93 protein-coding genes and 1 riboswitch (2 of these 94 only partly in view) are annotated in these 115,343 nt (G+C 66.9%); of the genes, 56 read left to right on the forward strand and 37 right to left on the reverse strand.

All coding sequences use genetic code 11. The features are described from left to right. Window positions 1-1,127, reverse strand: partial view of a glycosyl hydrolase family 65 protein gene (locus I6J77_RS00520; protein ID WP_204110133.1) — the start only. The gene continues 2,752 nt to the left of window position 1, outside the view; only the first 1,127 of its 3,879 coding nucleotides appear in the window; its start codon is at window positions 1,125-1,127; the stop codon falls past the left edge of the window. A 282-nt stretch (window positions 1,128-1,409) separates the two neighbouring features. Between I6J77_RS00520 and I6J77_RS00525 the strand changes: the two genes are divergently transcribed. The 8 genes from I6J77_RS00525 (at window position 1,410) to I6J77_RS00560 (ending at window position 12,795) form a co-directional block, all read left to right on the forward strand. Further along, on the forward strand, window positions 1,410-2,738 hold the full coding sequence (locus I6J77_RS00525) for a glucoamylase family protein (protein WP_239309105.1): 1,329 nt from the start codon (window positions 1,410-1,412) through the stop codon (window positions 2,736-2,738). Then, the gene (locus I6J77_RS00530; protein ID WP_204110134.1) at window positions 2,735-4,264 is read left to right on the forward strand and encodes a mercuric reductase; all 1,530 of its coding nucleotides are present in this window, start codon (window positions 2,735-2,737) and stop codon (window positions 4,262-4,264) included. Before I6J77_RS00525 ends, I6J77_RS00530 begins: the two co-directional genes overlap by 4 nt. Before the next feature lie 73 nt (window positions 4,265-4,337). Then, window positions 4,338-5,243 (forward strand): phosphogluconate dehydrogenase (NAD(+)-dependent, decarboxylating), encoded by a 906-nt coding sequence (gene gnd, locus I6J77_RS00535; protein ID WP_204110135.1) that lies wholly within the window; start codon window positions 4,338-4,340, stop codon window positions 5,241-5,243. Window positions 5,244-5,851: 608 nt separating this feature from the next. Continuing rightward, window positions 5,852-6,412, forward strand: coding sequence for a hypothetical protein (locus I6J77_RS00540; protein WP_204110136.1), 561 nt, complete (start codon window positions 5,852-5,854; stop codon window positions 6,410-6,412). A 268-nt stretch (window positions 6,413-6,680) separates the two neighbouring features. Beyond that, window positions 6,681-7,952: a DUF5623 domain-containing protein gene (locus I6J77_RS00545; protein ID WP_204110137.1), complete on the forward strand. Its 1,272-nt coding sequence runs from the start codon at window positions 6,681-6,683 to the stop codon at window positions 7,950-7,952. A gap of 150 nt (window positions 7,953-8,102) precedes the next feature. After that, window positions 8,103-8,888 (forward strand): AbiJ-NTD4 domain-containing protein, encoded by a 786-nt coding sequence (locus I6J77_RS00550; protein ID WP_204110138.1) that lies wholly within the window; start codon window positions 8,103-8,105, stop codon window positions 8,886-8,888. Window positions 8,889-8,900: 12 nt separating this feature from the next. Continuing rightward, window positions 8,901-12,206 (forward strand): NERD domain-containing protein, encoded by a 3,306-nt coding sequence (locus I6J77_RS00555; RefSeq protein ID WP_204110139.1) that lies wholly within the window; start codon window positions 8,901-8,903, stop codon window positions 12,204-12,206. A 25-nt stretch (window positions 12,207-12,231) separates the two neighbouring features. Continuing rightward, on the forward strand, window positions 12,232-12,795 hold the full coding sequence (locus I6J77_RS00560) for a hypothetical protein (RefSeq protein ID WP_204110140.1): 564 nt from the start codon (window positions 12,232-12,234) through the stop codon (window positions 12,793-12,795). Between the two features lie 118 nt (window positions 12,796-12,913). Here I6J77_RS00560 and I6J77_RS00565 read toward each other — a convergent pair whose 3' ends face one another. After that, window positions 12,914-13,552 (reverse strand): nucleotidyltransferase domain-containing protein, encoded by a 639-nt coding sequence (locus I6J77_RS00565; protein WP_204110141.1) that lies wholly within the window; start codon window positions 13,550-13,552, stop codon window positions 12,914-12,916. Window positions 13,553-13,580: 28 nt separating this feature from the next. Here I6J77_RS00565 and I6J77_RS00570 point away from each other — a divergent pair, with 28 nt between their 5' ends. Continuing rightward, on the forward strand, window positions 13,581-14,150 hold the full coding sequence (locus tag I6J77_RS00570; RefSeq protein WP_239309107.1) for a TIGR03067 domain-containing protein: 570 nt from the start codon (window positions 13,581-13,583) through the stop codon (window positions 14,148-14,150). A gap of 154 nt (window positions 14,151-14,304) precedes the next feature. Further along, a complete protein-coding gene (locus I6J77_RS00575; protein WP_007810286.1) occupies window positions 14,305-14,736 on the forward strand; it encodes a hypothetical protein in 432 nt (143 codons plus the stop codon). A 10-nt stretch (window positions 14,737-14,746) separates the two neighbouring features. Here the strand turns inward: I6J77_RS00575 and I6J77_RS00580 are convergent, their stop codons facing one another. The 8 genes from I6J77_RS00580 to I6J77_RS00615 form a co-directional block, all read right to left on the reverse strand. Further along, window positions 14,747-15,292 carry a DUF488 family protein gene (locus I6J77_RS00580; RefSeq protein WP_056714080.1) on the reverse strand — a complete coding sequence of 182 codons (546 nt, stop codon included), beginning with the start codon at window positions 15,290-15,292 and terminating at the stop codon, window positions 14,747-14,749. A gap of 4 nt (window positions 15,293-15,296) precedes the next feature. Further along, the gene (locus tag I6J77_RS00585) at window positions 15,297-15,509 is read right to left on the reverse strand and encodes a DUF2945 domain-containing protein (RefSeq protein ID WP_056763044.1); all 213 of its coding nucleotides are present in this window, start codon (window positions 15,507-15,509) and stop codon (window positions 15,297-15,299) included. Window positions 15,510-15,602: 93 nt separating this feature from the next. Then, complete coding sequence (locus I6J77_RS00590) at window positions 15,603-15,881, reverse strand: hypothetical protein (protein ID WP_204110142.1); 279 nt, start codon at window positions 15,879-15,881, stop codon at window positions 15,603-15,605. Between the two features lie 50 nt (window positions 15,882-15,931). Next, complete coding sequence (locus tag I6J77_RS00595) at window positions 15,932-16,639, reverse strand: LytTR family DNA-binding domain-containing protein (protein WP_056714089.1); 708 nt, start codon at window positions 16,637-16,639, stop codon at window positions 15,932-15,934. Beyond that, window positions 16,636-17,688, reverse strand: a complete 1,053-nt coding sequence (locus I6J77_RS00600; protein ID WP_056714091.1) for a sensor histidine kinase — start codon at window positions 17,686-17,688, stop codon at window positions 16,636-16,638. Before I6J77_RS00600 ends, I6J77_RS00595 begins: the two co-directional genes overlap by 4 nt. A gap of 316 nt (window positions 17,689-18,004) precedes the next feature. Then, window positions 18,005-18,667, reverse strand: coding sequence for an alpha/beta hydrolase (locus I6J77_RS00605; protein ID WP_204110143.1), 663 nt, complete (start codon window positions 18,665-18,667; stop codon window positions 18,005-18,007). Between the two features lie 17 nt (window positions 18,668-18,684). Then, on the reverse strand, window positions 18,685-19,449 hold the full coding sequence (locus I6J77_RS00610) for an energy transducer TonB (RefSeq protein ID WP_204110144.1): 765 nt from the start codon (window positions 19,447-19,449) through the stop codon (window positions 18,685-18,687). A 70-nt stretch (window positions 19,450-19,519) separates the two neighbouring features. Beyond that, window positions 19,520-20,275, reverse strand: coding sequence for a TonB family protein (locus tag I6J77_RS00615; RefSeq protein ID WP_056714099.1), 756 nt, complete (start codon window positions 20,273-20,275; stop codon window positions 19,520-19,522). Window positions 20,276-20,472: 197 nt separating this feature from the next. Here I6J77_RS00615 and I6J77_RS00620 point away from each other — a divergent pair, with 197 nt between their 5' ends. From I6J77_RS00620 to I6J77_RS00635, 4 genes are all read left to right on the forward strand, one after another. Beyond that, window positions 20,473-22,917 carry a prolyl oligopeptidase family serine peptidase gene (locus I6J77_RS00620; protein WP_204110145.1) on the forward strand — a complete coding sequence of 815 codons (2,445 nt, stop codon included), beginning with the start codon at window positions 20,473-20,475 and terminating at the stop codon, window positions 22,915-22,917. Between the two features lie 95 nt (window positions 22,918-23,012). Then, entirely contained in the window at window positions 23,013-23,822 is an 810-nt protein-coding gene (locus I6J77_RS00625) for an SPFH domain-containing protein (protein ID WP_204110146.1), read from the forward strand. Between the two features lie 55 nt (window positions 23,823-23,877). Beyond that, complete coding sequence (locus I6J77_RS00630) at window positions 23,878-24,471, forward strand: HAD family hydrolase (RefSeq protein WP_204110147.1); 594 nt, start codon at window positions 23,878-23,880, stop codon at window positions 24,469-24,471. 37 nt (window positions 24,472-24,508) lie between these two features. Continuing rightward, entirely contained in the window at window positions 24,509-24,853 is a 345-nt protein-coding gene (locus I6J77_RS00635; RefSeq protein WP_204110148.1) for a hypothetical protein, read from the forward strand. Between the two features lie 137 nt (window positions 24,854-24,990). Here I6J77_RS00635 and I6J77_RS00640 read toward each other — a convergent pair whose 3' ends face one another. Both I6J77_RS00640 and I6J77_RS00645 read right to left on the reverse strand, forming a co-directional pair. Further along, window positions 24,991-25,329 (reverse strand): cupredoxin domain-containing protein, encoded by a 339-nt coding sequence (locus I6J77_RS00640; protein WP_239309109.1) that lies wholly within the window; start codon window positions 25,327-25,329, stop codon window positions 24,991-24,993. 19 nt (window positions 25,330-25,348) lie between these two features. Then, the gene (locus I6J77_RS00645) at window positions 25,349-25,888 is read right to left on the reverse strand and encodes a DUF4142 domain-containing protein (protein WP_204110150.1); all 540 of its coding nucleotides are present in this window, start codon (window positions 25,886-25,888) and stop codon (window positions 25,349-25,351) included. Window positions 25,889-26,043: 155 nt separating this feature from the next. Here I6J77_RS00645 and folE point away from each other — a divergent pair, with 155 nt between their 5' ends. Continuing rightward, window positions 26,044-26,670: a GTP cyclohydrolase I FolE gene (gene folE / locus I6J77_RS00650; protein WP_204110151.1), complete on the forward strand. Its 627-nt coding sequence runs from the start codon at window positions 26,044-26,046 to the stop codon at window positions 26,668-26,670. A gap of 53 nt (window positions 26,671-26,723) precedes the next feature. Next, a complete protein-coding gene (locus I6J77_RS00655) occupies window positions 26,724-27,428 on the forward strand; it encodes an RNA polymerase sigma factor (protein ID WP_204110152.1) in 705 nt (234 codons plus the stop codon). A 3-nt stretch (window positions 27,429-27,431) separates the two neighbouring features. Here the strand turns inward: I6J77_RS00655 and I6J77_RS00660 are convergent, their stop codons facing one another. From I6J77_RS00660 to zwf, 6 genes are all read right to left on the reverse strand, one after another. Continuing rightward, window positions 27,432-28,070 carry a DUF998 domain-containing protein gene (locus tag I6J77_RS00660; protein WP_204110153.1) on the reverse strand — a complete coding sequence of 213 codons (639 nt, stop codon included), beginning with the start codon at window positions 28,068-28,070 and terminating at the stop codon, window positions 27,432-27,434. Continuing rightward, window positions 28,070-28,897, reverse strand: coding sequence for a TlpA disulfide reductase family protein (locus I6J77_RS00665; protein WP_204110154.1), 828 nt, complete (start codon window positions 28,895-28,897; stop codon window positions 28,070-28,072). Before I6J77_RS00665 ends, I6J77_RS00660 begins: the two co-directional genes overlap by 1 nt. An 84-nt stretch (window positions 28,898-28,981) precedes the next feature. Further along, entirely contained in the window at window positions 28,982-29,629 is a 648-nt protein-coding gene (locus I6J77_RS00670) for a bifunctional 4-hydroxy-2-oxoglutarate aldolase/2-dehydro-3-deoxy-phosphogluconate aldolase (protein ID WP_204110155.1), read from the reverse strand. 133 nt (window positions 29,630-29,762) lie between these two features. After that, entirely contained in the window at window positions 29,763-31,580 is a 1,818-nt protein-coding gene (gene edd, locus I6J77_RS00675) for a phosphogluconate dehydratase (RefSeq protein WP_204110156.1), read from the reverse strand. A 145-nt stretch (window positions 31,581-31,725) separates the two neighbouring features. After that, the gene (gene pgl, locus I6J77_RS00680) at window positions 31,726-32,439 is read right to left on the reverse strand and encodes a 6-phosphogluconolactonase (protein ID WP_204110157.1); all 714 of its coding nucleotides are present in this window, start codon (window positions 32,437-32,439) and stop codon (window positions 31,726-31,728) included. A gap of 118 nt (window positions 32,440-32,557) precedes the next feature. Beyond that, window positions 32,558-34,021 carry a glucose-6-phosphate dehydrogenase gene (gene zwf / locus I6J77_RS00685; RefSeq protein ID WP_204110158.1) on the reverse strand — a complete coding sequence of 488 codons (1,464 nt, stop codon included), beginning with the start codon at window positions 34,019-34,021 and terminating at the stop codon, window positions 32,558-32,560. Between the two features lie 222 nt (window positions 34,022-34,243). Between zwf and I6J77_RS00690 the strand changes: the two genes are divergently transcribed. The 3 genes from I6J77_RS00690 to nagA are packed head-to-tail and all read left to right on the forward strand — an operon-like array spanning window position 34,244 to window position 37,199. Then, the gene (locus tag I6J77_RS00690; RefSeq protein ID WP_204110159.1) at window positions 34,244-34,996 is read left to right on the forward strand and encodes a GntR family transcriptional regulator; all 753 of its coding nucleotides are present in this window, start codon (window positions 34,244-34,246) and stop codon (window positions 34,994-34,996) included. Window positions 34,997-35,018: 22 nt separating this feature from the next. Continuing rightward, entirely contained in the window at window positions 35,019-36,050 is a 1,032-nt protein-coding gene (locus tag I6J77_RS00695) for an SIS domain-containing protein (RefSeq protein ID WP_204111348.1), read from the forward strand. Window positions 36,051-36,059: 9 nt separating this feature from the next. Continuing rightward, window positions 36,060-37,199 (forward strand): N-acetylglucosamine-6-phosphate deacetylase, encoded by a 1,140-nt coding sequence (gene nagA, locus I6J77_RS00700; RefSeq protein ID WP_204110160.1) that lies wholly within the window; start codon window positions 36,060-36,062, stop codon window positions 37,197-37,199. Between the two features lie 35 nt (window positions 37,200-37,234). Here the strand turns inward: nagA and I6J77_RS00705 are convergent, their stop codons facing one another. Together I6J77_RS00705 and I6J77_RS00710 are read right to left on the reverse strand one after the other, a co-directional pair. Further along, window positions 37,235-38,851, reverse strand: coding sequence for a sulfotransferase (locus I6J77_RS00705; protein WP_204110161.1), 1,617 nt, complete (start codon window positions 38,849-38,851; stop codon window positions 37,235-37,237). 145 nt (window positions 38,852-38,996) lie between these two features. Beyond that, entirely contained in the window at window positions 38,997-42,077 is a 3,081-nt protein-coding gene (locus I6J77_RS00710; RefSeq protein ID WP_204110162.1) for a TonB-dependent receptor, read from the reverse strand. 411 nt (window positions 42,078-42,488) lie between these two features. Continuing rightward, window positions 42,489-42,721: riboswitch (cobalamin riboswitch) on the forward strand. A gap of 132 nt (window positions 42,722-42,853) precedes the next feature. Here I6J77_RS00710 and btuB point away from each other — a divergent pair. The 13 genes from btuB to I6J77_RS00775 all read left to right on the forward strand — a co-directional run bounded on the left by btuB (window position 42,854) and on the right by I6J77_RS00775 (window position 62,725). Then, entirely contained in the window at window positions 42,854-44,704 is a 1,851-nt protein-coding gene (gene btuB, locus I6J77_RS00715) for a TonB-dependent vitamin B12 receptor (RefSeq protein WP_204110163.1), read from the forward strand. Between the two features lie 221 nt (window positions 44,705-44,925). Next, complete coding sequence (locus I6J77_RS00720) at window positions 44,926-48,096, forward strand: efflux RND transporter permease subunit (RefSeq protein WP_204110164.1); 3,171 nt, start codon at window positions 44,926-44,928, stop codon at window positions 48,094-48,096. 144 nt (window positions 48,097-48,240) lie between these two features. Next, on the forward strand, window positions 48,241-51,408 hold the full coding sequence (locus tag I6J77_RS00725; protein ID WP_204110165.1) for an efflux RND transporter permease subunit: 3,168 nt from the start codon (window positions 48,241-48,243) through the stop codon (window positions 51,406-51,408). A gap of 320 nt (window positions 51,409-51,728) precedes the next feature. Then, complete coding sequence (locus I6J77_RS00730) at window positions 51,729-53,465, forward strand: RHS repeat domain-containing protein (protein ID WP_204110166.1); 1,737 nt, start codon at window positions 51,729-51,731, stop codon at window positions 53,463-53,465. A 67-nt stretch (window positions 53,466-53,532) separates the two neighbouring features. Then, the gene (locus tag I6J77_RS00735) at window positions 53,533-53,853 is read left to right on the forward strand and encodes a hypothetical protein (protein ID WP_204110167.1); all 321 of its coding nucleotides are present in this window, start codon (window positions 53,533-53,535) and stop codon (window positions 53,851-53,853) included. Window positions 53,854-54,046: 193 nt separating this feature from the next. Beyond that, complete coding sequence (locus I6J77_RS00740) at window positions 54,047-54,760, forward strand: transposase (RefSeq protein WP_204110168.1); 714 nt, start codon at window positions 54,047-54,049, stop codon at window positions 54,758-54,760. A 39-nt stretch (window positions 54,761-54,799) separates the two neighbouring features. Further along, window positions 54,800-56,833: a fibronectin type III domain-containing protein gene (locus I6J77_RS00745; protein WP_204110169.1), complete on the forward strand. Its 2,034-nt coding sequence runs from the start codon at window positions 54,800-54,802 to the stop codon at window positions 56,831-56,833. Then, window positions 56,830-57,819: a BPSL0067 family protein gene (locus I6J77_RS00750; protein ID WP_204110170.1), complete on the forward strand. Its 990-nt coding sequence runs from the start codon at window positions 56,830-56,832 to the stop codon at window positions 57,817-57,819. Before I6J77_RS00745 ends, I6J77_RS00750 begins: the two co-directional genes overlap by 4 nt. An 8-nt stretch (window positions 57,820-57,827) precedes the next feature. Beyond that, window positions 57,828-58,430 carry a hypothetical protein gene (locus tag I6J77_RS00755; RefSeq protein WP_204110171.1) on the forward strand — a complete coding sequence of 201 codons (603 nt, stop codon included), beginning with the start codon at window positions 57,828-57,830 and terminating at the stop codon, window positions 58,428-58,430. Window positions 58,431-59,338: 908 nt separating this feature from the next. Beyond that, entirely contained in the window at window positions 59,339-60,955 is a 1,617-nt protein-coding gene (locus tag I6J77_RS00760; protein ID WP_204110172.1) for a sulfotransferase, read from the forward strand. 656 nt (window positions 60,956-61,611) lie between these two features. After that, window positions 61,612-62,091 (forward strand): helix-turn-helix transcriptional regulator, encoded by a 480-nt coding sequence (locus I6J77_RS00765; RefSeq protein ID WP_204110173.1) that lies wholly within the window; start codon window positions 61,612-61,614, stop codon window positions 62,089-62,091. Further along, on the forward strand, window positions 62,088-62,513 hold the full coding sequence (locus tag I6J77_RS00770) for a VOC family protein (RefSeq protein WP_204110174.1): 426 nt from the start codon (window positions 62,088-62,090) through the stop codon (window positions 62,511-62,513). Before I6J77_RS00765 ends, I6J77_RS00770 begins: the two co-directional genes overlap by 4 nt. Further along, window positions 62,510-62,725 (forward strand): hypothetical protein, encoded by a 216-nt coding sequence (locus I6J77_RS00775; RefSeq protein ID WP_204110175.1) that lies wholly within the window; start codon window positions 62,510-62,512, stop codon window positions 62,723-62,725. Before I6J77_RS00770 ends, I6J77_RS00775 begins: the two co-directional genes overlap by 4 nt. A gap of 7 nt (window positions 62,726-62,732) precedes the next feature. Here the strand turns inward: I6J77_RS00775 and I6J77_RS00780 are convergent, their stop codons facing one another. Together I6J77_RS00780 and I6J77_RS00785 are read right to left on the reverse strand one after the other, a co-directional pair. Further along, window positions 62,733-64,193 carry an MATE family efflux transporter gene (locus I6J77_RS00780; RefSeq protein ID WP_204110176.1) on the reverse strand — a complete coding sequence of 487 codons (1,461 nt, stop codon included), beginning with the start codon at window positions 64,191-64,193 and terminating at the stop codon, window positions 62,733-62,735. Window positions 64,194-64,265: 72 nt separating this feature from the next. Then, the gene (locus tag I6J77_RS00785) at window positions 64,266-64,862 is read right to left on the reverse strand and encodes a DUF2239 family protein (protein WP_204110177.1); all 597 of its coding nucleotides are present in this window, start codon (window positions 64,860-64,862) and stop codon (window positions 64,266-64,268) included. A 150-nt stretch (window positions 64,863-65,012) separates the two neighbouring features. On the opposite strand from I6J77_RS00785, the gene I6J77_RS00790 reads away from it, so the two are divergent. The 3 genes from I6J77_RS00790 (at window position 65,013) to I6J77_RS00800 (ending at window position 68,585) form a co-directional block, all read left to right on the forward strand. Beyond that, window positions 65,013-66,407: a pitrilysin family protein gene (locus I6J77_RS00790; protein ID WP_204110178.1), complete on the forward strand. Its 1,395-nt coding sequence runs from the start codon at window positions 65,013-65,015 to the stop codon at window positions 66,405-66,407. 8 nt (window positions 66,408-66,415) lie between these two features. Next, window positions 66,416-67,879 carry a pitrilysin family protein gene (locus I6J77_RS00795; RefSeq protein WP_239309111.1) on the forward strand — a complete coding sequence of 488 codons (1,464 nt, stop codon included), beginning with the start codon at window positions 66,416-66,418 and terminating at the stop codon, window positions 67,877-67,879. 178 nt (window positions 67,880-68,057) lie between these two features. After that, the gene (locus tag I6J77_RS00800; RefSeq protein ID WP_204110180.1) at window positions 68,058-68,585 is read left to right on the forward strand and encodes an acyloxyacyl hydrolase; all 528 of its coding nucleotides are present in this window, start codon (window positions 68,058-68,060) and stop codon (window positions 68,583-68,585) included. Window positions 68,586-68,651: 66 nt separating this feature from the next. On the opposite strand, the gene I6J77_RS00805 is transcribed toward I6J77_RS00800, so the two are convergent. The 5 genes from I6J77_RS00805 to I6J77_RS00825 form a co-directional block, all read right to left on the reverse strand. Next, window positions 68,652-70,178 (reverse strand): DHA2 family efflux MFS transporter permease subunit, encoded by a 1,527-nt coding sequence (locus I6J77_RS00805; RefSeq protein WP_204110181.1) that lies wholly within the window; start codon window positions 70,176-70,178, stop codon window positions 68,652-68,654. A gap of 107 nt (window positions 70,179-70,285) precedes the next feature. Next, on the reverse strand, window positions 70,286-71,485 hold the full coding sequence (locus I6J77_RS00810) for an HlyD family efflux transporter periplasmic adaptor subunit (protein WP_204110182.1): 1,200 nt from the start codon (window positions 71,483-71,485) through the stop codon (window positions 70,286-70,288). A 9-nt stretch (window positions 71,486-71,494) separates the two neighbouring features. Beyond that, window positions 71,495-72,961, reverse strand: coding sequence for an efflux transporter outer membrane subunit (locus I6J77_RS00815; RefSeq protein ID WP_204110183.1), 1,467 nt, complete (start codon window positions 72,959-72,961; stop codon window positions 71,495-71,497). A gap of 41 nt (window positions 72,962-73,002) precedes the next feature. Then, entirely contained in the window at window positions 73,003-73,482 is a 480-nt protein-coding gene (locus I6J77_RS00820) for a MarR family winged helix-turn-helix transcriptional regulator (protein WP_204110184.1), read from the reverse strand. Window positions 73,483-73,553: 71 nt separating this feature from the next. Continuing rightward, window positions 73,554-73,823 (reverse strand): hypothetical protein, encoded by a 270-nt coding sequence (locus I6J77_RS00825; RefSeq protein WP_239309113.1) that lies wholly within the window; start codon window positions 73,821-73,823, stop codon window positions 73,554-73,556. A 118-nt stretch (window positions 73,824-73,941) separates the two neighbouring features. Between I6J77_RS00825 and I6J77_RS00830 the strand changes: the two genes are divergently transcribed. From I6J77_RS00830 to I6J77_RS00885, 12 genes are all read left to right on the forward strand, one after another. Then, a complete protein-coding gene (locus I6J77_RS00830; RefSeq protein WP_239309115.1) occupies window positions 73,942-74,772 on the forward strand; it encodes a helix-turn-helix domain-containing protein in 831 nt (276 codons plus the stop codon). 142 nt (window positions 74,773-74,914) lie between these two features. Beyond that, complete coding sequence (locus I6J77_RS00835; RefSeq protein ID WP_204110185.1) at window positions 74,915-75,460, forward strand: DsrE family protein; 546 nt, start codon at window positions 74,915-74,917, stop codon at window positions 75,458-75,460. 24 nt (window positions 75,461-75,484) lie between these two features. Continuing rightward, window positions 75,485-76,420 carry a substrate-binding domain-containing protein gene (locus I6J77_RS00840; protein WP_204110186.1) on the forward strand — a complete coding sequence of 312 codons (936 nt, stop codon included), beginning with the start codon at window positions 75,485-75,487 and terminating at the stop codon, window positions 76,418-76,420. A gap of 10 nt (window positions 76,421-76,430) precedes the next feature. Continuing rightward, window positions 76,431-77,093, forward strand: coding sequence for a c-type cytochrome (locus I6J77_RS00845; protein WP_239309117.1), 663 nt, complete (start codon window positions 76,431-76,433; stop codon window positions 77,091-77,093). Then, window positions 77,090-78,022 (forward strand): c-type cytochrome, encoded by a 933-nt coding sequence (locus I6J77_RS00850; protein ID WP_204110187.1) that lies wholly within the window; start codon window positions 77,090-77,092, stop codon window positions 78,020-78,022. Before I6J77_RS00845 ends, I6J77_RS00850 begins: the two co-directional genes overlap by 4 nt. 174 nt (window positions 78,023-78,196) lie before the next feature. Beyond that, window positions 78,197-78,556 carry a YeeE/YedE family protein gene (locus I6J77_RS00855; protein ID WP_239309245.1) on the forward strand — a complete coding sequence of 120 codons (360 nt, stop codon included), beginning with the start codon at window positions 78,197-78,199 and terminating at the stop codon, window positions 78,554-78,556. A gap of 1 nt (window position 78,557) precedes the next feature. After that, window positions 78,558-78,974 (forward strand): DUF6691 family protein, encoded by a 417-nt coding sequence (locus I6J77_RS00860; protein ID WP_204110189.1) that lies wholly within the window; start codon window positions 78,558-78,560, stop codon window positions 78,972-78,974. 11 nt (window positions 78,975-78,985) lie between these two features. Beyond that, complete coding sequence (locus I6J77_RS00865; RefSeq protein ID WP_204110190.1) at window positions 78,986-79,852, forward strand: MBL fold metallo-hydrolase; 867 nt, start codon at window positions 78,986-78,988, stop codon at window positions 79,850-79,852. Window positions 79,853-79,885: 33 nt separating this feature from the next. Further along, the gene (locus I6J77_RS00870; RefSeq protein WP_204110191.1) at window positions 79,886-80,302 is read left to right on the forward strand and encodes a TIGR01244 family sulfur transferase; all 417 of its coding nucleotides are present in this window, start codon (window positions 79,886-79,888) and stop codon (window positions 80,300-80,302) included. After that, complete coding sequence (locus I6J77_RS00875) at window positions 80,302-80,652, forward strand: helix-turn-helix transcriptional regulator (protein WP_204110192.1); 351 nt, start codon at window positions 80,302-80,304, stop codon at window positions 80,650-80,652. Before I6J77_RS00870 ends, I6J77_RS00875 begins: the two co-directional genes overlap by 1 nt. A gap of 36 nt (window positions 80,653-80,688) precedes the next feature. After that, a complete protein-coding gene (locus I6J77_RS00880; RefSeq protein WP_056717691.1) occupies window positions 80,689-81,453 on the forward strand; it encodes a sulfite exporter TauE/SafE family protein in 765 nt (254 codons plus the stop codon). A 70-nt stretch (window positions 81,454-81,523) separates the two neighbouring features. Next, window positions 81,524-82,381 (forward strand): DMT family transporter, encoded by an 858-nt coding sequence (locus I6J77_RS00885; RefSeq protein WP_204110193.1) that lies wholly within the window; start codon window positions 81,524-81,526, stop codon window positions 82,379-82,381. A gap of 18 nt (window positions 82,382-82,399) precedes the next feature. Here I6J77_RS00885 and I6J77_RS00890 read toward each other — a convergent pair whose 3' ends face one another. Further along, complete coding sequence (locus I6J77_RS00890; protein WP_204110194.1) at window positions 82,400-83,302, reverse strand: LysR family transcriptional regulator; 903 nt, start codon at window positions 83,300-83,302, stop codon at window positions 82,400-82,402. Window positions 83,303-83,402: 100 nt separating this feature from the next. Between I6J77_RS00890 and I6J77_RS00895 the strand changes: the two genes are divergently transcribed. After that, window positions 83,403-84,278: an NmrA/HSCARG family protein gene (locus I6J77_RS00895; RefSeq protein ID WP_204110195.1), complete on the forward strand. Its 876-nt coding sequence runs from the start codon at window positions 83,403-83,405 to the stop codon at window positions 84,276-84,278. A 125-nt stretch (window positions 84,279-84,403) separates the two neighbouring features. Here the strand turns inward: I6J77_RS00895 and I6J77_RS00900 are convergent, their stop codons facing one another. The 3 genes from I6J77_RS00900 to I6J77_RS00910 form a co-directional block, all read right to left on the reverse strand. After that, a complete protein-coding gene (locus tag I6J77_RS00900) occupies window positions 84,404-85,030 on the reverse strand; it encodes a hypothetical protein (protein ID WP_204110196.1) in 627 nt (208 codons plus the stop codon). A gap of 88 nt (window positions 85,031-85,118) precedes the next feature. After that, window positions 85,119-86,198, reverse strand: a complete 1,080-nt coding sequence (locus tag I6J77_RS00905; protein WP_204110197.1) for a LacI family DNA-binding transcriptional regulator — start codon at window positions 86,196-86,198, stop codon at window positions 85,119-85,121. 92 nt (window positions 86,199-86,290) lie between these two features. Beyond that, on the reverse strand, window positions 86,291-87,595 hold the full coding sequence (locus I6J77_RS00910; protein WP_204110198.1) for a sugar MFS transporter: 1,305 nt from the start codon (window positions 87,593-87,595) through the stop codon (window positions 86,291-86,293). A 420-nt stretch (window positions 87,596-88,015) separates the two neighbouring features. On the opposite strand from I6J77_RS00910, the gene I6J77_RS00915 reads away from it, so the two are divergent. From I6J77_RS00915 to I6J77_RS00930, 4 genes are all read left to right on the forward strand, one after another. Further along, on the forward strand, window positions 88,016-89,113 hold the full coding sequence (locus I6J77_RS00915; RefSeq protein WP_204110199.1) for a glucokinase: 1,098 nt from the start codon (window positions 88,016-88,018) through the stop codon (window positions 89,111-89,113). 111 nt (window positions 89,114-89,224) lie between these two features. After that, a complete protein-coding gene (locus tag I6J77_RS00920; RefSeq protein WP_204110200.1) occupies window positions 89,225-91,945 on the forward strand; it encodes a TonB-dependent receptor in 2,721 nt (906 codons plus the stop codon). Between the two features lie 133 nt (window positions 91,946-92,078). Continuing rightward, on the forward strand, window positions 92,079-94,382 hold the full coding sequence (locus I6J77_RS00925) for a beta-N-acetylhexosaminidase (protein WP_204110201.1): 2,304 nt from the start codon (window positions 92,079-92,081) through the stop codon (window positions 94,380-94,382). Window positions 94,383-94,578: 196 nt separating this feature from the next. Beyond that, window positions 94,579-95,637: an acyltransferase family protein gene (locus tag I6J77_RS00930; protein WP_204110202.1), complete on the forward strand. Its 1,059-nt coding sequence runs from the start codon at window positions 94,579-94,581 to the stop codon at window positions 95,635-95,637. Here I6J77_RS00930 and I6J77_RS00935 read toward each other — a convergent pair. After that, the gene (locus I6J77_RS00935; protein ID WP_204110203.1) at window positions 95,634-95,792 is read right to left on the reverse strand and encodes a hypothetical protein; all 159 of its coding nucleotides are present in this window, start codon (window positions 95,790-95,792) and stop codon (window positions 95,634-95,636) included. The genes I6J77_RS00930 and I6J77_RS00935 overlap by 4 nt on opposite strands. 4 nt (window positions 95,793-95,796) lie before the next feature. Beyond that, window positions 95,797-100,500 carry a DEAD/DEAH box helicase gene (locus I6J77_RS00940; RefSeq protein ID WP_204110204.1) on the reverse strand — a complete coding sequence of 1,568 codons (4,704 nt, stop codon included), beginning with the start codon at window positions 100,498-100,500 and terminating at the stop codon, window positions 95,797-95,799. Between the two features lie 239 nt (window positions 100,501-100,739). Here I6J77_RS00940 and I6J77_RS00945 point away from each other — a divergent pair, with 239 nt between their 5' ends. The 4 genes from I6J77_RS00945 to pbpC all read left to right on the forward strand — a co-directional run bounded on the left by I6J77_RS00945 (window position 100,740) and on the right by pbpC (window position 111,447). Then, window positions 100,740-102,755 (forward strand): serine protease, encoded by a 2,016-nt coding sequence (locus tag I6J77_RS00945; protein ID WP_239309119.1) that lies wholly within the window; start codon window positions 100,740-100,742, stop codon window positions 102,753-102,755. Between the two features lie 81 nt (window positions 102,756-102,836). Continuing rightward, window positions 102,837-103,727: an alpha/beta hydrolase gene (locus I6J77_RS00950; RefSeq protein ID WP_200950277.1), complete on the forward strand. Its 891-nt coding sequence runs from the start codon at window positions 102,837-102,839 to the stop codon at window positions 103,725-103,727. 155 nt (window positions 103,728-103,882) lie between these two features. Then, on the forward strand, window positions 103,883-108,889 hold the full coding sequence (locus I6J77_RS00955; RefSeq protein WP_204110205.1) for an alpha-2-macroglobulin: 5,007 nt from the start codon (window positions 103,883-103,885) through the stop codon (window positions 108,887-108,889). 239 nt (window positions 108,890-109,128) lie between these two features. Next, window positions 109,129-111,447 (forward strand): penicillin-binding protein 1C, encoded by a 2,319-nt coding sequence (gene pbpC / locus I6J77_RS00960; RefSeq protein WP_204110206.1) that lies wholly within the window; start codon window positions 109,129-109,131, stop codon window positions 111,445-111,447. A 29-nt stretch (window positions 111,448-111,476) separates the two neighbouring features. Here pbpC and I6J77_RS00965 read toward each other — a convergent pair whose 3' ends face one another. From I6J77_RS00965 to I6J77_RS00980, 4 genes are all read right to left on the reverse strand, one after another. Continuing rightward, window positions 111,477-112,343: a hypothetical protein gene (locus I6J77_RS00965; RefSeq protein ID WP_239309121.1), complete on the reverse strand. Its 867-nt coding sequence runs from the start codon at window positions 112,341-112,343 to the stop codon at window positions 111,477-111,479. Window positions 112,344-112,346: 3 nt separating this feature from the next. Beyond that, window positions 112,347-113,585, reverse strand: a complete 1,239-nt coding sequence (locus I6J77_RS00970; RefSeq protein ID WP_204110207.1) for a hypothetical protein — start codon at window positions 113,583-113,585, stop codon at window positions 112,347-112,349. 254 nt (window positions 113,586-113,839) lie between these two features. Then, a complete protein-coding gene (locus I6J77_RS00975; protein ID WP_056717633.1) occupies window positions 113,840-114,682 on the reverse strand; it encodes an autotransporter outer membrane beta-barrel domain-containing protein in 843 nt (280 codons plus the stop codon). A gap of 135 nt (window positions 114,683-114,817) precedes the next feature. Continuing rightward, window positions 114,818-115,343, reverse strand: the 3' portion of a protein-coding gene (locus I6J77_RS00980) for a universal stress protein (RefSeq protein WP_204110208.1). It continues 365 nt past the right edge of the window; the window shows 526 of its 891 coding nt (coding positions 366-891); its start codon lies off the right edge, out of view — the gene reads right to left on this strand; the stop codon is at window positions 114,818-114,820.

The following is a 115,343-nucleotide window of genomic DNA, read 5'->3' on the forward strand; positions in this document are numbered from 1 at the left end:
TGGGCCAGCAGCAACTCGTCCAGCTGCGGGACATCCGCCGGAGCGCGCAGGAACAGCAGGGCGATCGGCCGATCGCCCGAGATGCTGGCGCCCCACAGCGTGGGCGGCCCGCCCTGGCCGCGCTGGCGCTGGTCGGCATGGGCGCGCTGGCTGGCGTCGCTGACCAGCAAGGCCTGTCGCCACTGCGCAAATTGCCGGTCACGTGCCGCATCGACACCGAAGCGCTGGCGTTCGTCCCGCGCGTGCCGGGCCGCGGTCGCGAACAACTGCGTGGCCGCGTCGGCATCGTCGAGGCGTGCACGCAGCTCCGCGGCGCCGTCGCGGGTGTCGGCCAGCCGCGTCCACAGCAACAGGCGGATGCTGCCACCCGCGGCCAGGGTGAACCCGTGGCGCAGGGCGAACACCGGATCGAGCACGCAGCCGGTGCTGCCGGAAAGTTTCGCCCCGGGCTGCATCGCCATCGCGTTGCGCAACGTGCGGCAGCGGCCCAGGAAACGGGCGCGATCGGTTTCGTGCGTGGTGGCGACATGGGCCGCGCCTTCGACCAGCAGCGCCTGCGCCGCCCACACCTGTGCCTGGCTGTCGCTGCGCCGGCGGCGTGTCGCCAGCAGCAGTCCGCGTTCGTCGTCCCATTCGGTCTGCACGAACATCTTGGAGAAGGCGGGGTGGGCGTTGTCGTCGCCGATCGGCCCCAGCACCAGTTCGGCGTAGCTGGTCAGCGACAGGTGCCGCGTTCGATCGCCGTGATGGGTCACCGTGAGCCGGCGCAGTTCGATGTCGGCATCGGGCGCCACCGCGATTTCCAGCGAACTTTCGATGTCGCCGTGTCGATGGCCGAACACGAGGCGTCCGGCGTCGTACCCGGCTGTGCCGATCGTCGCCGTCTCGCCCAGTGGCTGCGCGGTGGCGCCCCACACCGCGCCGCTTTCCTCGTCGCGGAGCAGCAGGAAGCTACCCCAGGGATCGGTCACCGCATCCTCGCGCCAGCGCGTCACGGCCAGGCCGTGCCAGCGGACGAAGCCGGCGCCGCTGGCGTCGAGCATGCTGGTCAGCTTGCCGTTGGAGAGCAGCGGCAACGCCGTGCGGTGGCCATCGGCAGCGGAGGAAACGGGGGATTGGGAAGACATGGCGGGCGTGGACTCCTGACGCGATCATCGCGGGCCTTGCGCGCCGCGATCTCCATCCAGCCTACGGCGGCGGCGGGGAAACATCGCGTGAAAGCAGCGCTCGATCAGCGCGGCCTTACACGCCATCCATGCAGTCGCCTGCGCAGACTGGCGGATGGATGGCCGCGCCGCAGCACCGGGCACGAATGCCGGGTGCGGTTGTCCCAAGCCTTGCCCGATGCCGGACGATGCCGTGCGCATGGCGCGCCCGTCCTGCCCTCAACGACTACAGGGACCCGCTGGATGCCACCGATGCCGCCGCTGTGCTCGCTTCCCGACGACGCCCTGCTGGAGCGCCTGCAACGGGCGGCGCTGGGCTACTTCGTGGAGCTGATGAATCCCCGCAACGGACTGGTGCCGGATACCTCGCGCGACAACTCGCCGGTCAGCATCGCGGTGGTCGGCTTCGCGCTGTCGGTGTATCCGCTGGCGGTCGAGCGCGGCTGGATGGATCGCGAGGAGGCGGTGCAGCGCTGCCTGCTGGCATTGCGCTTCTTCCACGACAGCGACCAGAGCGGCAGCCCCACCGCCACCGGCTACAAGGGCTTCTACTATCACTTCCTCGACATCCACCAGGGTCGGCGCGTGTGGCAGTCGGAGCTGTCGATGATCGACAGCGCCCTGCTGATCGCCGGCATGCTGACCACGGCCACCTGGTTCCAGGCGGACAACGCCGCCGAAACCGAACTGCGCGCGCTGGCCGACACGCTGTATCGCCGCGTCGACTGGCGCTGGGCGCAGGATGACGCGGGCACCATCCGCCAGGGCTGGAAGCCGGAGTGCGGCTACCTGCACTACGGCTGGGAAGGCTACAGCGAGGCGATCGTGCTGTACGCGCTGGCGCTGGGCTCGCCCACCCATCCGGTCTCGCCGGATTGCTACGCGGGCTGGGAGTCCACCTACCAGTGGGAAAACCTGTACGACCAGGATTTCCTGTATGCCGGGCCGCTGTTCGTGCACCAGTTCTCGCACGCCTGGGTCGACCTGCGCGGCATCCGCGACGGCTTCATGCGCGAAAAGCAGTCCGACTATTTCGAGAACACCCGGCGCGCGATCAACGTGCAGCGCTGCTACGCCGAACTCAACCCCCACGAATTCGCCGGTTACGACCGCAACTGCTGGGGCCTGTCCGCCTGCGACGGCCCCACCGATGAACGCCCCGATGTCAACAACGAACGCCGTCGCCTGTTCGGCTACGCGGCGCGCGGCGTGCCCTACGGCCCGGACGACGGCACCCTGTCGCCGCCGGCGGTGCTGGCCTCGGTGGCGTTTGCGCCGGAGCTGGCGCTGTCCGCACTGCGCAACATGCTGCTGCGCTGCCCCGAGATCCTCGATGGCGACCGCCTGGCCACCAGCTTCAACGCCAGCCTGGTCGACGCAAATGGACGGCCATGGGTGTCGGGCGGGCAGTACGGGCTGGACCAGGGCGTCATCTTCATGATGATCGAGAACCATCGCAGCGGCGGCATCTGGCGTACGTTGCGCCGCTGCCAGCCGCTGGTCGACGGCTTGCGCAAGGCCGGGTTCAGCGGCGGCTGGCTGGATGCGCCGACAGCGGAGGCCGCGGCATGAGCACGAAATTCGACGCCAGCGTCAGCACGCCGGTGGACGCGTGGGAACGCAAGCGCCTGGCCGCGGTGCGCCCCGCGTCGTGGAACAACCCCGCGCCCGCCGCGCCATATCAGCTGGTGATCATCGGCGCCGGGCCCGCCGGCCTGGCCGCGGCCCGCGAGGCGGCGGCGCTGGGCCTGCGCGTGGCGCTGGTCGAGCGCCACGAGATCGGCGGCACCTGCTTCAACACCGGCTGCGTGCCGTCCAAGGCCTTGCTGCGCACCGCCGCGGTGTACGCGGAAATGCGCGACGCCGCCCGCTACGGCGCCGAGGTGCCGGCCGACATCCGGGTCGACTTCAGCGCCGTGATGGAGCGCCTGCGGCGCATCCGCAGCCACCTCACCAACACCACCTCGGTGCGCCTGCTGGCGGCCAGCGGGGTGGACGTGTTCTTCGGCAGCGCGCAGTTCAGCGGGCCGGACAGCCTCACCGTCAACGGCCAGCCGCTGCAGTTCGACAAGGCGCTGATCGCCACCGGCGCGCGCCCGGACATCCCCGACGTGCCGGGGCTGAAGCAGGCCGGCTTCCTCACCAACACCACCATCTTCGAGCTGGCCGAACTGCCGCCGCGGCTGCTGGTGATCGGCGGTGGTCCGCTCGGCTGCGAACTGGCGCAGGCGTTCCAGCGGCTGGGCTCGCGGGTCACCATCGTGCAGAAGCTGCCGCTGTTCCTCGAACGCGAGGAACGCGACGCGGCGCAGACGCTGTCCGACGCGTTCGCCCGCGACGGCATCGAGGTGCGCCTGAACACCCTGGCGGTCGCCGTCCGCAGCGACGGCGACGAGAAGGTGGTCGACCTGGTCAGCGACGATTACCACAGCACGATCCGCGTCGACGCCATCCTGACCGGCGTGGGGCGCCTGCCCAACGTGCAGGGGCTGGCGCTGGAAAAGGCCGGCGTCGTGTATGACGACGTCGCCGGCATCCGGGTCGACGACCAGCTGCGCACCGCCAATCCGCGCATCCACGCCGCGGGCGACGTCTGCCTCGACGAAAAGTACACCGACACTGCCGAGGAATCCGCGCGCGTCGCGATCCGCAACGCCGTGCTCGGCGGCTGCGAAAAGATGAGCGAGCTGGTGGTGCCGTGGTGCACGTACACCGACCCGGAGATCGCCCACGTCGGCATGTACGTGCGCGAGGCCAATGCGCGGGGCATCCCGGTGAAGACCTTCACCGTGCCGATGCATCAGGTCGACCGGGCGATGACCGACAGCGAGCAGGGCGGCTTCGTGAAGATCCACGTGCGCGACGGCAGCGACCGCATCCTCGGCGCCACCATCGTGGCGCGCGACGCCGGCGACATGATCAGCCAGGTCACCCTGGCGATGGTGGCCGGCGTGGGCATGCGCACGCTGGCGAAGGTGATCCACGCCTATCCCACCCGCACCTCGGCGATCCGGCTGGCGGCCAAGGCATACAACCAGACGCGGCTGAGCGCGCGCGTGGTGGCGCGCCTCAAGCACTGGCTGGCGCGGCCGCGCTGATGTCGGTCACGCCGGCTTTCCCCGCCAGCACCTACACTGTTTTCCCTTACTCCACTGACGCAAGGACTCTCCCATGCAACTCGGCATGATCGGCCTCGGCAAGATGGGCGCCAACATGGCCCAGCGACTCCTCCAGGGCGGCCACCAGGTGACCGGCTTCGACCCCAGCGCCGAAGCGCGCAAGGGCCTCGAAGGCCACGGCGGCGGCGCGGCCGAGTCGCTGAAGGCGCTGGTGCAGGCGCTGCCCGCGCCCCGCGTGCTGTGGCTGATGGTGCCCTCGGGCAAGATCACCGACGACACCGTCGACGCCTTGCTGGCCCTGCTGGACAAGGGCGACACGATGATCGACGGCGGCAATTCCAACTACAAGGATTCGCTGGGCCACGCAGCCAAGTGCAAGGACAAGGGCGTCAACTACGTCGACTGCGGCACCAGCGGCGGTGTGTGGGGACTGGCCGAGGGCTACAGCATGATGGTCGGCGGCGACGAGCAGGTCGTCGATGGCCTGAAGCCGATCTTCGAGACACTGGCGCCGGGCAAGGACAAGGGCTGGGGCCGCGTCGGCCCGGTCGGTTCCGGCCACTTCACCAAGATGGTCCACAACGGCATCGAATACGGCCTGATGCAGGCCTACGCCGAAGGCTTCTCGATCCTCAAGCACAAGGAGGAATTCGGCCTGGACCTGGCGCAGATCGGCAACATCTGGCGCGACGGCAGCGTGGTGCGCTCATGGCTGCTGGAGCTGGCCACCGACGCGCTGAGCAAGAACCCGACCATGCAGGGCATCGCGCCCTACGTGGTGGATTCCGGCGAGGGCCGCTGGACGGTGAACGCGGCGCTGGAACTCAACGTGTCCGCCCCGGTGATCACCCTGTCGCTGATGGAACGCTTCCGCTCGCGCGACGACGACTCGTTCACCGACAAGCTGCTGGCCTCGCTGCGCAATGAATTTGGCGGGCACGCGATCAAGAAGGAATAACCGGCCGTGCTCCCTCCCCTGCTCGCAGGGGAGGGTTGGGGTGGGGTTAGCTCTTGATCTTCTTTTAGTCCACCTAGCCCACTTGGCCTTGCTGACATCAAGAGCGAAAAGCTTTCGTCTGCCTGCGGCAGCCGAGCCACCTTTCTCTGTGTGGCCAGAGAAACGTGGCCCAAAGAGAGGCCACCCCGCTTCCGCGCCTTGCGGACATCCTGTCCGCAAGGTTCGCGAGTCGGGGCCGGGCTTTTCGACAGCACATCCATGTGCTGGCGAAAAGGCATCGGCATCCATGCCGATGCCCGCTACGCGGCCTGTCGACCCCGCCTCGCCGCTGCAGAGGGGCCCTGGGTAGAGCAGCGGGCCATCGTGGCCCGCACACTTCAGAAGAGCTGGAGCAGAGCAAAAGCCGCAGTGCAAAACCGAAGCTAGGAACAAGCGCTTCGTCATTCTTCGAAGATGAGGCGATGCAGGATCAAGCTTCGGAAGTCGACTTTCGACCCGTAGCGGACATGAGGCAGCGAGAAATGGGAGCCTACGCATGCCGAAGAGACGAATAGATCTGGAGCTGGCAATTAGGATGCTCATGGTCGAGGTGAAGGATGGGGACACGCATGATTGACAGTTCCGGCGAACAAATCGATTTCAGTAAAACCTTGCTTGGTAACGATCCTATCGGTCCGCTTTCGAAGCTGCTTTGGGAATGCCAGGCAATCTATGGAACCGAAGTGGCAAACCCGCTGATCCGAATGTTCATGTCGCAGAACGCTGCAACAACGGCGTGGCATCTGGCCGACTGGACATGGATGAGCTGTCCGCCTGAAAAGCGGACAGCGTTGGCGGACGTAGTGGGAGCGGCTGACCAAAGCTGGCCGGCTTTCGCCACCAGAGTTCGCGAAGTCAGCCTTGCTCTAGCGATCTGCCGTGAACTCGCAACGGCCGGAAAGCACGTTGCTATTAGTCGTGGCGAGATGAAGAACCTCACCGTTGAGGTCGAACACGATGATGAAACCAAAGAGACCCGCGTTTGGATTTGCATCGACGGCGAGCGCATACCTGACCTCGACATCTATGGCCGAGCACTGCGTTGGTGGATTGAACTCTACATTCACATGGGATTCTCTGAGGCGGCGAGACTCCGGGAAGCTCTTGACCAAGTAAATGCGCCCGATTGAAATCACGTCGCCGGATAGCTCCCGCTTTCGACACGAAGCGGACATCAGTAGCGTCTAGCTCTCGGGGCGCCGTGCCCTATATGGGGCGGGACGCTGGCCATATGGCCGAGGCGGTGTTATGTTTTTCTTGGCGCTCGGCAGGCGCCTGACACCCGTCTGAGCGAAGCTGGAAACGGCACTGCCTGTAAACGTCGACCGATCATGGCCTTGTTCGGTCCTCAGCGGTGGTTACGGGTGACGCTGCGCTTACGGACCGTGGAGCAAAGTCATGTATAGCGTTGCCGTGCCTCCGTCCTCCGTGGACGGCATCAAGCGTCTCGCCAAAACTCTCAAGCGCGAGCGCTCCATTCCCCACCACCAAGCCCTCGAAGAAGCTGCGCGCATTGCCGGCTTCGAGAATCTGCGCCACGCGCAGCGCCAACTGGAAAGTGGGTCGAGTCCGAGCCTGTATCCTGTTTTTCTCACGGCCTACTGGCGTGAAAAAGGGCGTGGAGGACGGGAAACCTTGCGGATCGAACTGCCAACGCCCTTGCCCCAGATTGTCCGCCGGAATCAACTGAACGCCGTTCGCCAACTTGCTGGTTTCCGGCTCGACGCCGATGATCATCTCGAGCGGAAGCTCGACGTTGAGCGTCAGGATGCAGCCCAGCATTGTCTGCACGATGCTGCCGATGCGCTGCGATTCATGGTCGCCACGGGGCTCGTTCCCGTGACTACCCAAGCCATGTATCGAAAACTGCGTTTCTTGCAGGGCATGCCGGGGCATGATCATCCGAGCGAGTGGCTCGACGAAGTGAGCGGCTCCTGGCTCTATATGGATGAGCCCTACAAGCACCACGGTCCTGAATTGCTTGATCGCCGGAGGATCTGGGTGCGCGATTCGAACCTGTTCGTAGTCGCGCCGGAGTGGGAAGGTCTCTATGCCCCTGGACGGTCGGTTCCGTATCTTGTCTCCGCCGATTCAGCGCTCCTGGCACGCGTCACCCGTCAGGTAGCTACCTTGTCGGCAGGAACGTCGCCACTACCATGGGCCGGCGAGTCGGATCGCTATGGCACGGGTTTCCTGAGTCCGGCGCGGAAGGCCGCGAGCCTCAAGGTGCGGCGGCGTCCGATGCCCGCGTGGCGGGGTGAGGTACGTCATGGTGCAACGCCTTATAGCAGGCCAATTGGTGGTGCTCCCTCGCGATGGCGTCCAGCGGTCGCGATGCCCATCGAAATGCATCTGAAGGTCGGTCCGTTGCTACACGGTCTGTGCAACTCGAAGCTGCCTAAGCGCGTGCACGACGCGCTCAGTGCCGTGCGGTGTGAACTGGACAACTGGGTCATGGCCGAGTATCCCGGCGATGCCATGAGTCAGGAGCAGTTCCTGGGCATGTACTACGGCGAATATGTCGGTCCTATCGACGGCGTCGCCGCGCAACTGCGGACCATCAGCGAGGTGCACGACCTGCTCAGGCGAAAATACGCGGATTGCCCACCCTTGAAGTCGTTGCTCAAGCACTTGGAGAGGGCCAGGATCGGACTCGAGAAGTCGGGCTGACCGTACCGACACCCGCACGTCCCATGGCTTCCCCTGCCGTCGCAATGTGGGGGAAGCTCTAACGAGGCCGGTGCCGCTGGTCCCCGCAAGCCCAACGCAGACTCGTTTCATCGCGCCAGGCAAGCATCTGAAAGATGAGAGACTCGCAGCATGACGACATTCTCGACTAGGCATGGACTCTCTCGACCCGACGCGGAGATCACCATCCGACAGGACGCCCCGGGCGAAGTGAGGGACGCGCTTGCCATCATCGCCTATCAATGCGGACTCAGACCGAGCACTTTGCGCGAAGTATTGTGCCGAATCCGGTACCGCGCGCCCGATAAGGGAAACTGGTCGGAGTTCCCGAACATTGAGGGTGAAGTCAGGGAACTGCTCGCGGAGTGCGAGTGGTTTGAGGTCTACGACTTCGTCGAAGCGATCGCTTCCCTCCACGCAGGGACATCGGCGGCGTTCGCCGAAGAGGTCAACCGTTACTTCCGGGTTGCAGGAGTCGGCTGGCAGCTCGTCGACGGCCGGCTCGAAATGCGCGGCGCCGAGGTTTTTGAGCACGCGATTCGCCAGGGCCAGCGAGATTTGCGTCTCCAAGGCAAGCTCACGGCGGCCAGTGAACTACACGAAGCCATCCAGGATCTCTCACGTCGACCGGCTGCCGAAATCACCGGTGCAATACAGCACGCAATGGCTGCGCTCGAGTGCGTGGCGCGCGACGCCTGTGTGAGCAAGGACACTCTGGGGGACTTGGTTCGGCGGAATCCGGATCTCTTCCCCAAGCCGGTTGACCAGATCGTCGAGAAAGCCTGGGGCTATACGTCCAACTTTGGCCGTCACCTGCAGGAGGGGAGGCCGCCAGAGTTCGAGGAGGCGGAGTTGATGGTGGGCCTCAGCGGGGTGCTGTGTCGTTATCTCACACGGCGTGCAACCGGCTGTGGCTAGGTTGGAATGGTGATGACGGACACCGCCACGATCGCACTCTATATCGGCAATACCATAGAGCACGCGTCGGAGCGGGAAGTGCTGGCCTCGCTCGTCGAGCACCTGTCGAGTATCGACGGATGGGCGTTGATCTTCGCCAACATCCACATTGGCGGCCGTCAGATTGATTTCCTGGTCGCCACCGAGTCGCTGACGCTTATTGTCGAGGCGAAGCATTTCTCGCGCCGTGTCCGTGGCGAGGTCAACGGGCTTTGGCAGATGCACAGCTCGGGTGGTGTTTGGAAGAATGTCGGAAATCCGTACCTCCAGGCATTGGAGGCAAAGAATGCGTTGAGGGACCAGCTCCGAGCGTCTCACGGCGAGCTACCCGGCTATCCAGATGCCTGTGTTGTCATCGCCCCTACGTTACCCGCGGGATCGGATGTGCCTTCGTCCGACTTTAAGGTCTCGATCATAGGCGCAGGTGCCCTTGCAGAGGTCATTGCGAAGCGGTCCGGGCTGCTTCTTTCCAAAGAACAGTGGGCTGCATTTGCGCAGAAGTTGTGCCTTCAGCGCGTACAAACGCTGGGCGCTGCGTGCGACGCCAAACTACTAGAACAGGAAGAGTTGCTGGTGGCCTACAGGTCAGAGTTCCTCCGCACCTACTCCCCAGATATCGGGTCGCTGAAGAGTGACCGCTACGTGTTCGGGGCCGAAGAGCTCGATTCTATCGGCGTGGCGGAACGCGTTGCGCATGACGATGACCTGCTGATTCTAGGGCCATCCGGCTGCGGGAAGACCCTGCTCGCCAAGAAGATCGCCATCCACTGTCTGGAGCTAGGCTACATCCCGATATTCCTGCAGGGGAAGTACTTCGCCGGAAGGCTGGGCGAAAGCATCGAGCGGGAAGCTGGCCTGCTCGGTGCGCCATCAGCGACTTGGCTGATCTCGGCGGCCAAGGCAAATGGCTGCTCGCTTGTGCTGATCTTGGACGGGTACAACGAATGTACGGTGGCCGACCAACTGGCTCTCACGAGGAGCTTGGCGGCTGCGGCCCGGCGCTACCGCGGGCGGCTGATCGTGAGCGGGCAGTCCGACATTGTTCGTCCAGATCTTGTTGATGCCAAGCATGTAGTAGTGAGAGAGCCTGGTAAGGCGCTGAAGATGGCGATTGCGGAATCGATCGCCGGTCAGGCGGGTCATCGATTTGCCTATCTTCTTGATTCCGTATCGAGCGGACTTGAGGCGGACCTAGTCGGCCGAGTCGGGGCGACATTGGCTGAAGGGGCAAGTCGTTTTGCCCTGTTTGACGCCTATGCGAGGCAGAAGCTGGGTGACGACGCATCCGATGGGATTCGATTCTTGGCTGTTGTCGCAGGGCAGCTGATCAATCGGATGTCATTCAGCCTGTCAATCAGGGACTTCGACCGTCTTGCGGCTACCGAGCGTATCCATGGTGAGGCACTCGGCAGGATTGTCGCCGCTGGCCTTGTGGTAAGACGATCGGATAGGGTCAGTTTCCGTCATGAACTGATCTTCTCGGCATTCGCGGCCGAATCCGTTGCTCGGCAGACCGGCCATGATGTCGAGAAGGTGCTTCTGACGCTGGTCGCGCCCAAGTATCGGAACAGCCGTTCGTTGATCTTGGGCGCCTACGATGATGATCGCTTCGTCGCAAGCGTGCTTGCAGGGACCGAGGATGCTGGCCTACTGCGTGCTGCATCGGATGGAGAGTGCGGGGTGGTGGCGCGCGACTGGGTCGTTGCCCGGTGCGATCAGGTGCTTGAAAAGTTGACGGCCGAAGCCGCTGCTGTCCAGTTCTCGCTGCGGGATGGCACCTGGGGTGGGGCCGGTGTGTGCGAAGACAGTCTCTGCGACTGGACTCCCATGGAACGCGCGCTTATGACGACTATTTCAAACGGTTTATGGCGAGGAACTTATCTTGACCAGGTCCTGCAGGCGGTCGGTGAGATGGATCGATCGCTTAGCCGAGCGTTCGATGTGCTGAAGGAGGAGGCAAGGGAAAAGAAGGTCAGGCTTCGCACCGCATTGTTCGCCGATGCCTACGTCATGTCGCGGCGGCCGGGGATATCGCAACTGGCGGACCACGTCTCCCACGGTGACTTTCCGCCTAAGGTCGGCAAGAGCGAAGTTGCGGACAGTCTGAAAAGCGCGTGGGAAGGTTCTCGCACGCCCGGGCAGACACATCTGCTGCTGACCTTGGTCCGATTTGAGAAGGACAAGGAGTACGTCGTCCCGCATATCCTGCCGTTGCTTGGCGAGCAGTGGAGGTACCAACCCTATCATCTGCAGCTTGCACTTCTGGACTTCGTACACTTTCTTCGTCTGCCTGATGGCGAGCTGAAACGACGGCTTGTCGAGGCGTTGGATGCCTTGCTTCCGACGGTAGGGCCGATGCTGTCTGGGATCGTGATTGAAGCGCTCGAGCACATGGGTGCCCTGGAGCAGGAGGCCAACCAGCATCTCGACACAGTGAGGGAGGATCTACAGAATCTCCTGTCGGGCCCCTTGGACGAGGCGCAGTATGCGAACGCCTGGACAGCTTATTCCTACCAGTTTGATCACCCGTTCTCGTCGGCGTACTGCGAGGCTATACAGGAGTTGAGCCAGGACAAGCGGAAGCGTCTGTTGACGATGGCCTGTCGGGGGGCCGAGCAAGCGACGATGTTCGTCTGTCCCTTGATTCAGGAGCTAATCAAGTACCAAGATTGTATGGTTACTCCGGCTCTCGAGAGATGGACAACGCTCCCCGAACTCAACAGCTTCATGCCAGACGAGTCGATCTCGATCTTCGTGTGGGCACACATCGCTTTGGGAATGCTCGGATCTCCGCTGCCAGCGGATCGAGGGGATGTGGACTCCCCGGCGAAGGACGCCTTGATCGCTTTCGGGGATATTTACTACTGGATTCATCGCGCGTATCTCGACGCTGATCGTCTCGATCAATCCTGCTCGCCTGCGCTGGACGTCCTGTTGCGGCCGGATCAGTTCGGAGCGGCATCAGTCCTGTATATGGTGACCAAGTCAATGTCGCACGAGAACGGAATCCGCGCATCGGTCATACAGAGATTCCCAGGCAAGATGGCGTGCATATGCCGGAATGCATTGCGGCAGCAAGATGACCAAATTGGGTACTTTCCGCATTTCGCCTACGATAAGCGCGATGTGCTTCAATTCTCGGTTGGCTTGATTGGCAATCTCGGTGGTACTGAAGATCTACCTCTTCTGCGTAGTTTGAGTGAGGACCTGCAGATCGGTGAATCGGCGATCCAGGCAATCCAACTGATCGAAGGACGCGTCGGCAATATGGGGGACTAGCATCTCTCTCGGTAGGGTCGCGGGATTGCCGGTCAGCGTCCCGCGCCAAAATGCATGCAATGTTCTCTTCTCGGCTGCCGCGAAGGCTGGTGGCGAGCGGAATTCCCGCGATCCGGTTTCCAACGTTCCGAGGAGCGACTGGACCGAGGTGACCCACGTCGCAAGCTCACGCGAAGGTGACGATTTTTCCTGCCGTGCGCTGGTGACGCACCATGACTTCGAGTCCGTCCGTCGCTTGAAGAGCTGGGCAGTGCTGGTACCGGAGCTGTCCTCGCTGTATCAGGTTGATGGCCGTGCCGGCCTCTATCAGCGGCGACATCCGTACCTGCATCACCGCATTGCAGACCTGTTCGCCAAGCTCAACTTCCAGAGTCGCTCCTACTACCGCTATCTGTGCTCGACGGTGTTGCTCACGTTCGACCGTGCTTACCAAGCCAACCAGGAAGCCTCATTTCTCCCCACGCGATGTTCGAGACAGTCGACGAAGCATTCGATGCGGAGGTGGACGATCTGGACGCCTTTCTGTCTGCACGACACACGGCGAGCAGCTAAGTCGAGGGCTGCGAGCGGCCGCCTTTGGCCGAACTGAGACATTCGCGGTATTGAAAGGGCCCGCTCGCAGCGGGACTTTCCTGTTCTTGGCTCTGCGGCTTTCGCAACCGCAACGCGGTTGCGCACCGAGTGTGCGCCATGGCGAGGCCAGGCTCTCAAGCGGCGAGGTCATGTTCGCCCCCGATCACCCACAACCGCGGCTGTGCCAGCACGCGGGTCACGAAGCTGTTGCGCGCGGCGATACGCTTGCGCAACTCGGCGCGGGTGTAGAGCGTGGGTTGGATCTCGCGGCCGAGGCGTTCGATCAGCGGATGCAGGGCGGCCATGACGTCTGCATAGGTCAGCGTATCGGACACCAGCATCAGGTCGATGTCGCTGGCCGCGGTGTCGCTGCCCTTGGCCACCGAGCCGTAGACGAAGGCAACCGCGACGTGTTCGACCAGGGGTGCCAAGGCTTCGCGCAGGGGAGCGGCCAGGCCGAAGGTCTTGCGCACGAGGGAGACCAGCTCGGTGTGGATCGGTGAGGCGGGATCGGCGCGGTAACGCTTCTGGTTGCCGACCGGTTCCACGGTGAGCAGACCGCTGCCGGCCAGTCGCGCGACTTCGCGTTGCACGGCGCCGCTGCCGGCGCCGGTGGTCTGGATCAGTTCGCTCACCGTGAAGCTGCGCTCCGGCTGGCCGAACAGGCAGCCGAGGACGCGTTGCTGGGTGGTGGTGAACAAGGCATCGGACAGGCTGGTGCTGGCGTAGAGCGCCGCTGCCTCGCTGATTCCCTTGTTGGCTTTTGTGCCCATATTGGGCATGTTAATGCCCGAAATGGGCATGTGCAAGATCGCAGGGCTCAGGGCGGAAGCTCTCCCGCTTCCGAATGGCGGGTCGATCTCGCCTTATGCAAAGCGAACGGCATACTCGCTATCCATGCATTCGCAAACCGACATGCCCATGACATCGACTTCTCCACCGCTACCTGACGACTCCGCCCGCGATCTGGCCCGGCTGCAAGGGGTGTGGGAGCAGGTTCGCATGGAGGCCGATGGCGTGGTGGAACCACCGGATGAACACGGCGGGCCCGGCGCACTGACCACGATTGCCGGCACGCAATTCAGCGTGCGCAGCCTCGACGGGGAATTGCTGCTGGCAGGATCGTTCGTCATCGATGCATCGACCCGCCCCAGGTCGATCACCTGGATCGACGCGATCGGTGAGGATCAGGGCAAGCTGTTGCCCGCCAGCTACGTGCTGGATGAGGACCGCTTCGAATTCATCGCGGGCGAAGCAGATGGCCCGCGCGCCATCGAGTTCCGCACGACTCCTGGCCAGACCATGCGGACCTTCGTGCGACACCGGCAAGCTCCGGCAACGCCGCCCCGATCCCGCCTGGACGACTTGTGACGCACGGCGGCAAGACGGCCGGAAACTCCCTGTTAGACTCGCCCGACCGATCCGCGAAGGCGCTGGCGCACGCGGGATCGTCCGGGGTTTTCGACTGTCTTGCTGGGGGTTGGACGTGATGGCCGTGCCGTTGTCTTGGAAGGTGGGAGGTGCGGTGGCGGCTGTCGTCGCTGCTGCGCTGGCGTGGCATGGGGTCTCGCTGTATCTGGCCGCGCGCCACGCCGACGAGCTGACCATGGACGTCGCCCGCAATGCCGAGCTGGAGGCGCAGCAGGCCAGGGCGCAGGCGCAGCAGCGCAGCGCGCAGCTGGCCGCCACCTTGCAACGCCAGCGCGAGGATCTGGCCAATACCTATCGGCAGGTCAGCGAGGATGCCGCGCAATACCACGCCGAACAGTTGCGGCGCGAGGAACGGCAGCGGCAGGAAGCGCTGCGGATCAAGGCCAGTTATCGGCTGGGGCCGGATCAGCGCTGCGCCGACGGCATCGTGATCAATCGCAAGGGCTCCAGCTTCACCCAGGCGATCGGCAATACCGGCGCGCCGATCAAGTGCAGCGGCGACACGGCGGAAGAGCCGCTGCGCTGACGCGGCGCCGCTACAGCAGTTCGCCCTGCGCGGGCGCGTAGCTGAGCCGGCCGTCGACGATGTGGGCGGGCGAGGTGTACGGATGTTCGGTGGCGTGGCTGGCGTCGATGATGTGGATGACCTCGATGCCGCGCAGTTTCAGCACGTCCGACACGATCGAGCGGTGGCAGCGCCACCAGACCACCTCGGCGCACATCATGGCGGTGCGCTTGCCGGCGGCCAGTTGCAGCAGTTCGGCCAGGCCGTCGGCGAATTCCTCGCTGGCGGTGTAGTCGGCGTAGCCCTGGAACGAGGCGTTGCGCCACGCCGTGTTCGGCGAGCCCGGCTGCACCTTGCGGCGGCCGCCGAGTCTGGGAATCCACTGGTAGGCGATGCCGTGCGCGGGCAGCGACCGGGCCAGCGCCTCGCTGGCGAAGTGCGGGTGGCGGCGCGAACCGGGGAAGCGGCGCACGTCGGCGATCGCCTCGATCCGGTATTCGTCGAGCAGGCCGAGGAACTCCTCCAGTGTGCGAGTGGAGTGACCGATGGACCAGATCGTGGCGGGAACGGCGGGCATCGCCTCAGTCGATCCTGTGCAGGGCCGCGCCCTTGTGCATCGCCACGTGGTCGGTCTTGTCGCTCCTGATCTCGTACTGTGGATCGTCCTCGCTGCAATGACGCGTGTGACCCTTGTAGTCGGTGTCGCGGGTGTGCACCTTGATGATCTTTCCGCTGACGTGGCCGGCTTCGGAATTCCAGCGGACGTGGTCGCCGACCTTGAAGGCATGGCTCATCGCGATGTTCCCCGCAGCGTGGACATGCCGATCATTCCAGCACGAGTGCCGTGCACGGAGCGTGGCGACCGGGGCCGCGCAGCAGCACGACCGTCACCGCGTGCCGACGTTGCGCACGAAGATCAAAAAGAACAACACCTGCATCGCCACGAGCGCGGCAAGCCAGTAGCCGACGACGTCACCGCTCCACACCCGGTACAGCGCCAGCGGATGCACCAGCAGCACGAACCACCAGCACAGGCGGGCCAGCTGGCCCGCCAGCCCGGAGTGTGACTCGCGGAAATGCAGGGTGCCGAAGCCGCCGGGAAAGACCGCCCAGCCGACGCTGAAGACCAGGAAGAAGGTAAAGGCCAACCGCCCCAACACCCACATGCGCGACTCCTTGCGTTGACGCGTTCCGGCGGGAACGCGTTGTCGTTTGTCTACAGCGGCCGCAGCAGCTTGCGTACCGCGGGCAGGTTGCGCCGGCTGATTTCCGGCGCCAGTTCGGTGCCATCCAGCCGGGCCAGCACGCGGCCGTCGGCGAGGGTCTTCAGGCCCAGCAGCCGCGCCGGCGGCACCAAGCAGTTGCGATGCAGGCGCACCAGTTGCTCGGGGTAGGCCTCTTCCAGCTGGCGCAGCGATTCCTCGATCAGCAGTTCGCCGCGGCGATGATGGACCACCACGTATTTCTCGTCGGCCAGCAGGCAGGTCACTTCGTCCAGCGCGATGCGCACCTGTTCGCTGCCGTGGCGACCGTGCAGCCAGGCGACGGCTTCGCGGGGCGCATCGGCCAAGCGCCGCTGCGCGCGCTGCAGTGCTTCGCGCAGGCGCTCCAGCCGCACCGGTTTCAGCAGGTAATCCGCGGCGCCCAGGTCGAAGGCCTTCAGCGCGTGCGCTTCGTAGGCGGTGCAGAAGATCACCTGGGGCCGGCTGCGGCCGGCCAGGCGTTGCGCCACGCCCACGCCGTCGATGCCGGGCATGTTGATGTCCAGCAACAGCACGTCCGGCTGCAGTTCGCCGATGGCGACCAGCGCCGCTTCGCCATCGGCCACGTTGCCGACGATCTCGACGCCGCCGCATTCGCCCAGCAGGGCGGCCAGGCGCGCCCGCGCCAGCGGTTCGTCGTCGACGATCAGCACGCGGGTCATGCCGGGCCTCCGGGAAGCTGCAGCAGCACCACGAAGCGATCGCCACGGGGCTCCGCCACCACGCGGGCCTGCGGCCCGTAGCGCCAGCCCACGCGGCGCCGCACGTTGTCCAGGCCGTGGCCGTTGCCGCCGACCGCGGGCGTGGCCGGCAACGGATTGATGATCTCGATGCGCACGCCGCGGCCTTCGCGCTGCCCGCGCAGGATCACCTCGCCACCTTCGCGCAGCGGCTGGATGCCATGGCGCACGGCGTTCTCCACCAGCGGCTGCAGCAGCAGTCGCGGCAGCGGGAAGTCGGCCGGCAGGTCATCGAGTTCGCGGGTCACCCGCAGCCGCGGGCCGAGCCGCAGCTGTTCGATCGCCAGATAGCGCTCGACCAGGGCCAGCTCCTCGCCCAGCGTGCCGTCGGCGCTGTCGTGCTGGCCCAGTGCCGCGCGGAACAGTTCGGACAGATCTTCCACCGTGCGTTCGGCGGCGGCCGGATCGACCCGGATCAGGGCGGCGACGGTATTCATGCTGTTGAACAGGAAGTGCGGCCGGATGCGCGCCTGCAGCGCCTCCACCTGGGCCCGCGTCACCGCGGCCAAGCGCGCCTGCCACTGCGCCAGCACGTAGAAGTAGCGCAGCATCGCGGCGCCGAGCAGGGCCGCGATCACCAGGTTGTCGCGGGTATAGGCGAGCGTGCTGCTCTTGATCAGCCGCATCTGCAGGGCGCCGTCGAACCAGTGCGCGACCAGGCTGGCCAGCAGCACGATCAGCATGATCAGCAACCACACCCCGACATACGGCAGGTGGCCGGGCAGGCGCTGCAGCGCCGGTCGCAACTTGCACAGCAGCACGCCGACCACCAGCACCAGCCAGGTCACGAACAGCATGCTGACGCTGTACGCCGACCACACGCGCGGGTCGTCGCCGGCCAGCCACATCACGGTCACCGTCAGCGCGCCGACCACGAACATCGCGAACAGCGCCGGCAGCCGGCAGAAGTCCGGCAGCGGGCTTTGTTCGGCGGGGCCGCGAGGCTTGCGGCTGGGCGTGGATTCGCGCATGCGGCAAGTATGCCGCAGGCTAAGGCAATGCTGATCAAGTATCGCCGCCGTCATGATGACTGGAAGGCCCGCAGGTGGTGTTGCGTGGTGCCGGCAAGACTGGCCGTCTTGTCAAGCCGCGCGGCACCGCCTGCGGGCCTTCCAGTCATCACCTCCTCATTTCAAATTGAAGTTGAGGCCCACCCTCTCTGTCCGCATACCTTCGGTCCGTCGCCTCGACAGACGGCCAGTCTGCCTTCGCCGACGGCCCTGTGGTCTGCGAACAGAGAGGGTGGGTGACGGTGGTGATACTTGATCAGCGTTGCCTTAAGCCGGCTTAGGCCAGCCGCTGGCCGAGCCAGTGACGCAGGTCGCCGATCTCCTCGGCGCAGACCGCGTGGGCCATCGGATAGGTGTGCCAGTCCACCGGGTAGCCCAGCGCCTGCAGCGCGTTGCGCGAGTCGCTGCCCCGCTGCAGCACGACCACCGGATCGGCGGTGCCGTGGCCCCAGAAGATCGGCGTGGCGGCGTTCGCCGCATGGCGCTCGCTGGCCACCGTGGCGGAGATCGGCAGGTAGGTGGACAGCGCCACGATGCCGGCCAGTTTCTGCGCATGGCGGACGCCCGCCGAAAGCGCGATCGCACCGCCCTGCGAAAAGCCGGCCAGGATGATCCGCTCGGCAGGCACGCCGCGCTCGTGCTCGCGGGCGATCAGCGCCTCGGTGGCGGTGACCGAGGCGCGGATGCCGGCCTCGTCCTGGCGCGAGGTGAGGTCGAAGCCGGTGATGTCGTACCAGGCCCGCATCGACATGCCGTTGTTGATCGTCACCGGCCGCACCGGCGCATGGGGAAACACGAAGCGCAGCGCCGGCCATGCCGGATCGACCAGCTCCGGCACGATCGGCGCGAAGTCATGGCCGTCCGCGCCCAGCCCGTGCAGCCAGATGACGCTGTGGGTGGGATGGGCGGCGGTTTCGTGTTCGACGGCGGGCAGGGTCATGGGGAGTTTTCTCGTGATCAGGGTTGCATGGTTACCGGATCGATCGAGCGTACCTGCAGCACGCTGGAAATTTCCGGTGTTTCCATCCGGGTATGGTCGCCGGTGTCCCTGAAGCCGACCTGCAGCAGCGCCGCCCTTTCCTTTTCGCTGTGGGGTGGTGGGCTGGCGCGCTTCGCCTGGTTGCGATCATCGAGGCGGAATTCGATGTACGCCCGTATCCGGGCCGCCGCCGGATGGCCATCGACGGTTTCCGGGCTGACGGCATGTCGCTGGAACCAGTCGGTGGCGGCCGCCTTCAACAACGAAGGACGGCCGCGTCCGCCGCTGACGACGCTGCGCGCATCGGTCAGGCTGATCTTGCCGTCTGGCCGAACCGTGCCGGCCATCGCGACGAGGCCGGTTGCGCCCAGCCCGATGGCGACGGCGGGATAGCTCGGCTGCAGCCGTCGATCCCATGTCGGTCCGTGGCGCACGTAGCTGATGCGCAGCGTGTAGTTGCGGCTGTCTTCGGGGATCGCGTCCAGTCTCGCCTCGATGAAGGTGTGTGCGGGTACGGCCTTTCCGTCCTGACGCGCCGGCTCGAACCGCCACTGCTTCAGTGCCAGGTCGAGCGCGGCAGCGAGGGGTTTGGCGGTGTCGGCTTCCGGCTGGGTTTGCGTTACCTCGCCTTGCGCGTTCACATCCGCGCCAATGACGAATACCTGTGTGCGCGTGTCGGCTGCGCGTGCTGGCAACGCCCACAACAGCAGCAGGGTAGCGCAGAGGAAAAGGCCTTTCGTCATGGATGTTCCTGCCCTTGCGGTGTTGCCGCCCGCAATCTGCGTGCTGGCATCGTACCGATCGCGCGCAGGCTCATGGGCCGGCGATGATCGTGGCCACGCGGCTGGGTTGGAGCGGACTGTCCAGCGCCACCTCCTGCTCCGATGGCAGCGGGATGCCTGCCCGTGCATCCTCGGCGGCTTCCTTCTGCTGGTCCGCCCGCAGGATTGCGAGCTGGCGGGCGGTGAAGTTGGGTGGGGTGAGCGTGAAGTTCACCGGAATGCGCAGGCGCGTGGCCACCGGCTTGCCCTCGACCTGTTCGGGGTCGGCGTTCCAGTGCCTGGCCGCGGCCAGCACCGCGGCGTAGAAGACCTTGTCTGCCGGCCACTCCTCGAACCGGTTGCTGACTTTCATGTCACTGAGATGGCCGTCCGGCTGCACGGTGGCGTCCAGGTAGACAAAGCCGGCCCGGCCCATGCTCACGGCTTTCACCGGGTACTTCGGCAGCAATTTATGTTTGGCCAGTCGCGGTCCGTTGCCCTGGAAGATGATCCGGACGTCATGGCCGCCGCGGGTATCGGGAGTCACCCGCAACTTGAGCTTCACGAAGGTGTGCGCCGCCACCGCCTGACCATTCACCGTGGCCGGCACGAATTGCCATTGCCTCACGGCGGCCTCCAGGATCTTTGCCAGGGGCGCCGGAACGTCGGCCTCCGGCTCGGTGGCCGTGACGTGCCCGCCGGCATCCACGTCGGCGCCGATCGCGAAATAAGCCTCGCGCACCTCGTCGGCGTGCACCGCTTGGGCGCAGGCCAGCAGCAAGGCCGCGCCAATCAGGAAATGTCTCATGTCTTGCCTCCCTGTGGGCGTCGCCCCGAGCGTCCGCCGAGGAACATCATCGGCGGACGGCGAGCTTTGTACCAGTACCGCACCATCGACCGAAGAGGAGCGGCCCGCGCCGGACCGGCGATCCCTGACCTTTGGCACGGTGCTCCGGCTTCGGCGTGTCGGCTCGGCTATGCTGGCTTTTTGTCCGGGAGGAATCCATGCGTCGATTGCTGCTTGCCGCTCTCGTTGCCTTGACCGTCGCGCCGCTGGCAGTGGCCGCCGCACCGGCGTCGACGCCGCTCGACCTCGAAACCATCATGGCCAACCCCGACTGGATCGGCCAGGCGGTGGAGTCGCCGTACTGGAGCGTGGATGGTCGGCAGGTCTACTACTCGCTGAAGCGCGACGGCAGCCAGCTGCGCGATCTGTACCGCGTCGATCCGGCGGGTGGCCAGGGCGTGAAGCTGGACCCGGCGGCACTGGCGCAGGCGGACGGCCCGGCGGTGTTCGATCGCGAGCACCGGCACGCGGCGTTCGTCCTGCATGGCGACGTCTTCATGGTCGACCTGGCCAGTGGCCGGCGCAGCCAGGTCACCCGCACGCCGCAGGAGGAATCCGCGCCGCGCTTCTCGGCCGATGGCCGCGCGCTGCAGTTCCGCGACGGCAACGACTGGTACAGCCACGACCTGGCCAGCGGCGTCACCGCGCCCGCGGCGGTGCTGAAGTTCGTCGACGATCCGCAGGCAAAGCAGCCCGATGCGCTGGGCGCGCGCCAGCTGGAATTGTTCAAGACCTTGCGCGACATCAGGGACGAGAAGCAGGCCCGCCATGAACAGGAGAAGACGCTGGCCGCCGCCGATCCGGGCCGGGTGCCGGCGCCGTTCTTCCTCGGCGACCAGGTCAGCCTGGTCGACAGCGAGCTGTCGCCGGATGGCCGCTGGCTGCTGCTGGTCACCATGCCGAAAGACCACGAGGCGGGCAAGGCACCCGAGCTCACCCATTACGTCACCGACTCCGGCTATGCCGAGCAGCAGGAGACCCGCGTCTACGTGGGTCGCAACGATCCGGCGCCGCAGTCGCTGCTGCTGCTCGACCTGGCCAGTCACCGCTCGTGGCCACTGACCAGCGACATGTTGCCGGGCATCAAGGACGATCCCCTGAAAGACTTGCGCGCAAAGGCCATCGCCGCGTTGCAGAAGGCCGGCAAGGACGACCAGGCCAGGGCGCTGAAGGCGCCCGCCGTGCGCGCCGTGCGCATCATCTCCAGCGCCGACGACGGCGGTGGCGGTGGCATCGTGTGGAGCGACGATGGCCGCAACCTCGCCATCCAGTTGCGCGCGATCGACAACAAGGACCGCTGGATCGCCAGCGTCGATTTTGCGAAACACGCGCTGGTGAACCAGCAGCGACTCACCGACCCCGCCTGGATCAACTGGAACTTCAATGATTTCGGCTGGCTGAAGGACGGCCGCACGCTGTGGTACCTTAGCGAGCAGGACGGCTATTCGCATCTCTATACCAAGGCGCTGGACGGCAAGCCCAGGGCGCTGACCAGCGGTTCGTTCGAAACCAGTCATCCGCAGCTGAGCGAGGATGGCCACTGGTTCTACCTGCGCACCAACCAGGCCGCGCCGTACAGCTACGACGTCTACCGCGTGCCCTCCGCAGGCGGGCAACTGGAGCGCGTCACGAACTACCAGGGCATGGACGACTTCGCGCTGTCGCCCGACGGCACCCGGCTGGCCGTGCTGCATTCCTCGCCCTACGTGCTGTCGCAATTGGCCGTCCAGCCGTCCGCGGGCGGCGCGCCGCGCGAGCTGACCGACACCATGAAGCCGGCGTTCACCGCCCGCGCCTGGATCGCGCCGAAGATCGTCGAGGTGAAGTCCAGCCACGGCGCCGGCAGCATCTACGCGAAGTATTACGGTCCGGCCGACGAGAGCGCCGCCTCGAAGCCGGCGGTGATCTTCGTGCATGGCGCGGGCTACCTGCAGAACGTCACGCTGTCGTGGTCGAACTACTTCCGCGAGCAGATGTTCCACAACCTGCTGGTGCAGCAGGGCTACGTGGTGCTGGACATGGACTACCGCGCCTCCGAGGGCTACGGCCGCGCGTGGCGCACCGCGATCTACCGCCAGATGGGCCATCCCGAACTGGAAGACCTGCTGGACGGCAAGGCCTGGCTGGTGCAGAACCACCACGTCGATCCGCAGCGCGTGGGCATCTACGGTGGCAGCTACGGCGGCTTCATGACCGAGATGGCCCTGCTGCGCGCGCCGGGCGAATTCGCGGCGGGTGCGGCGCTGCGCCCGGTCAGCGACTGGACGCTGTACAACCACGAGTACACCTCGGACATCCTCAACGACCCGCAGCTCGATCCTGAGGCGTTCAAGACCAGCTCGCCGATCGAGTACGCCGACAATCTGCGCGATCCGCTGCTGATCCAGCACGGCCTGATCGACGACAACGTGCTGGCCGAGGATTCGATCCGCCTGTACCAGCGCCTGATCGAACTGCACAAGAAGAACTTCTGGATCTCGCTGTACCCGATGGAGCGCCACGGCTTCGTCCACGCCGATTCGTGGCACGACGAATACCGCCGCATCGACGAATTGTTCGAGACGTATGTGAAGCCGGTGAAGGACGCTTCCGTCGCGCACTGAAGGCGGGCGCACGAGGGCCGTCGGCATTCCGGTGCCGGCGGCCTTGTTGCATGATGGAGCCGGGGCAGCGCCACAACGGGACATCAGGGGAAGACATGAAGAAGTCGGGTTTCGCCGCGATCGCGGCATCGATGCTGTTGGCGTGCACGGGTTGCACCGTGGTGTCGCCGGATGCCGGCCAGCAGGCCGTGCTGATCGACAAGCCGGTCCTGTTCGGCCACGGTGGCGTGCGCGACCAGCCGGTGACCACCGGCCTGACCTATACGTGGTTCTCCACGAAGCGCATCTACGTCAACATGTTTCCGCAGCAGTACGACGGCAACTTCGGCGACCTGATGTCGAGTGACGGTGTGCCGCTGGATTTCCACGCGATCATCCGCCTGCAGGTGACCGATCCGGTGGCGCTGGTGAAGAACTTCGGCCAGGACTGGTACAAGAACAACGTGGAGCAGGAGTTCTTCAACCGGGTGCGTTCGGCGGTGAAGAAGCACGGCATGAACGAGACGGCGATCCAGACCACCGCCATCGACGAGATCGACAGCGAAGTCAGCCGCGAGATGACCGAATACCTCAACCAGAACAGGCTGCCGATCCGCCTGCTCAAGATCACCGTGGGCAAGGCCAATCCGCCCGACGCGGTGCGCAACCAGCGCGTGGAAACCGCGCAGCAGGAACAGCGCGTGCTGACCGAGCAGAAGCGCGACCTGGCCGAACAATCGCGCAAGGCCGCTGAGCAGAGCCGCGCCGAGGCAGACAACGCCTATCGCCTGGCGATGAACCTCAGCCCGGCCCAGTTCGTCGAGATGGAACGCATCAAGATGCAGACCGAAGTGTGTGCGGTGAAGGATGCGAAGTGCACCTTCATCATCGGCAGCGCGGTCGATCCGGTGGTCAACGTGAAATGAGCCGACCTCCCGCACGCCGACGCGTGCGCGCCGCATGCCAAGGGAATGGTTGCCGATGAATCTTGCCCTGTTCGATTTCGACGGAACGATCACCAGCCGCGAAATGTTTTCCGACTTCATGCATTTCGCGGTGACCCCGCGGCGGCTGGCTGCCGGCAGGGTGCTGCTGGCGCCGGTGGTGATCGGCTACAAGCTGGGGCTGGTCTCCAGCAACGTCATCCGCTCGCAGGTGGTGCGCTTCGGCTTTCGTGACGAACCGCTGGCGCGGTTGGACCAGGCCGGGGAACGGTTTGCGCGCGAAGTGCTGCCGGGCGTGCTGCGCGCACAGGCGATGGAGCGCATCGCCTGGCACAAGGCGCAGGGCGACGTGGTCGTGGTGGTTTCCGGCGCGCTCGACGTCTACCTGCGGCACTGGTGCGAGCAGCACGGACTGGCGCTGATCTGTTCGGAGCTGGAGCGGGTCGACGGCCGCTACAGCGGCCGTTATCGTGGCCGCCAGTGCGTGGGTGCGGAGAAGCCGCGCCGGGTGCTGGAGCGGTACAACCGCGGCGATTTCGACCGCGTCTACGCCTATGGCGATACCAGCGAAGACCTTGACCTGCTGCGCATCGCTGACCGAAAGTATTTCAACTGGCGGGAAGTGGCCTGATCACGCAGCGCAGGGCGAATGCCTGCATGGGGGAAACATGCGCAACAAAGGGATAGGTGTGCTCGCGTCGTGTTGTCTGCTGCTGGCCGCCTGTGCCAAGCCGCTGCCGCCGGAGAAGGCGGCCTACGCGGGCTACTGGCGGGCGCAGAAGATGGCATTGCTGATCACCGCGGGCGGCAACGTCCAGTACAAGCGCATGCAGGACGGCAGCAGCACCTCGGTCAATGGTCCGCTGCAGAGGTTCGAAGGCGACAACTTCGTGGTCGGCGTCGGCCCGGTCAAGACCACCTTCGTGGTGTCGGTGCCGCCGCACCAGGACCAGGGCGCCTGGAAGATGGTGGTCGATGGCGTGGAGCTGACCCGCACTCCGCCGGGCGGCTGAGCCGCAAAAAGAACCCGGCCACGACGGGCCGGGGTGGGGCGCGTGTCATGGCCGGGAAGCCGGCGACGCCGCAGGTGGCCAGAGCGGACCTGCAGCCTCGGGGGTGGCGAGTTTGCCGCCGGATTACCTGACCACCATTACCTGACCACCAGGGTGGCGGTCATGGTGGGGTGGAACTTGCAGAAGTACGTGTGGCTGCCGGCGGCGACGGTGAAACGTCCGCTGGCGCCGGCCTTCAGGTCGAGATCGACGCTGCCGTCACGCGCGGTGACGCTGTGTTCGAGGATGTCATGATTGGTCCATTCGATGATGTCGCCGGCGCGTACGCCGGTCGGCATCGGGCCGTACTGCATCTTGTCGATCATGATCACGTGCACCCGCGCGGCATGCGCCGCGGGCGCCGGCGCAGCGGCGGCCGGGGCGACGGGCAGCGAGGCGGCCGCCAGCAGCCACAGGCCGCACAGCAGTGTCGTCATGCGCAGCATCGCGCTCTCCCTACTTCAGGCTCTGCGCAAGATGCTCGGCATGCATCTGGTGCGACTGGAACAGTTTCAGCCCGGTTTCCAGCAGCGACTTCAGTTCCGCGTTCTGCGCCGACGGGATCAGGGTGTCGGCCAGGGCCGCGTTGACCGCCTTGTGGTAGGCCACTTCGTTGGCGGCATAGGCCTTGTCGTAGGCGCTGCCACTGAGCGCGGCCAGCTTCTTCTGCTCGGCCGCGGCGTTGCCGGCCAGCGACTGGCTGGTCGGGTTGTCCTGCGGGGTCACGCCCAGCTTCTTCACCAGCGCCAACGCCTGGTCGTTGACCGCGGCATGGTCGCGGGCCATTTCCTCGGCGAACGCGCGCACCGCCTTGTTGTGCGACTTCTGCAGCGCCTGCTTCGCCGCGGTGACGTCGATCACGCCGGCGGTATAGGCGATGTGGGCGATCTGCGCGTCGTTGATCGCGGGCGCTGCGGCCGGTGCCTGCGCGGCGTATGCGCTGGCGAAACTGCCCAGGCCGAGGGTGAGGACGAGGGCGAACAGGGACTTGGTCATGACGAATGCTCCGTGAGGAAGGGGGCCGGCATTGCTGCCGGCGCCCATGAGATGCAGCAGCGGGGCACAGGTTCCGGCCGGCGAAGCGGGCGCCGCGGGAACCTCGCGCGGGGCGCCTGCATCGGATCAGCTGTCATCCCACCGATACCGCCCGCATGCTCGAACTGGATCAGAACCCCACGCCCGCCGCCGCTGCGCCGTTGCCGATCGCGGATTGCCCGCGCCCCACCCGCGCCGAGGCCGAGGCCGCCGTCCGCACGCTGATCCGCTGGGCCGGCGACGACCCCGCCCGCGAAGGCCTGCTGGCCACGCCCGCCCGCGTGGTGCGGGCGTACGAGGAATGGTTCGCCGGCTACCGGCAGGATCCGGCCGAACTGCTCAGCCGCACCTTCGGCGAGGTCGGTGGTTACGACGAGGTGGTGATCCTGCGTGACATTCCGCTGCAGTCGACCTGCGAGCATCACATGGCGGCGATCGCCGGCGTGGTGCACGTCGCCTACCTGCCGAGTCGGCGCGTGGTGGGCATTTCCAAACTGGCGCGGCTGGTCGAGGCGCTGGGTCGCCGTCTGCAGATCCAGGAGCGGCTGACCGCGGAGATCGCCGATACCCTGGCCCGGGTGCTGCAGCCGCGGGGCGTGGCGGTGATCGTCGAGGCCAGCCACGCCTGCCTGTCGTCGCGCGGGGTGCGCGCGCACGGGGTGTCGATGCAGACCCGGCGCCTGCTCGGCGAATTCGCCCGGGAGCCGCGGCGGCGGGAAATCCTGGCGGCGCTGGCCGGCTGAACGGGAACCCCGGAGCGCCCTGCCGCATCGGATCGGTGTAAAAGGAGAAAACCATGTCAGGCCATGCCCATCTCGCATCCATTGATTACGCCGCGCTGGACGACCACGCGCTGGTGGCCGAGGTCCGCGCCGGCCATCGCGAGGCGTTCCGCCACATCATGCAGCGCTGCAACCAGCGGCTGTTCCGCGTGGCGCGCGCCGTGCTCGGCGAAGACTCGGAAGCGGAAGACGTGCTGCAGGAATCGTATATGCGTGCCTATCACAAGCTGGATTCGTTCCGCGGCGACTCGACCCTGCTGACCTGGCTGACCAGCATCGTGCTGAACGAGGCGCGCGGCCGGCTGCGCAAGCGCCACACCATGGTGGGCCTGGAGCAGGTCGACGCGGCGCCCGACGACAGCCACCAGATCATCCAGTTTCCGTCGAAGTTCGGCAGCGAGGACCCTGCCGTGTCCGCCGCCCGCGCACAGATCCGCCGCCTGCTCGAACACGCCATCGACGCACTGCCGCCGGCGTTCCGCACCGTGTACATGATGCGCGACGTGGAAGAGTGTTCGGTGGAGGAAACCGCGACCCTGCTGGCGATCAAGCCGGAGACCGTGAAGACCCGGCTGCATCGCGCCCGGCGCCTGCTGCGCGCCGCGTTGCACGATCAGCTGGCCACCACCATGGGCGAAGCCTTCCCGTTCATGGGCCAGCGCTGCGCCCGCGTCACCGACGCGGTGATGGCGCGACTGGAAAGCGAGTTGGCCGGCTGAGGGTTACAGCGGGAATTCGCGGGCGGCCGCCGTCCGATCACGACACAGCCAACTTGCCGCCAACAGCAGCCACGCCAGGATCAGCGCGATCACCAGCCGCTGCTCCAGCCCGCGCGGCATGCCATGCCACAGCGCATCCACCCAGATCGCGGCGAAGCCCGCCAGCGCCAGCCCGAAGGCCGGCGCGAACCGCCGGCGCCAGCGTGGATCGACGCGCAGCCGCCACGACTGCAGCAGCGCGGCCACGGTGACGCACAGGAAGGCCGCCTGCGCCGCCACGCCGTGCACGAAACCTTCCAGCGTGGGCGCACGGCCGGGCAGGTTGCTGTGCGCCAGCGCCGTCACGCACAGGCCGAGGCCGGCAGCGGTGAACAGCAGCCACGGCGCCGCGCTGCGCTGGCGCGCGTCGAGCGCCCGGTAGTAACCCGCGCCCAGCGCACACAGCGCGATGGCCAGCACGACGTAGGCGGCCTGCAACCAGTGGCCGTACGCATCCAGCAGGTAGAAGCTGAGCGGCGCATCCCGCCAGTCCATGTCGCTGCGCAGCAGTTGCACCGCCACGGCAGCCAGGATGAAGAACAACAGCCCGGCCAGCGCGATGTGGCCGAGCGTGGCGGGCGTGGGTGCGTGCGACCGTCCCATCAGCGCCTCGCGGGGGACGGCGGCAGATCCGCCTCGATGCGTTGCAGGCGATCGGCCAGGGTCGCCGGCGACAGTTCGCCCATGTGCGTGTCGCGCAGCCGGCCGCGGGCATCGATGAACAAGGTGGTCGGATAGCCGCGCACGTTGTAGTAGTTCGACAGCTGCAGGTTCTCGTCGGTGAGCACGTGCTGCAGCGTCAGTTGCTGCGCCTGCAGGAACTGCTTCACCGTGGCCGCGGACTCGCCCTGGTCGGCAAACACGAAACGCACTTGCGGCATCGTGCGTTGCGCCTCGGCCAGCACCGGCATCTCGCGCCGGCAGGGACCGCACCAGGTGGCCCACAGGTTGATCACCGTGGGCTGGCCGCGCAGGCTTTCGACATCCACCGCGCGCCCGTCGAGATCGCCGAGCTGCAGCGTGGGCAGCGGCGCCTGCGCCTGCGCGGTGAGCTTGTAGGCGAGCAGGCCGGCGAAGCCCGTGGCCGCGATCCCGATGACCACACTGGCGGCCAGCGGACGCCGCAGCGATGGCCGGCGCCAGCCGACCAGCAGCGCGGCCACGATCACGCCCAGCGTGCCCGCGAGCGGATCGAAGCCGTGATCGCGGATGTTCAAAATGCTCAGCGGTTGCTGCGCGTACTGCGGCCACCAGCCGGCCACATAGGCCAGCCGCGCGCCGAGCAGGCCAAGGCCGAGGATCAGGAACAGCGGGTTGCCGGTGTCGGCGTAGCCACGCCGATGCAGGAAGCCGGCCGTGGCCAGCGCGGCGATCACGCCGAACAGCAAGGCCAGCAGGCCGGAGGAAAGAGCGAGTGGTCCGAGATTCACGCGATGAAGTCCTGGCCGAACAGGCGCGCGTGGGCCGCGCCGGGTACGGCCCACCTTAACCGGTTCGGCGCCCGGGACGGACGTTCAGGACAGCGCGGCGGCCTCGCGGGCCAGCTGCTCGATCCCGGACCAGTCGCCCGCGGCGAGCTTGTCCGCCGGGGTAAGCCAGGAGCCGCCGACGCAGATCACGTTGGGCAGGCGCAGGAATTCCGGCGCGCTGGCCAGGCTGATGCCGCCGGTGGGACAGAAGCGGATCTGCGGCAGCGGGCTGGCCCAGGCACCGAGCAACTTGGTGCCGCCGGCGGGCACCGCGGGGAAGAATTTCAGGTGGCGATAACCGCGTTCGAGCAGGGCCATCGCCTCGCTGGCGGTGGCCACGCCGGGCAGCAGCGGCAGCTCGCTGTCGTCGGCCGCATCGAGCAACCGTGGCGAGGTGCCCGGCGACACGGCGAAGCGGGCACCGGCCTGCCGCGCGGCTTCGAGGTCACGCGCGGTCAGCGCCGTGCCGCAGCCGACCACGGCACCTTCCACCTCGGCGGCGATCGCACGGATTGCGTCCAGTGCGGCGGGCGTGCGCAGGGTGACCTCGATGGTGGGGATGCCGCCGGCGACCAGTGCTCGCGCCATCGGCACGGCGTGGCGGGCGTCGTCGATGATCACCACCGGGATCACCGGCGCCAGTCGCATCAGGGATTCGACTTGCTGCTGCTTTTGTTCGATGGAGGTGGTCACGTGAGGCTCCGGTTTTTGGACTCCTCCCCCTGCATGCAGGGGGAGGCTGGGAGGGGGTTGCTCAGGGTGGCGAGGAAGATCAAGAGCGACCCCACCCCAACCCTCCCCTGCTTTGCAGGGGAGGGGGCAAAGGCTACAGCACGCCGGCGCCGAGGTCGGCGTTGGCGGCGGCCTGGCGGAACAGGCCGAACAGCTCGCGGCCCATGCCGCTGTGTTCGCGCGACAGGTCGGCCACGTGCGGCAGGCGGGCGTCCAGCTCGTGCGCTTCCATCAGGACGTCCAGACGTCCATTCGCCGCGTCCAGCCGGATCATGTCGCCGTCGCGGATCTTGGCGATGTTGCCGCCGGCCACCGCCTCGGGAGTGACGTGGATCGCCGCCGGCACGCGGCCGGAGGCGCCGGACATGCGGCCGTCGGTGAGCAGGGCGATGCGGTGGCCGCGATCCTGCAGCAGGGCCAGCGTGGGAGTGAGCTTGTGCAGCTCGGGCATGCCGTTCGCGCGCGGGCCCTGGAAGCGCACCACCGCCACGAAGTCGCGGTTGAGTTCGCCGCGCTTGAACGCGCCGACCACGTCGTCCTGGTCGTCGAACACGATCGCCGGCGCCTCGATCAGCAGCCGGTCGTCCGGCACCGAGGACACCTTGATCACCGCGCGGCCGAGGTTGCCTTCGAGCATGCGCAGGCCGCCGTCGGCGCGGAATGGTTCGTCGATGCCGCGCAATACGCCGCGGTTGCCGCTCTGCTTGGCTACCGGCGCCCAGTGCAGCGCGCCGGCCTCGTCGAGTTGCGGGATCTGCGCGTAGCCGTCCAGGCCGGTGCCGAAGATCGTCTGCACGTCGGCGTGCAGCAGGCCGGCGCCCAGCAGCTGGTCGATCAGGAAGGCCATGCCGCCGGCGTCGTGGAACTGGTTCACGTCGGCGTACCCGTTCGGGTACACGCGGGCCAGCAGCGGGACCACGCCGGACAGCGCGTCGAAATCGTCCCAGCGCAGCTGGATGCCGGCCGCGTGCGCGATCGCCACCAGATGCAGCAGGTGATTGGTGGAACCGCCGGTGGCGTGCAGGCCGATCACCCCGTTGATGATCGCGCGTTCGTCGATGATGTGACCCAGCGGCAGGAAGGCCTCGCCCAGCGCGCTGTGCGCCGCGACCCGGCGCACGATTTCGGCGGTGAGCGCGTCGCGCAGCGGCGTGTCCGGGGCAGTGAAGCTGGCGCCGGGCAGGTGCAGGCCCATGATCTCCATCAGCATCTGGTTGGAGTTGGCGGTGCCGTAGAAGGTGCAGGTGCCGGCGCTGTGGTACGAGGCTGCCTCGGCTTCCAGCAGTTCGGCCTTGCTCGCCTTGCCGTCGGCGTAGGCCTGGCGCACCTTTGACTTTTCCTCGTTCGGGATGCCGCTGGGCATCGGCCCAGACGGCACGAAGGCGCCGGCCAGGTGGCCGAAGGAGAGCGCGCCGATCAGCAGGCCCGGCACGATCTTGTCGCAGATGCCGAGGAACAGCGCGCCGTCGAACATGTCGTGCGACAGCGCCACCGCGGTGGCCAGCGCCACCACGTCGCGCGAGAACAGCGACAGCTGCATGCCGGGCTGGCCCTGGGTGATGCCGTCGCACATCGCCGGCACGCCGCCGGCGACCTGGGCGGTGAAGCCGGCGTCGCGGGCGATCTGGCGGATCAGCGCGGGATAGCGCTCGTACGGCTGGTGGGCCGAGAGCATGTCGTTGTACGCGGTGACGATCGCCAGGTTGGCGCGCCGGCCGCTGCGCAGCGCGGCCTTGTCGTCCGTGCCGCAGGCGGCGAAGCCGTGTGCGAGGTTGCCGCAGGAAAGATGCTCGCGCTGCGGTCCGCTGCGGTCGATCGCGTCGATGCGCTTCAGATACGCCGCGCGCGTCTCGCGACTGCGCTCACGCAGGCGTTCGGTGACTTCGGCGACGACGGGATGCAGCGTGGTCATGATTCAAATCCGGAAGTGAGTGGGGAGGAGCGAGAAACGAGAGACGAGGAGTGAGAAGTGAGAGAAACCAGCGCCAAGGCATGGGACAGGAGCTCTGGCTCCGGCTCTCTCTCGTTTCTCACTCCTCTCCACTCACTTCTCGCCATCAAGGGCACCAGTACACCGCCACCGACACGCGCTGCTGGGTCAGCACCGCGCGCACCGGATAGTCCCGCGCCGCGCCGATGCCGAGGCGTGCATCGGCGAGCAGGTCGCGCTTCTTCTCGCCGGTCACCAGCAGGTACAGCGCCCGGGTCTGCAGCAGGGTCGGCAGGGTCAGCGTGATGCGTGGCTCGCCCGCACCTGCGGCATGCATCGGCAGCACCGGCGCCGATCCATCGGGATCGAGCGCCTCGGCCAGGTGGTCGCCGCCGGGGAAGAACGAAGCGGTGTGACCGTCGTCGCCCATGCCCAGCACCACGGCGTCGAACGGCAGCGGCAGCGCCCCGATCCGTGCGCTGGCGGTGGCCAGTCCCGCTTCGGGGCTGGCATCGCCGGTGTACAGCGGAACGAAGGACGCCGCGGCGGCGGCGTGCTGCAACAGCAGCGACTGCACCAGTCGCGCGTTGGAGCGTTCGTCGGTATCGGGCACCCAGCGCTCGTCGACCAGGGTGACCTGCACCCGGCTCCAGTCGAGCTGCTCGCGTGACAGCTGTTCGAACAACTGCTTCGGCGTGCTGCCGCCCGAGACCGCCAGCACGGCGTGGCCGCGTTCGGCCAGCCCCGTGCGCAGGCGCCCGGCGATGCGTTCGGCCAGCGCGGTGGCCTGGATGCGGCAGTCGGTGAAGCTGTGGGTGGTGACGTTGAGTGATGGAGTCATGAGGAATGGTGGCGCCGTGGGCAGTCAGCGGATGCCGGTGCGCGTCGCTTCGGGAAGGAGGCTGCAGTCTGTGTCACGCGTCGGCATGGCGGAGTGAATCGTGCGGCGCGAGGACGACTTACTCACCGTCTTCGTTCCAGGTGCGGCCGTCGCGTTCGATCAGCGCCACCGCGGCGCTCGGCCCCCAGCTGCCTGCGGTATACGGCCGCGGCGGCTCGCCGCTGTCGGCCCAGGCGGCCAGGATCGGACCGGCCCAGTGCCAGGCCGCTTCCACTTCGTCGCGGCGCATGAACAGGGTCGGGTTGCCGCGCACCACGTCGAGCAGCAGGCGTTCGTACGCGTCCGGCTGCTGCACGCCGAAGGCCTCGGCGAAGCTCATGTCCAGCGGCACGTGGCGCAGGCGCAGGCCACCGGGGCCGGGATGCTTGATGGTCAGCCACAGTTTCACGCCTTCGTCCGGCTGCAACCGCAGCACCAGCCGGTTCTGCGCCAGCGTGCCGGCGTCGCCGCCGAAGATCGAATGCGGCACCGGCTTGAAGGTGACCGCGATCTCCGACACCCGGCTGGGCAGCCGCTTGCCGGTGCGCAGGTAGAACGGCACGCCGGCCCAGCGCCAGTTGGCGATCTCCGCCTTCAGCGCCACGAAGGTCTCGGTGTTGGACTTGTTGTTGCCCAGCTCCTCCGGATAGCCCGGCACGCTGGCGCCGTCGGCCACGCCGGCGCGGTACTGGCCGCGCACGGTGAGCTGGCTGACGTTGCTTTCGTCGATGGGTTTCAGCGAATGCAGCACTTTCAGCTTCTCGTCGCGCACCGCATCGGGCGCCAGCGACGAGGGCGGTTCCATCGCCACCATGCACAGCAGCTGCAGCATGTGGTTCTGCACCATGTCGCGCAGCGCGCCGGCGCGGTCGTAGTAGGACCCGCGGTGGCCCACGCCCAGCGTTTCGGCCACGGTGATCTGCACGTGGTCGATGTGCCCGGCGTTCCACAGCGGCTCGAACAGCGCGTTGCCGAAGCGCAGCACCAGCAGGTTCTGCACGGTCTCCTTGCCCAGGTAGTGGTCGATGCGGAAGGTCTGCGATTCGCTGAACACCTTGCCGACCGCGTCGTTGATCTGGTTCGCGCTGGCCAGGTCGCGACCGATCGGCTTTTCCAGCACCACCCGCGAGGCGCCTTCGTTGAGCTTGTAGTGGCCGAGCCGGGTGCAGATGTCGACAAAAAGCTCGGGTGAGGTCGACAGGTAGAAGACCCTGACATGTTCCGGTTCGCTGCCGATGAAGGCGGCGAAGTCGTCCCAGCCCTCGTCCTTGCGCGCATCCAGCGGGCGGTAGAACACCTGCTGCAGGAATACGTCGAGCTGGCGCGCATCGCAGATGCCGATCAGCGCCTCGCGCAACTGGGCGCGGTAGCCCGCGTCGTCCAGCGTCTCGCGGGCGATGCCGACGATGCGGCTGCTGCCGGGGATCTGGCCATCGAGGAAGCGGTGGAAAAGTGCGGGCAGCAACTTGCGCAGGGCGAGGTCGCCGGTGCCGCCGAAGATCACCAGGTCGAACGGATCAACCGATTGGGTAGAAGCAGTCACGCAGTCACCTCGAACGATGCCGGCTGGCGGGCAAGGCCGGATGGCGCGTCTTGCCCGAAGGAGGGTTGATAGTACCAGTGAAATACCAGAACGACTACGGGGCTGCATACGAATTCATTTGATCCGGCGGGCAGGCCGGTGCGGCGCGATCGGTTGCATCTGAAACGACCGGTTGCCGGCCCGGCCTTGCGGTCAGTGGTTTGCCATTGGTATCTTTACCGAATGGAAATCGCCTTGGCCAACGAATATCGCCGGATCTGCCAGGATCCGGCCACGCACCAGCCGCTGGCCTACCTGCGCCTGCGCCGGGCGATCCGCAACATCGTCGAGCACCGCGACATCGAGCCGGGCCAGGCGCTGCCCAGCGAGCGCGACCTGTCGCAGGTGCTGAAGCTGTCGCGGGTGACCGTGCGCAAGGCGATCGCCGGCCTGGTCGAGGAGGGCCTGCTCACGCAACGCCACGGCGCCGGCACCTTCATCGCCGAACGCATCGTCAAGCCGATGTCGCGACTGACCAGCTTCACCGAGGACCTGCGCGAACGCGGCCTGCGTCCACGTTCGGAATTCTTCGAGCGCGGCATCGGCGAAGTCACCCCGGAAGAGGCGATGGCGATGAACCTGTCGCCCGGCTCGCTGGTGGTGCGCCTGCATCGCGTGCGTTATGGCCAGGACGAGCCGCTGGCGATCGAGCGCAGCGTGGTGCCGGCCAGCGTGCTGCCCGATCCGTTGCTGGTGCACGACTCGCTGTATGAAGCGCTGGAGAAGCTCAATGCGCGCCCGCGTCGCGCGCTGCAGCGCTTGCGCGCGGTATCGCTGAACGCGCAACAGGCGCGACTGCTGCACGTCGGCGTGGGTAGCGCCGGCCTGAGCATCGAGCGGCGCAGTTTTCTGGACGACGGCCGTGTGGTCGAGTTCACCTGTTCCTGGTATCGCGGTGACATCTACGACTTCGTCGCCGAACTGCAGACCGACTGAGGCCATCTTGAACACATCCGCCATGCATGCCCGCGACACCCTGATGTACCGCGAAGCGCAGGAGTCCGCCGAGGTGGTCGCGCGCCAGTTCGCGGCCAACGAGGCGGTGGTCGCCGCGCTGGCGCAGTCGCTGCGCGCGCAGCCGCCGCGCTTCATCGTCACCTGCGCGCGCGGCAGTTCCGACCACGCGGCGGCATATGCGAAGTACGTGTTCGAGACCCAGCTCGGCATCGCCACGGCATCGGCATCGCCCTCGGTGACCTCGGTGTACGCGGCCGAACAGCAGTGGCAAGGGGCGTTGTTCATCGCGATCTCGCAGTCGGGCAAGAGTCCCGACCTGCTGCGCAATGCGCAGGCGGCGAAGATCGCCGGCGCGCGCGTGGTGGCACTGGTGAACGTGGAGGATTCGCCGCTCGCGGCGCTGGCCGACACGGTGATCCCGCTGCACGCGGGGCCCGAGCGCAGCGTGGCCGCGACCAAGAGCTATATCGCCGCGCTGGCCGCGGTGCTGCACCTGTGCGCGCGCTGGCGCGGCGACGACGAGCTGGGTGCGGCCTTGCAGCGGTTGCCCGATGCCTTGCGCGCCGGCTGGGACGCGGACTGGTCGGCGCTGAGCCATGGCCTGGTCGACGCGCACAACCTGTTCGTGGTCGGACGCGGCTTCGGCCTGGGCATCGCGCTGGAAGCGGCGCTGAAGTTCAAGGAGACCTGCGGCCTGCATGCCGAGGCGTTCAGCGCGGCCGAGGTAAAGCACGGCCCGATGGCCCTAGTCGGCGCGGACTTCCCGGTGCTGTGCTTTGCACAGGACGACGACACCCTGGCCAGCACGCTGGCGGTGGCCGACGAGTTCCGCGGCCGTGGCGCGCAGGTGTTCGTGGCCGCGCCCGGCCTGCACGGCACCGGCATGCTGGCAGTGGCCGGCGGGCTGCCCGCGCTGTGCACGCCGCTGCTGATCATCCAGAGCTTCTACCGCGCCGCCAGCGAGCTGTCGCTGCGCCGCGGCTTCAACCCCGACGTACCGCCGCACCTCAACAAGGTCACCGAGACGGTCTAGGAAATCGCCATGACGACCGCCCTCACCAACGCCCACGTACTCACCCCCGACGGCTGGCGCGACGATCTTGCCGTGCTGCTCGATGGCGAACGCATCGTCGACCTGCTGCCGCCCGCCGATCCCCGCGTGCGCGAGGCGCAGCAGCACGATCTTGACGGCGCGACGCTGCTGCCGGGTTTCATCGACGTGCAGGTCAATGGCGGCGGTGGCGTGCTGTTCAACGAGGCGCCCACGGTGGAAACCCTGCGCCGGATCGGCGCGGCGCATCGCCGGTTCGGTACCACCGGCTTCCTGCCCACGCTGATCAGCGACCGCGTCGAAGTCATGCGCGAAGCGCTGGCGGCGGTGGAGCAGGCGCTGGCCGAAGGCGTGCCCGGCGTGCTGGGCATTCACCTGGAAGGCCCGTACCTGGCCCCGGCGCGCAAGGGCGTGCACGACGCGAAGTATTTCCACGCGCCCGGCAGTGACGAGATGGCGCTGCTGTGCGCGCCGCATCGGGGCGTGCGGCTGATCACGCTGGCGCCCGACCAGGTGCCGCTGGCCAGCATCGGCGCCCTGGTCGACGCTGGCCTGGTGGTCTGCGCCGGGCACACCGCCGCCGACTACGCTACCACCCGCGCCGCGCTGGATGCCGGCGTGCGCGGCTTCACCCACCTGTTCAACGCGATGACCCCGTTCGGCAGCCGTGAGCCCGGCGTGGTCGGCGCGGCGCTGGATGACGCGGACAGCTGGTGCGGCATCATCGTCGACGGCCACCACGTGCACCCGGCCAGCCTGCGCGTGGCGATCGCCGCCAAGCCGCGCGGCAAGATGCTGCTGGTCACCGACGCGATGCCGCCGGTGGGCGCCGACAGCCCGGAATACATGCTCAACGGCGAAACCATCATCGTGAAGGACGGCATCTGCCAGACCGCCCAGGGCGTGCTGGCCGGCTCCGCGCTGGACATGGCCACGGCCGTGCGCAACGCGGTGCACCTGCTCGGCCTGCCACTTGACGAGGCGGCGCGCATGGCCAGCACCTATCCGGCGGATTTCCTCGGCCTCGGCGAAAGCCACGGCCGCATCGCAGCGGGCCATCGCGCCGACCTGGTCGTGCTCGACGACGAGTGCCGCGTGCAGCAAGGCTGGGTCGGCGGCGTGGCTTCATGATGCTGTTGCCGTCGTCGTTACCGCGCGGGCGATGATCAGGCCGTGGCGGAGTCGTCTTCGGCGATCGCCCGGCGCAAGGGCTCCAGCTGCTTCGCATAGTGACGCCACTGACCCACCCCGCGGGTATGGATCGACTCGCGCACCTGGGCGCTGCTCGGCGTGGCGACCGGTGAGGCATTGAGTTCGGGACGCAGGCAGCTTGCTTCCAGCGCCAACCCGCAATGCTCGAGTACCTGGCGCAGCGTGTGCTGCGGGTCGCGCACCAGCGCGGAGTAGGAAACATCGAGCATGGCGCCGGGAAGATGGTCGTGCCAATGCCGGCTCAGACGTGCGTACTGGCGGTAGTAATGCGCCAGTGCCTGGAGGTCGTAACTGTAGGGAGAAACATTGCCGAACATGGCCTTGAAGTTCGAGAAGCAGGTGTCGACCGGGTCGCGCACCATGTGCAGGATCGGCGCGTGCGGCAGGGCCTTGCGGATGAACGCGACCATCTGGATGTTGGCGGGCAGCTTGTCGATGTAGCAGGCGCGACCGTGGGCGCGCCACTGGGTCTGCCGAAGGTAGCGTGCGCCCAGTTCGGCGTAGTCGATATCAGCGCTGCGCTCGATCACCTTCAGCTGACCCCGCGCCTTGGCCGGCGGCACGTCCGCCATCCAGTGCAACTGGCGCCAGAAGTCGATGATCTCGCCAGCGGAGGCGACCTGCGAATGGCTGGACAGCATGCGGTCGAGCAAGGTGGTGCCCGAGCGCGGCATGCCGACGATGAAGATCGGTGTGGGGCCCTCGAATGCGGGCGACGATGTCGCCGCGGTGGCGTCGCCGAGCGCCGGCATCCGGATCAATGCCTCGGTGACCGCAGCTTCGCCCTCGGCGTTGTACGGGTTGAGCTCGTGCATGATGGCGTTGCAACGCGCCAGGCAGTCCCATGCCTCCTGCTGGCGTTCGAGATCGTCGAGGATCTTGAATTGCGCGTACTCGAATTCCGCGCGGACAAACCTGGCGCCGGGATCGCGGTCCTGCGCGGGCAGCTGACGCAATTGTTCCTGCACGAAATCCAGCCGGTTGGCATGCGGCGTCTGCTTGCGCAGATTGACCAGCACCATCGCCGCATCGCCGAAATTCGGCCAGCGTCGCAGGCATTCCTCCAGCACCGTGCAGGCGCCCTCGATGTCGCCGCTGAACTGGAGCAGCATCGCATGCAGGTGCAGCTCGCCCGGCGAGTCGACGCCGGCGGCCAGCGCCCGTTCCAGCAAGGTCTTCGCCGGAGCGATCTCGCCGAGGCTGAAGCGCAGGTGCGCCTGGGCCACCAGCAGTTCGGGCGGCGGCTCCGGGGCCTGCGCGAGCAGGTCGAGGCAACCGCGCGCGGCGAGAGTTTCGCCCACGGCGACCAGGCGTTGTGCCACGGTCATGATCAGCCGGGCATCACGCGGAAGCCGGCGCCCCACGCGCAGCAGCAGGGCGGCCGATTCGCGCAGTCGTCCGCGACGGAAGACGACGTTGGCCAGTTCGACCAGCACTCCCGCGTCTTCGGGTACCAGCGTGGCGAGCGACTCCAGGGTTGCCTGCGCCGCCTCCCATTGCTGCGTGTCGATGCACTGCCTGGCCTGCTGGCGCAGGCCGCTTTCCGCGGTGGAGGCGTCGGGCGAATTCATTCGGGCATGGTACGTCACAGTGAAAGCGCCGGGTTCTGCCGACGTGGCCGGGTCGGCACGACGGGCTTGCCGAAGTTCCGGCGCCGGACAAGGAAAAGCCACCGGCCGGAGCCGGTGGCTTTCATGTTTCAGTCAAGCCGAGCGATCAGTAATCGTAGGTGACCGACAGACGCACCGTGCGCGGTGCCTCGTAGAACACGGCGTCGCCGTAGCTGTTGTTGACGTAGACGGTATCGGCCGCCGGATCGCCATTCGCATCCACGCCGCCGTTATAGGCCGACTCGCCGATCGGATCCGTCTGGGTGGCCTTCTGCTCGTTGAACACGTTGAAGACATCCAGGTTGAACGCCAGCTTGTGCTGGGCGAACTCAGGCATGTAGTGGATGCCCAGGTTGAGCGGCTTGGTCCACGGGGTATGTCCCGGATCTCCCGGCGATACGCGGGTACCACCGCACCAGTGGTAGTTGCCGCTGCCGCCGGCGTTGTAGCCGCTCGGATCGCCTACGCCATCCGCGCCGTAGTAGCCAAGGCAGGACTTGCCGATGCCGGACTGCGCCAGCAGGGTCGCCGAGACCAGCCACTCTGGCGAGATCTGGTAGTTGCCGCGGATGCGGAGCTGGTGCTTGCGCGTGTTGGCCAGTGAACCGTTCTGGCCATCCATGAGCTGCCAGGAATCCCAGTCTTCCGTCTTGGAAACGTCACCCTGGCCGAAGTCCGAACGCACCTGACCTTCGGTGTTGCCGAAGCCGCGGCTGTAGGTGTAGTCGATGCGCGCCTGCCACTTGCCGTCGAACGGATGCTCCAGGTACAGGTTCAGCGAGCCGACCTTGCGCTTGACGCCCTGGCTGTAGCCCCAGTCCTTGGTGCTCATCGACACGATCGTGTCGCTGGCGCCGCTGCCGGCGTTTGCCCGGATCAGCATGTCGTTGGTCAGACCGGGGTTGATCAGGCGGCAGTAGGCCGGGCCGTACAGCGAATCGGAGTAGTCATCCGGGTTCAGGCCATTGGACGCCATCTTGGCGGCGATCTGGCTCGGCGAGCACTCGTCGTCGATCGCGGTCTTGAGGTCACGCCACATGGCCTTGGCGCCGTAGTTCCAGCTCGCGTTGAGCTGCTTGTCGAAGCCCACGATGAACTCGTCCAGGTACTCCGGCTTCAGGTTGCGCGCGGTGACCTGCTCCGGATCCTTCGGCAGACCGTACTCGCCATCGGGCGAGGTGGTCGGGTCGAGCACCTGGAGACCGGTCGGGACACCCGTGGCCGGGTCGATGCCGGTGTAGCTGTAGTGGGTGGTGAGGAAGGTCGAAACGTTCGCGGCGCGCTCGGCCGCGTTGTCCGGCAGGGCGAGATAGTAGCGACCCACGTTGCCATAGATCTTGAACGTCGAGTCGCCGTTCACGTCCCAGCTTGCGCCGATGCGGGGCTCCCACTGGTTCTTCTCGTCGACGAACGCCTTGCCGACATTGTTGTAGTTGGTGAAGTGATCGTTGCGCAGGCCGATGTTCAGCAGCACGTTGGGCGATACCTGCCAGGCGTCCTGCAGGTAGTAGGCCTTCTGCGACATCGTCATGCTGGTCTGCCAGCCGATTTCGCGCGAACGGACGGTGCCGTCGGCGTAGTAACGCCAGTAGTAGTTCAGCGCCGGGTTGTTCGGATTGACCTGCGACGGACCCTGGTTCTGGGCGGCGTTCTTGATGTTGTCGATACCAACGGCCAGGTCGTGGTCACCCAGGTGGTAGTCGAAGTCGACACGCAGGCCGCGGGTCGAGTTCGAGGCATTCGACGAGGCCCAGCTGGTGTTGGTCTGGTTGTTGCGGATCGGCGAGCCACCCACCCAGTAGGCCGGGTTCTGGTTGGTTGCCTGCGAGATGAACGGCAGCGGGCTGGTGTTGCCGTAGATGGTCGGGTTATCGAAGTCCGCCTTGCCGTACAGGACGCTCAGCGTGGCGTTGTCGGTGATGTAGCTGGTGAAGTGACCGATGTAGAACTGGGCGTTGTCCTTGGTCACGTCGTTGGCGGAGGAGAAATCCGTCGCCTGCAGCGTGTCGTAGTCGTAGTTGTAGGTCGAACCCATGCCGGTGCTCTTACGGTTGTTCAATGCCGTCAGTTCGAGCACGTTGCTGTCGGTGATGTTCCAGTCCAGCTTGGCGTAGATCTTGGTGTTGCGGTCCTGGTTGTACTGGACCTTGGCGGTGTCCACGTCCTGCACGTTGGTGGACTTGGTCTTGGTGGTTTCCGCGGCCAGGAACATGAACAGCTTGTCCTTGATCAGCGGGCCGCCAAGATAAGCCGAGTAGACCGTCTCCCACTCGGTGTTGTCGTTGCGGTACTGGTGCAACGTGCCGGGCTTGGTGTCATCCGCCAGCTGGTAGTGGGTGAGGCCGTCGATGCTGTTGGGATTGGCCACCGACGCAGGAATGGACGGATTGCCGTAACGGTTGTTCTTCGGGGTGCCTTCGAGGTACTTCGGCTGCCAGGAGACCTGGGCGCCAAAGTGCCATTCGTTGGTGCCACGCTTGCCGAGCTGGTTGATCACGCCGCCGTCGGAGCGGCCGTACTTGGCGCTGTAACCACCGGTCAGCGTTTCCTGCTGGTCGATCGCGCCGTAGGGCAGCTGGAAGCCGCCGATGTTGCGGTACGGTTCGCCGGTGTTGTAACCGTTCACGTAGTAGGCGTTCTCGGACACGCTGGAGCCGCCGAAGGCAACCGCATTGGCAAAGTAGCTGCTGCCGCTGACGGTGCCCGGGGCCAGCAGCGCGATGGATTCGGCGCTGTGCGTCACCGGCAGCCTGCGCAGGTCCGCGGCGGTGATCACGGTGCTGGAGTTGACGCTGGAGACGTCGATGGCCGGCAAGGCATTGGCCTGCACGGTAACCGCGCCGAGCGAGGTCGTTTCGGTATTGAACGTGACCGTGCTGCCGGCGCCGGGTGCCAGGGAGACCTTGCGGGAATCGACGACGGCTCCGTCCTTCTTGAGCGAGACCGTGTAGACACCCACCGGCACGTTGCTGATCTGGAAGCGACCGGAACTGTCGACGGCAACTTCGCGGGTCAGGCCGGAGGTGTTGGTGGCAACGACGGTTTCGCCCGCGGCGGCCGGTGCCTGGCCGAAGATCGAGCCGGTGGTGGACTGGGCCATGGCGACACCGCCAAGGCTCATGCTCAAGGCCAGCGCCAGCGCGGTATGGCGCCAGCCCGGATTGCGGTTTTTATTCTGCTTGCTCATTGGTAATGAATCTCCCCGGATGAAAGGCTCGAAAGCCGAGTGACGTAAATCAGTCAAATGATTGAACTGCAAACTGGTTGCGGGCCGGTTGAAGGCAGAGTGGCGATCAACGAATGTTCCGGTCGTTCAGGCAGATAGCCGGGCATCAGCCCCGTACCCGCGACGTCCAGCAACCTTCTGCCCGAAGGTAAATCCACACAAATGTCGACGTCAACAAAATGTTCAATAAATATTATTGGTCAGTAAAAATTTGCGATGTTTTTGCGCATTAATCGCAAGATTCTTCGATTAATGGATTAATACCGACAATTTCTCGCGGAAGCTGACTTGAGCATTAATGGCGGGACTCCGGTCTCCCGCAGATGGATCTCCGCGCCGCCACGGCTCGATTGCGGCAACCCGGCGCCGGCGCTAGAGTTGCGCGGTTCAGGTGTCCCGCCGGCGTACAAGCCAAGGGATGAAACGGGAAGCCGGTGCGTGGTGTGCGATCACACTGCAAGGCCGGCGCTGCCCCCGCAACGGTAAGCGAGATCCACGAGCGGCGAATGCCACTGTGCAAGGCACGGGAAGGCGTCGTTCGGGGCATGCGCATCACGGCATGCCGCTCGCCAGCCCGGAGACCGGCCCGAACGATTCCTGGTGGCTCGCGGTGGGCGAGGCCGAACCACGTGTCGGTCGTTCCTGCCTGCCCGTCGTTCCGTCTTCCTCCTGCGCGCTTCCGGCCCATGACATTGATGGCGGCGCGCGGGTGCGTCGCCTTGAGGAAACGAACCGACATGAAGAAGACCTTGCTGGCAGCGGCGCTGCTTGGCTGCACCCTGGCGGCGCACGCCGCCGACCAGAGCGAAGCGGCCCATCCGGGCGCCGTGGTGGTCACCGCCACGCGCACCGCGATCACCGTGGACGACGCGCTGTCGTCGGTCAGCGTGATCACCCGCGCCGACATCGAACGGCTGCAGCCGCTGTCGCTGGCGGACCTGTTGACCGGCCTGCCCGGGGTGAGCTTCGCCAACGCCGGTGGCTATGGCCAGCAGACCTCGCTGTTCCTGCGCGGCACCAATTCGGCGCACAGCCTGGTGCTGGTCGACGGCGTGCGGATCGGCGGCATCGGCAGCGGCCTGGCCGCGTTCGAGCAGATTCCGGTGGAACAGATCGAGCGGATCGAAGTGGTGCGTGGCCCGCGTTCCAGCCTGTACGGCGCCGACGCGATCGGCGGCGTGATCCAGATCTTCACCCGGCGCGGCTCGCAGGACGGTGCCCTGCGGCCCTCGTTCAGCGTGACCACCGGCAGCCAGAACCTGCTGCGTGGCCAGTTCGGCCTGTCCGGCGGCAGCGAACACGCCTGGTACAACCTCGCGGTGGGCGCGCAGCACACCCGCGGCATCAACTCCTGCCGGGTCGGCGCCGGCACCGTGTTCGCCGGCTGCTACACCGACGAGCCCGACAACGATCCCTATCGCAACGAGAACCTGGTGGCCAATGGCGGCTACCGCTGGGACAACGGCGCCGAACTGCGCGGCAGCTGGCTGCGCAGCCTGGGCGAGATCCACTTCGACGGCAGCTACCAGAACCGCAGCCGCACCGTGCAGCAGACCGCCGGTGCCGCCTTCAGCTTCAATCCGCTGCAGGCGTGGAAGACCACCTTGAGCGCTGGCCAGAACATCGACCGCTACGACAACTACGAGAACGAGAGCTTCGTCGGCTACATCTGGTCGAAGCGCAACCAGGCTTCGTGGCAGAACGACGTCAGCCTCGCCGACAACCAGCTGCTGACGCTGGGCGTGGACTGGCAGGGCGAGAAGATCGAGAGCGACACCGGCTTCCTGGCCACCCGCCGTCACGACACCGGCAGTTTTGTGCAGTACCAGGGCACGTTCGGCCGCAACGAAGTGCAATTGTCCGCACGGCGCGACCACAACAGCCAGTACGGCGACCACGACACCGGCGCGGCGGCATGGGGCTATCGCTTCGATGGCGGGCTGAAGCTGTCGGCCAGCTATGGCAGCGCGTTCCACGCGCCGACCTTCAACGACCTGTATTACCCCTACGGCAGCGGCAACCCGGACCTGAAGCCGGAGAAGTCGCGCAGCGCCGAGCTGGGCCTGAGCCGGCAGCTGGGCTCGTGGAACTGGGCAGTGAACGCGTATCAGACCCGCATCGACCAGTTGATCGCGCTGGACAGCAACTACTTCCCGATGAACGTCAGCAAGGCGCGCATCCGCGGTGTCGAGGGCCAGCTCGGCGTGAACCTCGGTGGCTGGCAACTGCAGGGTTATGCCAGCTGGCTGCAGCCGCGCAACGACGACGGCGGCGTGAACGACGGCAGGGTGCTGCAGCGGCGCCCGGAACACACGGCGCGGATCGATCTGGATCGCCGCATCGGCGAGTGGGGCATCGGCGCCACCGTCAACGGCGCCGGGCGCGCCTTCGACGATGCGGCCAACCGTCATGCGCTTGGCGGCTACTCCACCACCGACCTGCGCGCCAGCTGGCACTTCGCACCGGGCTGGCAGCTGGAAGCGCGCATCGCCAACGTGTTCGACCGCCAGTACGAAACGGTCTGGTACTACAACCAGCCTGGGCGCAGCGGCTTCCTGACCCTGCGTTACAGCCCCGCGACACGCTGAGTCGGCCGGCGAAGTTCGAGCCGGCAGGGAAGCCGGCGCTTCGGCGCCATCGACGGAACGCAGGCGGAACGAACAGGGATGTTCGTGTCCTTGCCGGGTGCATTGCCGGCGCCGGGACGCCCTCGCGATCGGTTCTCGCCGACCGCCTTGCTCCGCCTGGACCACCGCGGTTGTCGATCGGTGGCGCGCTCCCGTTATGCTTGCGCATCAGGGAGGGCCATTTGAATATTTTCGCACCGTTGATCCGCCGCCCCGTCGGCACCTCGTTGCTCGCCATCGGGTTGATGCTGGCCGGCTTGTGGGCGTACCTGTTGCTGGGCGTGGCCGCGTTTCCGTCGATCGAGTTTCCCGGCGTGGCGGTCTTCGCCCAGATGCCCGGCGCCAGCGCGCAGACCATGGCATCGACCGTGGTGGCGCCGCTGGAGCGTCACCTGGGCCGCATCCCCGGGGTCAAGCAGATGTTCTCCAGCGCCAGCGAAGGCGGCGCCCAGATCCAGGTGCTGTTCGACTTCGGCCGCACCACCGATGCCGCGGCGCGCGACGTGCAGGCGGCGATCAACGCCGCGGCCGCCGATCTGCCGCCCGGCCTGCCCAGTCCGCCGGGCTTCTTCAAGTTCGACACTTCCCAGGTGCCGGTGCTGCTGGTCTCGCTGACCTCGACCAGCCTGCCGCCCGACCGCCTGTTCGACCTCACCGACACCTTGCTGAAGCCGGCGGTGGCGCAGATACCGGGCGTGGCCCAGGTGCAGGTCAGCGGCGGTACGCCCCATGCCGTGCGCATCGCGCTGAACGCCTCGTCGCTGGCGGTCAAGGGGCTGACCACCAACGACGTCGCCAACGCCTTGCGCGCGGCCAACGTCACCTCGCCGCAGGGCATGCTGAGCAACGGCGTCACCCGCATGACGGTGACCGCCAACGACGCGCTGCACACCCCGCAGGACTTTGCCTCGCTGATCATCTCCAGCCGCAACGGCGTGCCGGTGCGGCTGTCCGACGTGGCCACGATCAGCAGCGGCCAGCAGGACCAGTACACCGCGGCGTGGTTCAACGGCACCCGCGCGGTGACCATGCAGATCAGCAAGCGGCCGGAAGCGAACGCGGTGGCCACCGTCACCGCGATCCGCGCGCAGTTGCCCGTGCTGCGCAACCTGCTGCCCGCCGACGTGACGATCACCCCGATCTTCGACCTCACCCCGACCACCGAATCGGCGCTGCACGAGGTCGAGGTGGCCCTGCTGATGAGCATCGTGATGGTGGCGCTGGTGATGCTGGTGTTCCTGCGCCGGCTGCGTCCCACCCTGATCGCGATGCTCAGCGTGCCGCTGTCGCTGGCCGGCGCGCTGGTGGTGATGTGGATGATGGGCTTCACCCTGAACATCTTCTCGCTGGTGGCGCTGGTGCTGTGCGTCGGCTTCGTGGTCGACGACGCGATCGTGGTGATCGAGAACATCGTGCGCCACATCGAGCGCGGCATGGCGCCGCTGCAGGCGGCGCTGACCGGCGTGCGCGAGATCGGCTTCACCGTCATTTCGATCACGCTGTCGCTGGTGGCGGTGTTCGGACCGATGGTGTTCGGCAACAACATCTTCACCGTGCTGATGCGCGAATTCGCGGTGACCCTGGTGGCGACCATCGTGATCTCCGCGGTGGTCTCGCTGACGCTGACCCCGGCGCTGTGCGGCCGCAGTCTGCTGCAGGAGCGGCCCGAAGAGCACGCGCCGGGCCGGCTGGAACGATGGGCTGAACGTTTCGACCGCTGGATGCTCGGCGTCTACGAGCGCGCGCTGGACTGGGCCATGCACCACCGTCGGGTGATGCGCTGGCAGCCGCCGATCCTGCTGGTGCTGACCGTGGTGCTGGCGATCGCCGTCGGCATCACCGCCGGCGGCGGGCTGATGCCGAAGGAAGACACCGGCCTGTTGCGGGCGCGGATCAGCGCGGCGGCGAACATCTCGCCCGCCGAGCTGGCCAGCCGCACGCGGGCGATGGCGGCGATCATCCAGGCCGATCCGGCCGTGCTGGACGTCTCGACCATCTTGGGCGGCGGCAACAGCGGCGGCGCGGTCGGCAATCACTCGGTCCTGTTCGTCGACCTCAAGCCGGTGGGCGAGCGCAACGTCAGCGGGCAGCAGGTGGTCGACCGTCTGGCCGTCCACTTCAAGAACGTCAGCGACCTCGACGTGTCGCTGTCCGCGGTGCAGTTCTTCGGCGGCGGTGGCGGCGGCGGTGGGGATGGCGGCGTCGGCCAGTATTCGTTCCAGCTCAACAGCACCGACGGCACGCCGCTGCAGGAGCCCACCCTGCGACTGGCGCGGGTGATGCGCGGGATGACGCAGTTCAAGGATGTCAGCAGCAGTTTCGACGGCATCGGCAAGCAGCAGATGGTGCAGGTCGACCGCGATGCCGCCGCGCGGCTGCAGGTGGGCATGGGCCAGATCGACTCGGCGCTGTACAACGCGTTCGGCCAGAACCAGGTCTCCATCATCTATTCGGACATCAACCAGTACCGGGTCGTGCTCACCGCCGACCAGGCCGGCGAGCTGAGCCCGCAGGCCCTGCTGGGCGTCTACGTGCGCAACAGCCAGGGAAAAATGATTCCGCTGTCCGCGCTGGCGAAGATCGAGCCGCACCTGGCGCCGGTCACGGTCAGCCACTTCGACCAGCTGGAGTCCGCCTCGATCAGCTACAACCTGGGCAAGGGCATCAGCCAGGCCGACGGCCTCAAGCTGGTCGACCAGGCGATCTTCGCCGCCCGGCTGCCGCCCGGCGTGCAGAAGAAGTACACCGGCGACAACCAGAACCTGCTGGACGCCCTGAACAACGCGCTGCTGATGCTGCTGGCGGTGATCCTGGTGATGTACGTAGTGCTGGGCGTGCTGTACGAAAGCCTGATCCATCCGCTGACCATCCTGTCCACCCTGCCGGCGGCGGGCATGGGCGCCTTCCTGGCCATGCTGGTCACCCACACCCAGCTGACCCTGATGTCGATCATCGCGGTGCTGATGCTGATCGGCATCGTCAAGAAGAACGCGATCCTGATGGTCGATTTCGCCCTGGTCGCCGAACGCGAGCGCGGGCTGTCGCCGCCCGCGGCGATCCGCGAGGCGGCGCTGGTGCGCTTCCGCCCGATCACCATGACCACCCTGGTGGCGATGGGCGCGGCGCTGCCGCTGGCGATCGGCTTCGGCTACGGCTCGGAGCTGCGCCAGCCGCTGGGCATCGCCATTCTCGGCGGCCTGCTGGTGTCGCAGCTGCTGACCCTGCTGAGCACGCCGGCGATCTACCTGTGGCAGCATGACCGGCGCGAGCGCAAGGCGGCGCGGCAGAAGCTGCGCGCCGAAATCCGGCGCCAGCGGGCGCTGCAGCAGCAGATGCCGGCCTTGCCACGATGATCTCCGCCACCCCTGCCTTCCGGCAGGGTGTGGACTTCAGGCACATTCGCCGCGCCCCCCGGGCGGGCATAAAGCCCGCATGAACGGAACTCTCGCCTTGCACGTCGCCACCTTGCTTCGCCGCCGCCTGCGGGTGCCGGCACGATGAATGTCTTTGCGCCACTGATCCGCCGCCCGGTCGGGACCTCGCTGCTGGCGATCGGCCTGATGCTGGCCGGCCTGTGGGCCTACCTGCTGCTCGGCGTGGCCGCGCTGCCGTCGCTGGACTTCCCCGGCGTCTACGTGGTGGCCAACCAGCCCGGCGCCAGCGCGCAGACCATGGCCAACACCGTGCTGGCGCCGCTGGAGCGGCACCTGGGGCGGATTCCCGGCATCGACGAGATGTACGGCAACGCCAGCGAGGGCTCGGCCTCGGTGATGGTGCGCTTCACCATGGACCGCACCGCCGACAGCGCCGCCCGCGACGTGCAGGCGGCGATCAACGCCGCCGCGGTCGACCTGCCCAGCGGGATGCCTTCGCCGCCGCAGTATTTCAAGTTCGACACCTCGCAGATCCCGATCCTGTTCATCACGCTGACCTCCAGCGGGATGCCGCAGGACCAGCTGTTCGACCTGGCCGACACCTTGCTGAAACCCGCGGTGGCGCAGATCGATGGCGTGGCCCAGGTGCAGGTGTTCGGCGGCACCCCGCATGCGGTGCGGATCGAGCTGGACACCACCGCGCTGGCGGCCAAGAACCTCACCGCCAACGACGTGGCCAATGCGCTGCGCGCGGCCAACGTCACCTCGCCGCAGGGCATGCTCAGCGACGGCCGCACCCGGATGACGGTCAGCGCCACCGACGGCCTGCAGTCTCCGGCCGAGTTCGCGCACCTGCTGATCTCGGTGAAGAACGGCACGCCGGTGCGGCTGTCCGACGTGGCGAAGGTGTACAGCGGCCAGCAGGACGAATACCAGGCCGCCTGGTTCAACGACCAGCACACCGTGGGCCTGCAGATCAGCAAGCGGCCGGAAGCGAACGCGGTGGCCACGGTGGAGGCGATCCGCGCCCGCCTGCCGCAGCTGCGCGCGTCGCTGCCCTCGAACATCGAGATGTCGCCGGTGTTCGACCTCACCCAGACCACCAAGTCGGCGCTGCACGAGGTGCAGGTGGCGCTGCTGATCTCGATCGTGATGGTGGTGCTGGTGATGCTGCTGTTCCTGCGCCGGCTGCGGCCGACCCTGATCGCCACCCTGAGCGTGCCGCTGTCGCTGGCCGGCGCCTTCGTGGTGATGTGGACGCTGGGCTACACGCTGAACACCTTGTCGCTGGTGGCGCTGGTGCTGTGCATCGGCTTCGTGGTCGACGACGCGATCGTGGTGATCGAGAACATCGTGCGCCACATGGAACGGGGCGAGCCGCCGATGGCGGCGGCGCTGACCGGCGTGCGCGAGATCGGCTTCACGGTGATCTCGATCACCCTGTCGCTGGTGGCGGTGTTCGCGCCGCTGCTGTTCGGCAACAACATGCTGGTGATGCTGCTGCGCGAGTTCTCGGTGACGCTGACCGCGGCGGTGGTGATCTCGGCGCTGGTCTCGCTGACCCTGACGCCGGCCCTGTGCGCGTGGATGCTGGAACACGAACCGGCGACCCGCAAGCCGCCGGGCCGGATCGAACGGGCGGTGGAGAGCTTCGATCGCCGCTTGTCGCGGGCCTATGAAAGCGCGCTGGACTGGGCGATGCACCATCGCCGCATCATGCGCTGGCAGCCGCTGCTGCTGCTGTTCCTCACCTTCGCGCTGGGTTTCGCGGTGGCCAAGACCGCCGGCGGCACCTTCATGCCCGACGAGGACACCGGCCAGCTGCAGGTCGACGTCAACGCCGACGCCAACATCTCGCCGGCGCAGATGACCGAGCGCACGCTGGCGGTGGCGAAGATCATGCAGGCCGACCCGGCCGTGCTCGACCAGCTGACCATGCTGGGCGGCAACAACGCCGGCGGCGCGGTGGGCAACAGCGCGCAGATGTTCGTCGACCTGAAGCCCCGCGGCCACGGCCCCGGCCAGCGCGAGGAAGGCATCAAGCAGGTGGTCGAGCGGCTGTCGAAGCAGTACGACCAGCTGGCCGGCGTGAAAGTCTCGGTCAGCGCGGCGCAGTTCCTGGGCGGCGGTGGCAGCGGCGACGGCGGCGGCCAGTACGAATTCCAGCTGGTCAGCAACAACGGCGAGGACCTGCAGCCGTGGGTGCTGAAGATGGTGCGGCAGATGCGCACCATCAAGGAGTTCCGCGACGTCGGCAGCAACTTCGACCAGGTCGGCAAGCAGCAGCTGCTGAAGATCGACCGCGAGGCGGCGGCGCGCCTGCACGTGGGCGTGGGCACGATCGACTCGGCGCTGTACAACTCGTTTGGTCAGCGCCAGGTCTCGCAGATCTACTCCGACATCAACCAGTACGCGGTGGTGCTCAGCGCCGCCGCGGCGCAGACGGTGAGCCCGGAGTCGCTGCTGAACATCCGCGTGCGCAACGAGCAGGGCCTGATGATCCCGCTGTCCGCGCTGGCCACCATCGCGCCGAACATCGCCCCGCTGCGGGTGCGCCATCACAACCAGCTGGAAGCGTCCACCATCACCTACAACCTGGCCAAGGACGTGCCGCAGGACCGCGGCGTGAAACTGGTCGAGCAGGCCGCCTTCGCAGTGGGCCTGCCGAACGGCATGAAGGTCGAGTACACCGGCGCCAACGAGCGCCTGCAGAAGTTCCAGTCCAACGGCATGGTGCTGCTGTTCGGCTCGATCCTGGCGATGTACATCGTGCTGGGCATCCTCTACGAAAGCCTCGGCCACCCGCTGACCATCCTGTCCACCTTGCCCGCCGCGGGCGCCGGTGCCTTCCTCGCGATGCTGGTGACCCAGACGCAGATCTCGATGATGGCGATCATCGCGATCCTGATGCTCATAGGCATCGTCAAGAAAAACGCGATCCTGATGGTCGACTTCGCCCTCGTCGCCGAACGCGAACGCGGCCTGTCCGCGCCCGAGGCGATCCGCGAAGCGGCACTGGTGCGCTTCCGCCCGATCACCATGACCACCCTGGTCGCGATGGGCGCTGCGCTGCCGCTGGCGATCGGCTTCGGCATCGGCTCGGAAATGCGCCAGCCACTGGGCATCGCCATCGTCGGCGGCCTGCTGGTGTCACAGCTGCTGACCTTGCTGAGCACCCCGGCGATCTACCTGTGGAACCACGACCGCAAGATCCGCAAGGCGGCGCGCAAGGCGCGCCGGGCGGAGAAGAAGCGGTTGAAGGCGCTGGGCAAGGTGCAGGTTGCAGGCTGAGACTGCGCATGTCTTGACCACTCGGAAGGCCGAGTCCCTGCGTGCATTCCGGCTCTGAAGCATGCCGCGTGCTGCGGACTGAACTGCGCTTGTCGCAAGAACTTGCTCGTTGACACGGCGCCGCGACGAGGCAGAGTCTTTCCACGAGCCCGAGCATCAAGCAGCCAGGATCAGGTGGCCGCCTCGGCCAAAACCGCTCGCACCTACGACGCGATGAACCGGGTGCTGACGATCAGTCCGCCGACGGGAACGCAGGGCACGACGTACACGTGCGACACCCGAGGCCACGTCGCCAGCGCCAGTTCGGGCATCAGCCTGTGGTGGCCAACTACGACACCCGTGGAAACATCACCGGCGAGGCCCTGTGGGTGAATGGCCAGAACGCTTGGGGCATCGGCTACTCCCACGATGTCTATAACCATCTATCGGCCATCGGCTACCCGGGCAGCCCCGGTGAAGGCGTCGCCTACGCACCCGATGCACTGGGCCGCGCCACCCAGGCAGGCAGTTACGCCAGCGGCGTGCACTACTTTCCCGACGACAGCGAACAGGGCCACCTGTTGGGCAACGGCATCAGCGCCCTGATCCAGAAGAACACGCGTCTGCTGCCGTCCGGCCTCAGCTATGCCCGCGGCGGTACGCAGCGCCTGAATGAGGCTTACCTTTACGACAAGGACGCCAACCTCACCAGCGTCACGGATCTGGTCAACGGCCAGAACAACCAGACCCTGGGCTACGACGGGCTGAACCGGCTGATCTCGGCGATCGCGCCGAATGCGTGGGGTACGCAGTCCTACGCCTACGACGCCCTCAACAACCTGCGCCAGAACGTCAACATCGGCTTTCCGATCAACATGCACGTGGACGCCAACAACCGCCTGACCAGCGTGACGTTCGGCACCACTCCGTTCACCACCTACCAGAACGACGCTCGCGGCAATCGCACCGCGATGACCTACAACGGCGTCACCACCCAGTACAGCTTCGACGCGAAGAACCAGCTGCTGGCGGTGCCGGGCGTGGCCAGTTACGCCTACGACGCGGCGGGGCGGCGGATCATGAAGACGCCCGCCGTGGGCGGCGCTACGGCAGCTACCTACAGCTTCTACAACCAGGCCGGGCAATTGATGTTCGGCTACGACGCGGCCACCGGGCAGGGCACCAACTACATCTACCTCAACGGCAAACTGATCGCGCGGCACAAGGGCAACACCGTCACCTACCTGCTGACCGACCGGCTGGGCAGCCCGGTGCGCGAGGCGGATGCCAGCGGCAATGTCACGGCGAGCTTCAGTTACGCACCGTACGGCAGTCTGTCCAGCGGGCCGAACCAGAGCCAGCCGGGGTTTACCGGGCATGTGAATGATCCGGAGACGGCGTTCGTTTATATGCAGGCGAGGTATTACGATGCGGGAACGGGGCATATGCTCAGCGTCGATCCGGTGGGGTCGGTGCCGGGGGATATGTTTGGGTTTAATCGATATTCGTATGCCAATAATAATCCGATTATTAACGTCGACCCGGACGGTCGTGCAACCGATCCGGTGGAAGATGTAAAAGAGGGTCGTGTGGAAACACCGGGTGTTGCATTGCGGAGCGCTATGAATGAGGCCGTTGGAAGAGATCTGGTTTCTCAGATACGCAGCATTGATCCAAACTATCAGTTGCCATCTGTTTCAGGGCCCGCGGGTGGGCCATATTATACAGATATCACAAATGATATACTTTCAAGCGATTTATCCAATTTGCAAAAGAACGGGACGCCTCAATGTCTAAATCCTGATACGCCGACAGCTGGGCAGCAAGCTCCTAATTTTGTTGTGTCGCCGAATGGTACCGCCTTTCCCATTCCGGAAGGGGCTCAAGGGCCAAAGCCGGTGATTAATAATTCTGGAAATCAAACGGGAATTTCGTTCACTGGCGGATCTGGTGGCTCCAATGGGCAAGTTTCGACTATTAGGATAATGAATCCAACTCCAGCTAGGGTAGAAGTCCCGGTTATCCAGGGGGATACATCAAGTATGAAAACTCGGCATCACCCAAGCCGCAAGGGGTAGACCCATACAGTGGTCAGACTTTGCCAAATTCTCAATCGCACTTTCCAATTGAATAGCCAGGACTGTGATGAATAAGTCAAAATTGAGTGCCATTCTTGGTTTAAGCGTTTCTGATGCCGTTTTGACTGGTGACGATGCCGGAATCGCCTTTGAAAATGGAGCTAGTCTCGCCGTTTACAATAAGTACGAGTTGGCGGGATTCACTTTAAGCGAGGCGCATCTATTGATTGGTAGCGCTGTAACATATGTAAACGAAACTGATGATGCGGTTATCATTGAATTTGGGGGCAAATTTTTGCTTAAGGTGAATATGCAAGATGAGGCTTATACGGGGCCGGAGGCAATGCAGATGCGAGTACCCGGAACGCCAGTTGTGATCTGGAACTAGAAATAAAAAAAGCTTTGTGAAGCCTTAGGGTCAGGTCCTGAGGTTTCCCCACGAATTCATGTCGGCACACCGAGTTGATTGCGGCAAAAGGGGTCAGAGACATTATCCGACGAGGAGTGGTGGTCTGAACTGATGGTGGGGCTTGGTTCGGGCTGCGAGGATGGGGCTGGTCAGAAGATGGCGGGAGGCCGTCATGCCACGTCAGCGCCGTCTTGACTTGCCCGGGGTTCCGCAACACGTCATCCAGCGCGGGAACAATCGCCAGCCGTGCTTCCTGCGCCTGCAGGACTACCGGTGCTACCTGAGTCAGCTCGGCGAGGCGGCGCTGGCACATGGTTGTCGAGTCCACGCCTATGTATTGATGACCAACCACGTGCACCTGCTGATGACGCCGGAGGTGACCGGTGCGGTCGCGCGAACGATGCAAGCTCTCGGCCGCCGCTATGTGGGTTACTTCAATGCGACCTATCGGCGCAGCGGCACGCTTTGGGAGGGGCGCTACAAGTCCTGCCTGATCGACAGCGAGCGCTACCTGCTCACTTGCTACCGCTACATCGAGCTCAACCCCGTGCGCGCCGCGATGGTGGAGGTGCCGAGCGACTACGCCTGGTCAAGCTACCGCGCCAACGCGGAGGGCGTGACCGACCGTCTCGTTCACCCGCACGACGCGTATGCTCAGTTGGGTGCGACAGTTGATGAGCGGTGCGCTGCCTATCGTGCCTTGTTTCTTGAAGCGATCGGGGAGGACCGAATGAGCGAGATTCGCGCTTACGTCCAACAGCAGCGCGCCCTGGGAAGCAGCCGGTTTCAAAACGCCATTGAGGCAGAACTGCGACGCGTCGCGACGATAAGGCCGCGAGGCTGGCCGCCAGGGAAGGCCCGAGCTACCGGGGTCGGTCGTGAATAATGTCTCTGACCCCTTTTGCCTTTCCTTTTGCCTTCGTTGATGTATCAGGTGGAGCCCGGCAAGGCGCGCACCACCAACTTCATTTACCTGGGCCGGAAACTGGTGGCCGATAACGAGACGCTTCTGCTGGTGGCGCCCGGTGCGGTCAGCTTCGACCCCGCGCCGAACAACGGCAGCTATACGGTCAGTTGGGGCGTCGTACCCGCCGCCACCAGCTATCTCTTGCAGGAGAGCGCCAACGGCGGCGCATGGACCACGGTCTACAGCGGCAGCGCGGCCAGCAAGGCGCTGAGCGGCAGGGAAGGTGGCAGCTACGTCTATCGGGTGGAAGGGTGCGTGGGCACCACCTGCGGCGGCTGGACCACGTCGGCCACGCTGGGCGTGCGCCCGGCACTGCCGACGGTCAGCGTGCCCAGCGGCACGATCAACGGCAGCTACACGGTGAGCTGGACGGCACCGGCCAGCGCGACCGGCTACGACGTGCAGGAGCGCCTCAACGGCGGCAGCTGGACGACGATCGCCAGCAACACGGCCGCCACGTCGATCAGCCGTCCGGGCACCACCAGCGGCAGCTACACCTACCAGGTGTCGGCGAAGAACACCTCCGGTAGTCGCGGTTGGGCGGCCTCCAGTGCCGTGACGGTGGACACCACCTACGGCGTGGTGCCGGATGTGCCGGTCAGCTTGACGGTGCCGGCGACCAGCGCCACCGGCAGCGTCACGATCAGTTGGAGTGCGGCCAGCCTCGCCACGACCTACGTGCTGCAGCAGAGCGGCAACGGCGGTACGACGTGGAGTGCGGCCTACAACGGCAGCGGCACCAGCACGGCGATCGCCGGGCTGGTCGACGGCAGCTATGTCTATCAGGTACAAGCCTGCAACACCTATGGCTGCAGTGCCTGGCAGGCCGGCAGTGCGACGCTGGTGGTGACCCATCCGCCAGTGTCGGCCCCCAGCCTGACGGCACCGGCCAGCAGTGCCAGCGGCAGCTATACGGTGAGCTGGAGCGGCGTGCCCGGGCCGGTCAGCTACACCTTGCAGGAACAGGTCAACGGCGGCAGCTGGGCCACGATCCAGAACAATGGCACGACCAGCAAGGCGATCAGTGGCAAGGGCAACGGCAGCTACGGTTATCGGGTGCAGGCATGCAACGTGAGTGGCTGCGGGCCGTGGAGCGCCACCGACACCACCACCGTGCTGCTGCCACCCGCGGCGCCATCGAGCATCACCGTGCCGGCGACCAGCAGTGGCAGCATCGCGGTGAGCTGGGCGGCGAGCGGCACGGCGACCAGTTACACCTTGCAGCAGCGTCTGGGCAGCGGCAGCTGGGGCAGTGTCTACACGGGCGCGGCCACCGGCAGCACCCGCACGGTCACGGCCAGTGGGAGCTACACGTACCAGGTGCAGGCATGCAACGCGAGCGGTTGCAGCGCATACAAGGCCAGCAGTGCGGTGACGGTGACGATCCCGCCGGCCACGGCGCCGAGCCTGAGCGTGCCGGCCAGCAGCAGCACGGGCAGCTACACGGTGAGCTGGGGCGGGGTGGGCGGCGCGACCAGCTACACCTTGCAGGAGCAGGTCAGTGGCGCTAGCTGGGCGACGATCCAGAGCAGCAGCGCGACCAGCAAGGCGCTCAGCGGCAAGGGCAATGGCACGTACGGTTACCGGGTGCAGGCATGCAATGCCGGTGGCTGCGGGGCGTGGAGCGGTACCGGCAGCATTGCGGTCACCCTGATTCCGGCTACGCCGGGCGCGCCCAGCCTCAGTATCAGCGGGCCATCCTACAAGCCGGTGGTGAATGTAAGTTGGACAGCCGTGACGGGGGCCACCAGCTACCAGCTGGAAGAGACGCATCCGCAGGATGGCGTGATCGTCATCAACAACGGCTCGGCCACGTCGTGGCAGGAGTTGATCTACGCCAGCGGCACGGTGACGTTCCGGGTAAAAGCATGCAGCAGTGCGGGCTGCTCGGCATTCGGCGCATACGGCAGCATCATGTTGAATTCCGGGCTGGATATGCCGCTGACGGAGCCAGAGGACACGCCCACTGACGACCAGGAGCCGACGCCATGATCCGGTACGCGCAATGCTTGATGTGGCTGGTGGTCTTGCTGGCAACCCCGCTGGTACACGCCGGCACGCACCATCATTACTACACCGATCCTCAGGGCACGGTGCTGGCGAAGACCGACGCGCAAGGCAACATCATCGCCACCTACGAGTACACGCCGTACGGGGTGCCGGTGACGAGCATGGGGGCGGCACCGGATGGGGTGGGGTATACCGGGCACGTGAACGATCCGGAAACGGGGCTCGTTTACATGCAGGCGCGGTATTACGATCCGATGGGACGAATGCTTAGCGTGGATCCGGTGGGGCCAACGCCGGGGGATGTGTTTGGGTTTAATCCGTATGCTTATGCCAACAACAATCCGATCGTTAATGACGATCCGACTGGGCGGTGCACGAGGTCGTTTATGGGTGGCGGTGATGGCGATTGTTTAGATAGCGGCTCCATTGCCGGGCGTGAACACGCAACTTTTGCGAAATCTAGAGAGGCAGATGGGCATGTCAACCAGGCGCAACAACAGACAGGTCGGCAGCCCGATGGTTCCTACATTGCTCCAACAGGTCCTGGCTCAGAGATATACAACAGGACACACGGTGGAACCAATGGCCAAGTTCTTCATCTGCCGAATGACACGGAAGGCCAATGCGTGACGGCATGCAAGCATTTCTCGGGTATCACGGCCCCTACAAAGGTTTGGAAGAAAGGAGCGGCTGTATCGGGTAACAGTTCCCTCCCAATCGGCACGGCGATTGCTACCTTCGGGAGTAATGGCAAGTACCCCACAAACGGGGATCAAAACTCGGGAATTTACATGGGGCAAGGAAGTAAGCCGGGGAGCATTCTGATTTTGGATCAATGGCCAGCCTACGGACCACCAACGAATACTCCGGCCCATCCCCCATCGATAAGGGAAATGCCCTTCAACTCCGACTATGGGCACTCCATGGCAAACAGTGCGTCGGCTTATCACGTCATTATCGTTCCCTGAGGTGAGACATGAAGGGTTATTCTTGCATCTCTTTTATGCTGTTGCTTAGCACGTTGGCGCGAAGTCAGGGTGCGCCGCAAAGCAAGCCGCCTTCCTTGCCTAATCAGCCTGAGATAGCAGTTGGCGCCCTCTATAAACAGGTGGTGATTCGGCGCACCCTCGGCATTCCATCCGGTGCGGACATGCGTGCTTTTACGCCATACTTAAGCAGGGAGTTGCGTCACCGATTTGATCTCAACAATGCATGCCTCGTTGACTGGCGTAAGCAAAATCCAGGCCCTAATTTGAAGCCGCCGGTTGGACTGATCGAGAACGGAATATTCTCGGGTGCCAATGAGGAAGCTGAGCCGCAGACTTTTCATATCGAAAGAACCGAGCCGGGGAAACGCTTCTCTCGCGTGTACGTGCGGCTTACCGTCGGCAATCCTCCAAACAAGCCACTGGTGTGGTACGTGGCAGCGGTGGTGGTTCACGAAAACGGTCGCCCTGTCGTTGACGATGTTCTTTACCTAAAAGACGAGAATGGCGAGGTCGAATCACGTCTGTCGACAGACCTCTCTTCAGGATGCAACGGTTCTCGCTGGGTAGGAAAAAAAGGAGCCGGAGGCTGAGGTTTCCCCACGTTTTCAAAAAAGGCAAAAGGGGTCACCATTTCGCCGCCCAGGTCAATAGGCACGCAAAAACCCGTCTCCGTCCTGCGTCGGAGATGGTGATGTCCCGTCTTGCCGCTGACCACCAGCCGCTGTGTTTCATGCGGCGCGAAGATCGCGCCAGTCACCGTTCTGGTTAGAGCCGTGTCAGCGGCCCTTGCTGCTTGCCAAACACTCATCGGTCATCGCGGATCCCGTCCAGATGCACGTCATGCGTGGCACAGAATCACGGGCTCAAGGCCCAACCCTTGATGGCTCGGTCCGCGTGCGGTCTTGCGTACAACACGGGTGCCGACGGTCGCGACCTTTCAGAGTGACTGGCTCGAAGCCAAACCCCAGTTCCGGCCTGCGACCGCCAGCGCAATCAGAATCAAAGGGGACGGAGGTAGTTAAGCCTCGCTTGTTGATCCTGGCCGCCTGCGTGGACGGCAGACAGCGGGCCGCCCGAGGGTCATCTCCACCATGCGCTGAAACCGCTCATCGCCCAGTGCACGCCCCTGACTCACGTGTTGCGGGATACGCGTAAGGTCATCTCCCCTCATGCCTTCCCGCAACCACGTTCGATAGTCTTCCCCCCGCTCTTCGGAGCTGCAGCCCGCGCCAGGCAGGGCGCGCAGCGCAACCAGCGTCATGGGATTTGCCCGAGATGCGCGTGAACGCCTGACCAGCTATAGCCTTGCGCGCCTGCGGTGATGGCGGCACAAACAGGATCCAGTCCGATGGTTGTAGGCTGATGCGGTTTGCCGGCGATGGTGCCGGTCATTGGCGGGCAGGGGCATTCAATTGCCCCGTCTTCTGGATGGGAGTCGGGTTGTCATGGTCGTGAAGGTTTGGTGCGGAATGTGTGCGAGCGCCGCAGGGCATGTCTCATGAGACATGCGGACAACGAAAAGGGCGCACATGAACGGCCGTCGTCCTCCACCTTGAATGTCGGCGAGCAGTTGCGCGAGGTGGATCGACTGGCCCAGCTGGGCGAACTTGCGGAAGCGTCGCGATTGGTCGACGGGCTGCTGGCGGGACAGCCAGGGCGAGCGGAGCTTCTTCAGCGCAAGGCCAGGTACAGCATCCAGCAGGGAAGGCCGAAAGAGGCGATTCCCGCTTTGCGTTCGCTGTTGCTGCAATTCCCGGCTGTTGCGGCCCTGCATAACAGTCTGGGGGCGGCTTATGCCGGATGCTCGGATCACCGGGAGGCGATCGGCTGTTTCGACCGTGCGTGTGCGCTCGCACCGCAACGCTCGGACTACTGGTACAACCTGGCACGTGCGCATGACGCCGTGGGAGATGCGGAGGCGGTGAAGAAGGCCTGCGACCAGGCCATCGCGCTCGTGCCGGATCCGGAGACCTGCACTCTTCGTGGCAACAACCTGCGCATCCTGGGTCAGCTGGATGCCGCCGAGGCCGACTTCAGGGCGGCCCTGCAGCTTCGCCCCGGCCTGCTCGCCGCCTGGGTCGGACTGCTCGGCTTGAAGTCGGTGCGCCTGGATGACGCGGAACTCGAGCTTCTCGGCGAGCTGTATCGTCAATCCGCCCCGGGCACTGCGGAGCACGCGGGCTGGGGCTTCATTTATGGTCAGGCGCTGGAGGCCGCGAAACGTTACCCCGAGGCATTTCCGATCCTGGTCGAAGCGAATGCCTCGAAAGCGGCCCTGGTGCGCTGGCAGCCCGCCGAGCTGTCGACGTTTGTCGACGCTGCGGTGGCAGGCTTCTCCGGGGCCATCGGGCAGGCGTCGGATGCCTCGCTGGGACGGGAAGTCATCTTCGTGGTGGGCATGGCGCGGTCCGGCTCGACTCTCACCGAACAGATTCTCGGCGCGCATCCGCAGGTCGAAGGCGCCGGCGAGCTGCTGGATGTCCATGCCGTGCTGGCGGGCGAATCGGAGCGGCGGGGGGAGGCCATGCCGGGGTGGGCGGCCAAGGCCACCGGGGACGACTGGGCCCGCCTGGGACGGGAATATCTCGCGAGAACCGCCGCATGGCGCCGGTCGAAACCGGTGTTCACCGACAAGCAACTGGACAACTGGCGCTACGTGGGGGCCATCCGCGCGATGCTGCCTTCGGCAAGGTTCGTCTATTGTCGCCGAGATCCCGTCGAGACCTGCTGGAGCTGCTTCAAGCACTCCTTTCTTGGAAGCGATGCGGCGTATACCTACGACCTTCGCCATCTGGCAGCCTACAGTGCCGACATGTCGAGATTGATGCGCTTCTGGGAACAGCAGCATGCCGGGTCGATCCACGAGCAGGTGCATGAAACCTTCCTGGCCGATTCGGAGGCCGGGATCCGCGCATTGCTCGATCATTGCCGGCTGCCGTTCGATGCCGCGTGCCTGAGCTTTGACCGCTCCACGCGCGCCGTGCGCACGGCGAGCGCAGGCCAGGTGCGCCGGCCGCTCAGTGCCGCGACGAAGGTCTCCGCGTGTTACGGCCCGTTGCTCGATCCGTTGCGCACCGCGCTGCGCGACAGCGGCGTGGCATTTGCGGACGCCTGACGGCCAAGGCGGCCAGGGGATCGGCTTCATTTGCCTAGCATCAGGTCGCAGGTTCACGGTGGCGCTTTCCTGCACGCAGTGACGTGGCCTGCCTCCGCAAGTTTGCCTTCTGAACGCAGCTGGCATCGTGAGCCGGCATGCAGGAAGCGCGGCCGTTCGACCTGATGCCGCCAGGCGGTGCCGTGCTCCGGCGGCCTCGACGACATCGCCTCCGCGCGCGGCGCCGTCTTCGCGCCAGATGATCCGGGCGGATCTCGTGGCGCTGGCCAAGTTGTGGGCTGCCCTGGCGTCTTCGCGCAGGAGGCCGAGGCTGGCATCGTGGTGGCCCAGCCCGGCGTGAAGAAGCGCGGTGCGGAGCCAGCGTCGAGAAAGGCCCGCAGCGTTCTGGTTGAACGACATCCGGAGATCCCCTGAAATCGCGACGCCCCGGTCATCGCCGGGGCGTCGTCGTCAGAACGCCAGGCTGAAGCGCGCGACATCATCTGCGCATGATCGCGCTGGCCCATCTCGCAGTCGGCCGCCATGGCTGCCGGCCAGCGGAACTGGCATGGCGCGACACGAGGACTTGCGCAATTCGTGTTCAGGGTCTGGTTCCGCCACCTTGCCAGACCTGGTCCGCGTTGTAGGCTCTGCGTTCACGAGATTGGCGAGGGCACATGGGCCAGAGTCCCGAACTGTTGCGGCGCTTGCTGCGGGCGAAGGACCGGATGGACGGGGCGCCCCACGAGGAGTGGCCGGTGCGCCGGCTGGCGCAGGTGAGCGCGGTGTCGGCGGCGCATTTTGCGCGCTCGTTCCGGGATGCGTTCGGCATGCCGCCGCACCGCTATCTGCTCACCCGCCGCATCGAGCGCGCCACGGCACTGCTGCGTGATACCGACCTGCCGGTCACCGAGGTCGCGCTGCAGACCGGCTGGAACAGCATCGGTACCTTCGGGCGGATTTTCCGCGACATCACCGGCGAGAGCCCGGGCGAGTTCCGCGCGCGCCAGCGGGTGATGCCGCATGGGCGCGGGCATGTTCCGGAGTGCATCGTGCGCGCCGCGCATCGGCCCGATCTCAAGAGCGCAGTTTCGGAGAAGCGGCGCAGTGCGGTGACCGGTAAAAAGGCACTCCAATCCACGGAGGTTCCACCATGACCCAAGGTGTCGATGTAGCCGGACTGTATGTCCGCGATCAGGATGAAGCGCTCGCGTTCTATGTCGGGAAGCTGGGCTTTGTCGTCCATGCCGATGCGCGCAACGGCGACTATCGCTGGCTGACCGTGCGGCATCCGGAGCAGCCCTCGTTCCAGCTTGGCCTGTTCCGGCCGGGGCCGCCGATCCACGACGCGGCAACCGCGCAGACGCTCTGCGAAATGGTGGCCAAGGGCGCGATGCCGCCGCTGGTGCTGGTGGTGGACGACTGCCGGGCGGCCTCCGAGCGGCTGCAGGCGCTCGGCGTGGAATTCACCCAGGAGCCGATCAGCCGCTATGGCACCGTCGATGCGGGCTTTCGCGACCCCTCGGGCAATGGCTGGAAGATGATCGAGGCGAAGGCGTCTGCGCAGGGGGCGTCGTGAGCGCGAGCCAGTGGATCCGCCAGAGCCACCGCTGGCTGTCGATCGTGTTCACGCTGACCGTGATCGCGAACTTCGCATGGCGCTGGACGAGCCCGCACGAACCGCCGGCGTGGCTGACCTACTCGCCGCTGCCACCGCTGTTCCTGCAGTTGTTCAGCGGCCTGTACCTGTTCGCGCTGCCCTACACCGCGAGAGGGCGCAGCAAGGCCTGAGGTCCGCTCATGCGGCGTTCTCCGACGGTGCTGCCAGTAGCGCCGTCGCCGGCACGTCCAGCCCGGTGCTGGCCGCCTGTTGCGTGGCGCCGGGGCCGAGCATGCTGGCATGGCGCCAGTCGCCCCAGCGGTAGTAGGCGGCGGCAAGCACGACCGCCACCACCGAACCCAGCGGGAAACTCCACCACACCGCGTCGGCGCCGTAGTGGCCGCGCAGCAGCCAGGCGAACGGCACGCGCACGAACCACAGCGCCACCGCCAGGATGATCAGCGGCGCCATCACCGCGCCGGTGGCGCGCACCACGCCGAACAGCACGAAGCTCAGGCCGAAGAACAGGAACGACCACACCACGATCGCGTTGAGGTGCTGGGCAATGCCGATCGCCACGCCGTCGTCGGGCAGGAAGATGCCCAGCGCGCCGCGATTGAACAGGTACACCACCGCCACCAGCGCGCCGGTGAGCAGGAGGTTGTACGCCACGCCGGCGCCGGCGATGCGCGAGACCCGATCCCAGCGTTGCGCCCCGACGTTCTGCGCGGCCATCGACGACACCGCCGCGCCCACCGCCAGCGACGGCATCTGGATGTACGTCCACAACTGCGAGGCGGCGCCGTAGGCCGCGGTGGTCTGCGAACCGTAGGCGTTGACCATGCTGATCATCACCAGCGCCGAGGACGAGATCACCACCATCTGCAGTCCCATCGGCAGGCCTTTCAGCACCAGCGCCCGGACCAGGGCGAAGTCGGGCTTCAGGTAGTGCAGCTCGCCCCGGTACAGGCACAGGAAATGTTTGCGTCGATACAGGTGGGCGACCAGGCCGGCGAGGGCGACGGTCTGCGCGATCAGCGTGGCCAGCGCGGAGCCGCCGATGCCCAGCGCGGGCACCGGACCCCAGCCGAAGATCAGCAGCGGGTTCAGCGCGATGTCCAGGCCCACCGACAGCAGCATGAAATGGAACGGCGTGCGCGAGTCGCCGGCGCCGCGCAGGGTCATCATCAGGAAGGCGTAGAAGTACATCGGCGGCAGCGCGATGAAGATCACGCGCAGGTAGGCGATGGCGTAGGGCCGCGCGTCCGCCGGTGTGCCCATCGCATCGAGGATGTTGCCGGTGAACACGTAGCCCAGGATCGCCACGCTCAGCGACAGCAGCACGAAGAAGCCGGTGCTGGTGCCGACCACGCGCTTGGCCTGGCCCGTGTCGCGGGCGCCCACCGCCTGGCCGACCAGGATGGTGTTGGCCATGCTGATGCCAAACACCACGCCGAGCAGGAAGAACAGCACCAGGTTGGCGTTGGACACCGCGGTCAGCGCCGCCTCGCCCAGGAAGTGGCCGATCCAGATCGCGTTGACCGAGGCGTTCAGCGACTGCAGCACGTTGGCGCCCAGGATCGGCAGCGAGAACAGCAGCAGGCTGCGGGCGATCGGGCCTTCGGTCAGGGCGGTGGCGTGGCGGGCGGATGGTGGCATGGGAATCCGGTGATGGCGCATGGAGGGCGTCGGCCCGTCCCGCAAGTTACGGAGTCGGGGATGTGCGTGGCGTCACGACGCAGCGCGGGCGTCGGCCTGTTCGTCCCAGGCCACCGCGGCCAGTTGCTGCAGATGGATGCGCACATCGGCCGGCCAGTCGCTGACCAGCGCCGCGAAGCGTTCGCGCTCGCCCCGATAGAACGCCCGCGACGCTTCTTCGTAGCCGGGCGCGTCGCCGGCCATCACGCGCATGAAGCGGTCGACCGACTCCATGGCGTGGCGCGCGCGTTCCTTCGCGCCGCCCTGGCGGATGGAATGCTCGACCAGTCGCCGCAGCACCGCCGAGGCGCCGCCGGGTTGCTGGCCCAGCCAGTCCCAGTGCCGCGGCAGCAGGGTGACTTCGCGCGGCACCACGCCCAGCTTCGGGCGACCCGGGCCGCGGCTGGCCGGTTCGGCGGGCGTGGCGGACGGCAGGCGGGCCAGCACGTCGTCGACGCTGCCGCGCAAGTCGATCTCGATCGGCCGGCTGTCGCGCTCGTCGAACACCAGCAGCGGCCCGGTGGCACCCGCGTCCAGGCGCTGTTTCGCGGCGCGGGCGACATCGGCCAGCGCGCCCTGGGCGATCCGTTGCGGGCCGTCGAAGGCGATGCATGAGGTGGTCGGCGACATGTTTTGTCCGGGTAAATTCGTCCGGCGGATTTTATACGGGTCAAATCCCTTGTCAATACTGCCCGGGTAAAAATAAGAGGTGCGGCCAGGCATTCCCGCCGGCCGCGTGCGCCTTGTATGGTTGGGGCTTTCCACCCGAAAGGACTACGGATGACCAAGCGTCTGCGCACGGCCAGCTTGCTGGTTTCACTCGGTGTACTTGCCGCCACCGCGATTCCCCCGCCGGCAGCGGCCGCGGAACTCGCCGTGCCGCCGATCGCCTACCACCAGCGCACCTTGCCGAACGGCTTGCAGGTGCTCAGCGTGGAGGATCACGCCAGCCCCAACGTGGCGGTGCAGATGTGGTACCACGTCGGCTCGAAGGACGACCCGCAGGGGCGCTCCGGTTTCGCGCACCTGTTCGAGCACCTGATGTTCAAGAGCACGAAGCACATGCACGCCGAGCAGTTCGACCGGCTGACCGAGGACGTGGGCGGCGCCAACAACGCCTCCACCGGTGATGACGTCACCAACTATTTCGAGATCGTGCCCAGCAACCACCTGCAGACCCTGCTGTGGGCCGAGGCGGAACGGCTGTCCAACCTCAACGTGGACGAGAAGAACTTCAAGTCCGAGCGTGCCGTGGTGGAAGAGGAATACCGCCAGAGCGTGCTGGCCAATCCCTACGGCAAGCTGTTCAACGCGATCGACCCGAAGTCGTACACGGTGCACCCGTACCAGCGCCCGACCATCGGCAGCATCGAGGACCTGGAGGCGGCCTCGCTGCAGAACGTAATCGACTTCCACGGCACCTTCTACCGCCCCGACAACGCCACCCTGATCGTCGCCGGCGACTTCGACCCGAAGCAGCTCGATGCCTGGGTCGACCAGTATTTCGACGGGATCGCGAAACCGGCCACGCCGATTCCGCAGGTCACCGCGAAGGAACCCGCGCGCAGGAAGGACCAGCACTACACCATCACCAGCGAGACCGCGCCGCTGCCCGGCGTGGCGATCACCTGGCTGATTCCGCCGGCGTCCGACAGCGCCGACAGCATCGCCCTGAAGGTGGCCGCGGCGCTGCTGTCGCAGGGCGAATCCTCGCGCCTGTACCAGTCGCTGGTGTATCGCCACCAGGTTGCCCAGGAAGCGGGCGCCGATGCCGACAGCCGTGTCGGCCCGGGCCTGTTCACCGCCTATGCGATCCTCGCCAGCGGCCATCAGCCGGCCGAGGCGGCCAAGCTGCTGCATGAAGAGATCATCTGGCTGGCGACCCAGCCGATTCCCGACGCCGAGCTGGACAAGGTGAAGACCCAGTTGCTCACCTCCGCGTTGAAACAGCGCCAGACCGCCCAGGGCCTCGCCTTCGCCCTGGGCCAGGCCAGCCTGATCGACGGCAACGTGGAGCGCGTCAACACCGACCTGGATGCCTTGCAGGAGGTCAGCGAGAAAGACGTGCATCGGGTGCTGCAGAAATACGTCACCGGCGCGCACAGCGTCACCATCGACTACCTGCCGCAGGCTGCCGCAGCCAAGCCGGCCGCCACACAGGGAGCAGTGAAATGAGCCGTCCGATGAAGCCTCTTCGCCTGACCGTGCTGGCCGCTGCGCTGATCGCCAGCGGCAACCTGCTCGCCGCCGACTTCCCGGCCACGCCGCCGGCACCGGGCCCGGCGCCCACGCTGAGCGTGCCCACGCCGTCGTCGCAGACGCTGGCCAACGGCCTGCAGGTGATCAGCGTGCGCCGCGCCGGCCTGCCGCTGGTCACCGCGCAACTGGTGGTGCGCAGCGGCGGCGAGATGGACCCGCCAACCCTGGCCGGGCTGGCCGACCTCACTGCCAACCTGCTGACCAAGGGCGCCGCGGGCAAGACCGCACCGCAGATCGCGGCGGCGGCGGAGGCGCTGGGCGGCTCGCTCGGCGCCAGCGCCGGCTGGGACGAAAGCGCGGTGGGCATCACCGTGACCACGCCGAAAGTGCCGCAGGCGCTGCAGCTGCTTTCCGAGGTGGTGCGCCAGCCGGACTTCAGCGAGGCCGAGTTGAAACGCTCGAAGGCACAGGCGCTGGATGACCTGCACCTGATGCTGAGCCAGCCCACCACGCTGGCCTCGTTCGCGGCCAGTCGCGGCGTGTTCGGCGATGGCGCCTACGGCCATTCGCGCAGCGGCACGCCCAGCTCGATCCCGCGCGTCACGCGGGCCAGCGTGCAGCAGCTGCACGCGGCGTTGTATCGTCCGGACAACGCGATGCTGATCCTCACCGGTGACATCACGCCGGCGCAGGCTCAGCAACTGGCGCAGGCCAGCTTCGGCGACTGGGCCAGGCCGGCCACGCCGCTGCCGGCGCGACCGACCGGCCGCCACGCCGGCCGGCTTCCCGCGGTGCTGCTGATCGACCAGCACGGCGCCGGCCAGGCCGGCGTGGTCGCCGCGCATCCGGCGCCGTCGCGGGCCGATCACGGCTACTACGTGGGCACGGTGGCCAATGCGGTGCTCGGCGGTTCGTACTCGGCACGCCTCAACGAGGAGATCCGCATCAAGCGCGGCCTGTCCTACGGCGCCAACAGCCGCCTGATGCCGCTGCACGACGCCGGCATGTGGCTGGCCTCGGCGCAGACCAAGAACCCGTCCGCGCCCCAGGTGGTCGAGCTGATGCTGGGCGAGTTCAAGCGACTCGGCGGCACGCGGGTTTCCGCCGAAGAACTGGCCGCGCGCAAGGCCACCCTGATCGGCAGCTACGGCCGCAGCCTGGAAACCACGGCCGGGCTGGCCAGCGAAGTCGGTGACCTGGCCGTCTACGGCGTGCCGCTGGACGAGATCGGCAAGTACATCGCCCAGGTGCAGGCGGTGACCCCGAAGCAGATCGAGAAGTACGCCGACAAGTACCTCACCGCCGACGCCGGCACCGTGGTGGTGGTGGGCGACGCCTCGAAATTCGCCGCGGACATCCGCAAGACGCATCCGCAGGCCGTGCTGCTGGAGTCGACCGCGCTGGATCTGGACAGCCCGACCCTGCAAGCCGGATCCGCCGCGAAATAGCCGTCCCGACAGAACCGTCTCAACCCGACGTTCACCCGACCCCGGCCATCGTGCCGGGGTTTTTCATGTCTGGCGAAACACCGTGTTGCCGAAATCACCCAAAAGGACGAGTCGGAAGCCTGCGACATTTGGTAAACTGAGAGGTACATTAATTCACTTCCCCTCCCCGGAATCCCCCATGTCCCTGCGCAACCTTGCTCGACACGCCATCGCCCTCGGCCTGATCGCCGCCGCCATACCCGCCACGGCCGCCACCCGCATCGAGATCCAGGGCGGGCGCAGCTACATGGACAGCTACGGCAGCCATGCCGCCTTCGTCGAGGCGGTGTTCCCGGCGCATCCGCTCGGCGGCACCCGCTACAGCTGGTCGCCCGACGTGTCGCTGGGCTGGATCGGCGGCCGCGACGTGCACCGCTACGACTACAGCCCCTACACCACGCGCCCGTCGGTGGCACTGCTGGCCGGCGGCGTGCGCGTCCACCGCGGTGACGCCGGCGACTGGTACCAGCCCCTGTTCGCCAGCTTTCAGGTGGCCGCCACCAACCACACCACCCAGGCGCTGTCCAGCCATTACCAGTTCGTCAGCACGCTGGGTTGGCAGGCGAAACACTTCACCCTGGCGATCCGCCATGTCTCCAACGGCAGCCTGAGCGGCCCGAACCGCGGCGAGACGATGGCCGTGGTCGGCGTGGCCTTCGATATCTGAATCAGCTGAAACACGACGGCCCCGTTCGGGGCCGTCGTGCTGTTGCCGGTTGCGCGGGCGACCCGCTCAGTGGCCGCCGGCGGCCGGGCCGGCCTTGGCACCGAACGGCGGCTTGGCCAGCCAGATCACCAGCACCAGTCCCAGGAAGATCCAGCCCAGCGCATGGAACACCTCGTTGAACGAGATCTGGTAGCCCTGCTGGGTGATCATGTTGTTGATCAGGCTGCTGGCGCCTTGCGCGTCGCCGTGGCCGAGCTGGCTGATCGCTGCCTGTGAGGTGGGGTCGTAGGCGGTGATGTGTTCGGCGAGCTGCTCGTGGTGGCTTACCGCGCGGCGCTCCCACAGCAAGGTGGTGATCGAGGCCGAGAAGCTGCCGCCCAGCGTGCGCAGGAAGGTGGCCAGGCCCGATCCCGAGGCGATCTCGTTCTGCTGCAGGTCCGACAGCAGGATGGTCAGGATCGGCATGAAGAACAGCGCCACGCCGAGACCCTGCCACAGCTGCACCATCGCCACGTGGTAGAAGTCGATGCCGATGAAGAAGTCCGAGCGCATGAAGCAGGTCATGCCCATCACCACGAACGCCACCGAGGCCAGCAGGCGCAGGTCGACCTTGGTGGCGTACTTGCCCACGAAGAAGGTCAGCAGCACCGGGATGACGCCCAGCGGCGCAGTGGCGTAGCCGGCCCAGGTCGAGGTGTAGCCCAGGTTGCGCTGCAGCCACAGCGGCACCAGCAGGCCGATCGAGAAGAACGCGGCGTAGGCCAGGATCAGCGCGATGGTGCCCGCGGTGAAGTTGCGGTGCCGGAACAGCTTCAGGTCGACGATCGGGTCCTTGTCGGTCAGTTCCCAGATCAGGAAGATCGCGATGCTGATCGCCGAGACGATGCTGGTGACGATGATGAAGGTGGAGTTGAACCAGTCCTCGTCGTTGCCCTTGTCCAGCACGATCTGCAACGCGCCTACGCCGATGATCAGGGTGATCAGGCCGACGTAGTCGATCTTCGGACGCTCGGTCTTCTCGACCTTGCCGCGCAGCTGGCTGGCCACCACCATGCTGGCGAAGATGCCGATCGGCACGTTGATGAAGAAGATCCACGGCCACGAATAGTTGTCGGTGATCAGGCCGCCCAGGATCGGGCCGGCGATCGGCGCCACCACCGTGACCATCGCCAGCAGCGCCAGCGCCATGCCGCGCTTGGCCGGCGGGTAGATGCCGATCAGCAGGCTCTGCGTGATCGGGTACATCGGCCCGGCCACCGCGCCCTGCAGGGCGCGGAACAGGATCAGCATGCCCATGCTCTGCGAGACCCCGCACATGAACGAGGTCAGCGCGAACAGCAGGGTGCAGGCGGTGAACAGCCGCACCTCGCCGAAGCGGCGGGTGAGGAAGCCGGTCAGCGGCAGCGAGATCGCCATGCTCACCGCGAACGAGGTGATCACCCAGGTGCTCTGGTTGTTGCTGACGCCGAGGTTGCCGGCGATCGTCGGCAGCGACACGTTGGCGATCGTGGTGTCCAGCACCTGCATGAAGGTCGCCAGCGACAGACCGATCGTGCTCAGTGCCAGATTGGGTGGGCGGAATTGGGTGGTCATCGGCGTCGGTCAGTGATGGGGCTGAATGGCTCCTCACCCTGCAGGCAGGAGGAGGTTGGGAGGGGTAACCCCACCCCAACCCTCCCCTGCGAGCAGGGGAGGGGGCTTCATTTGTCGCCGGCCATGTTGGCGTGGATGATCCGGTTGATCGTCGCGTCCGCGGTGACCAGCTGCTGCTTGTAGACGTCGGTGCTGAAGGCCGGCTGGGTGGGCGACTTCTGCGCCAGGGTCGGGCCGTTCTGGTCGTGCAGGCTCACGTCCACCGTCACCGACATGCCCAGCCGCAGCGGGTGCTTTTCCAGCATCGCCGGATCGTCGAACACCACGCGCACGGGAATGCGCTGCACGATCTTGATCCAGTTGCCGGTGGCGTTCTGCGCGGGCAGCAGCGAGAACGCGCTGCCGGTGCCGACGCCCAGGCTCTGCACCTTGCCCTTGTACTTCACCGAGCCGCCGTAGACGTCCGACTCGATCTCCACCGGCTGGCCGATGCGCATTTTCGTCAGCTGGGTTTCCTTGAAGTTCGCATCCACCCACACGCCGTGCAGCGGCACCACGGCCATCAGCGCGGCGCCGGGCAGCACGCGCTGGCCGACCTGCACCGAGCGTTTGGCCACATAGCCGTCCACCGGCGCCACCAGGCTGGCGCGGGCGTCGTCCAGATAGGCCGCCCGCAACCTGGCTGCGGCAACCTGCACGTCCGGGTGCGAGGCGACCATGGTGTCGTCGACCAGCACCTTGCTGGTCTGGTACTGCTGCTGCGAAGTGATCAACGCGCTCTCCGCGGTGGTCAGCGCGTCGCTGGCGTGCGCCAGTTCCTCGGCCGAGATCGCCCCGGACTTGGCCAGCGCCACGCGGCGCTTGTAGTCGGCGCGGGCCTTGTCGACCGCGGTCTTGCGCGCGGCCACGTCGGCCTGGGCGCCGTTGACGCTGGAATACAGGCCGCGCACCTTGCGCACGGTGTTGGCCAGGTTGGCCTTCGCCTCGGCCAGCGCCACGTCGGCGTCGCTGGGATCGAGCTGCACCAGCACGTCGCCGGCGTGCACCAGGTCGCCGTCGTCGGCACCGATGCTGACCACGGTGCCGGGCACCTGCGGGGTGATCTGCACCACGTTGCCGTTGACGTAGGCATCGTCGGTGCCTTCGTACCAGCGACCGTCGAGGAAGTACCACAGCGCCCAGGCGATGATGCCGAGCAGCACCACCAGGCCGAGCAGGCGCAGCATGAAGCCGCGCGGATTCTTCTTCGGGGCGGTGGGAGTCGTGGCGGCCGTGCTATCGGCCGGAGTGGAAGTCGGGCTGGACATGGGGCTGCCTCAGGAACGTGGGATGGGGGAAGAAGAGGAGGGAGCGGGCGCGTCGGCCTGCGGCTGGAAGCCGCCGCCGAGCGCCTCGATCAGCTGTACGGAAAGGTCGACCTGCTGCGCTTCCAGCGCGGCCACGCCGCGGTTGGCCGTCAACAATTGCTGGCGCACCACGAGCGCTTCGAGATAGCTGCCGATGCCGGCCTTGTAGCGCTGCTCGGCCAGTTGCCAGGCCTGCCGCGCCGCGGTCTGCGCCCGCCGCTGCGCGTCCAGCTGCAGTTGCACGGCATGCGCGGCGGAGAGCTCGTCGGCCACTTCGTTCAGCGCGCCGACCAGGGTCTGGTTGTACTGCGCCACGGCCAGGTCGTACTGCGCATCCTTGCCGGAAAGGTTGGCGCGCAGGCGGCCGCCGTCGAAGATCGGCAGGCTCAGCGTCGGGCCGAACTGGTAGAAGCGCGCGGGCAGGGTGAACGGATTGCCGCCACCCAGCGTGATCACGCCGGCCATCGCGCCCAGGCTGATGTTGGGCAGGAACTCGGTCTTCGCGGCCTTGATGTCCTTGCCCGCCGCCTCGACCCGCCAGCGCGCGGCGACCAGGTCGGCACGGTGGCCGAGCAGGTCCAGCGGCAGGTTGTCGGGCACCGCGAGCTGGGCCGGGGTGAGCAGGTGCGGGCGGCCGATCTGCAGGCCGCGATCCGGACCCTTGCCCAGCAGCACCGACAGCGACGAACGGGCGGCGTCCACCGCGCGGTCGGCCAGTGCGGCGTCCTGCTGCGCCACGGCCACTTCGCCATCGGACTGCCTCAGCGCGATCTGGTTGTCGATGCCGGCGGCGACCCGCTGGCTGGTCAGCGTGCGGGCCTCGCTGGCGCGTTCCAGCTCGCCCCGGGCCAGGTCCTGCTGGGTGAACGCATAGCCGAGCTGCGCATACGCGCGCGCCACGTTGCCGGACAGCTCGATGCGCGCGGCGCGGGCGTCGATCTCGGCGGCGCGGGCGGAACCCAGCGCGGCTTCCCACGCGGCGCGCTTGCCACCCCACAGGTCGATGCCCCACTTGAAGCTCACGTCGGCGTACTTGGCCAAGGCGAAATGGCCGCCACCGGAATCCGCCGGCATCACCGTGGTGGGGATGCGTGCGCCGGACACGCTGGCGCCGGCGTTGATGCTGGGCTTGCGCGCCGCGTCGGCACGGCCGGCCTCGGCCTGGGCCGCGCGGGCGCGCGCGTCGGCTACGCCAAGGCCGGGATTGTCGTGCAGTGCCTCATCGATCAGCGCGTCCAGCTGGCTGTCGCCCAGCGTGTGCCACCAGTCCTGCGCGGGCCACGCGGCCGGCGTCAGGTCCAGCCGCGCGAGGCTGCGCTCGGCTTTCAGCGAGGCGGCATCGATGGGCGTGCCATCCGGCTGCAGGCCGCCGCTGCTGGCGCAGCCGGCCAATGCCAGGGTCAGGGCGGTCGCAGCCGCCAGTAGGTGCAGACGCATGGGTGGAAGTCCGGGGAGGAGGAGGGGGATTGGGGGAAGGATCAGTTCTTGTCGCGGAGCGCGCTCAGCACGCGCCCCAGGTAGTCATGCAACCGGGCCTGTTCGGTCGACGTCATCGAGCGCTGCGCCGCCGTCATCACCCGCTCGCTGCACAACGAGGCGGAGTTCTGCCAGACCGCGTTGCCGGCGCTGGTCAGCTCGATGCGCAGGGCGCGGCGGTCCTGTGCGTGCGGCGTGCGGCGCAGCAGGCCCTTGCGTTCGAGCTGGTCGAGCTGGCGCGTCATTGCGCCACCGTCGAGCTCCACCGCGCGGGCCAGCTCGGTGGCCGACACCGCGCCCAGCTGATGGGCCTTCTTCAGGATCAGGAACTGGGTGAAGCTCAGGTCCAGGTCCTGCTTGGCCAGCTCCGCCTCGACCGCACGCACGATTTCGGCGCGCACCATGTTCAGCAGCATGCCCAGGCTCGGCGGGTGTGCCGGGTCGCCGGGGGTCGAGTGCAAAAGCGGGGCTTCGGTCTTCATGCCGCGCATTCTATTGCCAAAACTATAGTTGTCAAGGCAAATATGTCTGTGTTGATGCTTGCACGGGCAAGTTACGTTCGAATGCCGCCCCCGCCCAGTTCCGCCAGTTCGTCGGCCAGCCAGGCGCGCAAGGCGGGGTCGCGCAATTCGAACAGGTCGAACACGCCCAGCGCCCGCAAGGTGGGCAACTGGGCCAGCAGCCGCGGTTCGACTTCGCGGCGCAGGGCTTCGGGGGTGGCGGGATCGAGCATCAGCTGCGCCGCGGCGACGAAGGTGACGCAGGCTTCGTTGGCGTCGAGCGTGGGCCGGGTTCGCAGCAAGGTGGGGGTATTCACGGGCATCGGTTTCCTCCGGGATCAGATGGAAGACGTTTCTGCCGGCAGGGAATGGACAGAGCGCCAGAGGGACGTGCTGGATGGGTCGACCCAGTGTAGTTTTCCGCCCGCCTGGCCTGATAACGTGAATAAGTCAAAAAGTGTCGAGAACCCGCCAATGGGACACCAGGAACAATTTCTGCGCATCGAGCGGGCGGACGGCCCGGGCCTGATTGCCTTCGTCGTGAACGACCTGGCGCCGGAACGGGAGAGCGTGTGGCACAGCCACCTGCGCGGCCAGTTCATGTACGTGGAAAGCGGCCTGGTGTGCGTCCGCACCCGGCTCGGCCTGTGGACGCTGACGCCGCATCGGGTGGGCTGGATGCCGCCGGGCGAGGAACACACCGTCAGCGTGATCCAGAGCACCCACGGCTGGGGCGTGTTCGTGGCGCCACAGGCCGCCGTCGGCATGCCGGACGAGCCCAGCGTGCTGGGCGCCAACGAGCTGATGCGGGCGCTGGTGCACCGCGCCTCCGCCTGGGCCCACAGCGATCGGCTGGACGAGGGACAGCAACGCATCATGGACGTGCTGATGGACGAGATGCGCCGCGCGCGGATCGCTGACCATCCGCTGCATCTGCCGATGCCGGATGACCGGCGCCTGCTGCGCATCTCGCGCAAGCTGCTGGCCGAGCCGCACGACAACCGCAGCCTGGAGGCATGGGCCGACTGGGCCGGGCTCTCGGCGCGCAGCCTGAGCCGGCTCTTTCGCAGTGAAACCGGCTGCAGCTTCGCCCAGTGGCGACAGCAGGCCCGGCTCAGCCGGGCGCTGGAACGCCTGGCCGCCGGCGAGCAGGTGGGCGAGGTCGCCGATGCGCTGGGCTACGTCAGCGTCAGCGCCTTCGTGGCCATGTTCCGGCGCCAGTTCGGGCGGCCGCCGGGGCGCTACTTCGCCCAGCGCTCCGCACCGGTGTGATGGGCCGGTGTGATGGGCCTGGCGGGCACCGATAAGCCCGGCTTATCGGCCTGATCACAAATCCGTCCTTGGTCGACGACGCGGTGCGGGCATAGCATGACCCGGCGCCATTTCGCGCTGCCGGAAAGTCAGCGAGGTCATCATGATCCGTTCGTTCGTGCCCGCCTTGCTTGCGCTGGCCCTGTTTTCCACCGGCGCCGTTGCCGGCAACGACTTCTGGCAGACCCCGACCATCCACGGCGCCGGCCGGATTCATCCGATGCCGCAGGCGGCCTACCAGCCCGATCGCCAGGCCACCTACAAGGTCGTGTTCAGCCTTAGCAAGGCCGGCGACAAGCCGACCACGGTGAGTCCGTCGCTGGATCACGTGGCGCGGGCGGTGAACCTCTACGTCAACGCCGGCGTGCCGCTGTCGCACCTGAAATTCGTGGCGATCGCGGCCGGGCCGGCCACGCCGATCGTGTTGAACGACGCGCAATACCGCAAGAAGTACGGCGTGGCCAATCCCAACCTGCCGCTGATCGCCCAGCTGCGCAAGGCCGGGGTGGATGTCGCCGTGTGCGCCCAGGCCGTGGCCGAACACGACTTCCAGTACGACTGGGTCGATCCGCAGGTCACCGTGGCACTGTCCGGGCTGACCACGGTGATCGACCTGCAGCAGCAGGGTTACGCGTTGAGCCCGCAGTAAGTCCATCCGCAGGAGCCGATTGTCATGCGCCATCCGATTCCCCAGCTGTTGCTGGCCGCCGCCGCATGCGTGCTGAGCGTTGCCGCCAGCGCCGCCGACCAACCCGACTACCTGCCGCCGTGGAATCCGCCGCCGGCCGGCCTGCAGTTCAGCGTGCCGCCGTTCGACGCGATCGCCGACCTGCACGGCGACATCGTCGATCCGCAGCTGGTGGTGTTCTTCGCCGGCAACCAGTTCATGGTGGTGCACGACCTGATGGATGCGTTCCGGCAGGCGCATCCCGCCTACCGGCGGATCTTCGTGGAAACCCTGCCGCCGGGCATCCTGGCCAAGCAGATCGAGAGCGGCTCGCTGGTCATGGGCAACCTGCGCATCACCCATCGTCCGGACGTCTATACGGCCGGCAAGGGCGCCATCGCCGACCGCCAGAAGGAGCACGGCTGGTTCGCCGAGACGCATGACTACGCGCGCAATCCGCTGGCGATCCTGGTCGCCCGGGGCAACCCGAAGCACATCACGGGGCTGGCCGACCTGGGCCGCGGCGACGTGCGGGTCAGCATGCCGAACCCGGCCTGGGAAGGCATCGCGAAGCAGATCGAGGCGAGCTACCGCAAGGCCGGTGGCGAGGCGCTCGACCACACCATCATGCAGGCCAAGGTGGCCGACGGCACCACCTTCCTCACCCGCATCCATCATCGCCAGTCGCCGCTGCGCGTGCTGCAGGGCGCATCGGACGCGGCGCCGGTGTGGTCGACCGAGGCGTATTTCCAGCAGCAGATCCTGCATCACCCGGTGGAAACCGTGGCCATTCCCGAGGCGCAGAACGCGGTCGCCACGTATACCGCGGCGCGCATGAAGAACGCGCCGCACGAGCAGGCGGCAAAGGACTTCATGGCCTTCATGCAGAGCCCCGCCGCGGCCGCGGTGTATCGCAAGTACGGCTTCCTTCCCGCTCACTGAGGTGCACGCCATGTTCCGGCCGGCCATACGTCGTTTGTTCGGGATCGCCGCGCTGGCCGGCATCGGCATGCCGCCTGTTGCGCTGGCCGTCGATGCCGCCGCCATCGCCAACGCGGGCAACGGGCGGGGCGCCGCGCCGTGCATGGCCTGCCATGGCGCGGACGGCGCCGGCCAGGCGGCCGCGGGCAATCCGCGACTGGCGGGCCTGGATGCCGCGTACCTGCAGAAGCAGCTGGACGACTTCGCCAGCGGCGCGCGCAGCAACCCGGTGATGCAACCCACGGCAACCGCGCTGAGCGAAGACGAACGCCACGCGATGGCGACCTACTACAGCCAGCTCCCGCTGCCGGCGAAACTGGCGACGGCGCTGCCCGCGCCCGACAGCGCCGGCGCAGTGCTCGCCACGCGGGGCGACTGGAGTCGCGGCGTGCCCGGCTGCGTGCAATGCCACGGCCCGGGCGGCAGCGGCGTGGGTGCGAACTTTCCGCCGCTGGCCGGCCAGCCTGCCAGCTACATCGAGGCCCAGTTGAGGGCCTGGCAGCAGGGCACGCGACACAACGATCCGCTGCAGCTGATGCAGCATCTGTCCGCGGCGCTCGGCGCGCAGGACATCGAGGCGGTGGCGGCATGGTTCGCGGCTCAACCCGTTCCGGCTGCGGAGACTGCGCCATGAAGTCCGTGCTTGCAGGTTTCGCGTTCGTCTGTGTCCTGACCGCTTGCACGCAGAAGCCAGCGCCCGCGCCTGCACCGGCGCCCGCCGCCTCGGTGCCGAAAGCGGTGGCCGCCGCGTCCGCGTCGACGACGTTCTCGCCGCCGGCCGAGTCGGCGATTCCCGCCGGGCCGCTGGGCGACGTGATCCGCCAGGGGCGCGACATCTTCATCGACACGCCCACGCACGCGAAGGCGTACGTCGGCAACGGACTGAGCTGCAGCAACTGCCATCTCGATGCCGGTCGGCAGGCCAACTCGGCACCGTTGTGGGGCGCCTATGGCATGTACCCGCAGTACCGCAAGAAGAACGGCAAGGTGAACACCTTCGGCGAACGTCTGCAGGGCTGCTTCCGCTTCAGCATGAACGGCAAGGCGCCACCGCTGGACAGTGCCGAGATGGTGGCGCTGGAAACCTACGCCTGGTGGATGGCCACCGGCGCGCCGGTGGGGAAGAAGTTGCCCGGCGCGGGCTATCCGAAGGCCGGCTTCAAGCCGCCGCAACCACCGGACTACGCGCGTGGCGAAACCGTGTTCCGGAAGAACTGCGCGCTGTGCCACGGCGATGACGGCCAGGGCCAGCAGGTTGCCGGGCGCAACGTGTTTCCGCCGCTGTGGGGGCCGCAGTCGTTCAACTGGGGCGCCGGCATGCACCAGCTGGACAACGCCGCCGCCTTCATCAAGGCGAACATGCCGTTCAGTCGCGGCAACACGCTGAGCGACCAGGACGCATGGGACGTGGCGATGTACATGGACGCACACGAGCGTCCGCAGGACCCGCGCTTCGACGGCAGCGTCGACGAGACGCGCAGGAAGTACCACGACACGCCGATGTCGCTGTACGGCACCGAAGTGCAGGGACATCGGCTGGGGTCGCCGGCCGGCAGACACTGAATTTCCAGGAAGCTGCCGGCTGCCTGATGATGCTGCCCAACGGACGGGCACTTGCAATGATGGCCGCATCGCCATACATTCGCATATTCTAATATACGTGGAGCGACCGACGTGCATCCGTGGCTGATCGCAACCCTGGGCGGCGTCCTGATCGGCGCGGCGGCCGTGCTGCTGATGGCGGCGCTGGGCCGGATCGCCGGCATCAGCGGGATTGCCGGCAGCCTGATCCGTTGCGGCGTCGGCGATCGCGGCTGGCGGATCGCCTTCGTGGCGGGCATGGTCATCGCGCCATGGCTGCTCTGGCTGATTCGCGGCGACAGCGGCATCGGCGCGCCGCAAACGGGTTTGCCGTGGATGCTGCTGGCCGGCCTGCTGGTGGGCTTCGGCACGGGCATCGGCAGCGGCTGCACCAGTGGCCACGGCGTCTGCGGCATCGCGCGCCTGTCGCCCCGTTCCCTGCTGGCCACTGCGGTCTTCATGGCCTTCGGCATCGCCACGGTCTACGTGGTCCGCCACCTGCCCGGAGGGCTGTGACATGAAGCTGCTACTCGGCCTGCTGGCCGGCCTGCTGTTCGGACTGGGCCTGAGCCTCGGCGGCATGACCCAGCCGGCGGTGGTGCTGGGTTTCCTCGACATCTTCGGCCAGTGGGACCCGCGCCTGGCGTTCGTGATGGCCGGTGCGGTGCTGACCACGGCGATCGGCTACCGGCTGGTGCTGCGGCGTGCGCGTCCGCTGCTGGCGGACGCCTTCCAGCTGCCCACCTCGCGGCGGTTCGATATGCGGTTGGTAGGCGGCGCGGCGCTGTTCGGCATCGGCTGGGGCATCGCGGGATACTGTCCCGGTCCTGCGCTGGCCTCGCTGGGCGCGACCGATCCGTCCCTGCTGGCGCTGGTGGCAAGCATGGTCGTTGGCTGGTGGCTGGCATCACGGTTGCCGGTGGCCCGGCGTTGAGGGAGCACGTCATGCAACGTCCCGAAGTGAAGTCGTTCTTCCACGAACCGAGCAACACCTTCAGCCACGTGGCGTGGGACCCGGCCACGATGAAGGCGGCGGTGTTCGACGTGGTGCTCGACTACGACGCGGCGTCCGGGCGCACCGGCCACGCGTCGGCCGACGCGGTGATCGCCTTCGTGCAGGAGCAGCGACTCGACGTCGATTGGCTCATCGAGACGCATGCCCATGCCGATCACCTGTCCGCGGCGCCGTACGTGCGCGAACAGCTGGGCGGCCGGCTTGCCATCGGCGAGCACATCCGCGAGGTGCAGGCGACCTTCGGCACGCTGTTCAATGCCGGCGCCGGCTTCGCCCGTGACGGCAGCCAGTTTGATCACCTGTTCGCCGACGGCGAGCGCTACCTGCTGGGCGGCATCGAGGCGCAGGCGCTGCACACGCCCGGCCACACGCCGGCGTGCATGGTGCACGTGATCGGCGACGCCGCCTTCGTCGGCGACACCTTGTTCATGCCCGACTACGGCACGGCCCGCTGCGATTTTCCCGGCGGCGACGCGGCCACGCTGTACCGCTCGATCCGCAGGATTTTCGCGCTGCCGGACGCGACGCGGCTGTTCCTGTGCCACGACTACCAGGTGCCGGGACGCGACGGGTTCGTCTGCGAAACCACCGTGGCCGCGCAGCGCACGGGCAACGTCCACGTGCGCGACGGCATCGATGAGGCGGCCTTCGTGGCCATGCGCCGCGCCCGCGACGCCACCCTGAAAGTGCCGCAGTTGCTGTTGCCCGCGGTACAGGTGAACATGCGCGCCGGCCACCTGCCGCCGGCCGAGGACAACGGCGTGCGCTATCTGAAAATTCCGCTGGATGCGATCTGATCGCCGGCGCGGCTTCACTCTGGAGGGAAACCCATGCAACCCCGTCAACTCACCGAGCAGCTCAGCGTCGCCCCGCAGATCGCCGCGGCGGACATGCCGGCGATCGTCGCGCAGGGCTTTCGCAGCGTCGTCAACAACCGGCCCGACGGCGAAGAGCCGGGCCAGCCGGACAACGCCGGGCTGGAAGCGGCGGCGCTTGCGGCGGGCCTGGAATGGCGGCATATCCCGGTGGTGTCGGGCAAGGTCAACGATGACCAGGTGCGCAGCTTCAGCGAGGCGATGGCGCAGCTGCCCGGGCCGGTGCTGGCGTTCTGCCGCAGCGGCACGCGCTGCAGCGCGCTGTGGGCGCTGTCGTCCGACGACACCGTCGACAACATCCTGGCCACCACCGAGGCGGCCGGTTACGACTTGTCGATCCTGCGCGGCTGGCTGGAAATGAGCCGCCGTTGATGGCCACCGTCACCCGGCGCAAGCCTCGGGCGCGGCAGGCCGCCGCGCCGGTCCTGCCGGCGCAGCTGCATCGCCACGCCGACGAGGCGGTCGCGGTGCTGAAGGCGATGGCCAGCCACAACCGGCTGATGCTGCTGTGCGAGCTGGTGCAGGGCGAACGCTCGGTGGGCGAGCTGGCGCAGGCGCTGGAGCTGGCCCAGGCCACCGTGTCCCAGCACCTGTCGCTGTTGCGTCGCGACGGCGTGGTCAGCGGCCGGCGCGAAGCGCAGACGATCCATTACCGCATCAGCGACCCGCGCGTGCAGGCGCTGATGACCACCTTGTTCAGGCAGTTCTGTGTCGACGACTGACCTTCCACCTGCATGGAAACCGCGATGACGCATCTGCTGACCATGCAGGCCCTGCTGGCGATCGCCTGCGGTTCGGCCGTGGGATTCTCGCTGGCCCTGATCGGCGGTGGCGGTTCGATCCTGGCGGTGCCGTTGTTGCTGTACGTGGTCGGCGTGCACGACCCGCACCTGGCGATCGGCACCAGTGCGCTGGCGGTGTCGTTCAACGCGTTCGCCAACCTGATTCCCCATGCGCGTGCCGGCCACGTGCGCTGGAAGGTGGCCTTCACCTTCGCCGCCACCGGTGTACTCGGCGCCTTCATCGGCTCCAGCATCGGCAAGGCGATCAACGGCCAGCACCTGCTGGTGCTGTTCGCGCTGCTGATGATGGTGGTGGCCGGCTTCATGCTGCGCGGACGGCGCGGCGGCGTGGATCGCTATCCGCTGCCGGGCATGTATCCGCGACTGGGCGCGGTGGGCCTGGGCACCGGCAGCCTGGCCGGCTTCTTCGGCATCGGCGGGGGCTTCCTGATCGTGCCCGGGCTGATGTTCGCCAGCGGCATGGAGATCATCTACGCGATCGGCACCTCGCTGTTCGCGGTCGGCTCGTTCGGCCTCACCGCGGCGACCAACTACGCGATCTCCGGCCTGGTCGACTGGCCGGTGGCGGCCGAGTTCATCGGCGGCGGCATCGTCGGCGGCTGGCTGGGCGCGATGGGTGCGAAGCGGCTGGCGAAGACGCGTGGCGCGCTGAACATCATCTTCGCGCTGGCGATCATCGCGGTGGCGATCCTGATGCTGGTGAAGAGCCTGCGCGGCTGATGCCCGATCGCGACAAAGAATTTGGCCGGTGCTGCGGCACAATGCGCCCTGGTCGCGCTGGAATGCCCCGATGATTTTCGTGTTGCTGAGCGTGCTGTGCAGCGTGCTGGTGTCGGTGTTGCTGAAACTGGCGCGCCGGTTCCGGCTCGACGTGGGCCAGGCGATCGCCTGGAACTACCTGGTGGCCAGCGTGCTCACCGCACTGCTGCTGCAACCTGCGCCGGCCAGCTTGCGCGCACCGGGCGTGCCGTGGCTGGCGCTGGTCGCGCTGGGCATCCTGCTGCCGACCATCTTCCTGGCCCTGGCGGCCGCGGTGCGCCACGCCGGCATCGTGCGCAGCGACGCGGCGCAGCGGCTGTCCCTGCTGCTCTCGCTGCTGGCCGCGTTCGTGCTGTTCGGCGAGCAACTCTCCGCGTTCAAGCTGGGCGGCATCGCGCTGGGCCTGCTGGCACTGCTGTGCATGGTCTGGCGCAGCGGCCACGCACCGGCGAGCGAAGGCGCCGCCGGCTGGCTGTATCCGCTGCTGGTGTTCGCCGGCTTCGGCGTGATCGACATCCTGTTCAAGCGGGTGGCCCAGGCCGGCGTGTCGCTGGGCACCTCGCTGCAGGCGATGTTCGCGCTGGCGCTGCTGGTCGCGTTCGCGATGCAGCTGTGGCGCCGCGTTCGCGGCAGCACCCGCTTCACCGTCCGCAGCGCCGTCGCCGGACTGCTGCTGGGCCTGGCCAACTTCGGCAACATCCTGTTCTACCTGCGCGGCCACCGCGCCCTGCCGCAGCACCCGGCGCTGGTCTTCGCCAGCATGAATATCGGCGTGGTGGCGCTGGGTGCGGTGGTGGGACTGGTGCTGTTTCGGGAGCACCTGAGTCGGCTCAACCTGGCTGGCGTGGGGCTGGCGGTGATCGCCATTGGCGTGCTTGCACGCGGCTGATGCATCGCCGGCGCCGCTTCATCTCCCCCTCGCGAGTCGCGCGAATGCGCGTGGTGAGGCATTTTCAAAACGGTCCAGCAGCAGTTTCACGAAGGCGGCCACTCGGGCGCTCACATGTCGATGTGAGGGATACAGTGCCCACACTTCGACCGGGTGGTCGGCGAGTACGCCCCAGTCGAGCAGCCGGCCGGCGTCGATGTCGGCCTGGACCAGCGAGCGCGGCATGGCAGCGGCGCCCACCCCGGCGGTCACCGCATCGTGGATCATCGCCATCGACGACAGGCGCAGCACGGTGCGCGTCGCGATGTGGCGCACGCTGCGTGTGCGGGTGAGCTGCCAGGTGGCATCGGCGGGCGTGCGTGACAGGGTGATGGCGGGCACGGCGACGCCATTTCTTCCCGCTGGACGGGGCAGCGACGGCGCGGCCACGACCACCATCACGTCGCGCAGGAAGCAGCGGCCGGCCAGGTCGGTCGAGGGATCGGGGTTGGCGCGGATGATCAGGTCGAAGTCGTCATCCACCGGGTCGACGAAACGATCCTCGGTGACCACTTCCAACTGCACCTGGGGATAGGCGAGCGCGTAGTCCGCGGCGATGCGGCCCAGGCCGCGCTGGCCGAACAGCACCGGCGCGCTGATGCGCAGCCGGCCGCGTGGCGTGCCGATGCCTCCGCGCAACACCTCGCCCACTTCGTCGATGTGTTCCAGCAGCGACTGCGTCCGTTCCTGCAGCTCGCGTCCCTCCGGCGTCAGCCGGAGCGTATGGCCGCCGCGCTCGAACAGGCGCACGCCCAGCGCATCTTCCAGCTGACGTACCCGCCGCGACAGCGTGGCCTTGGGTCGACCGGTGGCTCGGGCGGCGCGGCCGAAGCCGCCGTGTCGCGCCACGTCGTTGAAATCGGCCAGGGCGAGCAGATCCACGGGTGTTCCATGAGTGAGACGGGATGTCCAGATTATGCGGCTATCGGGACGCTTCTTGAAACAGCAGGATGGCGTTGTCCACCACCTGAAGGAGATCCCCATGAACATTCTCGTCACTGGCAGCACCGGCACCATCGGCAGCCTCGTCGTTCGCGGGCTGGCCGCCCAAGGCGCCAGCGTCCACGCGTTGACGCGCGACCCGGCCAAGGCGTCGTTTCCCGAGGGCGTCATCGCGGTCAAGGGCGACATGACCGACGTTCCCTCGATGCGTGCGGCGCTGAAGGAGGTCGACACGCTGTTCCTGCTCAATGCCGTGGTCGCCGATGAAGTGACCCAGGCGATCGGCACGCTGAGCCTGGCGCGCGAGGCGGGCATCCAGCGCATCGTCTATCTGTCGGTACTCAACAGCGATGCCTACACCGACGTGCCGCATTTCGCCGGCAAGTACACGGTGGAACGGATGATCGAGCAGTTCGACCTGCCGGTGACCGTGCTGCGCCCGTCCTACTTCATGCAGAACGACGCGGCGCTCAAGGACGGCCTGCTGCAGGGGCGTTACGGCATGCCCGTCGGCAACGTCGGCGTGGCGATGGTCGACGTGCGCGACATCGCCGAGATCGCGGTGGCCGCGCTGCTGCGCCGCGCGCGGTCCGCGACGCCGCTGCCGCGCGAGGTGATCGAGATCACCGGCCCGGACGTACTGACCGGTGATGCGCTGGCGACGATCTGGTCCGGCGTGCTGGGCAAGCCGGTGACGCCCGCGGGCAACGACCTCGATGCCTGGGAGAACGTCATGGCCGGCTTCATGCCATCGTGGTCGGCTTACGATTTGCGCCTGATGCTGGCGCGCTTCCACGTCGACGGCATGCTCGGAAAATCGAACGCGGTGGATCTGCTCACCGGCCTGCTTGGCCATCCGCCGCGCCGCTATCGCGACCTTGCCGGGGAGCTGGCGAAGGCGTGGGAGGCGGCTTGAGGGAGCATAGGGAGGGCAGAGACATTATCTGTCGTAGGACACTGGGTCGCCCCAAATTCCAAGGCATTCAATAATGTCTCTGACCCTTTACGATTAAATTTGTCCCTTAATGTTGCTTTGGTAAGTTAGCCGTCATGACGAATGAAGTTGGGCGGTCGAAGTGGGAATGCTGATGCAAGCGATTTTAATGCTGAGATCACGTCTGGGTAGAGCTCTGGCAGATTTGAAAAAGATTCCCCCTCAATCTTGTATAGATGGACCTTCGGGGCCGAGATATTTTGCTCGGCCCATTTACTCGCATGGTAAAGGACAGTAGGGATAAGTTGCTCTGCGCGAGAAACCTCTGCAGCTGTCTTCCCCAAGGCAACAAGCATGAGCCTGGTTTGCGTTGGTAGATGACAAGAACATAGTGAAACCCCGTACACGCGGGTGCCAGAGAATTCTATGCCGCCAAGCATTTCCCTAATTGCGGGCCGAATTTTGAGTTCGTACAGCTCGTTAAGTGCGGTCGTTGCGAGCCATGACCCCATGAAAGCGCAGATTCCGATAAAGCCTTGGAACGCAGTTAGATAAGCTTGCGGATGAGAGCTAACTTCCCAAAGCGTTTTGTCAGTATCCGCGACGACTAGCGCCTCAGGTTCCCTAGACAAGTAGTCCGCCAAATCTCCGAACGGCCCGACGACAGCTCGTATAAACCTAGAGCCTCCAAAAACTATCAAACTGTCTGAAACACTGATGTCGGCATGATTCATGGTGTCGACTCCCCGCGAAATTCGATCTAGACATACCCAGTGATAGTCATGAGTTGGCAGTCGATATGATGACCGTGTGCAGTCGATGTTATGCCGCAGGCTTGCGCCGCCCACCACCACCCCGCCCCGCCTGCGCCACATGTCGCGGCGCCGTCGATCCGCGCACCACCAGCTCCGGGCTGAAGCCTTCGTTTGCATGCTGGGCCGGTTCGCCGTTGGCTTCGCGCTGCAGGTCGCCGATCAGGCGCTGGGCGGCATGCCGCGCGATTTCCTCGGTGGCCTGGCGGGCGGTGGTCAATGCCGGCCAGGACTGCTTGGAGAACGGGCTGTCCTCGAAGCCGGCGATGGACAATTCATACGGCACGTTGATGCCGTCGGAATGGGCGGCGGCGAGCACGCCGGCGGCGATCTCGTCGTTGGAACCGAAGATCGCGGTGGGGCGGTCCTTCAGCGCCAGCAGTTTGCGGGCGCCGCGGAAGCCGTCGTCGAAGGTGTAGTCGCCGGCGAGGATCAGCTTGCGGTCGAGCGGGATGCCGTAGTCCTTCAGCGCGTCCTCGTAACCCTGGTAGCGCTCGGGGCTGGAGCGATGCTCGCGGCCGCCCCACAGGAAGCCGATGCGCTGGTGGCCGAGCTGGATCAGGTGCTCGGTGATCGCGTAGGCGGCGTCGCGGTCGTCGACGTAGACGCAGGGAAAGCCGTCCTGCGGGTCCTTGCGCGCGGAGATGATCCGGATGAACGGGATCTTCGCCTCGACCAGGCTGCGGATCAGCTCCGGCTGTTCGGACATCGGCGGCGCCAGCACCAGGCCGGCCAGGCGCGAGCGCTGCACCAGGGTGCGCAGCTCGTCGGCCAGTTTCGGCGAGGCCGAATCGCAGGGATGGATCTGCAGGCCGAAGCCGCTGGAACGGCACACCGACAGCACGCCGCGCTGCAGGTTGATGATGTAGTGCGCGTTCGGATTGTCGTAGACCAGTCCGATCGCGTAGGCGCGGGTGCTGCGCAGGCTGCGCGCGGAGGGATCGGGCTGGTAGCCGAGCGCGTCGATCTCGCGCTGCACCTTCTCGCGGGTGCGGGCATGCACGGACGGTTCGTTGTTGATCACTCGCGAAACGGTCTTCAGCGAGACGCCGGCCCGTTCCGCGACATCCTTGATGGTGGCACTGCGCACCCGTTGAACCTCATGCATCGTGATTGGTGACGCCGCTGCCGTCGAACCGAAGCGGGCGCCGCCGGATTGCGCGGCGGCGCATGCATCCTAGCTCAAGTGCCTTGTGCCGCGCTGCTGGCGGCGGCCTGGCCGATGCGGTGCCCGGCCATGCCGTAGTAGAGGATGTACAGGTAGCACGGCACCATCACGCACAGGAAGGCCAGCTGGAAGTCGATCAGCTGCTTCAGGTGCACGAAGACCTGCGGGATCAGCGCGCCACCGACGATGCCCATGATCAGCAGCGCGGAGGCCGCCTCGGTGTGCCGGCCCAGCCCCTTGATCGCGAGCGGGAAGATCGCCGGCCACATCATCGCGTTGGCGAAGCCCAGCGCGGCGACGAAGCCCACCGACACGTAGCCCCGGGTGACGTACGCGCCGATCGCGAACAGCACGCCCAGCACCGCCGACACGGCCAGGTAACGCTGCTGCGAGATGAAGCGGGGGATCACCAGCAGGCCCACGACGTAGCCGGCCAGCATGCCGAGCATGGTGTACGAGGTGAAATGCTTGGTGGCGTCCAGCGGCAGGCCGAAGCCCTGGCCGTAGATGCCGATCGCGTCGCCTGCCATCACCTCCACGCCGACGTAGAGGAACAGGCACAGCACGCCCAGCCACATGTGCGGAAAGCTGTAGATGCTGCGGCCGGCATGGCCGATCGCCCTTTCGTCGTTCGCGCCGGCGGGCTTGATCTCCGGCAGCGACGAGCGCACCACCCAGATCGCCAGCAACACCAGCAGCGCCGCCATCGCCATGTACGGCCAGTACACGCGCGCCGCGAAGCCGTTGAGCAGGGCCTCGCGCGCCGCCGCGGTGGGCGCGTCCTTCACCTGCTGGTCCAGCGTGTCGATGCCGCTGAGCACCAGCGCGCCGAACACCAGCGGCGCCAGGGCGCCGGCCACCTTGTTGCAGATGCCCATGAAGGCGATCCGCTGCGCCGCGCTGTCGATCGGTCCCAGGATGCTGATGTAGGGATTGGACGCGGTCTGCAGCAGCGACAGCCCGGCGCCGATCACGAACAGCCCGACCAGGGCGCCGTGGTAGATGCGGATGTTGATGAATTCGCCGAACAGCACCGCGCCGATCGCCATCACGAACAGGCCCAGCGCCATGCCCTTCTTCATGCCGGTGCGTCGCAGCACCACCGACGAGGGCAGGGCCAGGCAGAAGTACGACAGGTAGAACGCCACCGGGATCAGGAAGGCGCTGACGTCGTCGAGGTTGAAGGCGAGCTTCACGAAGATCGTCAGTGGGCCGTTCAGCCAGGTGACGAAGCCGAAGATGAAGAACAGCACGCCGATGATCAGCATCGGACCGAAATAGCCGCGTTGGGACGGTGCCGCCGTCAGCGTCGTTGCCATGGATGTTTTCCCCGAGTCGCCGCGTGCGCCGATCGGATGACCGGGCTGGCTGGAATGTCTCTTTATTCGCTGAAAAGTGCAACGTTGTCAATTATGGCCGGACGCGAACGGCCGGATCCCGCTACTGGCACGGCCGTCCAGACGTCCGAAACCGGTGTTTGTGTGGCGTTGCGTCAGTGCCTGGCCGGAGGGTCGGATCGGGTGCTTTCGCTGTGCAACAACGCTGCGTGGCGCAAAGTTGGACGCCGACGCAGGAGTGTCATGACAGCTATGTTGCGGCGCCACAGAGGGCTTTGAAAAAATCGCATCGAACCCTGTTGACAACGTTGTCATTTTGACAGCAGACTCGGCCCTCATCAGCCCCGGCCGGGTGCGTCCATCGCATCGCCGACGCCAGCGGGCCAGACACGGGAGAGGGCAGTGGGGGAACGCGCCAACCAGCGCCATGCATCCGCGGCAACCGGCACGCCGCTGGGCGACGGCCTGTCGTCGAAAGGCGTCGGTCGTGCCGGCCTCGTTGCGGCGCAGCCGTTCCTGGCCGCCGATGTGGGCGGCACGCACGCGCGCATCGGCCTGGTGGTCGCGGCGCCGGGCGGCCAGTCGGTCAAGGTGCTGCATTACCACCGCTACAGCTGCGCGGACTGGTCCGGCCTGCCCGCGATGCTCGGCGATTTCGTGGCGCAGCTCGAAGCATCACCGCATGCGGCCCTGTGCAGCCAGCTCAGCGATTGCGCGGTGGCCTGCGCCGGCTACGTGCTGGACGACGCCATCGTCAACGAGAACCTGCCGTGGCCGGTGTCGATCGGCGAGATCCGCGCCGCGCTCGGCATCCGCCAGCTGGCCGTGATCAACGACTTCGAGGCGGTGGCGTACGCCACCCAGTTCATCGGCGCCGACGACGCGATGTCGATCATCGAGAGCAGCCGGCCCGCCACCCGCGGACCGGTGCTGGTGATGGGCCCGGGCACCGGCCTGGGTTCGGCGGTGCTGCTGCCGGGCCAGCCGCGCGCCCAGGTGCTGGCCACCGAGGCAGGCCAGATTTCGCTGGCGCCGGGCACCGAGCGCGAGATCGAGATCCTGCGGCTGTTCCGCCGCGAGCGTTCGCACGTGTCGTTCGAGGACGCGCTGTCCGGCCCTGGCCTGCTCAAGCTTTACGGCGCGCTGTGCGAGTTGCGTGGTTGCACCGAGCGCCAGCTGACCCCGGCCGAGATCACCGCTGCCGCACTGGCCGGCAACGACGCCGCCGCGGTGGAGGCGCTGCAGGTCTTCTGCGGACTGCTGGGCAGCTTCGTGGGCGACCTGGTGCTGCTGTACGGCGCCCGCGCGGTGTACCTGGCCGGCGGCATCCTGCCGCAGATCCAGCCGTTCCTGCTGGCCAGCACGTTTGCCGAACGCTATTTCAACAAGGGCGTGATGCGCGCCTGGCTGCAACAGGTTCCGGTTCGACTGATCGAGCACGGCCAGCTTGGTGTCATTGGCGCCGCCGGCTGGTTTCTGGATGAGCACAAGGGAGATTGAGATGAGATTCCGTCCGCCATCCGGCGACACGGCGCCAAGCAAGTCACAACCAACGTCCGCGACCGTCATCAGCCGGTCCTGATTCAAGCCAGCCTCTGAGGGGAGGAGATCATGAATTACCGCAAGACATTGCTAGCCGCGAGCATCATCACCAGTCTGTGCGTATCGGGCGCGCTGTACGCGCAAGACGCCAACCAGACCACCACCGGCACCGCCAGCAGCACCAGCACCAGTAGTCAGGGCAAGCAGGAACGGGACAAGGCGACGACCCTCAACACGGTCACCGTCACCGGCATCCGCGGGTCGGTGGAGAAGGCGCTGGACATCAAGCGCGATGCCGTCGCAAACATCGAGGTGGTCACCGCCGAGGACGTCGGCAAGCTGCCGGCGCACAACGTGGCCGACACCCTGCAGCGCCTGCCGGGCGTCAACATCAGCTCGTCCAGCGCCGACGAAGGCGGCTTCGACGAAGCCGATCGCGTCAGCCTGCGCGGCACCAGCCCCAGCCTGACCCAGACCCTGATCGACGGCCACAGCGTGGGCACGGCCGACTGGTTCGTGCTCAGCCAGGGCAGCACCATGGGCCGCAGCGTGAGCTACACCCTGCTGCCGTCCGAGCTGGTCAGCCGCGTGGAAATCCACAAGTCGTCCGAGGCCCGCCTGCAGGACGGCGGCACCACCGGCAACGTCAACATCATCACGCGCAAGCCGCTCGACTTCGAGAAGCAGTTCACCACCAACCTCAGCATCGGCGGCGTCCATTCCAGCCTGCCGGACACCACCGATCCGCAGCTCTCGGGCCTGTTCAACTACAAGAACGATGCAGGTACCTTCGGCGTGATGGTGCAGGTGTTCAAGCAGAAGCGTCATCTGCGCCGCGAAGCGCAGGAAATCCCCGGCGGCTTCGCCACCATCGCCCCCGATTCCGCGCTGGCGCAGAGCAACCCCGACCTCGCCGGCGTGAAGGTTCCCGGCCTGCTCGGCTCGACGCTGTTCGAGCAGACCCGCGACCGCAAGGGCGGCCTGGTCGAGGTGCAGTTCAAGCCCAGCGACACCTTGACCATCGGCGCCAGCGGCTTCCGTTCGGACATGGACGCCAACAACTACAACCGCAACTTCATGTTGTGGGGCGGCAACTTCGGCACCAGCCAGGCGCCCGATCCGGGCTACACGGTCGAGAACGGCGTGCTGACCCATGCCACCTACGCGGGCGTGCCGGGCACCAACTACGTCGTGTACGACATGATCTATCGCGAAGCCTCGTCGAAGACCACGTACTACACGCTGGATGCGGACTGGCAGGCTTCGGACAGCCTTTCGGCGAAATTCCAGGCCGGCACCACCAAGGGCGTGGGCGAGACGCCGCGTCAGTTCATCGCCGAAGTGACGGCCGCCAACGGCGGCGGCGCCAGCTGGACCACCCACGGCAACAGCGCGCCGGTCGACTGGAACGTGGGCGGCGACATCAGCCCGGCGGGCGTGACCAGCTTCGGCACCTGGGGCAACCAGCAGGTCAAGGCGATCGACAAGGAAAACTGGGGCACGGCGGATTTCACCCAGTACTTCAACACCGGCGTGCTGAGCTCGTTCAACTACGGCCTGCGCTACGCCAAGCACACGCGTGAGGCGCAGTCGCCCGAGGGCGCGAGCCCGGGCGACATCTGGTCCGCACTGCAGAACGGCGCCACCGCCAGCTACCCGGGCAACTTCGCCCAGGGCATCGGCGGCAGCTTCCCGCGCGACCTGTGGTACTTCACCCCGGGTGCGCTGCAGAGCGCCATCGTGGGCAACTCCACCTGGCTGTACGACAACGACGGCCCCACCGGTCGCCACAACTACGGCGCCGAGTATTCGGTCGACGAGAAGAACCTCGCCGCCTACTTCCAGGCCAACTTCGAGGGCGACAACTGGAGCGGCAACGTCGGCCTGCGCTACGTCAACATCGATCAGGACATCAACACCTACCGCGCCGATACCGTCAGCCCCGACGTGAGCAGTCTGTTCGGTGCGTGGGATCGCGAATACACCAACAACAAGTATCACCGGGTACTGCCCAGCGCGAACATCAAGTTCAACATGGCGGAGAACCTGGTGTTCCGCTTCGCGGCCTCGCAGACCCAGACCCTGCCGGACTACTCGGCGCTGGGCGCGGCATCGTGGGGCTCCGATCTGAACAAGACCGGCGGTGGCGGCAACCCGAAACTGAAGCCGGTGCTGTCCACCAACTTCGATGCCGGACTGGAGTGGTACTTCATGCCGCGCGGCCTGCTGTCGGCCACCGGTTACTCGATGAGCATGAAGGACTACGTTGCCTACGGCGTGCAGACCCAGATGCTGTTCAGCGAACTGACCCATCAGCTCGAGGCGTACCAGGTCGCCATGCCGATCAACGCCGACGCGCACGTCAACGGCGTGGAGCTGGCCTACGAACAGCCGATCGGCAAGTATTTCGGCTTCAATGCCAACTACACCTATGCCGACGGTTCCACCGACCACACCTGGGCCGATGGCAGCGACCATCTGCTGGGCACCTCGAAGAACACCTACAACGTGGGTGCCTATTTCGAGAACGAAACGTTCGGCGCACGGGTCAGCTACACCGCCCGCTCGTCGTTCCTGATCGGCCTGTCCGGCGCCAACCCGTACTACCAGGACAAGTTCGGCACGCTGGCGGCGTCGTTGAGCTACAAGGCCACCGACTGGCTGAGCTTCAGCCTGGACGCGCTGAACCTCAACAACCCGACCTACAAGTATTACCAGAGCGCGAACATTCCGACCTCGTTCTACGAGAACGGCCGTCAGTACTATCTGAGCGCCCACCTCTCGTTCTGATCCGCGGCAACCACGCGCAGGCCATGGACGGCCTGTACTCTCCCCGAACGGGCCCGGTGGATTCTGCGGGCCCGTCTTTTTGTCCCGAACGTCCTCGACGATGGCTGGCGGACCCACCGCGCAGGAGATACCGATGAATCGCCGTTCGATCCTGTCCTGCTGCAGCTGCCTGCTGCTGGCCCTTGCCGCGCTGCCGCTGCGCGTCGCCGGCGCCGGCGAGATGGCGCCACCCTCCCTGATTCCGCAGCCGGCGCAGCTTCAGCGGCAATCCGGCAGCTTCACCGTGGATGCGAGCACGCCCCTCGTGCTTGCCGACCGCAGCGTCGCCACGAAACAGACCGCCGGCTATCTGATCGACCTGCTGGCCCGCACCCGGGGCCTGCGCCTTCGCGTCGTCGACAACGTCCCGGCCGCGGGCGCCATCGTGCTGCAACGCGACCTGCAGATCGTGGCCGGAGGCTACGCGCTGACGGTGGCACCGCAGGGCATCCGCATCGCCGCGGGTGACGACGCGGGCCTGTTCCACGGCGCGGTGACGCTGTACCAGTTGCTGACGCCCGACGCGAAACAGGGCGCGGTCGAGGTACCGGCCATGACCATCCACGACCAGCCCCGCTTCGCCTGGCGCGGCCTGATGCTGGATTCGGTGCGCCACTTCCAGAGCGTGGACGAGGTGAAACGCCTGCTCGACCAGATGGCCCAGCACAAGCTCAACGTGTTCCATTGGCATCTCACCGACGACCAGGGCTGGCGGATCCAGATCAAACGCTATCCCGAGCTCACCCGCATCGGTGCGTGGCGCACGCCGCCGGACGCCGGCAAGGATGGCGAGCCGAAACGCTACGGCGGCTTCTACACACAGGCGCAGATCCGCGAGGTGGTCGCCTATGCCGCCGCGCGCCACATCACCATCGTGCCGGAGCTGGACATGCCCGGTCATGCACAGGCCGCGGTGGCCGCGTACCCGCAGCTCGGCGTCACCGGAAAGCGGCCGGAAGTGTCGGTCGACTGGGGCGTCAATCCGTATCTGTACAACGTGGACGATGCCACCTTCGACTTCATCGACAACGTGCTCGACGAAGTGCTGGCGCTGTTCCCCTCCAGATACATCCACGTCGGCGGCGACGAGGCGATCAAGGACCAGTGGCAGGCCTCGCCCGCCGTGCAGGCGAAGATGCGCGCGCTGGGCATCACCAGCGAAGACGCGCTGCAGGGCTGGTTCATCGACCGCATCGGCCAGTACCTCGACCGGCATGGCCGCAAGCTGATCGGCTGGGACGAGATCCTCGAAGGCGAGCACCTGCCGGCCGACGCCACGGTGATGTCCTGGCGCGGCACCGACGGCGCGATCAAGGCGACGATGATGGGTCACGACGTGGTGATGTCGCCCGCGCCTGCGCTGTATTTCGATCACGTCCAGGGCGACCTCGCCGACGAATACGCCGGCCGCATGGGCGTGGAGTCGCTGCGCAGCGTCTACGCTTTCCAGGTGGTGCCTGCCGTGCTGGGCCCGAAGCAAGCCGCGCATGTGCTCGGCGTGCAGGCCAACGTGTGGGCCGAGCACATTCCCACCTTCGCGCATGTGGAACATGCCGTGTTCCCGCGGCTGGATGCGCTCAGCGAAGTGGCGTGGTCGCCGGCCAGCAGCGACTGGCCGGGCTTCCTCGCCCGGCTGCCGGCGCAGCTCGCGCGTTACCGGGCGCAGCATGTCGGCTATGCCGACAGCGCGTTCGCGGTGGACATCGCCATCGATCGCACGCTGGCCCTGGCCACCGGCAAGGCCACCGTCACGCTGTCGAACCAGACGGATTTCGGCACCATCCGCTACACGCTGGACGGCAGCGCGCCCACGCAGGCTTCGCCGCGCTACGACGCGCCGTTCAACGTGACCCTGCCGACCACCGTGCGCGCGGCCAGCTTCGCCGCCGACGGCAGCGTGCTGGCCAGCTCGCGTCGGCGCGTGCTGGATCGCGCCAGCCTGCTCGGCCTCGACGGCAACGACTTGCCGAACTGCCCCGGCAGCGATTTCCGCCTGCGCGTGCAACCGTTGCCCGATGCCGCCTCGGCGTCGCCGGTCTACAGCATCAACGTGTTCAACAGCTGCCAGCTGTATCCCGCCACGCCGCTGGACGGACTGCGCCGCATCCATGTCGAGGCGGTGCGGCTCGAACGCAACTTCGCGCTGGCGCACGAGCAGAAGCTGGTGGTGTCGCACCCGAACAGGACGCCGTTCGGCGAACTGGTGGTGCACCTGGACACCTGCGCCGGCCCGGTGCTGGCCAGCATGGCCTTGCCCGATCCCGCGCACAGCGCCCGCAACTTCACCCTGGACGCGGCGCTGCCCGCGCAGCAGGGCGAGCGCGCGTTGTGCCTGATCTACACCGCGCCGATCGACGGGCCACTGTACGCGCTGGGCCGCGTGGCGCTGAGCCCGTGAGATCGATCGTGCACGCGCGCTGCCCGTCTCCCTCCCCTGCGCAGCAGGGGAGGGTTGGGCGACCGACAGGGAGTCCTTCAGGTGAGGGGTCCGCTTTTGATTTTCCCGGCGACCCTGAGCGACCCCCTTCCTTCGTCTCCCTGGAAGGGGGAGGTATCCCGGCACTTTTGCGCTTTCGTTCTTGCTTGCGCTCCCCATGAAACGCCTCGCCTCACTCGACGCGCTGCGCGGCTGCACCGTGGCCGCGATGCTGCTGGTCAACGATCCCGGTGACTGGGGGCATGTCTACTGGCCACTGGAACACTCGGCGTGGAACGGCTGCACGCCGACCGACCTGGTGTTTCCGTTCTTCCTGTTCGTGGTCGGCGTGTCGGTGGCGTTCTCGATGCTGCCGCGACTGGAGCAGGGCGCGGCGCCCGAGGCGCTGATCCGCGGCGCGATGTGGCGTGCGCTGCGCATCCTGCTGCTGGGCGTGGCGATCAATATGCTGGCGGCGCTGGTCATGCCGCAGGCCCATCTGCGTTTTCCCGGCGTGCTGCAACGCATCGGGCTGTGCTTCGCGGGGGTGGCGCTGTTCGCGGTGTACACGCGACCGCGCACGCAGTGGACCGCCATCGCCGGCCTGCTGCTGGGATATTGGGGGCTGCTGGTGCTGGGTGGTTCGCTGGAGCCGTGGACGAACATCATCAGCCGTTTCGACAGCGCGCTGTTCGGCCGCTTCGTCTACCAGATCGACCCGGCGACCGGCAGTGGCCACGACCCGGAAGGCCTGCTCGGCAGCTTGCCGTCCCTGGCCAGCACCTTGCTGGGATTGCGCGCGGGTTGCTGGCTGCGCCGCGGGAAAATCCGGACGCTGTTGCTGGCCGGTGTCGCCTGCCTTCTGCTCGGCGCGCTGTGGTCGCTGTGGTTGCCGCTGAACAAGAACCTGTGGACGCCGTCGTTCGTGCTGTGGACGGCAGGCTGGGCCACGCTGGCGCTGCTGGCGTTCCACGGCCTGATCGACCGTCGCGGCTGGCCCGCCCTGGGCCGCCGCTTCGGGGTCAACGCGATTGCCGCCTATGCCGGCTCGGAGCTGATGCAGATCGTGCTGCCCACGCTGGGCCAGGCGTCGTGGTACCGCACGTTGTTCGCCGACTGGATGACGCCGCGCTTCGGTCCGTACGTGCCATCGCTGGCGTTCGCCGTGGTGTTCGTGGCGGTGTGGTGGCTGATCGTTCGGGCGATGGATCGCCGGCACATCCATCTCAAGCTCTAGCGCCGCCGCCGCATCGCCCGGACCAGCAGGATCATCAACGCCAGGCCAAGCGTCAGGCCGACGCCGCCGCCCCAGATGCCGCCGACGTCGCCGCCCACCAGATAGCCAAGCCCGAAACCCAGCGGAAACAGCAGCAGCACCGGCAGGCAGCCCATCGCGTCAGCGCGCCGCGGCCACGGCTTCCGGCTGCGAGGGCGGATGGCGCAGCAACACCTGCTTCGCCAGCCGGGCATCGGCCGCCGACAACTCGATCAATGGCACGACCTTGCCGCCGACCAGCGCGGCGATCGGCATGCCGTCGCGATACAGCACGCGCGAGCCGGCCAGCGCCGGTACCTTGTCGCCGACCAGTACGGTGCCGACCAGGTTCAGCGGATCGCTGCCGCTGACGCAGACCAGCTCGCCGTCGTCCGCGCGCTGGCGAATCGCCCGCAGCGGCGCGATCGCCTCGGGCAGGGCGAACTGCTCGCCGACCAAGCCTTCGACGAAACGCCCGCCGCGGATTTCGCCGCGCGCCTCCAGCCGGTGATAGACGCGCAGCAGTTCGCGCCATGACGGCAGCCACGGCGCCTCGCGTTCCAGCAGCTTCCAGAACACCACGCCGTAGCGGCGAAGCAGAGCACGTGCAACGTGCTCTGCTTCATCCGAATCAAGCCGGCGCGAAGCGCCACGTTCGCTTCCTCTCCCCTCCGGGGAGAGGATTGAGGTGAGGGGCTGTCTTTCCCGCGAATCGACATCCGACTTTCCCGCGAGCACCCGCCCCTCATCCGACCCCTTCGGGGCCACCTTCTCCCCGGAGGGGAGAAGGGAAGCACTGCGCGCCAATGCCCAGCGCCCTGCATCCTCGATTCCGCCGAACGCATGCCGGCGCAAGCGCCGCTGCCGCACACCGTCGCGCTTGGCCGCCGGCAGCAGCAGGGCGCGCAGGCCGGCGAAGCTGTCGGCGCTGATCCGGCCGGCGGCGACCAGTTCGCCCAGTGCGTCTTCCAGCTCCGTCCGCAGCAGGCGGGTGTCGGCCAGCAGTTCGTCGAAGAACAGCGCGCCATGTTCGCGCAGCGCGTCGGCCACGGCCTGGGCGCGCGAGGACAGCAGGATGTCCTGCGGATCGCCCGCGGCGACGGCCGTCCAGACGGCCATCTCCCGGCGGGGCAGCAGCACGATCGGCGTGTTGCGCACCGGCCCGCCACCGCCGCCGCTGCCGGTGCGCAGCCGGCTCCAGGCGATGCGGCCGGAACGGCACAGCTCGTCCAGCCAGCTGATCGAGTAGTCGCCCACGCGCGCTGGCAGGATCTCCGCTTCCCACGCGCCGGCCGCGGCCTCGTAACCTTCCAGTTGCGCCAGCGTGGCGACCAGCGCATCGGGGCCGTTCAAGCGGGTGGCCGCCGACACGTGCTGCCAGTCGAACAGGAAACGCATCAGCGCGCGCCGGCTGACCGGCTCGATCTCGCGGCGCAACCGGCCGATGGTGTAGCGGTGGATGCGTGCCAGCAGGTGCCGCTCGCACCATTCGGTGTCGGCCGCATCGGCGGTGAAGCGGCCCTGCATCACGTAGCCTTCGGACTGCAGCCGCAACAGCGCCTGCTCGATCTCGCCCGCGTCGGCGTTCATCGACTGCGCCAGCTCGCGCACGGTGACCGGGCCGAGCCCGCCGAGACGGTGGCGCACCAGTTCCAGCAGCGCGTCCTCGCGCGTCCACGCCCGCGCGGCGTATTCGGCCGGTGCCGCGATCGGCGGTTGCATGCTGGCGGCGGGGTGCAGCGCCAGCCACAGCGGCAATTGTTCCGCAGTGGTCCACACGTCGGTGAGGCGTGTCGCGCGCTTTGCCCCGGCGAGCGCCTGCAGTCGTTCGGCCCAGCCCGTGTTGGCATCGACCTCCGCGGCGGTGACGAAACCCAGCAAGGTCAGCGCCTCGTGCATCTCGTCGGTATCGCGCACCTGCGGCCACGCCTCCTCGCGCACCGCGGCGATCGCTTCGGGATCGAGCCGGCCCAGGTCATCGGCGCTGTCGGCATTCCAGCGGCGGGTCTGCACGGCTTGGGTGCGACGCTCCTCCAGCGGGGCGTCGTCGAGGAAGGCATACGGAGCCGCGTTCAGCACTTCGGCGGCCAGCGGGCTGGGTGCGGTGAGATCGCGCGCGACGATGGCGATCTCGCCGCCTTCGAGTTTGCGCAGGATCTGCAGCAAACCATCCACGTCCATCGCCTCGCGCAGGCAGTCGTGCATGGTCTGGTTGACCAGCGGGTGATCCGGCACCTCGCGTTCGCCCACGATGTTTTCCAGGCAGGCGACCTGGTCGGGGAATACCGCGGCGAGCAGGTCCTCGCTCTTCATCCGCTGCAGCGGCGGCGGGGTCTTCTTGCCGCCGGTGAAGCGTGGTAACGCCAGTGCCGTCACCGCGTTCCAGCGCCAGCGTGCGGGGAACAGCGGTGCGTCGAGCAGGGCCTGAATCAGCACGTGTTCGGCCGTGTTCGAATGCAGGTAGTGCGCGACTTCCTCCAGCGGAAAACTGTGGCTGGTCGACAGCGACAGCACGATCGCATCCTCGGTCGCCGCCGCCTGCAGCTCGAAGTTGAACTGGCGGCAGAAGCGCTTGCGCAACGCCAGTCCCCACGCACGGTTGATGCGGCTGCCCCACGGCGTGTGGATCACCAGTTGGGTGCCGCCGGATTCGTCGAAGAAGCGCTCCAGCACCAGGGTGTGCTGGCTGGGGAGGACGCCGAGTGCGGCTTTGGCGCGGGCGAGGTAGTCGGCCAGCTGTTGGGCGGCGGCGTCGGGGAGGCCGAGTTCGTCGCGCAGCCAGGCGAGGGCGCGCGCGTTGCTCCCCTCTCCCTGCGGGAGAGGGGCTGGGGGTGAGGGTGCGCTCGGAGCGATGGAGTTCAAGGCTCCGCCTGAACCCTCACCCCCACCCCTCTCCCGGGGGGAGAGAGGCTCAAGCAAGGCAGAAATTTCCTCACGCAATCGCGACACGCCGAACGACAGCTCGTTGCTGCGCCCGGGCGCCTCGCCCAGCCAGAACGGAATGCTTGGCGGCGCGCCGTGCGCATCCTCCACCCGCAAGCGGTCGCGCTCGACGCGCTGGATGCGGTAGCTGGCGTTGCCCAGCTGGAAGATGTCGCCGGCCATGCTCTCGACCGCGAAATCCTCGTTCACCGTGCCCACGATGATCGCCTGCGGCTCCAGCACCACCTTGTAGTCGGCGGTCTCGGGAATGGTGCCGCCGGAAGTCAGCGCGGTGAGCCGCGCGCTGCGCCGCGGGCGCAGTTGGCGGTTCACCGCATCGCGATGGATGTACGCCGCGCGCGGTCCCTGCCGCGTGGTGAAACCTTCGGCCAGCATGCGCACCACGGCGTCGAAATCCGCGCGCGACAGATCGCGATACGGATACGCGCGGCGCACCAGTTCGTACAGCGCGTCCTCGTCCCACTCGGCGCAGGCGACTTCGGCCACGACCTGCTGGGCCAGCACGTCCAGCGGCTGCGGTGGCAGGATCAGCGCGTCCAGCTCGCCGCGGCGCACGCAGTCGAGCAGGGCGGTGCATTCGATCAGGTCGTCGCGCGTCGCCGGGAACAGCCGTGCCTTCGGCGTGCCGTCGATGCTGTGGCCGGAACGCCCGGCGCGCTGCAGGAAGGCGGCGATCGAGCGCGGCGAGCCGAGCTGGCAAACCAGGTCCACCTCGCCGATGTCGATGCCCAGCTCCAGCGAGGCCGTGGCCACCAGCACCTTCAATTCACCGCGCTTCAGCCGCTGCTCGGCGTCCAGCCGCAGCTCCTTGGCTAGGCTGCCGTGGTGGGCGGCCACGTGTTCCTTGCCCAGCCGCTCGGACAGGTGCCGCGCGGCGCGCTCGGCCATGCGCCGGGTGTTGACGAAGACCAGGGTGGTGCGATGCGCTTCGACCAGTTGGGCGAGGCGGTTGTAGACCAGCTCCCAGCTGTCGTTCGACATCACCGCTTCGAGCGGGACGGGGGGGACTTCGATGGCGAGGTCGCGGGGGCGGGTGTGGCCGGTGTTGATGATGGTGCACGGATCTTCCTTCTCCCCTGCGGGGAGAAGGTGGCCCGAAGGGTCGGATGAGGGGTGGGTGCTCGCGGGGGAGTCACATTCGTGAGCCGCTTTGTTGTGGCTCTTTCGCGACCCCGAACCCTCATCCGCCCTTCGGGCACCTTCTCCCGGAGGGAGAAGGGAGGGTTGAGCGCCGACCAGAAAGTCGGCGATCTTTTCTATGGGCTTCTGCGTCGCCGACAGCCCGATCCGCAGCAGGCGCCGCTGGCACAGCGATTCCAGCCGCTCCAGCGACAATGCCAGGTGCGAGCCGCGCTTGCTGCCGGCGATGGCGTGGATCTCGTCGACGATCACCGAGCGCACGCCCGACAGCATGGCGCGCCCCGAGGCCGAGCCCAGCAGCACGTACAGCGACTCGGGCGTGGTCACCAGGATGTGCGGCGGCAGCTTGCGCAGCAGAGTCCGCTCGGCCTGCGGGGTGTCGCCGGTGCGCACCGCGGTGCGGATCGCCACGTCGGGCAGGCCGAGTTTTTCGAGTTCGGCGCGGATGCCTTCCAGCGGCGCTTCCAGGTTGATGTGAATGTCGTTCGACAGCGCCTTCAGCGGCGACACGTAGAGCACGCTGGTGGTGTCGGCCAGCACGCCGCCATGGGTCGCGCCTTCGCGCACCAGTTCGTCGATGGCGGCGAGGAAGGCGGTCAGCGTCTTGCCCGAGCCGGTGGGCGCGGCGACCAGGGTGTGCTGGCCGGCGCGGATCGACGGCCACGCCGCCGCCTGCGCCGCGGTGGGCGCAGGGAAGGTGCGGCGAAACCAGGCGGCGACGGCCGGGTGGAATGCGTCCAGCGGGCAGGAGTCGTTGCGCATCGGTGCGGATTCGCGTGACAGTCGGGAAGTGCTCACCGGTCATATATGGGGCCTTGCGGGCCCGAGTCCACCGGTCCGACGGCCATTGTCATGACTTCGGCCGATCGCCGCCATCAGCCCGCCGGTGCAGCGCTGGACCTGTCATGGCAGTATTCGGAATCGGCAGTATCCAGATTCGGCCGTCACAGCCAGGGGCCCGCGGGGGGAATCCGGTGGCGGCGTTCACGCGAAGGACACTCATGCACGTAATGGAATCGCCGCGGCGCAAGCCCGGCTTCATGCGCACGGCCTGCAGCCGGTTCGCGCTCCTTGCCCTGGTGAGCCTGTTCGCTGCGGCCGCCAGCCATGCGGCCAGTCTCGATCCGGCCGTGTTGCCGAAGATCCAGGCGGCCACCTTCGAAGTGGTGGCGGCCAAGCCGGTCAAGGACCCGCTGACCTACGAGAAGCCGCTGCCGCTGGAGCTGCTGCCGTTCCAGGAGCGCAACGACAAGTATTACTCGATCGGCACCGCCTTCGCGCTGGGCAACAACCGCTACGTGACCGCGGCGCATGTACTGCAGGTGGGCATCGACAGCCTGTGGGGCGAGCCTGCGCTGCGCGATGCCGGCGGCCATGTGTATGCGATCGGCAAGATCGAGAAGTATTCGCTGCAGCAGGATTTCGTGGTGTTCAGCCTGGCCACGCAGCCGGCGCAGGCCGCCGCGCTGGAGGTGGACACCACGCCCAGCCTCAATGGCGTGGTCTACGCGGTAGGCAATGCGCTGGGCACCGGCGTGGTGATCCGCGACGGCCTGTACACCTCCGACACGCCGGAGGACCAGGACGGCCGCTGGAAGTGGATGCGCTTCTCCGCGGCGGCATCGCCGGGCAACAGCGGCGGTCCGCTGCTGGACGCGAACGGCAAGGTCATCGGCATCGTGCTGATGAAGTCGCAGAACGAAAACCTGAACTACGCGCTGCCGATCGGCCGCGTGCTGGACGCGCCCGATCACCTCGCCTCGATCGACCAGCGCATGCCCTACCAGTTCGACGTGTTCGACACCACGCTCAGCAACACCTTCAAGGCCGAATTCAAGTTGCCGCTGAGCTTTGCCGACTTCAGCGCGGCATTCCAGCAGCGCTTCAACGCCTATGCCGACAGCCAGCTCAAGGCCTTGCTGGCGAAGGAGCCGGAGCGGCTGTTCCCGCGCGGCCAGGGCTCCAACGAACTGCTGCATTCGACGCCGTCGATGGACGACTTCCCCTCGCTGATCACCCGCGACAATGACGGTACCTGGAGCCTGGCGAAGAAGGAGGGCGGCAAGACCAGCCTGCCGAACAACGGCTACGTCACGCCGGGCGTTGTCGGGCGCAACCTGCTGTTCCACGTGCGCCGGCCCGACAACGTGACGGCCGCCGTGCTGTATCGCGACCCGGTCAAGCTGATGGACATGATCGCCAGGGTCGGCTTCCTCACCCGCAACGTCGGCCCCGAGCAGGTGCGCATCACCTCGCTGGGCAAGCCGGTGCGCGACACGCTGTACACCGATGCCTGGCAGCGCCGCTGGCAGGTGCGGGTGTGGCCGATACCGGCCGAGAACGCGGTGGTGATGAGCTTCGCCCTGCCGGTGCCGGACGGCTACGCGGTGCTGATGCGGATCGCCCCGGCCAGCCAGGAGCACGACTTCCTGATCAACCTGCAGGCGCTCACCGACTTCTTCTACGTCACCTACGACGGCAGCCTGGCCCAGTGGCAGGATTTCCTGAAGCAGAAGGACCTGCTGCCGGCGGCGTTCGACGACATCCACATCGACATCGACTACGGCCATCGCTTCGCCTACAGCTCGAAGCGGCTGCGCTACGCCTACACCCCGGCGCTGCAGAAGATCGACAAGGACAGCATGCTCACCATCGGCTTCAGCTACTTCCTCGACCACGGCAAGGTGGTCTGGGACGTGACCGACGTGTGGCAGGCGGCCAGTGCGCACGACAAGTACTGGAGCAATTTCGCCCGCGTGGTGGTGCCGTCGGACGACCTCAACGACGACTACAAGAGCAACTGGAGCAAGATCAGCAACCGCCAGCGGCCGTTCGATGGCGTGCCGCGCAGCGAGAACGACGTGATGAAGATCAGCAGCGTGCTGGCCGCGCCGGGCCAGGCCAGGCCCGACGTGCTGTACACCGTCTACCACTACGCCGAGGGCAGCCACCCCGCCGCCGAAATGAAGGCCAAGCTCGACCTGCTGCTGAAGGACGCCCGCGTCACCGAGCACTGAGCTTCGGGCGCATCGGCCGGTGGTGACGACACCGGCCGATCCGGCTACGGTATCCCGTTGAAACAGGCGAGGAGGATGCGGGTGGAACGACGGGTACGGGCGCCGACGCCGGATGCGCCAGCGCAAGACGACAGCAGCATCAGCTGGCTGGAGATGGCCGACGGCCAGCCGCTGTGCCTGCGTGACTGGCCGCTGGCACAGCCGCACGGCGCGGTGCTGATCGTGCACGGGCTGGGCGAACACAGCGGGCGTTACCAGCGCCTGGCAGCGTGGTTCAACCAGCGCGGCCACGCGGTGCGCAGCTACGACCAGCGCGGCCACGGCCGCAGCCCGGGACGGCGCGGTGCCCTGCGTCAGGCTGACGACCTGCTGGAGGACCTGGCCACCGTCTACAACGACTACGCCGCCAGCCAGCCCCACCCGCCGCTGCTGCTGGGCCACAGCATGGGCGGCCTGGTCGCGGCGCGCGCGGTGCTGGATGGTCGGGTCGCGCCGCCGGCGCTGGTGTTGTCATCGCCGGCGCTGCGCAGCTGGGAGTCGCCCCGGATGATCGCGCTGGCCCGGCTGCTCAGCCGGCTCGCGCCGAACCTGCCGCTGCGCAACGGGCTGGATGCCAGCAAGCTGTCGCACGAAGCCGGCGTGGTCGCCGCTTACCGCAGCGACCCGCTGCGCCACGGCTGGATCACCCCGCGACTGGCCGACTTCATCTTCCACGCCGGGGCCGCCTGCATCCGCGACGCCGCCGGCCTGGCGGTGCCGACCCTGCTGCTGGTCGCCGACAGCGATGCGCTGGTCGATCCGTCCGGCAGTCGCTCGTTCGCCCGCAAGGCGGCCGGCAGCGGCCAGCTGACCACCCGCTTCTTTTCCACGCTGTACCACGAGCTGTTCAACGAGGCCGAGCCGGGGCGCAGCCAGGTGCTGATGCAGCTGGCCGACTGGCTGGGCCGGCAGGATCTCGCGGCGGCTCCGTAAGGACCTCGCGGGGAAGCGCGCTGCGGCCCGTTTTCGGCGGGCCGGCTGGGGCACACTGCGTTCGACGCGAAAAAAATCGGCGCGCCCGCTGCGCGCCTCCGGATCGCCATGATTGGCGGCGATACTTCCACGCAAACCTACAGGGAGAAGGTTGCATGTCACCTCGATCGAGCCGGCGCATCTCGCGCCACCTTGCGTGGCGAGTCCTCGCCTGCCTTGCGATCGGCCTGGCGCTGGGCGCCTGTCATCGCGGTGGCGACGACGGCAAACCCGCCCTGCAGGGCAAGCCTGCCGGCAGTGCGTCGACTGCGCCCGCGAAGGACGCCGGCACGACCGGCTTCGCGCTGGTCTCGGCCAGCTCCACACCGCGCGATTCGCGCACCGCGCTGATCCTGCGCTTCAACGCGGCACTGGCCTCGGCCCAGGCGTTCGACAGCCTGATCGCGGTGACCGGCCCGAACGGCGAGGTGGTCAGCGGCAGCTGGAGCCTGGACGACGACGGCAAGACGCTGAGCTTCCCGTTCGTGCAGGCCAACACGCGCTACGTGGTGCAGCTGAAGGCCGGCGTGCTGGCCGCCGACGGCCGCACCCTGGGCCACGAGGTGAAGCACGAGGTGTATTCCGGCAACCTGCCGGCGGCGGTCGGCTTCGCCTCGCATGGCAGCGTGCTGCCCGCGCGCGGCACCCGCGGCCTGCCGCTGGTGTCGATGAACGTGCACGACGCCGACGTGGAGTTTTTCCGCGTGCATGACGACGCCTTGTCCGACCTGTTCTGCGCCTATCCGCGCAACGGCCATCGCGAGAGCTACGAGCTCGACCACGAGGTCCGCTACTACAACCAGTGCGGCGAAGGCGACGATCGCCGCGCCAGCGTGCCGATCACCGACATCGCCGACTCGGTCTACGCCAACCACTACACGCTGGGTGGCGAGGCGAACGAGCGCACGGTGACCTACCTGCCGGTGCAGAACATCAAGGAGCTGGCCACGCCGGGCGTGTACATGGCGGTGGTCAAGGCCGGCGGCACCTTCAAGGAAGGCTACGACACCGCCACCTTCTTCGTCAGCGACCTCGGCCTGCACCTGCGCGTGTACCGCGACAACGTGCTGCTGCACGTGGCCTCGTTGCGCGACGGCACGCCGGTCAATGCGGTGGATGTCGAAGTGCGCGACGTGAACGGGCGCAGCAAGCTCAAGGCCACCACCGACGCCGACGGCAACGCGCTGATCGCGTACAAGGTCAAGGCCTCCGACGTGCTGGTGGCGCGCCACGGCAAGGATGTCTCGGTGCTGCCGTTCAACCGGCCCGCGCTGGACGTGTCGAACTTCGACATCAGCGGTCGCAGGCAGGCGCCGTTCGAGGTCTATGCGTGGTCCGGGCGCGACCTGTACCGCCCCGGCGAGACGCTGCGCGCGTCGGCCTTGCTGCGCGACTACGACGGCAAGCCGATGAAGCCGCAGTCGCTGTTCGTGCGGGTGAAGCAGCCCGACGGCCGCACCCTGGTGGAGAAACGGCTGGAGCCGCAGCAGCTGAACTACTTCGAGCTGAGCCAGGCGATTCCGGCCGATGCGCCGACCGGCCTGTGGCAGCTGGAGTTCCGCCTCGACCCTTCGGCCAAGGACACCGTGCAGGCGTTCCCGTTCCACGTCGAGGAGTTCCTGCCCGAGCGGCTCAAGGTCGAACTGTCCAGCCCGCAGCAGCAGCTGGCGCCGGACGAGCCGCTGAAGCTCAAGGTCGCCTCCAGCTATCTGTACGGCGCTCCCGCCGACGGCAACCGCTTCACCGCGAAACTGCTGGTGGCGCCGGAGGTGCATCCGCTGGAGAAGATGAAGGACACCTTCTTCGGCAACCCGCTGGTCGAGCTGCCCAAGAGCGCCGACGACGTGATCGACGCCAAGCTCGATGCGCAAGGCGTGCTCGAGCAGGACGTGGCCCTGCCCGACGACGTGCAGCCGGTCGCGCCGCTAGCGGTGACCCTGTCCGGCAGCGTGTACGAAAGCGGTGGCCGCGCGGTGACGCGGCTGCTCAAGCGCAGCTACTGGCCGGCCGACGCGCTGGTCGGCGTGCGCCCGCTGTTCGACCCAAAGCAGGGCGCCGAAAGCGAAGCGCCGGCCGGTTTCGAGATCGTGCGGGCCAACGCGAAGGGCGAGCTGATCGCCGGCAGCCACCTGAAGGTGCGCCTGCAGCGTGAGCTGCGCGACTTCTACTGGCTGTATGAGCAGAACGGTGGCTGGCAGTCCAGCGCGAACCAGCGCCTGCAGCTGGTCGACGAGAAGGATGTCGACGTGGCCGCCGGCCAGTCGGCCCACGTCGAATTCCCCGTGCAGTGGGGCAGCTACCGCGTCGAGGTGTACGACCCGGCCACCAAGCTCACCACGGTGTTCCCGTTCTTCGCCGGCTACAGCTGGGATGATGAGAACCTGGGCAAGGAAGCGCGTCCGGACAAGGTCAAGCTGCAGCTGGACAAGGCCCGCTATCGCGCCGGCGACACCATGAAAGTGACGGTGACGCCGCCGCAGGACGGCCCCGGCGTGTTGCTGGTGGAGTCGGATCATCTGCTCTACACGAAGAACATCGAGGCCAAGGCCGGCGCGGTATTCGAGATCCCGGTGACGAAAGACTGGGAGCGCCACGACGTCTACGTCACCGCGCTGGTGTTCCGCGGCGGCGAGGCGGCCGAGCACACCACGCCGGCCCGCGCGATGGGCGTGGAATACGTGGCGATGGACCGCAACGACCGACGCATTCCGCTCAAGCTCGCCGCGCCCGCGCTGATGCGCCCGGGCAATCCGCTCGACGTCGGCGTGCAGGCCACCGGCCTGGCCGGGCAGAAGGCGTTTGTCACGCTGTCGGCGGTCGACCAGGGCGTGCTGAACATCACCGACTACCCGGTGCCCGATGCGTGGGCGTGGCTGTTCGGCAAGCGTGCGTTGAGCGTCGATGCCTACGATCTCTACAGCCGCATCATCGAGGCGATGGACGGCGAGCAGGCCAGGCTGCGCTACGGTGGCGACATGAGTGCGGGCGCGTTGCCGAAGGCGAACCGGCTCAATCCCAAGGTGCAGATCGTCGACCTGTTCAGCGGCCCGGTGGCGTTCGACGCCCAGGGCAAGGCCACCCTGCATGTGGACGTGCCCGACTTCAACGGCAGCCTGCGTCTCGCCGCGCTGGCGTACACCGACAGTCGCTACGGCAATGCCGACGGCAACGTCACCGTGCGCGCGCCGCTGGTGGTCGAGCCCAGCACGCCGCGGGTGATGGCGGCTGGCGACAAGGCGATGATCAGCCTCGACCTGAAAAACCTCTCGGGCAAGGACGGCACCGCCAAGGTCAGCGTCAAGAGCGGTGGCCCGATCACCGTGGACAAGGCCGTGCAGAACGTGGCGCTGAAGGACGGCGCCGCCACCACCTTGCACATGCCGGTGGCGGCGCAGGCCGGTGCGGCGGTGGCGACGGTGGACATCCACGCCGAACTCAACGACTACCGCGTGGATCGCCACTTCGAGTTCGCGGTGCGCCCGGCCTGGCCGGAAACCGTCACCACCACGCCGCTGGCGCTGGAAGCCGGCAAGTCCCAGCGCTTCGGCGCCGCCGCGATCGCCGGCCTGTTGCCGGCCACGGTGAACGCGCGGCTCACCCTGAGCACCTTGCCGCCGCTGCCGTATGCCGCCGCCTTGCGCGACGTCCTGCGCTACCCGTACGGCTGCATCGAGCAGACCACCAGCAAGGGATACGCCGCGCTGATTCTGGACGGCCAGACGGCCAAGGCGCTGGGCGCACCGGTGATGAGCGATGACGTGCGCAAGGCGGCGGTCGAGGGCGCGCTGTCGCGGATCGCCTCGTTCCAGGCCAGCAACGGCCACTTCAGCTTCTGGGGCGGCAGCAGTCCGATCGTCACCTTCACCACGCCGTACGTGGTCGACTTCATGCTGGACGCCCGCGACGCCGGTTTCGCCGTGCCGCAGGACGTGCTGCAGAAGTCACTGCAACGGCTCAACGACGACCTGCTGGCCGGTGGCCATCCGTACTACGACTACGAGCACCACGACCACATGCGGCTGGCCGACGAGGCGTACTCCGGCTTCGTGCTGGCGCGGGTCAATCGCGCGCCGCTGGGCACGCTGCGCGCGCTGTTCGACAACGAACGGCAGAAGCTGGTCGCGCCGCTGCCGCTGGTGCACTTGGGGCTGGCGCTGAAGCTGATGGGCGACAACGAGCGCGCGCAGAAGGCGATCGACGAGGCCTTCGCGTGGAGCAAGGAACGCCCGTGGTACGTGGGCGACTACGGCTCGGACCTGCGCGACCTGGCCCTGATGGTGGCGCTCACCCACACCTACGGCATGAACAAGCCGGCCTACGACGCCAAGCTGGTCGACTGGGCCCGCAACGCCACCGCCAACGTGCGCCAGCGCCAGCAGCAGGACAAGGATTACCGCTGGTCGTGGTCGTACCTGAGCACGCAGGAACAGGCGGCGATCGCCCGCGTGGCGAGTGCGTTCGACGCGAAGAGCAACGCCCCGCTGGCCGCCACGATCACCGCCGGCGGCAAGACCGAGCAGGCGCCCGACCAGCGCGTGTGGAGCCGCCCGCTCAGCGTGGCCGAACTCGACGCCGGCGTCAGCGTGCAGCCGACCAGCGACGCGGCGATCTTCGCCACGCTCGACGTGGCCGGCATCCCGCAGAAGGCGCCCGCGGCCGACGACAGCCAGATCGACGTGCGTCGCAGCTACTTCACCACCGACGGCAAGCCGTGGACGGGCGATGAGCTGAGGGAGGGCGATACGCTGATCGTCGAACTCGACATCGAGGCGCGCATGGACATCCCCGATGCCTTGGTCACCGACCTGCTGCCCGGCGGGCTGGAAGTGGAGAACCTCAACCTGGGTGGCGCGCAGACCTGGTCCGGCGTGGTGATCGACGGCATCAACCTGGACGAACACGCTTCGGCCGCCGACATCCAGCACGAGGAATACCGCGACGACCGCTACGCCGCCGCGCTGAACCTGCGTCGCGGCGACAAGGCCCGCGTGTTCTACCTGGTGCGTGCGGTGACCCCCGGCAATTACACCGTGCCGCCGCCGCTGGTGGAAGACATGTACCGTCCCGCCGTGCGCGGCATCGGCAAGGTCGAGCCGGCGAAGATCACCGTGGTCGAACCATGATGGCGAGTGCGTGTGGCGAACGTTTCACAAATGCGTCATCCCCGCGAAAGCGGGGATCCAGTGCCTCCCTGCCATCGGGCAAGGTAGACGGCACTGGATTCCCGCTTTCGCGGGAATGACGGTGTGAGGGTGCATGGTCATCACCCATGCCGCATGAATCCGCCACCACTCCGGTTGCCGGCGGGCCGGTTCCGGCAGCATCACACCGCCATCGCTGGCTGCGAATGGCCCTCGTCGGCATGGTTCTTCTGCTGCTCGTCGCCTTCGCCCTCGACCGCCTGTTCCCGCTCCACCTCCCCGCCCCCGACACCGGCAGCACCGTGGTGCTGGCGCGCGATGGCACGCCGCTGCGCGCGTTCGCCGACAGCGACGGCGTGTGGCGTTATCCGACCACGGCGAAGCAGGTGTCGCCGCTCTATCTGCAGGCGCTGCTGACCTATGAGGACCGCTGGTTCTACCGCCACCCCGGAGTGAATCCGTATGCGCTGCTGCGCGGCTTTGCCGGTGGCCTCCTCCATGGGCACATCGTCTCGGGCGGCTCCACCCTGACCATGCAGGTGGCGCGGATCATCGAACCGATCCCGCACACGTTCCGCGGCAAGCTGGTGCAGATCTTCCGGGCGCTGCAACTGGAAGCGCATCTGTCGAAGGCGCAGATCCTCGACCTGTATCTCAACCACGCGCCGTTCGGCGGGCCGATCGAAGGCGTCGAGGCGGCGTCGTGGGCGTACCTGGGCAAGCCGGCCACGCGCTTGTCGCATGCGGAGGCCGCGCTGCTGGCGGTGCTGCCACAATCGCCCAGCCGGCTGCGCCCGGATCGTCGCGCGCAGGCGGCGCGGGCCGCCCGCGACAAGGTGCTGCGCCGCATGCGCGATCTTGGCGTGTGGAGTCCGGCCGAGGTGCGTGACGCGGCGATCGAGCCGGTGGTGGCGCGTTCGCTGCGCGCGCCGTTGTCGGCCGCGCTGCTGGCCGAGCGGCTGCAGCGCCAGCAGCCGACCTTGCGGCGGATCACCAGCACCATCGATGCGAACCTGCAGCGCGCCGCCGAGGAGCGCGTCGGCGCCTACCTGTCGCGATTGCCGCCGCACACTTCGGCCGCGTTGCTGGTGGTCGACAACGCCACGCTGGAGGCGCGCATCTACGTCGGCACCAGCGACTTCGCCAACCCGCAGCGGCACGGCTACATCGACATGGTGGCCGCGCCGCGCTCGCCCGGTTCGACGCTGAAGCCGTTCCTGTACGGCCTGGCGCTGGACGACGGCCTGATCACTTCCGAAAGCCTGCTGGTCGACGCGCCGCAGGATTTCGGCGGTTACAAGCCGGGCAATTTCGACGAGGCATTCTCCGGCCCGGTCAGCGCGGCCGAGGCCTTGCAGCGCTCGCTCAACGTGCCGGCGGTGGACGTGCTGGACCGGGTCGGGCCGAGCCGTTTCGTGGCGCGACTGGCCGCGGGCGGCGTCGACCTCGGACTGCCGGCGGGCGCGCAGCCGAACCTGTCGATCATCCTCGGCGGCGCGTCCACCCGGCTGGAAAACCTGGTGGGCGCCTATACCGCGTTCGCCAACGGCGGTATCGCCGGCACGCCGCGTTACACCGCCGACCAGCCCGCCCGCCAACGACGGCTGCTGTCGCCCGGCGCGGCGTGGATCATCCGCGACATCCTTGCGCACAACCCCGCCGACGTCGAAGGCGCGCCGCTGGCCGGCGCGATCAACCGCCACGCCAGCGTGGCGTGGAAGACCGGCACCAGCTACGGCTACCGCGACGCGTGGTCGATCGGCGTCACCGACCGCTGGACCATCGGCGTATGGATCGGCCGTCCGGACGGCACGCCCTCGCCCGGCCAGTACGGCGCGGTGACCGCGCTGCCGCTGCTGTTCCAGATCGCCGACATGCTGCCGTCGCGGGGCGGTCATGTCGCGGCGCAACCGGCCAGCGTCAGCCAGCGCGAGATCTGCTGGCCACTGGGTGGCGCGCTGGAGTCCACCGCTCCGGCACTGTGCCGTCAGCACCGCACCGCCTGGCTGCTGGATGATGCGCTGCCGCCCACCTTCGCCGAACGCGGCCTCGGCGCGTGGTCGGCGGGCCTGATCACGCTGCGTGTCGACGGCCGCGGACATCGGCTCAGCGGCGCCTGCCATGCGCCGCACGAGCAGACCGTCCAGCTGGCCCGCTGGCCGGCGCTGGCCACGCCGTGGCTCAGTCGCGACGACCGGGAGAGTTCGGCATTGCCGCCACTGGCGTCGGGCTGCGCCGCCGACTCACTGGACAGCGCCAACCCGATCCGCATCAGCGGACTCGGCGATGGCGTCACCCTGCGCCAGGCGCCGAACAGCGACCAGCCGCTGCGCATCAACCTCCGTGCGCTGGGCGCGCAAGGCCCGGTGCAATGGCTGCTCAACGGACGACTGCAAGGCCGCAGCGAAGCCGCTACCACGATATCGATCGACCTGCCGCAAAGCGGCGAGCAACGCGTCACGGCGCTCGCTGGCGACGGGGCCTTCGCCACGATCCATTTCCAGGTGCTCGGAGCAGTCGACGGATCGACCCGCCGCTGAGTCGTGAATCTCCCAACCTCTCAAGCCGGTCATTCCGGCGCGGCCACACCGGCGTGCGGCAGTTCCTTGCGTTGGCAGGCAATCGTCTTCACCAGGATCTCGCAATCTTCCATGAACAGATCCCACCAGTCTTCCCATGGCTCGGAGTTCATGCGCGCGATATGAAAATCCACCGTCAACAGCACGTCGGGCAACAGGGTTGTGGTGTAGATGAGAGTGTTCGGCAAGGCGGGTCGGGGAGCCCAAACGTAACGTAACCAATGCATGCCACTGCTAATCAAGGGTACGTAATTCAATGGTGGTGACAGAAGGCCATAAGCAATGTCCTCGTCGATCCGGTACTGCGGCAACGGATCGCCGCCAAGCGTCTTGCCGTTGTACGCGTCCTCCCGCACCTTCCAATTGGGACCGCCCTCGGATTCCAGGTAGGCGACGTAGTCATGGCGCAGGTAATCCTCGAGCATCGCCATGTCGTCGGGCTTGAGCTGGATGTCGTGCTTGACCCGTTCGAGTTGCCAATGAGCCGTAATGACGGCATAGGGAGGGTGCGGGACAGGAAAGATCCTCGAGCTGTGCCAGCGCGGCAAGTGATAGATCCAGTTGCTGATCCCCAGCCAGATCGCTTGATGGTTGGCCCGTGCGTTGGGGGCTTCGGTCAGGGTAAAGGCGTCCGCACCCAGATTCACTTGATCGGGGTCGGGCGTGCCCATGCCCTCACCGAACGTGGCCGCGGGTTCGAGGAAGCTCAGGATGAAGGGCCCGCAATCGATCCGCCGGGGTACGACGGGTGCAGCCGGCACACCGCCGCGTGGAGCGTTGAACGCCGAGCTAACCCGCTTGTACCAGGGTTGTGGACGGCGCTTGAAGGGCGTGGTCGATGGTGGGGACTCGTTCATGATTCAGGCCATCTCGGAAGGGTGAAACTGCTGCGCATAGCGTGCCAATTCATGGTGCCCGGTGAACCTCAGTTGCTCCACATAGGTTTCCAAGCCCAGATACGGCAAGGTGTGCGGACTGGCCAGCGGACCACCCTCCTTCACCAGACCGCGGAATTTCAAGGACCGTTCCAGCCCGCCGAGGCTCCAGTCGTTGGGGCCGAAGATATTGGGCACCAGGTCGAACGGATTGTTGCGCACGCGCTCGATCGTGATGCCTGCACGGGTGCAGACGAGCTCGGCCTGCCTGACGTTGCAACCGGTGCCGTGCAGGCAAACGCTGTGGTGATCGAGACGGATCCCGTCGTGCTTCAGCGCAAACTCGACGGCGGTGATGAAGATGATGGCGCCCTGGCTGTGCGCCACCCAGCGCGTGCGGTGTCCGCGCCGTTGTGCCTCCACCAGGACAGCCGCCAGGTGCCGGCTGTTGTGACTGCACTCCATCAGGTTCTGTTTGTCGAAGCCGCATTCGAAGAAGTCCCGACCTTTTCCCTCGGTGGGGTTGAAGAACAAGGTGTAATTGTCGATGGGCACAGAGTTCTCCCCGTAGGCGGTTTCGAGGTGCGTACCCATCAGCCAGGCCGCCTTGGCCAGGTTGTTCTGCATGCCGTTGACGGCGGCGTGGAGGGTGTCGATGCGGTGCGTAGGCAAGGGACTGTCAGTTCCCCAACTGCCAGTCAGCGCTTTGATGACATCCCCTGGTTCCTTACCCAGTTGTTTGAACTCGGGCGTAAAGCGCGCCGTCCCCACCTTGCTCACTTGGTACAACGCATTGCGCTGCATGGAATCCGGCAAGTCCGGCTGCAGCGGTTCCTTGTCCAGATAAATATCGACGATCACCACCGGTTTGCCAGGCACGATCGCATAGCGGATCTTGTAGTGGTAGCCCTTGAACGGGTAGCGACTGGGAAGCAGACGCTGGAACCAGTCCCTGCGTCCGGTATCGGCGTCCAGTCGGTTCGGGTGCAGGGCGATATCCAGCAGCTCTTCCGTCACCTTGCGTCGGTCGAAGTCATTGAGCGCACGCAGCATGCGAAGAGCCTCATCGCCGAGTACGAGCTTCTTGTCCAGCGTGCGGAACGTGGGGCTTCGGGGTTCGAACAGGGCGGCGATCTGTGGCGCCCCGGCCGCGGCTTCTTGCCACGTATGGCGCCGTGCGGCGCGCTGCTGCAACTGTTCGCGACTCAACGACTGTCGGCTCATCGGCACGTCTCCTTGTGCGCGCGGTCATCGGGAGTGGCCACGCAATCCTGGTGGCCATGGTATCTCCAAGGTATCTCCGCACCGCTGCGGCGATTCCGCCCTGTCGCTTGTAGGGCAGTTCCGATCGACTGGAGGGCAGTCGATCCGCGACCCAGCTTCGGGACAGCTGCGCCGCGGGAATGAGTCGGCCGATGCAGACGTGGCGTGGTCGCCAGCCGACCACGCCACGCCGAATCACCTCGCAGCGAAAGCGCTCAGAAGCGGAAGCGCACGAACAGCGAGGGGCCGTCGAGCTTCATGTCGAGGTTGGCGTTGTAGTCGTGCTTGCGCTGATGCAGCACGACGCGGCTGTAGCCGTATTCGGCGCCGAAACCCACGTTCTTCCACGGGAAATACTCCACGCCCAGCGCGGCGTTGACGATGTGTCCGTTGAGGTTGCCGCCGTTCTTCTTCACGCCGGCGGCGTCGATGTACATGCGCCACTGGTCGTTGAACGCATGTCGCCAGCCCAGCTGCAGCATCGGCGCCCAGGCGCTGTCGGTGGTGCTGGACGAGGCCTGGCCCACGGGATCGCCGTTGACGCTGGCCTCGCCGCTGATGCTGGCGTGCACGCGGTAATAGGCGCCGCCCAGGCCGAGGCCGAACACGTCGTTGCCATGGCCGAACCACCAGCGCCAGGACGCGCTGCCGAAGTCGAAGTTGAGCTTGCCCTTCACTGTGGCCGCCGCGCTGTAATCGTTGCCGGCGTAGCTGATGTCGCGCGCCAGCGACTTGCTGCGGGTGCGATTGACGCTGTAGTAGTCCAGCGAGAATCCCTGGCTGTCGCCGACCAGGAAGTCGAGCCGGGCACGGGGCACCGTCTTGCGGTCGGGAAAGCCCAGGTCCTTTTCGAGATTGAAGTCGCCGTTGTACTGGCCGCTCTTGTCGCTGGCGCCGATGGTGGTATCGGCGTTGGCGCTGTAGGCGCCCAGCCAGACGCTGACGCGATCCAGTGCCGGCGACTGCTGCGCGCTGGCGACGTGGCAAGTGAGCAGCAGCGGGACGAAGGCGAGCATCCCGCCGGCACGGCGAAGCCGACGTGGCTGTCGATGGGTCATGTTGTTTTCTCCGGGGTCGCGGAACGGATGGGAAGGCTTGGCCGGTCAGGCCATCCTGGGGATTCCCGCGTGCATGGTACGAAGCCCGGGCGTGCAGGCTGCGTGCACGCGCCGTGGCCGGCGTGACGATCGTGCCTATCCGGCGGCGGGCGTCGCGCGCACCACCAGCAGGTCGCCGGGCACGGCCTGCACGATCCGTTGCGCGGTGCCGCCGATCAGCAGGCGAAAGGCCAGGCCGCGATTGAACGCGCCGATCACGGTGAGGTCGGCGCCTTTCTCCAGGACGTACTGGCGCAGCATGATCTCCGGATGGCCGTGCTCGACCAGCGGGTGGATGCGCCGGCGTGCGGCCTCGGGCAAGTCGCTGTCGGCCAGGAAGGCCGCGACCGTGGCCATCTCCATCTCGATGAATTCCTGGCGGCGCGCGGCATCGAGCCAGAGCGACTGGTAGGGAATGTCCAGCGCGTGCATCAGCACGATGCGGGCCTGCGGAAACAGCGACGCGGCGGCACGCAGCCCGTCCCGCGATTCGACGGTGAAATCGGTACCCACCAGGAGGTGCCGGTACGCACCACGCGGCCGCTGCCTCACGATCAGCACGGAGGCCGGCGAGGCGCGCACCAGCCGTTCGGCGATACGGCCCGGCGAGCCGTCGGCGAAA

It is taken from the genome of Rhodanobacter sp. FDAARGOS 1247, assembly GCF_016889805.1.
Lineage (GTDB): Bacteria > Pseudomonadota > Gammaproteobacteria > Xanthomonadales > Rhodanobacteraceae > Rhodanobacter.

What these genes read in the sequence shown, in the direction of transcription:
- I6J77_RS00585 (WP_056763044.1), bottom strand. Translation starts at nt 15,509, where the DNA reads ATGAGCCATGCCTTCAAGGTCGGCGACCACGTCCGCTGGAATTCCGAA.
- I6J77_RS00530 (WP_204110134.1), top strand. Translation starts at nt 2,735, where the DNA reads ATGAGCACGAAATTCGACGCCAGCGTCAGCACGCCGGTGGACGCGTGG.
- I6J77_RS00705 (WP_204110161.1), bottom strand. Translation starts at nt 38,851, where the DNA reads ATGAATTCGCCCGACGCCTCCACCGCGGAAAGCGGCCTGCGCCAGCAG.
- I6J77_RS00955 (WP_204110205.1), top strand. Translation starts at nt 103,883, where the DNA reads ATGTCACCTCGATCGAGCCGGCGCATCTCGCGCCACCTTGCGTGGCGA.
- I6J77_RS00900 (WP_204110196.1), bottom strand. Translation starts at nt 85,030, where the DNA reads ATGAATCATGCCGACATCAGTGTTTCAGACAGTTTGATAGTTTTTGGA.
- I6J77_RS00810 (WP_204110182.1), bottom strand. Translation starts at nt 71,485, where the DNA reads ATGTCCAGCCCGACTTCCACTCCGGCCGATAGCACGGCCGCCACGACT.
- I6J77_RS00760 (WP_204110172.1), top strand. Translation starts at nt 59,339, where the DNA reads ATGAGACATGCGGACAACGAAAAGGGCGCACATGAACGGCCGTCGTCC.
- I6J77_RS00860 (WP_204110189.1), top strand. Translation starts at nt 78,558, where the DNA reads ATGAAGCTGCTACTCGGCCTGCTGGCCGGCCTGCTGTTCGGACTGGGC.
- I6J77_RS00620 (WP_204110145.1), top strand. Translation starts at nt 20,473, where the DNA reads ATGCGTCGATTGCTGCTTGCCGCTCTCGTTGCCTTGACCGTCGCGCCG.
- I6J77_RS00965 (WP_239309121.1), bottom strand. Translation starts at nt 112,343, where the DNA reads ATGAACGAGTCCCCACCATCGACCACGCCCTTCAAGCGCCGTCCACAA.
- I6J77_RS00695 (WP_204111348.1), top strand. Translation starts at nt 35,019, where the DNA reads ATGCATGCCCGCGACACCCTGATGTACCGCGAAGCGCAGGAGTCCGCC.
- I6J77_RS00690 (WP_204110159.1), top strand. Translation starts at nt 34,244, where the DNA reads ATGGAAATCGCCTTGGCCAACGAATATCGCCGGATCTGCCAGGATCCG.
- pgl (WP_204110157.1), bottom strand. Translation starts at nt 32,439, where the DNA reads ATGACTCCATCACTCAACGTCACCACCCACAGCTTCACCGACTGCCGC.
- I6J77_RS00840 (WP_204110186.1), top strand. Translation starts at nt 75,485, where the DNA reads ATGCGCCATCCGATTCCCCAGCTGTTGCTGGCCGCCGCCGCATGCGTG.
- I6J77_RS00855 (WP_239309245.1), top strand. Translation starts at nt 78,197, where the DNA reads ATGGCGGCGCTGGGCCGGATCGCCGGCATCAGCGGGATTGCCGGCAGC.
- I6J77_RS00600 (WP_056714091.1), bottom strand. Translation starts at nt 17,688, where the DNA reads ATGCGCGAATCCACGCCCAGCCGCAAGCCTCGCGGCCCCGCCGAACAA.
- I6J77_RS00895 (WP_204110195.1), top strand. Translation starts at nt 83,403, where the DNA reads ATGAACATTCTCGTCACTGGCAGCACCGGCACCATCGGCAGCCTCGTC.
- I6J77_RS00910 (WP_204110198.1), bottom strand. Translation starts at nt 87,595, where the DNA reads ATGGCAACGACGCTGACGGCGGCACCGTCCCAACGCGGCTATTTCGGT.
- I6J77_RS00870 (WP_204110191.1), top strand. Translation starts at nt 79,886, where the DNA reads ATGCAACCCCGTCAACTCACCGAGCAGCTCAGCGTCGCCCCGCAGATC.
- I6J77_RS00975 (WP_056717633.1), bottom strand. Translation starts at nt 114,682, where the DNA reads ATGACCCATCGACAGCCACGTCGGCTTCGCCGTGCCGGCGGGATGCTC.
- I6J77_RS00875 (WP_204110192.1), top strand. Translation starts at nt 80,302, where the DNA reads ATGGCCACCGTCACCCGGCGCAAGCCTCGGGCGCGGCAGGCCGCCGCG.
- I6J77_RS00610 (WP_204110144.1), bottom strand. Translation starts at nt 19,449, where the DNA reads ATGACGAAAGGCCTTTTCCTCTGCGCTACCCTGCTGCTGTTGTGGGCG.
- I6J77_RS00550 (WP_204110138.1), top strand. Translation starts at nt 8,103, where the DNA reads ATGACGACATTCTCGACTAGGCATGGACTCTCTCGACCCGACGCGGAG.
- I6J77_RS00525 (WP_239309105.1), top strand. Translation starts at nt 1,410, where the DNA reads ATGCCACCGATGCCGCCGCTGTGCTCGCTTCCCGACGACGCCCTGCTG.
- btuB (WP_204110163.1), top strand. Translation starts at nt 42,854, where the DNA reads ATGAAGAAGACCTTGCTGGCAGCGGCGCTGCTTGGCTGCACCCTGGCG.
- I6J77_RS00925 (WP_204110201.1), top strand. Translation starts at nt 92,079, where the DNA reads ATGAATCGCCGTTCGATCCTGTCCTGCTGCAGCTGCCTGCTGCTGGCC.
- I6J77_RS00630 (WP_204110147.1), top strand. Translation starts at nt 23,878, where the DNA reads ATGAATCTTGCCCTGTTCGATTTCGACGGAACGATCACCAGCCGCGAA.
- I6J77_RS00540 (WP_204110136.1), top strand. Translation starts at nt 5,852, where the DNA reads ATGATTGACAGTTCCGGCGAACAAATCGATTTCAGTAAAACCTTGCTT.
- pbpC (WP_204110206.1), top strand. Translation starts at nt 109,129, where the DNA reads ATGGTTCTTCTGCTGCTCGTCGCCTTCGCCCTCGACCGCCTGTTCCCG.
- I6J77_RS00885 (WP_204110193.1), top strand. Translation starts at nt 81,524, where the DNA reads ATGATTTTCGTGTTGCTGAGCGTGCTGTGCAGCGTGCTGGTGTCGGTG.
- I6J77_RS00660 (WP_204110153.1), bottom strand. Translation starts at nt 28,070, where the DNA reads ATGGGACGGTCGCACGCACCCACGCCCGCCACGCTCGGCCACATCGCG.
- I6J77_RS00770 (WP_204110174.1), top strand. Translation starts at nt 62,088, where the DNA reads ATGACCCAAGGTGTCGATGTAGCCGGACTGTATGTCCGCGATCAGGAT.
- gnd (WP_204110135.1), top strand. Translation starts at nt 4,338, where the DNA reads ATGCAACTCGGCATGATCGGCCTCGGCAAGATGGGCGCCAACATGGCC.
- I6J77_RS00845 (WP_239309117.1), top strand. Translation starts at nt 76,431, where the DNA reads ATGTTCCGGCCGGCCATACGTCGTTTGTTCGGGATCGCCGCGCTGGCC.
- I6J77_RS00835 (WP_204110185.1), top strand. Translation starts at nt 74,915, where the DNA reads ATGATCCGTTCGTTCGTGCCCGCCTTGCTTGCGCTGGCCCTGTTTTCC.
- nagA (WP_204110160.1), top strand. Translation starts at nt 36,060, where the DNA reads ATGACGACCGCCCTCACCAACGCCCACGTACTCACCCCCGACGGCTGG.
- I6J77_RS00545 (WP_204110137.1), top strand. Translation starts at nt 6,681, where the DNA reads ATGTATAGCGTTGCCGTGCCTCCGTCCTCCGTGGACGGCATCAAGCGT.
- I6J77_RS00825 (WP_239309113.1), bottom strand. Translation starts at nt 73,823, where the DNA reads ATGCCCGTGAATACCCCCACCTTGCTGCGAACCCGGCCCACGCTCGAC.
- I6J77_RS00745 (WP_204110169.1), top strand. Translation starts at nt 54,800, where the DNA reads ATGTATCAGGTGGAGCCCGGCAAGGCGCGCACCACCAACTTCATTTAC.
- I6J77_RS00940 (WP_204110204.1), bottom strand. Translation starts at nt 100,500, where the DNA reads ATGCGCAACGACTCCTGCCCGCTGGACGCATTCCACCCGGCCGTCGCC.
- I6J77_RS00780 (WP_204110176.1), bottom strand. Translation starts at nt 64,193, where the DNA reads ATGCCACCATCCGCCCGCCACGCCACCGCCCTGACCGAAGGCCCGATC.
- I6J77_RS00850 (WP_204110187.1), top strand. Translation starts at nt 77,090, where the DNA reads ATGAAGTCCGTGCTTGCAGGTTTCGCGTTCGTCTGTGTCCTGACCGCT.
- I6J77_RS00795 (WP_239309111.1), top strand. Translation starts at nt 66,416, where the DNA reads ATGAAGCCTCTTCGCCTGACCGTGCTGGCCGCTGCGCTGATCGCCAGC.
- I6J77_RS00820 (WP_204110184.1), bottom strand. Translation starts at nt 73,482, where the DNA reads ATGAAGACCGAAGCCCCGCTTTTGCACTCGACCCCCGGCGACCCGGCA.
- I6J77_RS00800 (WP_204110180.1), top strand. Translation starts at nt 68,058, where the DNA reads ATGTCCCTGCGCAACCTTGCTCGACACGCCATCGCCCTCGGCCTGATC.
- I6J77_RS00930 (WP_204110202.1), top strand. Translation starts at nt 94,579, where the DNA reads ATGAAACGCCTCGCCTCACTCGACGCGCTGCGCGGCTGCACCGTGGCC.
- I6J77_RS00740 (WP_204110168.1), top strand. Translation starts at nt 54,047, where the DNA reads ATGCCACGTCAGCGCCGTCTTGACTTGCCCGGGGTTCCGCAACACGTC.
- I6J77_RS00565 (WP_204110141.1), bottom strand. Translation starts at nt 13,552, where the DNA reads ATGGGCACAAAAGCCAACAAGGGAATCAGCGAGGCAGCGGCGCTCTAC.
- I6J77_RS00765 (WP_204110173.1), top strand. Translation starts at nt 61,612, where the DNA reads ATGGGCCAGAGTCCCGAACTGTTGCGGCGCTTGCTGCGGGCGAAGGAC.
- I6J77_RS00625 (WP_204110146.1), top strand. Translation starts at nt 23,013, where the DNA reads ATGAAGAAGTCGGGTTTCGCCGCGATCGCGGCATCGATGCTGTTGGCG.
- I6J77_RS00570 (WP_239309107.1), top strand. Translation starts at nt 13,581, where the DNA reads ATGTGCAAGATCGCAGGGCTCAGGGCGGAAGCTCTCCCGCTTCCGAAT.
- I6J77_RS00920 (WP_204110200.1), top strand. Translation starts at nt 89,225, where the DNA reads ATGAATTACCGCAAGACATTGCTAGCCGCGAGCATCATCACCAGTCTG.
- I6J77_RS00640 (WP_239309109.1), bottom strand. Translation starts at nt 25,329, where the DNA reads ATGACGACACTGCTGTGCGGCCTGTGGCTGCTGGCGGCCGCCTCGCTG.
- I6J77_RS00710 (WP_204110162.1), bottom strand. Translation starts at nt 42,077, where the DNA reads ATGAGCAAGCAGAATAAAAACCGCAATCCGGGCTGGCGCCATACCGCG.
- I6J77_RS00655 (WP_204110152.1), top strand. Translation starts at nt 26,724, where the DNA reads ATGTCAGGCCATGCCCATCTCGCATCCATTGATTACGCCGCGCTGGAC.
- edd (WP_204110156.1), bottom strand. Translation starts at nt 31,580, where the DNA reads ATGACCACGCTGCATCCCGTCGTCGCCGAAGTCACCGAACGCCTGCGT.
- I6J77_RS00790 (WP_204110178.1), top strand. Translation starts at nt 65,013, where the DNA reads ATGACCAAGCGTCTGCGCACGGCCAGCTTGCTGGTTTCACTCGGTGTA.
- I6J77_RS00725 (WP_204110165.1), top strand. Translation starts at nt 48,241, where the DNA reads ATGAATGTCTTTGCGCCACTGATCCGCCGCCCGGTCGGGACCTCGCTG.
- I6J77_RS00755 (WP_204110171.1), top strand. Translation starts at nt 57,828, where the DNA reads ATGAAGGGTTATTCTTGCATCTCTTTTATGCTGTTGCTTAGCACGTTG.
- I6J77_RS00815 (WP_204110183.1), bottom strand. Translation starts at nt 72,961, where the DNA reads ATGCGTCTGCACCTACTGGCGGCTGCGACCGCCCTGACCCTGGCATTG.
- I6J77_RS00595 (WP_056714089.1), bottom strand. Translation starts at nt 16,639, where the DNA reads ATGACCCGCGTGCTGATCGTCGACGACGAACCGCTGGCGCGGGCGCGC.
- I6J77_RS00865 (WP_204110190.1), top strand. Translation starts at nt 78,986, where the DNA reads ATGCAACGTCCCGAAGTGAAGTCGTTCTTCCACGAACCGAGCAACACC.
- I6J77_RS00970 (WP_204110207.1), bottom strand. Translation starts at nt 113,585, where the DNA reads ATGAGCCGACAGTCGTTGAGTCGCGAACAGTTGCAGCAGCGCGCCGCA.
- I6J77_RS00615 (WP_056714099.1), bottom strand. Translation starts at nt 20,275, where the DNA reads ATGAGACATTTCCTGATTGGCGCGGCCTTGCTGCTGGCCTGCGCCCAA.
- I6J77_RS00555 (WP_204110139.1), top strand. Translation starts at nt 8,901, where the DNA reads ATGACGGACACCGCCACGATCGCACTCTATATCGGCAATACCATAGAG.
- I6J77_RS00735 (WP_204110167.1), top strand. Translation starts at nt 53,533, where the DNA reads ATGAATAAGTCAAAATTGAGTGCCATTCTTGGTTTAAGCGTTTCTGAT.
- folE (WP_204110151.1), top strand. Translation starts at nt 26,044, where the DNA reads ATGCTCGAACTGGATCAGAACCCCACGCCCGCCGCCGCTGCGCCGTTG.
- I6J77_RS00750 (WP_204110170.1), top strand. Translation starts at nt 56,830, where the DNA reads ATGATCCGGTACGCGCAATGCTTGATGTGGCTGGTGGTCTTGCTGGCA.
- I6J77_RS00645 (WP_204110150.1), bottom strand. Translation starts at nt 25,888, where the DNA reads ATGACCAAGTCCCTGTTCGCCCTCGTCCTCACCCTCGGCCTGGGCAGT.
- I6J77_RS00580 (WP_056714080.1), bottom strand. Translation starts at nt 15,292, where the DNA reads ATGCCCGCCGTTCCCGCCACGATCTGGTCCATCGGTCACTCCACTCGC.
- I6J77_RS00945 (WP_239309119.1), top strand. Translation starts at nt 100,740, where the DNA reads ATGCACGTAATGGAATCGCCGCGGCGCAAGCCCGGCTTCATGCGCACG.
- I6J77_RS00635 (WP_204110148.1), top strand. Translation starts at nt 24,509, where the DNA reads ATGCGCAACAAAGGGATAGGTGTGCTCGCGTCGTGTTGTCTGCTGCTG.
- I6J77_RS00590 (WP_204110142.1), bottom strand. Translation starts at nt 15,881, where the DNA reads ATGTGGGTGTTGGGGCGGTTGGCCTTTACCTTCTTCCTGGTCTTCAGC.
- I6J77_RS00785 (WP_204110177.1), bottom strand. Translation starts at nt 64,862, where the DNA reads ATGTCGCCGACCACCTCATGCATCGCCTTCGACGGCCCGCAACGGATC.
- I6J77_RS00605 (WP_204110143.1), bottom strand. Translation starts at nt 18,667, where the DNA reads ATGACCCTGCCCGCCGTCGAACACGAAACCGCCGCCCATCCCACCCAC.
- I6J77_RS00935 (WP_204110203.1), bottom strand. Translation starts at nt 95,792, where the DNA reads ATGGGCTGCCTGCCGGTGCTGCTGCTGTTTCCGCTGGGTTTCGGGCTT.
- I6J77_RS00805 (WP_204110181.1), bottom strand. Translation starts at nt 70,178, where the DNA reads ATGACCACCCAATTCCGCCCACCCAATCTGGCACTGAGCACGATCGGT.